Source organism: Collinsella aerofaciens (assembly GCF_028209625.1).
GTDB classification, from domain to species: Bacteria; Actinomycetota; Coriobacteriia; order Coriobacteriales; family Coriobacteriaceae; genus Collinsella; species Collinsella aerofaciens_AM.
The window spans coordinates 173,015-288,357 of the sequence record NZ_JAQLDU010000001.1; the positions used below are offsets into that span (position 1 = coordinate 173,015).

The following is a 115,343-nucleotide window of genomic DNA, read 5'->3' on the forward strand; positions in this document are numbered from 1 at the left end:
AGACGCATTCTCGCAAAGCCCAAATCATAACCATCGGTCAAACCAGGAATTTGAATGGTGTATTTACCTGGGAATAAAGAATTGATGGCATCAACAAACTTTGTCAAATCATCATGAATCAAATTAATGTCAATATCATCGTCCCATGGAATAAATCCATGATGGCGAAGAGACCCAAGGCAGGTGCCGCCACTTAAGGTCCATCGAGCTTCAGCTTTATTTGCAGCAACCTGAAAATCTTGAAGCATCATTTTAAGAACATTTTGAAGCGAGCAGAGTGAATCTCCCGTCAACTCGATTGTTGAGCTTTTGTTCTTTATATGTTTAAACAATTCAAAAGTTGATAAACCCATTGTTAATTATCCGACCTAAAAACTACGTTTATATTTTTTGCCAAAAAACTTGGCTGCCAAAAAACCGCTACCCTTAGCAATCCAGTCAACTGGTTCCGGGCTGATGGTAGGCATTTCTGCCAACTTGATGTCATTTGTCGACAACCAGGTATCTAGTAACATCTCGCTGATGCGACCAGGCCATCGAGCATTAAACGCATCGTATTCTGTTGAATCCAAAGATCTTTCTATTTTCTCGAGCACAAAGAAGAGCCACTCGCAATAAGCGTTAAACACAACACCTTCAGCAACGAACATATTAAACATATGAGCTTTGGTGCCAGACATTTCACGTTCGAAGGCGGGAATATATTTGGGGCAATAATAATTAAGTGCCGCTCGCGTTGCATCTAGCTGTTCACCCGGAAGAGTATGACGATAGTGCGCCTCAACGGTATCGATATAATAGTTGCGAGCCTTGGGAACGATTACCTGTGAATTTGTTGAGTCAAATACTTCCTTAAAATCCTCGCTACCCGCAATTAGATCAAAAGGATTTTTGGATTTTGCCTTTGACGAATCAATGGTTTTAAAATGCCGTCTGTAGTGTACCAAGCCCTTATAAAAGGAACTGCAATTCTTCCAAAGCCAGTACATCCCAGTAAGCTCAGAATAAGAAGCGTTTTTTTGAGAGATATTATCCCCCAGGTTATCCTGCTGCATGTCCAAACAAACTTCCGGATGTAAATCTGCCCCAACGTGAAGGGGGAGATAACACTTATCATTCGGCATGCAATACGGCTTATGAGCTGCAACAGCAACCGTAATATCCTTCTGTGAAGACAATTGTCTACCTTCCACTTTTACGTTTTCCAAACATGGCACCAAAAGTGCCAGCTAAGCATTTCCAGTCCATACGGAAGCAGCGATTCTGAACGTAGCGAAGTTCTATCTTTTGCCTCAGACCACTCTCAAAGGTCGCTTCATTGCGATCAGTCGCTTGCCAAAGTCCAGTAATTCCAGGCTGAACTGAGAGCAGCTCAGCCTTTTCTTCATCCGAAAAATGCTGCTCAAGCTCATCCCTTGTAATGGGACGGGGGCCAATGACTGAAAGATCGCCGTTCAGCACATTGAGAAACTGAGGCATCTCATCGATGGAGCATTTACGAATGAATTGACCAATCTTGGTAATGCGGGGGTCGTCGTCAACCTTGCGCTCGACTTCCCACTGATGCAGCTGCTCAGGACTCAAATACTTCTGCACATCACCCGCATCGGCGACCATACTGCGAAGCTTAAAAATCCTGATTGTCTTTCCGCCCTTACCAACGCGCTCTTGCGTATACATAGGACTGCCAGGCGATTCAAGGCTAATGAGCGCACACACGATGGCGATAGGGATAAGCAGCAGCACGCTCATCAAAAGACTGAATACAAGGTCAAACAGTCTCTTAATAAAGCGGTAGCCAAGCGTACCGCTCGGTTTAATCTCTTTAATAGCCAGTGCATCCCCCACAGATACACAGCTCTCTGTTACTTCTTTAGCAGCCACAATAAAACTTACGTCCCTGTCCCCGGGACCCCCCCCGTCTATGAATCCAAAATGCGAACGAATAGCTGGCGCAACGTCTCCCTTACGTTTTGCTGGGAACGTCGAGCGGCAGCAGCTCCCTAAATGTGGAGTCACCCTCGCCCACGTCTACCAGGCACCAGCGCTTATGACGGTCGATCTTCTTTACGCGGGCCTCTTGCCCCACCAAGGGCCCCTGTTCTATGTGCAACACGCCGTCTTCTATGCGCGCAACGCTGTTGCGTACCACGCCGTCGTCGTCGAGCACGCTGCAATACCAATCCTGCGCATCGTCCGGCATGGGCATGTACGCCCGCTCCCTACTGCCGGCGATGCGACAGCCAAAGCTCAACTGGGCCAAAGCCCTATCGAGCGAGGCGGCATCGTGCGTGGCGACGAAGAAATATTCCTTGTACATGGGTTTGGTTTGGAGCGACCATGCACCGTCCCGCTTAAACCAGAACTCCTTTTGCATCACAAAAGCGTTCTGCATCAGCTCGTGCGGGATAATGCGGCGGACCTTTTCGCAGGTCTCGCGCTCTTTGCCGTTGGGGGTGTAAACCAGATACCAGCGGACGCGGTCATGCTGGCTGATGGTGGTGGCGCCGTTAAATGCGCCCGGCAGCTGCCCTTGGCGCCGTGCCGTCTGCTCCATGTTCTCGCCCCCCTCCTCTTGGCTTTGCGATGCACGCAAATGCAGGGGCGTTTAGAACAGGCTTCTCGCTCGCAGCTAGGCGCAGTCGCAAAAGTACAGGTTTTTGTATCTTTCGACAGACGACATTATACGAGCAATTAATCAGCGTTTGCCCAGATTACGCAAAATGTACTGCTAGTAGGTACATCTCCATACCCCTCTATAAAAACCTGTACCTTTTTGTGCAACAAAAAAAGCCGCTCAACCAGCGGCTTTTCTTAATTCGGCATGAAAAAAAGGCGACCGCCCTTTGTGGACGGTCGCCTATGTTAATTGTTGTGCAGCTTGCCTTAGGCGCGGGTCTTGATCTCCTCGGTCACCTTCGCAACAAACTCGTCGACGCTCATCTGAACGGTCTCGTTGGAGCGATCGCGGACGGAGATGTTGCCGGCCTCGACCTCCTTCTCGCCCAAGATGAGCATGTAGGGCACGCGGTCGATGCTGCGGGCCTCGCGGATCTTGTAGCCGATCTTCTCGTCGCGGTCGTCGCAGACCACGCGAATGCCGGCCTCCTCCAGCTTGGCGCACACCTCGTGGGCATAGTCGCGGCTCTTCTCAGAGACGGGAAGCGCCTTGACCTGCACGGGGGCCAGCCAGGTGGGGAACTTGCCCGCAAAGTGCTCAATCAGAATACCAATGAAGCGCTCGATGGAGCCAAAGCATACGCGGTGCAGCATGATGGGGCGCTTCTTGGTGCCGTCGGCGTCCACGTACTCCAGATCAAAGTTGAGCGGCATCTGGAAGTCGAGCTGGACGGTACCGCACTGCCAGGTGCGGCCGAGCGAGTCCTCCAGATGGAAGTCGATCTTGGGGCCGTAGAAGGCGCCGTCGCCCTCGTTGACCTCGTAGTCCATGCCCAGCTTCTCCAGAGCGGTGCGCAGGCCCTCCTCGGCGCGAGCCCAGTCCTCATCCGAACCCATGGAGTCCTCGGGGCGGGTGGAAAGCTCAACGTGGTACTTAAAGCCAAACTTCTGATACACGGAGTCGATCAGATTGACCACACCCACGATCTCGTCGGTCAGCTGGTCGGGACGCACAAACAGGTGAGCGTCGTCCTGGTTAAAGCAGCGCACGCGGAACAGGCCGTGCAGGGCGCCGCGCAGCTCGTGGCGGTGTACCAGGCCAATCTCGCCGGCGCGGATGGGCAGCTCGCGATAGGAGTGCGGCTTGGAGGCGTACACCAGCACGCCGCCCGGGCAGTTCATGGGCTTAATGCAGTACTCTTCGTCGTCGATGACGGTGGAGTACATGTTGTCCTTGTAGTGGTCCCAGTGGCCCGAGGTCTTCCACAGCTGCTTGTTCATGATGAGCGGCGTGGAGATCTCCACGTAGCCGGCCTTGTGGTGGATCTCGCGCCAGTAGTCCAGCAGCGTGTTCTTAAGGATCATGCCGTTGGGCAGGAAGAACGGGAAGCCGGGAGCCTCGTCGCGCATCATAAAGAGGTCCATCTCGCGGCCAATCTTACGGTGGTCGCGCTTCTTGGCCTCCTCCAGCATGTGCATGTGCTCGTCGAGCTCCTCCTTGGTGGCAAAGGCGACGCCGTTGATGCGGGTGAGCATCTTGTTGTCCTTGTCGCCCTTCCAGTAAGCGCCCGAGACGCCGGTGAGCTTAAAGGCCTTGAGCGCCTTGGTGTAGCAGATGTGGGGGCCGACGCACATGTCGATGTAGTCGCCCTGCTGGTAGAAGGTGATACGGGCGTCGTCGTCCAGGTCGCCGATGTGCTCGACCTTGTACTTCTCGCCGCGCTCCTCCATAAGGGCGATGGCCTCGGCGCGGGGCTTCTCAAAGACGGTGAACCTGAGGTTCTCCTTGACAATCTTCTTCATTTCGGCCTCAATCGCGGGGAAGTCGTCCTCGCTGATCTTGACGCCCTCGGGCAGGTCGACGTCGTAGTAGAAGCCGTTGTCGGTCGCGGGGCCGTAGGCAAAGTCGGCCTGGGGGTACAGACGCTTGATGGCCTGCGCCATGATGTGCGCGGCAGAGTGGCGGATGACGTGCGTGACCTCGTCCTGCGGGAGCTCGGCCACCGAACCGTCATTGTAGAGTGCCTTCATGGGTATGTTTTCTCCTCTCGGATGCCTGATGCAAGTGCGTGCGATGCGCTCGGCGTTTTTGACTTGCATCATTATAGGCAGGTTGCCTTGGTATACAAGCGCCCGCCGCACCTAAATGGCACGGCGGGCGATTTTCTACGCATGCTTCATCGTGTGGGCGCGGGGTGTGGGGCGCGCGTGGCTTGCGGCGTGCCCGTGGCTTGCGTCCGGCCCGGCGATGGATGCGTTACTGGATGCGAGTTCGGCAGTAGGGGCAGACTTTCCAGTGCGCATCGAGCGGGCGATGGCAGCTGGGGCAGACGTTACGAACCTGGGTATCGCACACCGGGCAGACGACGAAGTCCTTCTCGATGGGCGCGCCGCACTGCGGGCAGGTGCCGTACTGGGCAAGCTGGCGCTCGCGCAAGGCCATGTCCAGCTCCTGCTCCTCGCGGTCAGACGCATAGGAGTGCGGACGCAGGACCAGGTAGGCGATGAGACCCACAAACGGGATGAGGGCGATGATGCCCCATGCCACGTAGGCGCTGGCGCCGCGGCGGCGAGCGTCGATGAACACATAGACGACCGACAGCACATACAGGGCGATGATAAAGCCAACGAAGGCATAGACGACGCCCATAAGCTGCGGCGACATGAGCTCGGAGATGTACTTGGACATTACGGGTACCTTTCGGAATATTAACAGTCCGGTCAAGTTTACCACGGGGTTTGTTTATATGGGACCACGGCTAGGGGCGGGGCTGGCGCGGACACAAACATCTCAATCTGTAACAGGTGGAGGCGAAATCCGGGTCTAGGTGTTACAGATTGAGACACAGGGCCCCTCCCCGACTTCAATCTCGATCTGTAACATCTTGGGCCCCAAAACCCCTCTTACTGTTACAGATCGAGACATTCAAAATCCGCCGGAAGGTTTGTCTCGATCTGTAACATCTAGAACCCAAATCATCAGCTAACTGTTACAGATCGAGACAAAGAAAAAACTCCAGACCGAATGTCTCAATCTGTAACAGTTGCTCAGCAAAAACAGTCCCAGATGTTACAGATCGAGACAAATCTCCGGCATCGAAGGTAGCAGACGAGGTTATCGACGTTACTGAGTCTCCCCTCTCCTGCCGTTGGCGGGTGTTGCGGGGCTGTTCGCCGCATTGCCGCCGCGCTGGGGATGTATAGACCGTAGGATAGTATTATTGACAGCCTGTCAACTCGTCTGGGAGGCACCGTGAGCGAAACGTTTGATATCGCGATTGTCGGCGCGGGCATCACCGGATGCGCCATCGCGCGGCAGCTCGCGCGATATGACCTGTCCATTTGCGTAGTCGAGGCGGCCAACGACATCGCGTTTGGGGCGTCGAAGGCCAACGGCGGCCTGGTGCACGCCGGTTACGATCCGGCGCCGGGCACGGTTAAGGCGCAGGTCAACGCCCGCGGCTGCGAGTTGTACGGTACGTGGGCGCAGGAGCTGGGCTTTCTGTTCTGCCGCACCGGTTCGATGGTGCTGGGCTTTAACGACGAGGACCGTGCGCATCTGGAGCAGCTGCGCAGCAACGGCCATGTCAACGGTGTGCCCGAGCTGTCGATCGTCGGACCCGACCGCATCCACGAATTAGAGCCACGCGCCAGTGCCGATGCAACGTGCGCGTTGTGGTGTCCCTCGACTGGGTTTGTCGACCCGTTTGAGGTTGCCATCGCCGCACTGGAGAACGCCGTGGCCAACGGGGTGACGTTTATGCGCTCCGCACCCGTGGAGGCGATTGAAGTCGCGGGCTCGGTCGACGACGCGCGCTTTACGCTGGCGACCCCCGCTGGCAACGTGCGCTGCCGTTACCTGATCAACGCCGCGGGCAACGGCGCCGCCGACATCTCGCATATGGCGGGCGCCGAGGAGTTCCAGATGGTCTGGCGCCAGGGCAACATCGTGGTGCTGGACAAGGAACCGCGCACGCTCATGCCGCTCTACCCCGTGCCGACGCCGGTGTCGAAGGGCGTTATCGTGACAGGCACCGTGCATGGCAACACCGTGATCACCGCCACGGCTGCTGTGCGCGAGCCGGGCGACACGCAGACCTATGCGAGCGATGTGAACGCGCTGCTGACCGGCGCGCGCAAGCTGGTGCCCGACCTGGACACGCGCCGCGTGGTGCGCGCGTTTGCCGGCGGGCGTCCGGTCATTCAGGGGACGAACGACTTCTTTATTGGGCAGTCGGCCGTGGTGCCAAGGCTTTTCCAGGCGGCGGGCATTCAGTCGCCGGGCGTGGCGAGCGCGCCGGCCATTGCCGAGCGCATGGAGCTTGTGATGCGTGAGGCGGGCGTGGAGCTGCACGAGCGGACGGACTGGAACCCAATTCGCCGCGAGCCGGACGACTTTGACCGCGCACCGCTGGCGCGTAAGGAGGAGCTGATCGAGTCCGATCCCGCGTGGGGACAGATTGTCTGCCGCTGCGAGACGGTGCCCGAGGCCGAGATTGTGGCCGCGATTCGGCGCCGCCCGGGCGCGGTTTCGGTCGAGGGCGTCAAGCGCCGCTGTCGTGCCGGCATGGGTCGGTGCCAGAGCGGTTTTTGCCAGAGCCGTGTGGTGGCGATTCTTGCCCGAGAGCTGGACTGCGACCCCAGCGAGGTATTACTGGAGGACGCCGGCTCCTGGCTGGTCGAGGGACCTTTGAAGGGGGTGCGCTAGGATGGCGAAATTCAAATCGAGCGCGATTGATTGCGGCGTCGTAGAAGCCGTACAAACGCAAGCCTTCGACGTGGTCGTTATCGGCGGCGGCCCCGCCGGCATGGCGGCCGCGCTGGCCGCGCATAAGGCCGGAGCGCGCGTGGCCATCGTGGAGCGCGAGCAGCACCTGGGCGGAATCCTCCGCCAGTGCATCCACCCCGGCTTTGGCCTGTCGCACTTTAAACAGGAGCTCACCGGTCCCGAGTACGCGCAGCGCTTTATCGACCAGGTGCACGCAACCGACATTGCGCTGTTCCTCAACAGCATGGTGCTTGGGATTGATTCAGGCGAGCCTGCGGAAGACACCGAGGTCCATACCGTCACGCTCATGAACCCTGCCGGCATGTTGCAGCTCACCGGGCGCGCGGTCGTCCTTGCCATGGGTTGCCGTGAGCGCACCCGCAGCGAGATCAAGATCCCCGGCAGTCGTCCCGCCGGTGTGTTTACGGCGGGCCTGGCGCAGCGATACATCAATATCGAAAACCTTAAACCCGGCTCGCGCGCCGTCATTTTGGGCTCGGGCGACATCGGGCTTATCATGGCGCGCCGCTGCACGCTCGAGGGGATTTCGGTCGAGGGCGTGTACGAGCTCATGCCGTACGCCAACGGACTGCGCCGCAACGTCAAGAACTGCCTAGACGACTTTGGCATTCCGCTGCACCTGTCCACCACCGTCACGCGCGTGATCGGGCACGACCGTGTGGAGGCCGTCGAGGTAAGCCAGGTCGACGAGCACCTGGCACCCATTCCGGGGACCGAGCGCATTGTTCCGTGCGACACGCTGCTGCTTTCGGTGGGATTGATTCCCGAGAACGAGCTTTCGGTTGCCGCAGGCGTGGAGCTTGACCCGCGCACGCGCGGCGCCGTGGTGGACCAGAGCTTGCAGACGGGCGTGCCGGGCATCTTTGCCTGTGGCAACGTGCTGCACGTGCACGACCTGGCCGACAACGTGACGACCGAGTCCGAGCGCGCCGGTGCGGCTGCGGCGGCGTGGGCGTTGGGCGGCGACGCCGGGGCGAGCGCTGCGGGCACGAGCTGCGAGCTCACGGTCTCCCCTGCCGGCATCGCGGGCTACGCGCTGCCGGGACGCATTACGGCCGTGGCGCTCACCAAGCTCAACTTCCGCGTAAGCCGACCCGTCGACGCCGCCCGCGTGCGCATTCTGGCAGGCGACGAGGAACTGTTTGCCGGCAAGGTCCGCGCGTTTAAGCCGAGCGTTATGGAAAGCTTCCCACTGCCGGCAAAGGTCATCAAGCAGGCGCTCGACCTGGGTGCCAGCGAGATTGTCCTATCCGTCGACCCCGTCGAGGAGGCATAAACTATGAGCGACACCGTGATCGAAACGCTGCAGTTCAACTGCACAACCTGCCCATCCGAGTGCCTCCTAACCGTAGAGGTGGAGCGCGACGCCAATGGCGCCGTGGTAGAAGCGCGCTCCGTAACCGGCAACAACTGCCCGCGCGGCGATAAGTTCGCACATCAGGAGCTCACCTGCCCCATGCGCGTGCTCACCACCACCGTGACCGTATCCGGCGGCGACGTGGCGCTGCTGCCTGTGCGCACGGCCGAAGCCATCCCGCTGGCACTCCACGCCCAGGCCATGGACCTCATCCGCGGCCTCGTCGTCGAGGCCCCCATCCGCATGAGCGATGTAGTCCTCCCCAACCTCCTGAACACGGGCATCGACCTCATCGCCAGCATGGACGTAGAGTAGCTAATTTGGGACGGGGCTCTTTTAGCTACCCCGCCATCCACCCCGCCCCTCCTCAATTGCGGTGAAATAGTTCCTGATTTCCGCCAAAACCCCGGCATCCAGGAACTATTCCACTGCAACTTGCCTTGGGATCGATATTTAGATTATGCCTACTTTAGTGCCATTTCAAAACTATGCCGGATTACGGGGCTGATTCGGAGACCCCCATCCATACCGGCATTTTTCGATTTGTGATACGCCGTCTACCTGCGGTTTTAATTTCGCAATTTTTCCCATGTTCAAGTAATACAGGTCCAGCCCCGTAATCCGCCATACTTTTGAAACCAGCCCATTTGGGACGGGCCTCTTATGACTCCTTTTGTCTGCATGCTTGCCGGGCCGACTATGCCAAGGAGTGTCCCGAAGTGCCGGCATAAAAGGAACGTCCCTATCTGCCGGGCTTGGGATACCATGGTGGCACCCTAGCGAAAGGATGTTTCATGGCACATGTCGATGACCAGCGTGTGGCGCGCGTGCTCGATGCGCTCGAGGCTCAGCACCCCGGCGCGCAGCTGCTCGTAAACGACCCGTGGTCGATTTATTACCTGACCGGCTTTTATGCCGATATGTTCGAGCGTTTTTGCGGCGTGCTGCTCGCGCGCGATGACGAGCCCGTGATCTTGGTCAACGCGCTGCATCAGCTGCCCGAGTATGACAATGCCCGCGTCGCCTATCACACCGACACCGAAGTCGTGACAGACGCTATCGCTCGCGAGGTCGATCCGACCAAGCCGCTTGGCATCGACACCGTCATGCGTTCCGGCTTTTTGATGCCCCTTATGGAGCGCCATACCGCGAGCGAGTTTTTCCTAGGCGATTTTGCCGTCACCGCTTCACGCACCCACAAGGATGCCGCCGAGCAGGAGCTCATGCGCATGTCCTCGGCCGCCAACGACGCCGTGATGGTCGACGCCATCAAGCTCGTTCACGAGGGCGTAACGGAGCGCGAAATTGCCGACCAGATGCTCGGCCTGTACCGCAAGCACGACTGCGAGGGCTTTAGCTTTCCGCCCATCGTGAGCTTTGGCGCCAACGCCGGCGATCCGCATCACGAGCCCGACGACACCGTACTCAAGCGTGGCGACGTGGTGCTGTTCGACATTGGCGGACGCCGCTGCAACTACTGCTCGGACATGACGCGTTCATTCTTTTGGGGCGAGCCGGACGAGGAGACGGAGCGCATCTACGATATCGTGCGCCGCGCCAACGAGGCCGCCGAGGCGCTCATCGCGCCGGGCGTGCGCATGTGCGATCTGGACCGTGCCGCGCGCGACGTGATTGAGGACGCTGGCTACGGCAAGTACTTCACGCATCGCCTGGGCCACTCGATCGGCCTGCAGGACCACGAGCCGGGCGACGTTTCCCTTGTCAACGAGCAGGTCGTAGAGCCGGGCATGACGTTCTCTATCGAGCCGGGCATCTACCTCCCCGGCCGCACCGGCGTCCGCATCGAGGACCTGTGCCTGGTTACCGAGTCCGGCGTCGAGATCCTCAACGCCTACCCCCACGACCCAGTCAGCCTAGACTAGCCTGGTCCCCAAGCCCCCAAACTAAGTTGCGGTGGAATAGTTCCTGGATGGGCTGCTAGAACCCAAAAACAGGAACTATTTCACCGCAACTGATGAGGGGATGGGTTAACGGAGCAGCCCCGCTACTTCGCCGGCTAGGGTGATGGTACCGGCTGCTACGAAGGGCTCGCCCGCGGCATCGAAGGCAGCGAGGGCCTCGGACACGCTCGGATACACGCCCGCGAGCTTGTCGGCGTCCACAAGTGCGGCAAGCTCCTCTGCCGACAAGGCGCGGTCGGAATCGGTCTGGGTCACAACCACGCGCGGGAAGGCCGGGATCAGTACGTCAACGATGCCTGCCACGTCCTTGTCGGCCAGCGCAGCGCACAGCAGCGTGGGGCGATTCTCCACGCACGGATCGATCTCGTCCAGCGCGCTCACAAAGTTCTCGCAGCTCTGAGGGTTATGGCAGGCGTCGATCAGCTTGAGCGGATCGGTTCCCAGCACATCAAAGCGACCCGGCGTGGGACAGCCCATAAGCGACGCATCGAGCTTGTCATGATCGAGCTCGCGACCCAGATACCCCTCGCACAGCATAATCGCGCACGCAGCATTCTGCGGCTGATACGCCGGCTTAACCATGCTCGACGTATAGATGGCACGCGGCGTAGTACAGCTAAACTCCACGGTATCTCCCACGTGCTCCGGCACCTTGGTCGTGGCATGGTTCACCACCAGCGGCACAATGCCGCACTCGCGACAACGCGCATCCATCACGCGCTGAACACTCGCCTCATGCGTGCCCTCGCCCAAAACAACCAGGCGCCCAGGCTTAATAACCGCAGCCTTCTCCCCCGCAATGGCCTCGAGCGTATCGCCCAAAATTCGTGTGTGGTCGAGCCCGATGCCGGTGATGGCAACGGCGACGGGATCGGTCGCGCTCGTAGCATCCCAGCGTCCGCCCATGCCAACCTCGAGCACGGCGACATCCACCGCGGCCTCGGCAAACACTGCAAGTGCAGCAGCCGTCAGCAGGTCAAACGGCGTGATGGAATAGGCGCGCTCCCCCGCCGCCACACGACGGGCATTCACTCGATGTCCCGCCTCAACAGCGGCAGAAACGCCACGGGCAAACGCCTCATCGCTCACAACGCAACCGTCAACCTCCATGCGCTCGGGATAACGCACCAGCTGCGGCGACGTATACAGTGCGGTCTTTAACCCCTCACCACGAAGGATGGCAGCCGAAAAACGCGTGGTCGAAGTCTTGCCATTAGTACCGGCAACCTGAATGCAATCGAAATACTCATCTGGACGCCCGAGCTCATCGAGCATATCGACAACCGTCTCGAGCAAAGGACCAGCATCCCCGGAAATCCGCCCCGTATCAGCAGCCAGCCCAACAGCCTCATCAAACGAAAGCAAATCAAACTCAAAAGGAACGGTATACAAGCCGGAACGCTTAGGCATTTTTAGAACCGCCATTCATAGAAAAATAAAACAGTATAGGTTGAGGATAGTCAGCGAAAACGCCTCTGATGAGCCAAGGTGCCGTGAAACAAGGGCGCATAGGGCTTATGCCCATGCGCCCGAAGTTGAACGGCAGATTGGCCATCAGAGGCGTTTGCAGCGTCGAGTCAGCCGCCGTTCGTTAGAACGGCGGAATAGGTGTCCGCAGCGGAGAGCAAAGCATCGGGACGCGCCCCCGAGTAAACCTTACGAGAAGTCTGCAACCTGGGCAGTCAGCGCCGCCAGGATCTCCTTGAGCTCAGCTGCACGGTCCCTCTTCTTCTGGACCACCGCAGGCGCGGCCTTAGCCACAAAGCCCTCGTTAGCAAGGGTCTTCTCGCAGCCGGCGAGCTCCTTCTGCGCAGCGGCGATCTCCTTCTCCAGGCGCGCCTTCTCGGCCGAAAGATCAACCTTGCCCTCGAGCACCACAAAGACCTCGACACCGCTATCGACCACGGCGATGCTCGCAGCCGGCTTCTCGACGTCGGTACCCATGACCAGCGAAGCGGTGTTCGTCAGCGGCTCGATGGTCGAACGCAGGCTCTCGAGCTTCTCGATGTCCTCGGCGCCGGCGCGCACGACCACGTCGAGCTCGGCCTTGGGGCTCAAGCGATAACGCGAACGCGTGGCGCGAGCGGCAGACACGACGGTACGGCACAGCTCAAACGCGCGCTCGGCGTCCTCGTCAACATACTTGTCGTAGTCGGCGGGCTCGGGCCACTTGGCGATCATGAGCGCCTCGGCGCGGTTCACGTTGCCCTCGGCGTCCAGGTCGAGCACGCTCGCCGGCATGTTGTCCCAGATCTCCTCGGTGACAAACGGCATAAGCGGGTGCATCAGGCGAATGGAGGTGTCGAGCACAAAGATCAGGTTGCGCTGCGCCTGCAGACGGCCCTCGCCCTTCAGACGGGCCTTGGTGACCTCGACGTACCAGTCGCAGACCTCGTTCCAGAAGAACTGCTGCACGCCGCGGGCCATATCGCCAAAGGTGTAGTTCTCAATACCCTCGGTGACCATCTTGACGGCCTTGGCCAGGCGGCTGAACATCCAGGCGTCGGCCGGCGTCTCCACGACGGGCTCGCCGGGCGTGTAGCCCTCCATGTTCATAAGCAAAAAGCGGCTGGCGTTCCAGATCTTGGTCACAAACGACTTGGCCTGGTCGGTACGCGGGCTGTCGATGAGCTTCTTGGTCTTCTTGTCGATGTTCGCGTCGAACTTAACATCCTGGTTGTTGGTGCAGAGCGTCAGCAGGTTGTAGCGCATAGCGTCGGCACCGTACATGCCAATGAGGTCCATGGGGTCAACGCCGTTGCCCTTGGACTTGGACATGCGGCTGCCGTCCTTGGCAAGGATCGTCGGGTAGATGACGACGTCCTTAAACGGCACCTCGTCCAGGAAGTACAGCGAGCTCATGACCATGCGGGCGACCCACAGCGCGATGATGTCGCGCGCGGTGACGAGCGCCGTCGTGGGATGATGGCCCTCGAGCAGCTCCGGCTTTTGCGGCCAGCCCTGCGTGGCGAAGGTCCACAGCTGCGAGCTGAACCAGGTGTCCAGCACGTTCTCGTCCTGATGCACGTGATGGCCTCCGCACTTAGGGCACACGTCGGTGTCCTCGGTCAGGGCGTCCTCCCAGCCGCAGTCCTCGCAGTAGAACACGGGGATGCGATGGCCCCACCACAGCTGGCGCGAGATGCACCAATCCTTGAGGTTCTCCATCCAGGTGGTGTAGGTCTGCGTCCAGCGCGCGGGGTGGAAGGTGACCTTGCCGGAGTTGACGGCGTCGAGCGCCGGCCCCTTGAGCTTGTCGACGGCGACGAACCACTGCTCCGACAGCCACGGCTCCAGGGCGGAGTCGCAACGGTAGCAGTGCATGACGGAGTGATCATGCTCCTCGACGTGGTCGAGCAGACCGTGCTCGTCGAACCACTTGATGACGGCCTCGCGGCACTCGTCGCGGTTCATGCCGGTGAACTCGCCGTAGCCCTCGACGACCACCGCGTGCTCGTCGAAGATATTGATCTGCGGCAGGTCGTGGGCCTGACCCATGGCGTAGTCGTTGGGGTCGTGGGCCGGGGTGACCTTGACGAAGCCGGAGCCAAAGTTGGCATCGACGTGCCAATCCTCAAAGATGGGGATCTCGCGGTCGACGATGGGGAGCTTGACGGTCTTACCCACAAAGGCGGCCTTCTCGTGGTCCTTCGGGGAAACGGCGACGCCCGTGTCGCCGAGCATGGTCTCGGGGCGCGTGGTGGCGACGACGATGTAGTCCTGGCCGTTAACCGGCTCGGTCAGCGGGTAGCGCAGGTGCCACAGATGGCCCTTCTCATCCTTGTACTCGGCCTCGTCGTCCGAGATAGCGGTGGTGCAGTTGGGGCACCAGTTGACGATGCGCTTGCCGCGATAGATCAAGCCGTCGTGGTACCAGTCGCAGAACACCTTACGCACGGCCTGGGCGTAGTCCTCGTCCATGGTGAAGCGCTCGTTGTCAAAGTCGACGGAGCAGCCCATGCGCTTGATTTGCTCGACGATGATGCCGCCGTACTCGTGGGTCCAGTCCCAGCAAGCGTCGACAAACTTGTCGCGACCAATCTCCAGGCGGCTGATGCCCTCACTCTTGAGCTTCTTGTCGACCTTAGTCTGCGTGGCGATACCGGCGTGATCGGTACCGAGCACCCAGCGCGTGGACTTGCCGCGCATGCGGGCCATACGGACGATGGCGTCCTGGATGGAGTCGTCGGTAGCGTGGCCCATGTGGAGCTTGCCGGTCACGTTGGGAGGCGGAATGGTGACGGTGCAGTCGCCCACGCCCTCACGGCGCTTATAGTAACCGCCGTCGAGCCACTTCTGCAGGATCGCCGGCTCGTTGGTCGACGGATCGTAGTTCTTGGGCATCTCTTCCATATATCTCTCCCTGTCCCGCCGGGGAGGAATGTAGGCCCGATTTTCACTCGGTCAGGTCCTGGGCTCGCTCGAAGACCACATTAAGTGGTCTTCGGCTCGTGCGGAATCTACGAAAATCGGGCCTACATTCCTCCCCTTAGGTATCGATTACTTCAGTCTGAATTGACTTCGCTTTGGCTTAAACAAACACACAGAATAACACAGGTAGTTGGGGTTATTGCGTATATATAAAATAGCCTCCGACCGCGGATGGTCGGAGGCTATTTGCAAGCACGTTTTAGGCAGGTCTAGCCGTAGATGCGTTGGGGTTGTTCTTCGCCCTTTACGGAGGCTTCGGTCACGATGACCTTGGTGACGCCCTCCTCACTGGGAAGGTCGAACATCGTCTGCTGCAGTACGTCCTCGCAGATGGAGCGCAGGCCGCGGGCTCCGGTCTTGCGGGCGAGCGCCATGCGGGCGATCTCGTGCAGGGCGGCGTCCTCAAACTCAAGCTCGACGTCCTCGAGCTGGAACATCTTGCGGTACTGGCGCACGACGGCGTTCTTGGGCTCGGTCAGGATCGACACCAGGTCGTCCTCGTCGAGCGCCTGCGTCTGGGTGACGACGGGCGTACGACCCACGAACTCGGGGATCATGCCAAAGGCGTTGAGGTCCTGCGGGAGCACCTGACGCAGCAGGTCGTTCTCGTCGACCGAGGTGGGACCGGCGATCTCGGAGTTAAAGCCCACGCCCTTGTTGCCCACGCGGTCGGCGATGATCTTATCCAGGCCCACAAAGGCACCGCCGCAGATGAACAGGATGTTGGTCGTATCGATCTGCAGCAGCTCCTGCTGAGGATGCTTGCGGCCGCCGGTGGGCGGAACACTTGCCACCGTGCCCTCAAGAATCTTAAGCAGCGCCTGCTGAACGCCCTCGCCCGAGACATCGCGAGTGATGGACAGGTTCTCGGCCTTGCGGGCGATCTTGTCGATCTCGTCCACGTAGATGATGCCCACCTGCGCGCGCTCAATATCGCCATCGGCGGCGTTGATGAGCTTGAGCAGGATGTTCTCCACATCCTCGCCCACGTAACCGGCCTCGGTGAGCGCGGTGGCGTCGGCGATGGCAAACGGCACCTCGAGGATGCGCGCGAGCGTCTGGGCGAGCAGGGTCTTGCCGGTGCCGGTGGGACCGAGCAGCAGGATGTTGGACTTGGCGAGCTCCACCTCGTCCATATCGTCGTCGAGCTGCGAGTCCAAACCGTCGTCAAAGGCCGAAAGCGCAGCACCGCCCTCGATCACACGGCGGTAATGGTTGTACACGGCAACCGACATGGCGCGCTTGGCGTCCTCCTGACCCATGACATAGGCCGAAAGCTCGTCATAGATCTCGTGCGGCGTCGGCACGTGCGTGATGACCTGGCGGTCGTCCTCGAGCTCAAAGCCCTCGGTCTCGGGGTCCACAGCGGGCTGCCCGGCAGCCTGGCCGTGGTCGTTGAGGAAGCCCGGCAGCTTGCCATTGCGGGCAGCGTCCATAAAGTCCGAAGCCAGCGACTCCTCCAAGATCTCAGAGCAGGCGGCAACGCACTCGTCACAGATAAAGATGTTGGTCGGGCCCTTTACGAGGCGTCGGACCTGGCCCTGCTCTTTTCCGCAGAAGGAGCAGCGGATGGGGTTGCCGTTCTCGTCAAAGTTGTCCTGCATGTTTCCTGCCATCCTAGGCGTCCTTCGCGGCGAGGTCGCGCGAGGTAACGATACGGTCGATCAGGCCGTAGTCGAGGGCCTCGGCAGCGGTCAGGTAGTTGTCGCGCTCGGTATCGGCCTGGACCTTCTCGATGGGCTGGCCCGACGCGTCGGACAGGATCTGGTTGAGCTCGCGGCGGGTCTTCTTGATCTCCTCGGCAACGATCTCGATCTCGGTCTGCTGGCCCTGGGCACCGCCGCTGGGCTGGTGAATCATGACTTTGGAGTGCGGCAGGCAGAAGCGCTTGCCCTTAGCGCCGGCCGAAAGCAGCACGGCGGCCATGGACGCGGCCATACCGACGCAGATGGTGGAGACCTGCGGCTTGATGAAGTTCATGGTGTCAAGAATCGCCAGGCCAGAGTAAACCTCGCCACCGGGCGAATTGATGTAGAGCGAGATATCCTTCTCGGCATCCTGGCTCTCAAGATGCAGCAACTGGGCAACGACCAGGTTGGCGCTGACGGAGTTGATCTCCTCGCCCAAAAAGATGATGCGGTCGTTGAGCAGGCGCGAATAGATATCGTAGCTGCGCTCGCCGCGCGGCGTCTGCTCGATAACGTATGGCACGAGGGCGGAATCGAACTTAGCGATCATACGCATCTCCATTTCTCTCTTGCGGACCAAATTGGTTCTAGATAAACGTACGGTGCCCGCATGCTATGCATTGGCTGGCACCGTACGAAGCAACCGGATAACCGGTGTATAACTTTACCCCATCACAGGCGCACGCATGCGCTCGCGGGCAAGGTGGCGAGAATTACTCGGCGTCCTTGGCGGTCTCGTCGACCTCGGTCACCTTGGCGTTCTCGACCAGGTGGTCGACGGCCTTGGAGCGACGGATAGACTCACGGACGGCAGGCATGCGGCCATCGGCGATGAACTCGGCCTTGGAAGCCTCGACGTCCTTGACGCCGGCCTTCTCGAACTCGGCGTTGATGTCGTCCTCGGTGACCTCAATCTTGAGCTCGCGGGCGAGGGCGTCGAGCGCCAGGGACTCACGGGCAACGTCGTTGGCCTGCTTGTGCAGGTCGCCGATGAACTGCTCCATGGTCAGGCCGGAAGCGGGCAGCCAGGTGTCCAGCGTCATGCCGCGGGCAGCGAGGTTGGACAGGAAGTTCTGGCCAAGCTCCTCAAAGACGGACTGCTCGTAGTCGGCATCCATCTCGTCGAGCTGCAGGCGCTCGGCGAGAGCGGAGACGCAACGGTTCTCCTTCTCGGCCGGGAGGCGGGAAGCCTTGTCCTGCTCGATCTCGATCTTGATGGCGTCGCGCATAGCGTCGATGCTGTCAAAGCCAAAGTCGGACTTGACGAGCTCGTCGGTGAGCTCGGGGGTGTTGCGGACCTTGATGCCCTTGACGGTGACCTCGACGGTGTGGGTCTCGGCCTCCTCGCCCTCCTCGGCCTCGTCGGTCCAGGTGACGGACTTGACGTCGTCAACGTTGGCGCCGATCAGAGCCTCGTTGAACTCGGCGGGGTTGCTGTCGCTACCGGCGATGAGCATACGGCCCTCGGCGGCGAAGTTATCGGCGTTCTCGACGGCCTTGAGGTCGACGGTGACGTAGTCCTCGGCCTCGACGGCGCGACCCTCGACGTCCTCGAAGGTGGCACGGTAGTTGAGAAGCATCTCGACCTGGTTGTTGATCTCGGACTCGGTGACCTCCGCAGGGGGCATCTCGATCTCGACAGCGTCGAAGGAGGAGAGCTCAGCGGCGGGACGCACGGAGAACTCGACGGTGTAGGTGTAGTCCTCGTGATCCTTGGCGAGGTCGAGCTCCTTGTAGTCACCGCTCTTGGTGGGGACGATGTCCAGCTCGTTGAGGACGGCGGGCTCGTTGGCTGCGATCAGATCGTTGGTGGCCTGAGCGAGGGTAGCCTCGGCGCCAAGAGCGGAATCGATGACCGGACGGGGAGCCTTGCCGGCACGGAAGCCCGGGAAGCGGTACTTCTTAGCGGTGTCCTTGTAGGCCTTCTTGATCGCGGCGTCGACGTCGGCGGCCGGGATGGTGACCGTAGCGGTGAGCTTGGCGTCCTTGACGTCAGAAGCGGTGATGTTCAACACGTTCCTCCTCATACTGCCCAGCTTATCTGAGGTGCTGGTACCTTTATGCAACAAAGAGTCGCGACGGCCGAAGCCGACGCAGATGCGTTGGTGCGGGCGAAAGGACTCGAACCTTCACGGGAATCCCACCAGAACCTAAATCTGGCGCGTCTACCAATTCCGCCACGCCCGCATGAGCGCACAGACTAGGAATGATAGCAGATACGAACGACAAGCGCACGCACACGTTTTACAGGCTCACGACCTCACCACGAGTGCGAAAGGCGGGGCGAGTTGCCCCGCCCCGCCCATTACGACTTGTTCGCCGACCCGCTACTCCCCCAGCAGGGCCTTCTCGGGCGTGATCGGCAGCGAGCGCACCTGGTGGCCGGTGGCGTGTGCCACTGCCGAGGCCACGGCGGCGAGCGGCGTGTTAATGACGACCTCGCCGATCGACTTGGCGCCAAACGGGCCCGTCGGCTCGTAGCTCGGCTCAAAGGCCACGCGAATACTGCCGATGTCCAGGCGCGTGGGCAGCTTGTAGCTCATAAAGTTGTCGGTGCGCAGGCGGCCGCGGTCGTCGTGCTCGACGATCTCGTAGAGCGCGTGGCCGATGCCCTGGGCAATGCCGCCCTCGGCCTGGACGCGCGCGAGTGCCTCGTTGATCACGGTGCCGCAGTCCACAGCCGCCGCGTAGTCCACCACAGTCACCTTGCCGGTGGCCTTGTCGACCTCGACCTCGGCAATGCCGGCCATAAACGGCGGAGGCGAAACGGGCAGGCAGGCAGAAGCATGCGAGGTGAGCGCGTCGCCGCCCGCGATGTTCTTGACGCACAGGTTGGCAAAGTCGCGCAGCGTGAGGTAGCGGTTCTGCTCGCGCGCGGCGCGCTCGTCGGACAGACGCACGTACTGGCCATCGAAGACCACGTCGGCGGCGTCCACATCCCACATCTGGGCGGCCTTGGCACAAATCTTCTCACGCAGCTCGGTCGCGGCGTTCTTGGCGGCAAGGCCCGTCACGTAGGTACCGGAGCTCGCGTACGAACCGGCGTCGAACGGCGACACGTCGGTGTCCACGCCGCGCACCACGATCAGCGAGCTCTCCACGCCCAGCTCCTCGGCGGCAATCTGCGCCAGGATCGTGTCGACGCCCATGCCGTTATCGGTGGCGCCGGTGCCGATGGTAATGAAGCCGTCCTCTTCCAGGCGCATGTCGATGCCGGCGATATCAACGTTGGAAATGCCCGAGCCCTGCATGGTGAGCGCACAGCCCAGAGCACGCACGCGGTCGCCCAGGTCCACAGCCAGCGGCTTGTCGCGCCAGCCGATCATGTCCATCGCGCGCAGCAGGCAGCGGTCGAGCGCGCAGGCGTTGAGCTTCTCGTTGTAGTACTGCGGCATGATCTCGCCCTCGCGCACGATGTTCTTAAGGCGCAGGTCGGCGGGGTCCATGTGCAGCATGTCGGCAAGCTCGTTGACGGCGCTCTCCACGGCAAACTGGCCCTGGGTGGCACCGTAGCCGCGATACGCGCCGCCGCGGTTGGTATTGGTGTAGACGGCGTCCCAGCTAAAGCGGCTCGCCTTCACGTGGTTGTAGATGGGCAGGCTCTTGTGGCCCGACAGGCCGATCGTCGTGGTAGCGTGCTCGCCGTACGCACCGGCGTTGGACAGCGTATGCAGATCGATGGCCGTGATGGTGCCGTCGTTCATGGCGCCCAACTTGACGGTCATCTGCATCTGGTGGCGCGAGTTGCCCGCGGTGATGGTCTCCTCGCGGGTGTAGCAGCAGTAGCTCGGACGGCCGGTCTGCTGCGTCACAAACGCAACGAAGATCTCGCAGCAGCCCGTCTGCTTGGAGCCAAAGCCGCCGCCGATGCGCGGCTTAATGACCTGCACCTGCGACTGCGGAATGTCGAGCGACTGCGCGACCATGCGGCGCACGTGGAAGGGCACCTGCGTAGAGGTGGTCACCGAGATGCGGCCGAACGCATCTGTCGTCGCGAAGGCGCGGAAGGTCTCCATGGGCGCAGTCTGCGTGGCCTGGCTGGTGTAGGTGCGCTCAAAGACGATGTCGCTCTGGGCGAAGGCCTCGTCAAGGTCGCCAAAATCGCTGGTACCGCTGCACACCAGGTTGCGCGGGACATCGCCGCCCTGCGGGAACATAAAGGTCACGTCGCCCTCGGGGTGGACCACGATGTCGTTATCGAGTGCCTTGGTAAAGTCGAGCAGCGGCTCGAGCACCTCGTAGTCGACCTTGATGAGCTTGAGTGCCTTGTCGGCGGCCTCCTCGGTTTCGGCGGCAACGATCGCCACCTCCTCGTTTTGGTAACGCACGAGGTTCTCGAGAATTAGGCGGTCGTAGGGACTCGGCTGCGGATAGCTCTGGCCAGCGATGGTAAAGCGGCGCTTGGGCACGTCCTCGTAGGTGTAGACGCCCACCACGCCGGGAACCTTCAGGGCGCGCGACGTATCGATGGAGCGGATCTTGGCGCGGGCATAGGGGCTGCGCTTGAGTTTGACGATCAGGGCGCCGGCGGGCACCATATCGCCCGTGTAGACGGGACGGCCCTCGAGCAGCGCCTTCGAGTCCTTCTTGGGCTGCTTATGGGTGATCTGCTTGTACGAGACACCGTCGCAGCTGGTGTCGTTGACCGGCAGCTCGGGCATCTCAAAGCCCACCTGCACGCCGGACTCGTTGAGGAAGCGGACAATGGCGCGCAGCTGGCTCTCGTAGCCGCTGCAACGGCAGAGGTTGCCGGCGAGCTGGCGCGACAGCTCCTCGCGCGTGGCGACGAGGCTCGGGTCCTCCTTGGCGGCGCGGGCAAGCGCCAGCACGTTCATGATAAGGCCGGGGGCGCAAAAACCGCACTGCTCGGCGCCTTCGGCAGCCATCGCGCGGGCAAGCGCCTCGGACTCGGCCTTGAGACCCTCGAGCGTGGTGATGGTATGGCCCTCGACGCGCGCGGCGGGAACCGAGCAGCTCAGCACCGGGTCGCCGTCGAGCCACACCGTGCACAGGCCGCAGTTGGTGGTCTCGCAGGCGCAGCGCACCGACGCGCAACCCTGCTCGCGCAAAAGCGAAAAGAGCATGGTATCGGGGGCAATCTGAACCTTGACCTTGCGGCCGTTGAGCGTAAAGGAAAGATCGATGAGTTTGGCAGCCATTAGCGCACCTCGCTAGAATCGACGCCGGGCACGCGGCGGCAGGAATACTCGTCCGTGGCGAACTTGGGGATCTGCACGGTCTCGAGCTCGCGGGCAAGCGCGGCAGAAAGCTCGATGCCGGCGGCACGGCGCACGGCCTGGATGGCGAGCGGGGCCGAGATGCGGCGGCGGTAGTCGGCCGAGCCCCACAGGTTGGTTCCGTAACTCAGGGCACGCACGGATGCAGCAAGGGCGCGAAGCTCGTCCTCGGAAGGCTGCTCGTTGGTAAGGCCGCACGCCACGCCCTGCAGCAGGGTCGCGCGCAGCGGGCGGGCGCCCACGGTGACGTGCCAAGTGTTGTTCCACCAGGCGGCGGTGAAGTTCAACGAGGGGAAGTCGGTCGCGGCCTTGCGCACGGCCTCGTAGCTCGCACGGTAATCGTGTTTAACGACCACGACGCGCTCAATCACGTCGCGCACGTAGCCCATATCCACGAACTCGGCAAGCGGTACGCGGCCGGCGCCCGTCAGCTCAACGTACGAGTCGAGCGCCAAAAAGGCCGAAAGCACGTCCGAGAAGCCAAAGCGGCCGTAGATGCTACCGCCCACCGTGGCGGTATTGCGCAGCTGCACGCCCACGATGTCGTGGACGGCGAACTCAAAAACATTGTTGACAAGCACGTTGAGCCCGGCATGACGCTCGAGCTGGCGCAGGGTGCACATGGCACCGATGCGAAACTCGGTCTCGGTCTCCTCGATCTGATCGAGTCCGCAGGCCGAAAGGTCAATCGCCGTCGCCACGCGACGCGATCCCAGGCGCATCCAGATGCCGCCGCCCACAATCTTGTTGTTGCGGTTCTTCTGTAAGAGCTCATAGGCTTCGGCCGCGTTTCCAACACGGACGTAGGTACCGAACTTGAGCACGTTCTCCCCCATCTCTTCACTTGTCCAGTACCTTTAAGTGTACCAAACGAGGGGGCATAGCTCGTGTCGGGACAAAATGAACCGTTTTCCTCCGTCGCATGCGGATCAAAAAAGGCTCCCGGCGTTGAGCCGAGAGCCTCATTACATGCTATGTCAGGCAGGGTTTAGCAGACGCCCTGGGCGAGCATGGCGTCGGCTACCTTCAGGAAGCCGGCGATGTTGGCGCCCATGACGAAGTTGCCCTCCTCGCCGTACTCCTTGGCGGTGTCGTCCACGTTGTGGAACATGCCGCGCATGAGCTGCTCGAGCTTGCCATCGACCTCCTCGAAGGTCCAAGACAGGTGCTCGGCGTTCTGGCTCATCTCCAGGCCGGACACGAGCACGCCGCCGGCGTTGGCAGCCTTGCCGGGCATAAAGGCGACGCCGTTCTCCTGGAAGTAAGTCGTGGCCTCGATGGTCGTGGGCATGTTCGCGCCCTCGCCGACCACCTTGCAGCCGTTGGCGACGAGCGCCTGGGCGTCCTCGAGCAGCAGCGTGTTCTCGCGAGCGCAGGGCAGCGCGATGTCGCAGGGCAGCTGCCACACGCCGCGGCCGTCGCCCTCGTGCCACACGGCACCGGGCTTCTCGTCAACGTACATGGCGAGCGTGACGCCCTTATCATGGCCGGAACGCTTCTGGTTGTAGACGTGCTCGAGCACGGAGTAGTCGATGCCGTCGGGATCCTCGACCCAGCCGTGGGTATCGGAGCAGGCCAGCACCTTGCCGCCAAGCTGGGAAACCTTCTGGACGGCGTAGATAGCGACGTTGCCGGAGCCGTGAACGACGACGTTCTTGCCCTCGAAGGAGTCGCCGCGGCTCTTGAGGTACTCGTCCACAAAGTAGACCAGGCCGTAGCCAGTGGCCTCGGTACGGGCGAGCGAGCCGCCAAAGGAGAGGCCCTTGCCGGTGAGGACGCCGGTCCACTCGTTGGTCAGACGCTTGTACTGACCGAACATGTAGGCAACCTCGCGGCCGCCAACGCCAAGGTCGCCGGCGGGGACGTCGGTGTTGGGGCCGATGTGGCGATAGAGCTCGGTCATGAAAGACTGGCAGAAGTGCATGATCTCGTTGTTGGACTTGCCCTTGGGGTCAAAGTCAGAGCCGCCCTTGCCGCCACCCATGGGAAGGGTGGTCAGGCTGTTCTTGAGGATCTGCTCCAGACCCAGGAACTTGAGCATGCCCAGAGTGACCGTCGGGTTAAAGCGCAGACCGCCCTTGTAGGGTCCAATGGCAGAGTTGAACTCGACGCGGTAACCGCGGTTGACCTGGACCTTGCCCTGGTCGTCGACCCAGGGAACACGGAACATGACGATGCGCTCGGGCTCGACGAGGCGCTCCAGCAGGGCGGCCTCCTCGTACTCGGGGTGGGCGTCGAGCGCCGGCTGGATGGTGCCGAGGATCTCGGTCGCGGCCTGGATGAACTCAGGCTGCTCGGGATAGCGGGCCTTGAGCTCGTCGAGAACTTTCTGCGTGTAGCTCATGCTTCCTCCAATTGATGGAAAAGAAAGGTGTCGTTCGCGGCGCCCCATGCGCCGTGAGCTTTATCGAGTATGGATAATATCGCACTGTTGCTACAAAGTTACGAATAAGGCAACGAGCGGATGTTTCATTTTGATTACGATGCAGGTAGATAGCTTTTTGACCGCCTGACGAGCAAATCGCGTGTTTCGAAGCTGTTTCCTGCACGCTTCGAAACCACCACAAAGGGGACAGGCACCTTTGTGGTGGTGTTGACGGCTAGAGGACGAGCTGATGGTAGTCGGCTGGGGTTATGCGGCCCTCGGTGGCGGCGCGGAAGGCGGCGAGCGCATCGCCCGAGAACGGCATGACCCAGCACAGCCCGCAGCCGGCGTTAATGGAGCCCGGCAGCGGCATGATGCGCCCGGGCACACCGGCGGCAAGGCAAAGCTGCTCGCATTCCATCACATCGAAGGTGCTGTCGAACGACACGATGATCTTGCGTTCGTGGTCGAGGGCATCACCGGACGGGCCTTCGCGGTGTGCCTCACGATACGCCGCGGCAGCCGCTTCCTCTTCCGCGGTATGTCCACAGCCACCACATCCGCAGGTACAGGGTTCGGACCCATCGCAAGTGCAGGGCTCTCCCGTGTCGGGACAAATATCGTGAGACATGGCAACTCCCATCGTCTAGGCGAGCAGCTCGGCTGCCGCAAACTCATCGGGTGTATTGACGTTTTCGAAGCAGAGCGTGGAGCCGGCGACCTTAACAATCTGCGGCTCATCCATATAGCCGGCCTGAACGCGATTGATCAGGCAGCGAATGCGCTGGCGGTCGCAGGCAAGCAGCTCGTGGGCAACCGGCGCACACACGTCACAGCGCCAGACGGCGCAAAGCGGCTCAATCCCCCGCTCCTCGCGCGGCACGCACACATCGAGCGCCTCGGCCTCAACACGATCGGCAAGCGCGCCGATCAGTTCCGGCGAGACAAACGGCATGTCGCAGGCGACGATCGCCACGAGCGGCAATCGGGCCGCGGCCAACGAGCTCGCGATGCCGCGCATGGCACCGGCGGGACCGTCGACGTCCATCACCACGCGGGGGCGCAGGCCATCAAACATAAGCTCCTCAAGATAGGCAAGCTCGCTGGGACGCGAAGTCGTCACAACCAACTCGCCGGCAATTGGCGCCAGCCGACCCAGCACGCGCTCGATGAGCGGCTCGCCGCAAAACGCCATGCGAGCCTTATCGCAGCCCATGCGCGACGACAACCCGCCCGCTTGAACGACACAAGAAAGATCGGCCCGTCTTACGGTAATCATACGGCAAAACACCTCCATCGGCATGCTCGAAACCCGGTGCACGAAGCTAAATACAGCCGCCGAAATAACGGCGCTACGAAAAGCTCGTGCAAAAACAAAACAGCGCCTTTGCGGCACGCAGCAAGACCGCGAGCACAAAAGCGCTGGTAGCGTATGGCGGGAACGTATGTGAATCGAACACATCCAAGACGTTTTGCACGCCTCGCAACGGTTTTGAGGACCGCGGAGCCCACCGGAGCCCATCCGTTCCCAAGTGCGGCGGTATTTTACCAAACCGAACAGTCAATCTAGCGCAGGGAGCGCAGGCCACCGGCCTCCTTGTCGAGCACCGTGAAGCGCACGGCATCCAGGTGCTCCAAGATGCTGATGGCGCGTTTACGCGACACGCCAAGGGCCTCGCGCAGCACGCTCGTGGTGGCAGCGCCACCGGCTGCCTCAATGGCGGCGGCAACAAGCTCGCGCGCATGGGCCTCGACGGCAGCAGACAGGGCAACGTCACGCTCGACCTTCACGATGGAACGATTAAGCGAAAGCTCGCGCAGAGCTCGCGTCATGGTGTCGCGATCGAGCTGCAGTCGCTCGCCCACCTCGGGCAACGTCGGTGCGTCGAGGCCAGCTTCGTCCAGCAAGGAAACGATGCGCTCGCAAGCCTCGTGCACCACGCGCGCCGCAGCGGCGGCCGAATGCGGGTCGAACACCTCGGCACCCTCGGCGGCGCACGCGCCACGCGAGCAGCCCTCGGCAATCAGAGCCGCGGCAACGCATTCATCAGCGGAAGGCCACGCAGCATGGGCAACGGCGCCGGGCGTAAAGCCCGTCTCCTTGGGAGCCGCGGCATGCATGGCCGACAAGGTCGCTGCCAGTGCATCCATCGCGGCGTCGAGCACCACGGCGTCCGCCAAGTAGTCCGAATCACCCGCGGCAAGTTTGCGAACGGAGCCCTGCGCCACCAACCCGCGCAGTGCGGCATCGACCTCGCCGACAGCAAGATCCAAAGCCTCGGCAACATCAACAGCCATAACCGGCAGCGTCTGCAGCGCCAGCCAAGCGCCCACACCGCCCGCAATATCGCCGGGCTCGAGCGCCGCATACAGCGTACGCTCCCCTTCGGCAAGCTCGCGCGAGCGACGGCAGCGCGAAAGCAGCACGCGCCCGCCGCCAATAAGCATCACGGGCGAATAGGACAGCACCACGGCATGGTCCCCGGCACGTAGCGGCAGCGAGTTTTCCAAGCGCACCTGAACAATACGGGTCTCGCCCACCGCCATGGGGGCCTCGCCCTCCATGAACATGATGCGACCGACAACCTCGGCCGTACCCGCCATCACATGCACGCGCGCGCCCGACTCGAGCACGCGCGGCTTGGCACCCTCGCGGCCCAGGTAAGTGAACACCATCATAAAGCGCATCGTCTGGCCAAAGCGACCCTGCACGCCGAGCATCTCTCCGCGATCGAGCGCGGCGACGGCATCGCCCACCAAGTTGAGCGCCACACGCTGACCGGGCAATGCCCGCGGCGTATCGCCATGCACCTGAATCCCGCGCACGCGACAGACCGTACGCGACGGCAGCGCGACGAGCTCATCGCCCACCGCAACCGGCGCATCGTGCAACGTTCCCGTCACCACGGTACCGGCGCCCTTGATCGTAAAGCAGCGGTCGATGGGCAGACGCGGTGCGGCATCGGTGGGCTCGGCACGGGCACGGCAGGCACCACAGCAAGCGGCAACCTGCTCGTCGAGCGCAGCCAGCAGGTCATCGATTCCCGCACCGGTCTTGGACGACACGGGCACGATCGGCACGCCCGCAAACACGGTGTCCGACAAAAAATCATCGACATCGAGCTCGGCAAGCTCAGTCATCTCGGCGTCGGCCAGGTCGCACATCGTCAGCGCGACCACCATGTGTGTGACGCCCAGCAGCTCCAGCACATGCACGTGCTCGCGGGTCTGCGGCATCACGCCCTCGACGGCCGAAACCACCAGCACGGCCACGTCGATACCCGTGGCGCCCTGCACCATGGCACGCAAGTAATGCGCATGGCCCGGCACGTCGACCAGGCCAACGATCTTGCCACTCGGCAGCGCCAGCTCACCAAAGCCAAGCTCAACGGTCATGCCGCGACGACGTTCAACTTCCAGGCGGTCGGGGTTTTTACCCGTCAGCGCCTCGATGAGCGCCGACTTACCGTGGTCAACATGTCCCGCCGTACCTACGATAACGGGACACTCCACCAGTGCTTGAACCTCACTCATCGAGCAATCGCCTTCTCAACGCACGCGACGAGCGTCGATGCCGCCGTCTCGATATCGCGGTCGCCCACGAGCGTGCGCACATCAAACAGAATGCGGTCGTGCGAGGCGCGCGTGACGACCGGCGTATCGAAGTCTTGAACGAGCGAGCGTTTGAGCGCGTCGACGGACAGGCGCTCGTCAACAAGACGCACGGCAACGCACATCGTGGGCAACTCCACGGTAGGCAGCGAGCCGCCACCGGGGGTCGACGATTCCTCGACGATTTCCACCTGCACGGCACACGGGCAGCCAGCCTTATCGAGCCCGGCGACCATACGATCGCGCAGCTTGCGGGCGCGTCGTTCCAAATGGGCCTGCGGCAGCGTGAGCATGCTGAGCACCGGAATATCGCGATGGGCCACGTCGGCGCCGTCCATGTAGATGCGAAGTGTGGCCTCGAGCGCCGTGAGCGCCAACTTGCCCGGACGCAGAGCGCGCATGAGCGGATGTGCGCCGCAGGCCTGGACCAGATCGCGACGGCCCATGATAATGCCCGCCTGTGCGGCACCGAGCAGCTTATCGCCCGAGCACGACACCACATCGAGCCCCGCCGAAACCGAAGCCGGCGTGGGTTCCTCGCCGCCGCGCACCAAGATGTCATCGGGCAGCAGCGCGCCCGAACCCTGGTCCTCGTAGAACAGCAGGCCATGCTTGTGAGCAAGCGCCGCAAGCTCCCGAGAACCCACCTCCTCGTGGAAACCCTCGATGCGATAGTTAGAAGGATGGACCTTAAGGATCATCGCCGTATCGGGCGTGATGACACGCTCGTAGTCGACCAGATGCGTGCGGTTGGTGGCCCCGACCTCGACGAGCTTGGCACCCGAGGCCTCCATGACGTCGGGGATACGGAAGCTGCCGCCGATCTCAACAAGCTCGCCACGGCTGACTATGACCTCTTTGCCCGCGGCATGGGTTGCCAGCACCAGCAGCACCGCAGCGGCGTTGTTGTTGACCACGAGCGCGTCCTCGGCACCGGTGAGCGAGCGGATCAGTTGCGCGGCGTGCTCCTTGCGCGACCCGCGCGAACAGGTGTCGACGCTGTACTCGAGCGTGCTATACCCGCGCGCAACCTCGGCCACGGCCTTTGCCGCCGACTCCGCAAGCGGGGCACGGCCCAGATTGGTATGGATGACCACACCCGTGGCGTTGACGGCGGGACGCAGGCTCGGCAGCGCGGAGCGATGCGCACGCCACTCGATGGCCGAGGCCAGTTCGCGCTTGGAACGCGGGGCGGCACCGGCGCGAATCGCGGCGCGCTCCTCGTCGAGCTCGGCCGTCACGGCAGCATGGACCACCGCGTCGCAGGTCTCCCCCGCAGCCTTCACCACCGGCCACTCGGCAAGCAGCTCGTTGACGGAAGGAATGGCGCGCAGGCGGGCGCGCACCTCATCGGACATATTCTGGCTATCGCTCATGTGCGGCCTTTCAAAAGAAACGTGGATCAGTCAAATACATCAGCTGAGTCAATTACTCGTCATTATCCTCGCGCGCCGCGATCTTTTCCACGCGAACGGCGTTTTCCTGGGTGAGCGCAGCACCCGTCAACGGGTCCCAACGTAACGGCGTATGGTCGAGCGGGCCCACGCCCAAGGCTTGAGCGCCACCGGCATCGGCACCAAACGAACGCCCACCGGGGGCGGCCGAGGTGAAGATGCACGCCGGATGCAGATACGGCGTCGTCTCCACGCGCACGCGGTCGCGGCCCATATCACTCACGAGTTCGACGATCTCGCCGTCGGCGATGCCCATGTGCGCGGCAGCATCGGCATTCATCTGCACGGCATCCAGGTCCGACCCAGCCTCGGCGGCACCTTGGGCTGCAAGCCTTCGCGAGGTATGCGACTCAAAGGGACGGTTGCCGCTAATGAGGCGAAACATCCCCGGGCCCGGCTCCACCATGGGGGCGATCCAGTTGGGTACACGACCCAGGCCAGCTCGTTTCCATACGTCGCTTGCCAGCGCAATTTTGCCGCCATCCAAGGGAATCGCCGGCTCGCCCGTACACGACGGCAACGCAACACCCGTGTCGGCCCAGCCGCGCTCCTTGAGCTCGTCCAGATCGATCCCAAAAGGCGCCACCTGGGCAGCCGCCAGGTCGTCAGACGTAAACCGGAAGTACTCGCCAGCCCCACACGCCTGCGCCAGACCGGCAAAAATCTCCCGACCGGGACGTGTGCCGTCATGCTGCACAGGCAGCACGGCGTTGCGGTAGAACACCCGCGAATCGTTGGCACCCACGACTGTGCCCACACCGCGGTCGGCCTCCAGATACGTCACATCGGGCAGCACGAAGTCAGAAGCGCGCGCTGTCTCGGACCAGCGGATATCAATCGTCACGAGCAAGTCGAGCTGCTGCAAAATACCCAACCACGCTCCGGCGTTGCCATAGCCTGCCCCGGGATTGCTAGCATAGACGATGAGCCCACGCAAATCGCCGGCCAGTATCGACTGACCGATGGTCGTGCACAGGCCGCGCACCGGATCGACCAGTGGATAGCGCTCGGACCCCAGCTTGGGCCCGCGAGGCACCGGCGGCGTCGCAAAGCGCGCGGGATCGAGGTCGCCCAACACAAGCGGCGTGGGCGGATTGAGCGCGCCGCCTACATGCCCGATGCAGCCCAGCAGCACATCGACCAAGCAGATAGCGCGCGCGGTCTGGGTGCTATTGGCATACGCGATACCGATGCCACCATGAAAGCCCGCATCCACCACAGCGGCAGGCGCGGCGGCAGCGAGATCGCGCGCCGTGGCGACAATCTCTGCGGCCGGCACGTCGCACATCGACTCGGCCCACTCGGGCGTCCAAGCACGGGCCGCCTGCGCCAGCTCGTCAAAGCCTGTGGTATAGCGGGCAACAAACTCGTGATCGTACAGGCCCTCGGCAATCAAGACATGGGCAATGCCCAGCAGCAAGGCCAGGTCGCAGCCCGGGCGCACGCGCAGCCAGCGGTCGGCAAGCGCAGCCGAGCCGCTGCGCCGGGGGTCGACCACGATAATCTTCGCCCCGCGCCGGCGTGCATTGTTGAGCGCATCAACGGACCCCATCGTCGACGAATCGACAATGGAACGCCCCAGATACATGATGCAATCGGTATGTGCCAGGTCGGAGGCGGGGCTGTAGCCTAGGCTGTGCTCCCAACCGGTAAGTCGGCTTACCTCGCAGGCACCGTCGGCACCATACACGTTGGGCGAGCCCAGCGCATGCATAAGGCGATATGCCCAGTAGCGGTCGAACGAGGGCACGCCGAGCGTCATACCCAGCGCACGGGGGCCACGTTCGTCAACAATCCCCAAAAGACGCTCGGCAATCTGGGCAAACGCTTCGTCCCACGAAATCGCATCGAACCCCGAGCCATCAGCTCGTCGGCGCATGGGGCGCACAATGCGATCGCGCTCGTCAAACGGCATAGACAGGCGATGCCGACCGCGGGCGCACAGGGCACGCGCCGCGCACGGATGCCCCACAACCGGCAGCTCGGCCACCACGCGACCGTCCTCAACGCGTGCCGCAAAGGCGCAATCGGCATAGCATCCCCCGCATGTAGTCACCACGGCGCGACCGTCACGCTTCACAGCAGATGCCATCTCGATTACCCCTTTCATCAGCCAAACACAACAGGCCAAAAGCCCGGCAACGAGTCCCAGGCCAAAAAAGCCTCCCGCACGGCAACGCCCCGCGGGAGGCCCAACGTCAAACAGACGGTACCTTACGCCTCGGACTTCTTGGCGTAGATAAACCAGTAGCCGAGCGCGACCAGAACCGCGCCGCCCACGATGTTGCCCAGCGTGGCGGCGGACAGGTTAAACGCAATGCCCGCAGTGTTGAGCGCATCGGCGCCGGCGACGTCAGCACCATAGCCGCACGCGTGCATCACGGCACCCATGGGCAAAAAGTACATGTTGGCAACGCAGTGCTCAAAACCGCAGGCCACAAAGGCAGCGATCGGCAGCAAAATACCCACGACCTTATCGACCACGGTCTTGCCGGCGGTACCGATCCACACGGCCAGGCACACAAAGATATTGCACAGGATACCGCGGAAGAAGATCGTCACCCAGTCGATCGTCACCTTGCCGGCGGCGACGCTCACCATGGAGTTGGCGACCGCCTCGCCATTGAGCTTGTAAATGCCGGCCATGTACACCAAAAAGACGATGAACAGAGCGCCGACAAAATTGCCGACCCACACGACGATCCAGGCCTTGAGCATCTGAGCCAAGGTGATCTTTTTGCTCTTGAGCGCGCAGACCATAAGCGAATTACCGGTAAACAGCTCGGCGCCGCACACCAGCACCAGCACCAGGCCCAGGCAAAAGCACAGGCCGCCCACGACGCGCTGAGCGCCCCAGCCGAGCGTGCTATCGCTCAAGAACACCGTAAAGAACAGGCCGCCGAAGGCGATGAACGCGCCGGCGAACATTGCCAACAGAAAGGCCTTTGCGACCGGCAGGTTGGCCTTGGTCACGCCGGCGGCCTCGGTCTTGGCCTCGATCGCAGCGGGCGCCAGGCAATCGGGAGCGGGGTACTCCACCTTGGAATCTGCCATGTCAATCACTTCTTTCCTAACAAAATGGAACAAGTGCTCCTACTGCTCTTGCCCCAAGCGGACAAAGTGGGAAAAGTCGTTGGCGGCCACGGCGTCGTACACGGCGTCGACGGCGTCAAAGACTTCCGGGGACATGGGGTTGTAGAACTCCGTGTCGCCCGGCTGAATCCCGACGAAGACGATATCATCGCACGATTGCTCAATCTCTTCGATCAGAATCGACAAAGGGAGCGAATGCGTGGTGAACATCGACTTGCGGGCCACATCGCGCTTGTCGAGCAAACGGATGGACCCGACGGGCAGCGCCATGTCGGCGGCATCGACCAAGACCAGGCGCGGCGGACGCTCGCGCTTGACCTCGATGATGTCATCCTCGGGCGTCTGGCCGCCGTCGATGGTGTACCAGCCGGCGATGGGTGCGTCCTCCATCTTTTTGGAGAGCACGGGGCCGGCGGCATCGTCGGCGCGCAGTACGCTTCCCGCCGTGAGCACGATGCCCGCAAACGAGGCGCCGTTCACACGTCCAGCCACAACGCGACCCATTACTGCAACCTCCCCGTCAGATACACGCCCGACACATCCCGCGCGCGCTCAACCAGATCGCGAAACTTCATTAAGAACGCGACCTGCTGGGCATGCAGGCCAAAGTCATCGTCGAACACCGAGATGCCGGCCTTAGCCGACCCGCGAAAACCGCGCTCGTCGAGCAACGCGTCGCAGGCCTCGAGCAGCGACGGTACCGCCGCCTTGTCGAGCTGGCACTCACCAAAGGAGCGGATGGCCTCGAACTTGGTTTTGGCCTCCCCCTCCGGCAGCGCGTCGAAGAGCGAATAGAACACATCCACCGGCACCGACAGGCGCGGCTCAAAGCAGTCGAGCACGCCGGTGTGGTGGCCCACGGCGAGCGTGTAGTACAGCACGTCGCAGGCCTCCTGGGGAACGTCTTCCTCGGTCTCCACAAACTTACGCGTGAGCTCGTAAAAGACCACCTGGTCGGGCGCATGGCCCAGGCAGGGGTCGACGACGCCCTCGGCGGCCTCGTCGCTTGCGCGCGAGGCATCGCCAAAGGAGCCGCCGAGCATACCGGGGCCCGCAAAGTAACCAGAGCGGTCCGTGAGTTCCATCTAGCGACCTCCGGCCAGCACCAGATCCTGCAGCGCCGAGTACACCTCAACGCGGCGCGGATCGTCCTGCTTGTCGATGAGCAGCGCCATGGCACCGCGGATATCGCCCTTGGGCGCACCCTCGAGCATATCCATAAACTCGTTGGCCAGGTCGCGGCCGTAACGGTAACCGCTCATGGCGCGAGCTTCGCGTTCGATGGCAACACGCAGCTTGTACGGCACGCCGGGGTGCAGGATATCGGCCTGCTCGCCGGCGGCCTCCACCGTGGTCTCGGCATGGAGCTTTTGGTCCAGCAGACCGAGTGCCATGGCAAAGCCGTAGACGGTCTGCGCGGGACTGGGCGGGCAGCCGGGGATGTAGACATCGACCGGCAGAATCTTGTCCGTGCCGCCCCAGACGCAGTAGTTGTCGTAGAAGATGCCGCCGGTGCAGCCGCACGCACCATAGGACACCACAATCTTGGGATCGGGTGCGGCCTCAAAGGCGCGCAGGGCCGGCATGCGCATGGCACGCGTCACGGCGCCGGTGTACAGCAGCACATCGGCGTGACGGGGTGAGGGCACGACCTTGATGCCAAAACGCTCGACGTCGAAGACGGGTGTGATGGAACCGAAGATCTCGATCTCGCAGCCGTTGCAGCCGCCGCAGTCGACACGGTAGACGTACACCGAGCGCTTGATCTTCTTAAGAAGGGTCGCCTTGGCCTTCTCGATGCTCTCATCGAGCTCGATCTTGGTCGGGCGGTACTGAAGCCGCTCGGGCAAAAGCGTGGGTTCGGCCATGGTTACTCCTCCTTCGTTTCAAAATCCATGATGATGCCCTCGACCGGCGCCGGACCGGCGGGAATCTCGGGCGCATCGGGGTTGAGCTCGCGGTCGATATACTCCGGGTTCACGCCGTGGCCGCCCAGATACTCCATGCCGGGGCCCTGGGGCTCGCCGGACGCAAGCGTCTCGTTGGCAGCCATGCCGCGCGCGTTACCGGTCTTGACGGCCGAGGCGGCGCGCAGGGCGTCGAGCTCGCGCTTGCACTCCTGGCACATGCCGACGGTACGGGCGGCCTGCTCGGCCTCCATGCCGCCGGCCTTTTGCAGCAGGCGCTTGGCGTAGTCGATCTCCTTGTGCGGGGCAAACGGCTTGCCGCAACGCGAGCAGTGCTCGAGCGTATAGACGCTCTTACTGGTGAGATCGTCCTTGCTCATAACAGCCAGCTCAAACTCCTCGGTGAGCTTGATGGCCTCCATGGGGCAGGCTTCCTCGCAGCGGCCGCAGAAGATGCAGCGACCGTAGTCGATCGACCAGGTGATGGTATCGGCCGCAAGGTCGGTGTCCATGCGAATGGCATCGGCCGGGCACGCCACGCCGCAGGCACCGCAGGCGATGCAGAGCTCCGCGTTGTGCTCGGGCTTGCCGCGCATGTCCTTGTTGGTGGGAAACGGCGCAAACGGGTACTTGACCGTCGCGTCGCCGGCCTTGGCGTTGACCTTCCAAAGCTTCAGCATATTAGAGCGCCTCCTCATCGAGCGGAGCGGCCATGGTGCCCTCGCCCGCAAGCGGCGACTTGTCGCGCCAGACGTTCTCGAACTGCTCCTTGTCGAGCACGTGATCGCGCTTGGCGGCGACATCGGTCACCGTCACGCGGTCGGTGCAGGAGTAGCACGGGTCGAGCGAGCCGACGATCAGCGCCGCGTCGCCCACGGTGTTGCCGCGGAACATGTAGCGCAGGACCGGCCAGTTGCTGTACGTGGCGGCCTTGGCGCGCCAGCGGTAGCACTTCTGGTTGTTGCCGAGCATCGCCCAGTGCACATCCTCGCCGCGCGGCGCCTCGGTGGCGCCGATGGCGTACTTGTGCGGGGTGTACTCCCAATCCGTGGTGAGGATGGGGCCCGACGGGCAGTTCTCGAGCATGGTCTCGATCATGTCGATCGAATCGTAGACCTCCTGGATGCGAACGGCGGTACGGCCGAAGGCATCGCAGGTGTCGGCCGTAGCGGCGTGCATCTTTTGGACGTCCGGATCGGCGTAGCCGTCGAAGGGATGGTCAAAGCGCACGTCGCGGGCATAGCCCGAGCCACGCATGAGCGGGCCGACCGGCGAGAAGTCGCGTGCGATCTTGCGGTCCAGAATGCCGATGCCACTCGTACGCTCAATAAAGTTGGGCGTGGAGAGCAAGACGTCGACGAGCTCCTGAACCTCGGAGCGCAGCTGGTGGATGGTCGTGAGCGTGGAGAGCTTCTGCTCGGCCAAAATGTCGCGACGCACGCCGCCGATCACGTTGAGGCCGTAGGTCTTGCGGTGACCGGAGAGCTTCTCGGCCAGGTCCATGGACTTCTCGCGGACGCGGAAGAACTGCTGGAAGCCGGAGTCGAAGCCGGTGTAGTGCGATGCGAGGCCAATATTGAGCAGGTGCGAGTGCAGACGCTCGACCTCAAGCATGATGGCGCGGATGTACTGGGCGCGCGGCGGGACATGAATGCCCTGGGCGCGCTCGACGGCCTCGGCATAGGCCACCGAGTGGGCGCAGCCGCAGATGCCGCAGATACGGTCGGCGAGGAACGTCACCGCGTCATAGTTCAGGCGCGTCTCGGCGACCTTCTCCATGCCGCGGTGCACGTAGAACAGACGGTAGTCGGCATCGACGATCGTCTCGCCCTCAACGAACAGGCGGAAGTGGCCGGGCTCGTCAGAGGTAATGTGCAACGGGCCCATGGGGACGAGTGTGGTCTCCTTGCCCTTGGTATCGGCCAAGAACTCGTAGTTTTCCATGTCGCTCGCGGGAGCGGGACGGAAGCGGTAGTCCATGGAGTCCTTGCGCAGCGGGTACAGGCCGCTGGGCCAATCATCGGGCAGCACCAGGCGGCGACGGTCGGGCAGGCCCTCGGGAATCAGGCCGAACATGTCGCGAAGCTCGCGCTCGCCCCACACGCAGGCGGGGACGAACGGCGTCACGGACGGGAACGTCATCTTGGCGGGATCGACCTCGGTACGCACGGTCACCCAGCCGGGATCCTCCCCCTCCATGGAGATGACGTAGTACACGGCGTAACGGCCACACAGACTGCGCTCATCGTTACCGATGATCACGGGAATCCAGCCGTAGCGCTCGTAGTACAGGTAGTGGACGGCCTCGGGCAGCTTATCCTGCTTGACGGTGATCGTCAGCTGGTCCTCGCACTGCCACTCGACCTTCTCGATGCAGCCCGGAACGGCGCGGCGCAGGGCCTCGACATGGCTCTCGCAGCGACGGGCATACACCTTGTTCTCAGTTTCAATCATTCGTTACTCCACCTCGCTCTGAGCGGTCTCGGTACCGAACACAGCGCGGTACATCGGCGTCGCGTGAAGTTCCTCGGTGCTCTGCTCGAGCACGATGCCGGTCGCGGTCTCCACACCGTGCACGAGAGGCAGCGGGGTGGCGATGCCAAACCACAAGATCATGACAGCCAGGATGATTTCGGGGATAAGCATGAGCGCCGGGGCCTCATGCTTGCCCATGCCCTGGGGCGCATGGCCGAATACCGACTTGAGTGCGATGCGGGTGAGCGCGGAGATGGCCACGGTAAGACCGAGGGCGACCACGACGACCAGCCACATGGGACCGGCGGTAACACCGGCGACAAAAGTCAGGAACTCGGAAATAAACATGCCAAAGGGCGGGAAGGCACCAAGACCGAGCAGTGCCAGGACGGCGAGCGCGGCGGTTGCGGGTGCAACCTCGACGACGCCCTGGATCTTGGCCAGGCTACGCGTGCCAAAGGCGTGCTGGATGTTGCCGGACACGCAGAAGGCAAGCGTCTTGGTAAAGCCGTGGAACACGCAGTGCAGCAGGGCCGCGGCGATACCCAGCGGGCCACCGATACCCAGGCACAGGGCGATAACGCCCACGTTCTCCACAGACGAGTACGCAAAGCGGCGCTTGAGGTCGTCCTGGCGAAACATCGAAAGTGCCGCCACCAAAATGGACAGCGTGCCGACGATCAGCAGCAAAAGTTGCGGATACTCGGCGCCCACGGCTTGGATAGTAAAGCCGTAGAAGCGCATGATCACAAGCATGGCGCACTTAAGCAGCACGCCCGAGAGCAGGGCCGAGACAGGGCTCGGGGCCTGGGAGTGGGCATCGGGCAGCCAAGTGTGCATGGGGAACAGGCCGGCCTTGGTGCCAAAACCGATCACGATAAACGCAAAGGCGAGGCGCATGAGCGTCGGGTCGAACTGATCGGCATACGGCAGCACGCACGACAGGAATGCGGCCTCGTGGGCATTGGGAATCACGTCGGCGGCGTTGGCGTAGATCAGCAGCGTACCGAACAGGCCAAAGGCCACGCCGGCGGTGCAGACCATCGCATACTTCCAAGAAGCCTCGAGGGCCGTCTTGTTCTTGTAGATACCCACGAGGAACACGGTGGAAAGCGTGGTTGCTTCCACGGCGGCCCACGTGAGGATCATGTTGTTGGACAGGCACGCGAGCAGCATGGTGAACACGAACAGGCTAAACAGCGCAAAATACTGCTTGGCGCGCTCGGCGGGCATGGAGCCCTCCTCGATATCGGCCTTTACATAGGGCAGCGAGAACAGCCCCGTAAGAAAACCGATAAAGCCGATGAGCAGCACAAAGATGGCGCCCAGCGAATCGAGGTGGAACCACAGGCCAAGAGCGCTCGCGGTTTCGCCGCTCGTAAGGACGTCACCGGCCGTCATAATCGACAGCACCAGTACGGCTGCGACGGAGACCAGGTTGAGACCGGCAAACACGTTATAGGACGTATTCTTGGGCAAAAACGCCATGACCAGCGAGAACACCAAGGGAGTCGCGAGCAGGGCGAGAATCAACGTTTCCATGGACTACCCCCTCAGCTCGGACAGGTCGCGCGCATCGAGCGAGTGGGAGTCGTCCCAAATGCGACGCACGACGATGGACATGATGATGACGGCAAAGATGGCGTCGGTGGCGATACCGATCTCGATGATCTCGGGGGCGGTGGGGGCCAAAAGCGCGAGCGTCACATGGCTGCCGTTTTCCATAAGGCAGTATCCAAAGATCTGCTTCATGATGTTGCGCTGCGAGATGATGCAGGTGAGGCCCACAAAGAAGTGAGCGAAGCTAATAGCGAGCGCAGGCGTTGCGACCTCGGCCGTGGGCAGGCTGATCTGCGTCACGACGGCAAAGCAAATCGCGACCTCCACGGCGATGATGCAAATGGCCCACGCAGGCTTAAGGCCGGCCTTGAGCGATGCGTCGCTCGGCTCGCCCATCTTCTTGTATGCGCGGTTGAGGATGTAAGGGACCAGGACGACCTTAGTGATAAAGGCAGATCCAGCCCACATAAGCAGCTCCTGCGCACCAGTGGTGACACCGAGCGTGGCGAGAAGCCCCACGAGCACCAGCGACTGCACCGCATACCAGCGGATAGCATGTTTGATGTTCTTGGAGACGACCACCATGGTGGACGTGACGATCAGAAGGCCGCCAAGGATGTTGACGATCGAATAACCCATGTCGTTCTACCTCCTAACCGATCCAGCTGGCCGAAAGCGGGCCGCTGACGATGACCATGATGATGAGCACGATGAACACGAACGCCATCGCGCGGGGAAGCGGGGCTCCCGCAGCGACCTCTTCGCTCGGCTCGCCGGGCAGGCAATAGCCCATCCACTTAAGGAACCAGGCAAAGGTGGCGACGGTCTCGGCAACCATGATGCACACGAGTACCAGAATCGCGACGTTGCCGGCACCCACAGAAAAGCCGCCGGCGATGATCTGGAACTTCGAGAAGAACGTGTTCATGGGCGGCACGCCGGCAATGGCGAGTGCCGCGACACCAAAGCCCACGCCCGAGATCGGGTACTTCTTCACGATGCCGCGAAGCTTGGGCAGCATACGCGTGCCGAGCGTAAAGGAGAACGAACCGGCGATCAGGAAGAACAGGGTCTTGGCGAAGGCGTGGTTAAAGATGTGGCACACGGCGCCATCAAAGGCCAGCTGGCTGCCAAAGACCGAAAGGCCCAGACCAAAGAACACATAGGAGAGCTGGGCGATCGTGGAGAAAGCCAGCAGACGCTTCATGTCCTTTTGCGGCAGGTACATAAGGAAACCAAAGAGCATCGTGACCATGGCGTCGATAATGGCGACCCAGCCCACGATCTCGGGAACCTCGCCGGCAGAGACGAGCGCACGCGCGAACACGCACACGCCGACCTTGACCATCGAGGCGCCATGCAGGTAGGCCGAAACAGGCGTCGGCGCCTCCATGGCCGAAGGCAGCCACATGTACATGGGAACCTGTGCGGACTTGGCCCAGGCCGCAAACAGCACGAGCAAAAGGACGATAGCCTTGAGCTTGGCGTCGAGGCCGGCAATCGCGGTAATGGCGAAGGTGCCGGTGTGGGCAAACACGACGGCGGCGCCCAGATACAGGCCGAGCGCACCGATATGCGTGATGATCAGGGCCTTCATGCCGGCCTTCTTGGCCGTAGGCGACATGTAGTAGCTAATGAGGCCCCAAGAGCACGCACCCGTGATCTCAAAGAATACGAGCTGACCCAAAAGGGTCGAGCTGTACACGAGGCCGGCCATGGCACCGATGAAGGTCGCGAGATACGCGTAGAAGCGACGACGCGGCGCATCGGGATGCTCACGGTTATTCTCGCTCATATAGGGAATCGAATAGATCACGACAAGCAGGCCGATACCCACAAAGGCGGGCGCGAGCAGCGTGCTCATGCGATCGAAAGTGAATCCCATGACGAGGGTCTGCCCAAACGAGATCAGGGGGACCTGCGTGTCGGGCATGCCGGCGCCGGCGAAATTCGCGGCGAGGGCGATGGTGCAGACCGTCGAGACGGCGGCACCCAAAACGCTGAACCACTTGGCGCACGGACGGGGGAACAGAGCGACGAGCACCGAGGCCACCATCGGGGCCGCGATCGCGACCAAGCCGAGAAGGGACAGACTGACTGCAAATGACATTGTTTCTCCCTTCTCCTACACGCCGACGACCACGAAGACAAACGCCAGCACGGCGATGCCCACGACGGCCCAGGTCTGATTGCCGAGCACCTTAAAGCGCGAACGCGAGCAAGAGTTCTCGATCACGCCGCATACGACAAAGTCGATAAGGCACTTCACCAGGAAGATGACCGCGCCCAGAACGGCGGCGGCGCCCACGGTCGCGGGCTCGCCCCAGGGGACGAAGATCGCGCAGAACCAAGCGAGGACCAGGACCTGCTTCATGGACATGGCGAGCTTGGCCATGGCGAGCGACGGGCCGGAAAGCTCAGCGAGCGGACCTTCCTGGAGCTCCTGCTCGGCCTCGGCCTGGTCAAACGGCAGCTTGCCGAGTTCCATGTAGCAGGCGATCGCAAAGGCGATGCCGGCGAGGATCACGGCGACCGGCGCGTCGATGGCGCCCGCCATGATGTGTTGACCCATGGTGGCGATGTCGGTGGAGCCGCACACCAAGGCGGCGGCAAACAGCGCCAGCAGCATGGACGGCTCGATGAGCACGCTCATGAGCAGCTCGCGAACGCCGCCGATACCGGCGTAAGCGTTGGACGAATCCACACCGCAGAGGGCGAAGAAGAAGCGGGCGAGCGCCAGGCTGTACATGATGGTGATGGCGTCACCAAAGACCGGGATGGGGCTTTGTGCCGTAAAGAGCGGCAGGCCCATCGCGAGCATAAAGGCGACGGCGAAGAACAGCGGCGGCATAATGCGAAGCGCAAAGCTCGCGTCCTCGCTCTGGGACTCGGGGCGCGCAAAGAGCTTGGCCAGATCGCGGTAGTCCTGCATGATGCTGGGGCCGCGACGGTTGTGCATCTTGGCGCGGATCACGCGACCGAGACCGGAGAAGAACGGCGCGACGGCCATGACGACCACGCCCTGCAGAACGGCAAGTACGATGTTGTTCATGCTCTCCCCTCCTTAACCCATTTGCACGGCGAGCACGAGGAACACCACGAGTGCCGCGACGATGTAGCAGATATAGATGCTGTAGTTGCCGCCCTCGAGCTTAGTCGCGAGGTCGGCGAGCTTCTCGACACCCTTATGCGGGGCATCGACGAGAACCTTGTCGGGTACGGGCTCAACAGCCTCGGCCACACCGGTGAGCTTCTGGAAGAAGTGCGCGATGGACCAGCAGACGGCCGTGCAGCGGTCGCGCAGCGTGTAGAGCGGCTGCATAAACCAGGACACCTCGGAGGCAAAGGTCGTGGCCACGACGGGCATATGCTCGTTGGGAGCATAGCCGCACGCCCACGGCTGGGACTTCTGCACCTTGCCGACGGTCTTGAGCTTGCGATAACCGCAGGCAAGGCCGACGAGCACCACGAGCGCAATGGCGATCGCGGGCGTGGAGGTGGCAGCGCCGGAGTACTGGTTCATGAGCTCCATGCCCTCGGCGGCAAACACGCCACCGTACGGATGCAGCACGGACGCGGCGACATCGACCAGCACGGGCGCGATCACGGGAGCGCCAATGCCCAGCACGACGCAGATAGCCGCGAGCAGGCCCTGCGCAAACACCATGGGGGCGGGAACCTCCTTGGCATTGGCCGCGGCCTCGGAGCGGGGCGCGGAGGCAAAGGAGACGCCATAGGCCTTGACGAAGCACGTGACGGCCAGCGCGCCGGTAATGGCAAGCGCGACGGCAGCGAACACGGCCACGATCATGACGGCCTTGTCACCCTGCATGGCGGCATTAAACAGCGACTGATAGGTAAACCACTCGGACACAAAGCCGTTGAAGGGCGGGATGGCCGAGATGGCAAGCGCGCCAATAAGGAAGCAGATGGCCGTTGCCGGCATACGACGGAACAGGCCGCCCATCTTCTCCATATTGCGCGTACCCGTGGAGAACAGCAGCGCACCGGCGCCCAAGAACAGCTCGCCCTTAAACATCGCGTGGTTAAACGTGTGGTAGAGGGCGGCCATCAGAGCCAGGACGGCGATGCCGACCGAATTGAGCGCCATGGCGGCCATGGAGGCGCCGACGCCGAGCAGAATGATGCCGATGTTCTCGACGGAGTGATAGGCCAGCAGGCGCTTGATGTCATGCTCCTGCAGGGCGAAGGCCACGCCGAGGACCGACGAGATCGCACCGAAGACCATGACCATAAGGCCCCACCAGACCTGAACGCCCGAGGCGGAGAGCAGGTCGAGGCCCACCTTGAGGATGCCGAAGATACCGATCTTGATCATGCCGCCGGACATAAGAGCCGACACGTTAGACGGCGCCTCGGGATGTGCCTTGGGCAGCCAGCCGTGCAGCGGGATGATACCGGCCTTGGCGCCAAAGCCAAAGAAGGCGAGCACGAAGCACACGGATGCGACCGCGGGGCTAAACTGCGTGGCGCGGAAATCCGCAAAGGCAAACGAGCCGCCGGCGAAGTTGGTCATGGTGAGGAAGCTCGCCATGATGAGCACAAAGCCCACGTGCGCGATCACAAAGTAGAGCCAACCGCCATGGATGGAGTTCTCGTTCTCCTCGATCACAACCAAGAAGTAAGAGGTCAGCGACATGAGCTCAAAGGCGACCAGGAACCAAAACACGTTGTCGGCGGTGATGACGAGCATCATGGACGCCACGAAGGTGTTAAAGAAGAAGCCGGCGCGGCCCTTTTTGCCCGGGTACTCATCAAAGTAGTTGAGACCGTAGATCGAACCGGCAAACGCGAGCACCGAGATGAGCGCCACGAACAGGCCGGACAGCTGATTGAGCAGCAGCTGGAAATGGGCAAACGGGAAGAACACGATGGTGTCGACCGACGTGACATCGCCCAGCACGGCCTGGATACCGGCCACAAACGAAAGCACCGCGGCGACGGCGCCGATAAGGCAGCCGGCGGTCTTGGCGGCATTATCGGCCTTGATCAGCAGAACCGAGGCGAGCGCACCGATGCACGAGACGGCAAGCGATGCGATAAACAGCGTCATGCTATCCATTGTTTACGCTCCCTTCTGCTTTCTCGGACAGGCCCTGGGCCACAGCGGCAACGTCGACGGCCGGACCGTTTTCGATCGAGCGCAGGCGCTTGGCCTCGTCGAGCTCGCGATCGGCCGCGCCGCCCATGACGGTCAGCGCCTTGGTGGGGCACGCCGCCACACAATGCGGGCCGTCCGGATCAAAGGCGCACAAGTCGCACTTGACAGCGCAGGTGTACTGGCCGGGAGCCCACGTAAGCAGGCTGCTCAGGGACTTAGGATACGAAGGCGTCGGGTCGCACATGCCTGCGACACCGGCGATAGACGTGCCATCGGGATGGATGGCTCCGAAGGGGCACGCGATGGCGCACAGCCTGCACCCGATGCACTCCTGCTCCTTGACGTGGATGCGGTCGCCATCGTGCTCGATGGCATTCACCGGGCAGACCTCGGCGCAGGGGGCACCCTCGCAATGGTGGCAGGCAAGGGCGGCCGAAATACCGCCGGTCTTCACGAGCGCCAGGCGCGGCGTATCCTGAAGACCCTGCATCCGGTGGGCGTCGGCACAGGCGGACTGGCATGTTCCGCAGCCGATGCACCTCTCCGGGTTGATGTCGATGAAGCGGTTCATCCCCACTTCCTTTCAAAATAACGGGCCGGGCTCCCGAACGTACGGGACGCCCGGCCCAAAAAGCCAACGAGAACGGGACTACACGATTTGATTCACGTGCGTCTCGTCGTCGAACTTGGCGGCGCCGGGCTCAACGTCCTGGGGAGCGGCGGCGTCCACCAGAGCCTGCTTAAGCTCGGTGTACTGACGCTCGACTTCGCCCTCGGCCCAGACCTGGTCGGCAATGGCGTCGACCTGGCAGGCGGAGAACTTGTCCTCGGGCGTATGCGAGACCGGGTCGACCTTGTGCATGGTCAGCTCGTTGCACTTGCCGATCCACCACTGGTAGGTCATATAGACCGTGCCCTTGTTGATACGGTCGCTCACGTCGGCGCGGCTGTATACCTGGCCGCGGCGGCTGTGAATCGAGACGATGTCGCCGTTCTTGATGCCGCGCGCCTGGGCGTCCGCGGGATTCATGCGGACAAAGCCGGGCTCGTCGGCAAGCAGCGCCAGCGTCTTGCAGTTGCCGGTCATCGAACGGCAGCTGTAGTGGCCGACCTCGCGGACGGTGCACAGGATGAGCGGGTACTCATCGTCGGGAAGCTCGGAGGGCGCCTCCCAGTCGTGCGCCATCAGGTTCGCGCGGCCGTCCTTGGTGGTGAACTTGCCACCAGCGAACATGTCGGCCGTGCCGTGGTCGTTCACATCGGTGCTCTTGACCGGCCACTGGGCGTAGCCGCCCTCGGGAGCCATCTTCTCGTAGGTTGCGCCCACAAAGTTGGGGCACAGGCTAATGCACTCGTTCCAGATCTGCTCGGTGTTGTCATAGTGCATGGGGTAGCCCATGCGCGTGGACAGGTCCGCGAAGATCTCCCAGTCGTGACGGCACTCGCCCTTGGGCGGAACGGCCGCGTCAAAGTGCTGGAAGCTACGGTCGGATGCGGTAAAGACACCCTCGTGCTCGCCCCAAGAGGTGGCAGGCAGGATGACGTCGGCGAGCATGGTCGTCTGCGTCATAAAGATGTCCTGGCAGATGAACAGGTCCAGCTCGGAGAGCGTCTTGCGCATTCCGGCCGAATCGGGCTCGGTCTGCACCGGGTCTTCGCCGTAGTTGTAGAAGCAGTGCACCTTGCCCTCGTCGACCAGGTGGCCCAGGTCGGTGAGCTTGTAGCCCTCCTCGAGCGGGAGCTTTTCCTCGGGCACGCCCCAAGCCTTGGCAAACTTGGCACGCGCTGCCGGGTCGGTGACTTTCTGGTAGCCAGGGTACAGGTTGGGCAGCATGCCCATATCGCAGGAGCCCTGGACGTTGTTCTGACCGCGCACGGGCGCGAGGCCGGAATTGGGTTTGCCGATCTGGCCGGCAACGCAGGCGATGGAGGCGATGGTGTGCACCGTCTTCAGGTTCTGCTTCTGCTGGCATACGCCCATGCCCCAGCCAATGATGGCAGAAGGCTTCGCCGTGGCGTACATCTCGGCAGCTTGGTGGATCAGCGCGGGATCGACACCCGTGATGTCCTGTACGGATTCGGGAGTGTAGTTCTTGATGGTCTCCCACCACTCGTCAAAGCCGTTCGTGTGCTCGGCGACGAATTCCTTGTCGTAGAGGCCATCGTTGACCAGACAGTTGGCAAAGGCGTTGAGGAACGCGACATTGCAACCGTTCTTGATCGGAAGGTAGATATCGGCGATACGCGCAGTTTCGATATGGCGCGGGTCGGCGACGATGATCTTGCAACCCTTTTCTTTGGCTCGCACGATACGCCTTGCGACGATGGGGTGCGAATCGGCAGGGTTATAGCCGAAGAGGAAAATGCAGCCCGCATCCTCCATACCGGGGATGGAGCATGACATGCAACCTGAACCAACCGTGTCCATCAGACCGAGGACAGTAGGGCCGTGTCAAGTACGAGCGCAGTTGTCCACGCTGTGGGTGCCGATGCACGCACGCGTAAACTTCTGCATGACGTAGTTCGCCTCATTGCCGCCGCCTCGCGAGGAGCCGGTGGTCATGACAGCGTTAGGACCATATTCGTCAATTATGGCCTGCATCTTAGATGCGGTGAAATCCAGTGCCTCGTCCCAGCTTACGCGCTCTAGATCCGCGCCCTTGGTGCGGCGGATCATCGGGTGCAGTACGCGAGGAGTCAAGATCTTGGTGTCGTTGATGAAGTCGTAGCCGCTCATGCCCTTAAGGCACAGCTCGCCCTGATTGGTGATGCCGTTGAGCGGTTCGGTACCCACGACCTGGCCGTTTTGGACCAGGAGGTTAAACTGGCAACCGGCGCCGCAATACGGGCAGATCACTTTATGCTTCTCCATGACACCCTCCTTCCTTTCTCTGCTACCGATTAATCGGTACGTATTTGACAATCGTCGGGCCTGTATGGCCGCCCGCCTACGCCTCGTTTTCGATGGTGGCGCGGGCACGCTCGGCGGTCAGTTCCGCCAGGCGCTCCTCGTCTACCAGGGTGAGGCCCTTAGTCGGGCACGCCTCGGCACACGCCGGACCGCCGGGACGGTCCACGCACAGGTCGCACTTGAGCACGAAGCTCTTAGTCTGCGAACCCACGCGCACGTCGCCCATCAAGACGGGGACCTGCGTGGTCGCCACGCTCACGGCGCCAAAGGGGCAGGCCATGACGCAGCTCTTGCAGCCGATGCAGTTGTCCTCGTTGACGCCGATGCGATGGTTCTTTGGATCAAAGAACAAGGCGCCCGTGGGGCAGGCCTTAGCGCACGGGGCATCCTCGCAGTGATGGCAAGCCACCGGTGCGGAGATCTCGTAGGTGCGCGTCACGCGCAGACGCGGCGCGGCAATGTTGCCGGGGATGTCGTGTGCCTCGATACACGCTGCCATGCAAGTTTGGCACCCAATGCAGCGCGATGAATCGGCTACGACTCGTTTATTGCCCATGTTGTTCACTCCCTCCTGAATCCCATGCCGGAGAGACCCTGTCGACGTTGCCCCGGACCGCCCGTGGTCCGGCATCGGCGTATCGAGAGCATGCGGCGAAACAGGCACTCGGTAGAATATCTCCAACGGTATACAGGTTAAATATACGCAGTTGCAGGGGGTAAACTTGAGCATAGGCCCTGCATTACGGGTGTATTGCAGGGGTTTGGGCTGGTTAGGATTATTCTCAATAGGATATAAAAGCGAGTGTATTACACGCGTACGCCCAACAAAGATTTCACGCTCGCTTCTGAAGGATGTAGTACGTTTGTAATAATGTTCACACTCAATTACTCGAGTGCAATAAAGTAGTTGTTATAAGATTGGCAATTACTAGCCGAAGCTGTATTTGACTATTCATATTGCACGCTCATTAAGGGAGGCCAGTGATGTCATCGACTCAAAAACGAGCCATCCTGCAGGTGCGCATTCGCGAGGAAGACAAGCAGCATGCCGAGCGTCTCTACGACGCCATGGGCACATCGCTCGCCGAGGCTGTCCGTCTATTTGTCGCGCAGAGCATTTTGATGCGCAAGCTCCCCTTTCAGCCGGTCGCCGTGCGCTCAAAGGACGGCACCGCCGCCTATGGATCGCTCAAAGCATATGGGGACCCCAATCGCCGCTCCAAGGAGCGCAATGCCTGGATTGAATACCTTGCTACAGAAAGCGACGATTCGATTTTGGGTCCCGAGGAAGTAGATATCCATGAGTAGCACCATCATCGACGAGACCGTCATCCTGCGCTATCTGCTCGACGACGACGAGGTCCTGTCGCCGCGCGCCGCCAAGGTCATCGCCACGCGCACCGCTCGCGTCTACCCCGAGATCATCACGCGCGTCGTGGTCACGCTGCGCGACGTCTATAAGGTTCCACGCGTTGAGATTGCTGCGGCCATGAAAAGGCTGATCGATGACGTCATGGTCGACGAGCCCACCGTTGTCGCCCTTGCCGTCAAACTCTTTGGCAAGACCCATATGGACTTTACCGACTGCCTCCTCGCAGCCCGAACCGCCATCTACAACGATGATGTCGTGAGCTTTGGCAAGCCCATCATCCAAGGCATGATCGATTACCGCCGCAAGCGCCAAACCGCAGCCGAAGCCCGCAGCCGCAGCATCGACTCCACCATCGACAAGCTCCGCCACCAATCCCGCCACTAGCCCTCATCCCCACTAATAAGTTGCTGGAAAACAGTTCCTGGATTTAGGCTTATTCGGGCTTTTCTGAAACTACGTCACCGCAACTTCCAGGTTGGCAGCCCGAAACCGGCAGCCCCGGACCGCGAATCCTACTGTTCGCCACGAAATGGGCCCATCTACTACGTTTAACCGATTACCCTCGACCATACAGAAATCCGAAATATCAAAACAGCTGGTAGACGGCTTGCCGATTTTCCGAAACTGCTGCTATGGTCGACCCCTGCGGGCCAAACGTAGTAGATGGGCCGCTTTCGTGGCTCAACACCAGACCAGTCATTTTGGGGCAGGGCTTTTTTGGCCACATTTGCCAGCCGATCGCTAGAGCAGTCAAAAACCCGCTCCAAATTAGCTACCCCGGACTTCAATGGGTTCGCAAAAGCCAAAAGACAGTCCGTATTTAACCGCAACTTAGGTGGGCGCGGAGCGGGTTCGATTCCCGTCGCCCGGCGCGTAAACAAAAACAGCTCTGATCCCCAAAGGAAACCAAAGCCGTTAAAACAATTCTTATGGAGCGGGCGACGGGAATCGAACCCGCGTCATCAGCTTGGAAGGCTGGGGTTCTACCATTGAACTACGCCCGCAAGATATGGTCGGGACGACAGGATTTGAACCTGCGACATCCTGCTCCCAAAGCAGGCGCGCTACCAAACTGCGCCACGTCCCGAAGGTGTTGAGCAGCTAAGGTCTAAACCTTGCGTGTCCCAAAGCGAAGGAAATTATAGGGGAGACTCCCCGCCTGTGCAAGCATTGATGTCTTAGCTCCTCGAATGTGCAACAAACTTGCTGTGGAGCAGACCGATCACAAAGGCAACTACGGCGACCGGCGCCCACGCGGCACCGATGTCTGCCAGGGGTAGCGCATCAAACGGCAGCCATGAGCCCGCAAAGAACGCATCGCGGACCGAGGTGATCACGCTCTGCACAGCAACGACGCCGCCGACCCAGACCCACACCTGCGGATGAGCGTCGCAAAAGCCGTGCACCAGGCCCATAAGCACCAGCACAATGGCAACGGGGTACAAGGCGTTGAGCATGGGCACCGAGAACATAAGGATCATGTCGAGACCCACGTTGGAAAGCACGCACGAAAACGCCGCGAACACAAAGGCGAGAACCGCAAAGGGACGGCGCATGGCCTCCTCGGACGCCTCCGCTCCCCCTTCGACCACATACGTCTCGCAGAAGTAACGCGAGCAGCAGCTGATGAGGCCGATGCACACGTTCATGCAGGCGAGGAAAAAGATCGCAAAGACCACGACCGTGCCGGCAAGACCAAAGTGCATGGAGGCCGAACGGGCGAGGATGGCAGCGCCGTTGGTGGCATCGGGCATCACGGTGCCGAGCTGCATACCGGCAAGGGCCAAGCCGCAATAGATGATGGCCATGAGCAAGCCGGCGATCACACCGGAGCGTGAAATTTCAAAAGCGACGCGCTTGTCGTCGGTCACGCCCAACTCGTGAATGGTCTCGGCGATGATGATGCCGAAGGCGAGCGACGCAAGCAGGTCCATGGTCTGGTAGCCGGTCAGAAAGCCCTGGACCGCAGCTCCGGCATCATAGGGAGCCTGCGGCGCGACAGCGGGACCCAACGGCGAGACCACGGCGGCACCCACGACCAGCACGATGAGCGCAATGAGCGCGGGGCCCGTAATGCGGCCGAGCACACGCGTGATGACGCCCGGGCGCAGCGTGAGCGCAAACGCGACGACAAAGAAGCAAATGGCAAACACCAGACGCGCCGTGCCGAGCGAGACGCCCTCGGGCAACAGCGGCACCAGCATCTCGAAGGCCGTGGAACTCGTACGCGGAATGGCCAGGCACGGGCCGATGGCCAGATACACTGCCGCAACAAAGAACTCGCCAAACTTGGGGTGCACGCGGCTGGCAAGCTCACGCGCCGTGCCGGCAAGCGCCACGGCGATAAAGCCCATGACGGGCAGGCCGATGGCGGCAATCAAAAAGCCAACCATGGCAAGCGGTGTGGCCGTGCCGGCCTGGAGCGCCAGCAACGGTGGAATGATGAGGTTGCCGGCGCCAAAGAGCATCGAAAACAGGGCGATGCCGACGGTGACGACATGGTCGGAGCGCAGACCGCGCGGTGCAGATGAGGGCATAGGCACACCTTTCGGGTCGAAACAAAAACGGGACGGGCAAAATACCCGTCCCGCAAGTATAAACGGTCCAGCAGCTTTAGCAGACTAAATTGCGCAGAGCATCGATAGCCGTGTCGACTTCTTCGGTCGTGTTGAAATACCCAAACGAGAAGCGGACGACACCCTGGCGCTCGGTACCTAACGCGCGGTGCATGAGCGGAGCGCAATGGGCACCGGGGCGCGTCGCAATCCCCCACCCTTGCATGAGCGCGTCCGAGATCTCGGCAGAGTCGATATCGCCCACGTTGAGCGACACGATCGCCGAGCGCGCAGGTTGGTCAAACGCACCGTAAAGTACAATGCTGGGGATTTCGCGAGCGCCGGAGAGGAAACGTTCGGCGAGTGCGCGTTCGTGAGCTGCAATCGTCTCCACCCCGCCTTGTGCCTCGATAAAATCAAGGCCTGCGGAAAGGCCCGCTATGCCGTGACCGTTGAGCGTGCCCGCCTCGAGCCGCGTGGGCCACTCCATGGGCTGTAACGCATCGAAGCTGTGCACGCCCGTGCCGCCCATGGCCCAGGGCGCCACGTCGACGCCCTCCGCCACGGCCAGGCCGCCGGTGCCCTGCGGGCCCATGAGCCCCTTGTGGCCGGTAAAGCACACCACGTCGAGCCCCATGGCCTGCATATCGATATGCGCCGTACCGGCAGACTGCGAGGCATCGACGATCACAAGCGCACCCGCGGCATGTGCCAAGGCCGCCACGCGCGCAATGTCGACCGCGTTGCCGGTCACATTAGAGGCATGCGTCACCACCACGGTACGCGTACCGGGCGTGACCAGCCGCTCGAGCTCGTCATAGTCGAGCACGCCGTTCGCGTCACAGCCCGCATGCTCAACGGTCACACCCCGCTCCACTGCCAGGCGGTTGAGCGGACGCAGCACGGAGTTGTGCTCGAGCACCGTCGTGACCACGCGGTCGCCGGGGCGCACCACGCCACAGATGGCGGTGTTGAGCGCCGCCGTAGAGTTGGGCGTAAAGCACACATGGTCCGCCCTCGGGCAACCTAAAAGGCGCGCGAGCTTGGCACGGCAACCGTGAATCGTACGAGCGGCATCGAGGGCACCCGACGTGGCGCCGCGCCCGGCATTGCCGAGCGAGCACATCGCCTGCGTCACGGCATCGATGACCGTCTGCGGCTTGTGCATGGTCGTCGCCGCGTTATCCAGGTAGATCATCGCACGACCTCCCACATATCAATCACGGTATAGCCCTCGGTGGGAACGCCCGCCGCGGCGAGTTCGCCGCGCAGCAGCTCCTCATCGGCAGGCAACGCTTTCCACGCCAGACCACAGCCGGCAGCGACCTCCCCGGGCACGGGAATCGTTCGCCCGGGAAGGCCGCGCTCGATGCACAGGGACTCGCAGCCCATGGCGGCCGCCGTGGTGGGAAACGTGATGACAAGCGCCGGGCGCTTCTCCCTCATGGCAACTCCAACCAATACGCTACGGGCGCACGACGCGCACGGCCTGCTCCATCTTCTCCACGATCACGTACATGTTGGTGACCTCGCCCACCGCAAGCTGGTCTTTAATGCCATAGTGGTCGAGGCAGGTACCACAGGTGAGAATCTCGACACCCTGCTCGGCCAGGCCCTTCAGGTCGTCGAGCACCGGCGAGCCCTCGACGGTGAGCTTGGCGCCGCCGTTGTAGAACAGCATGGTCGCGGGCAGCTCCTCCTGCTGCGTCACGGCAAAGATGAAGGCCTTCATGAGCTTGTGGCCCAGCTCGTCGTCGCCACGGCCCATGCAGTCGGTGTAGACGGAAATGACGAGCCTGCCCTTGCCGGCGCTGGCATCACAGAAGGCAGCGCCATCCTGCTCGGGATCGGCCATGGCAACGGCGCCAGAGGTCGCCACGGTCACGTGCCACTCGGCGTCAGAAACCTTCTCGACCGAGGCCGTGCAGCCTTTCTCCTGCGCCATCTTGGAGATGTTCTTGACGGCGGTCTCGTTGTCGACCGAGGTCACGACGGCGCCCTCGCCATCGAGCTGCTTCAGAGCTTTGAGCGTCTTGACGACGGGCAGCGGGCAGGCATCGCCCATGGCATTGACTTCAATCTTGGTAGACATAGCAAATTCCTTTCGAAAGAGCCGTTCTAGAGAACGGCAAACAGTTACATAAACGTGCGGGCTAGCGAACAACGCGGACGGCAGGACCGCCCGGCTCCGCCTCGCACACGCGCCCGACAACGGCCGCGATGCGCCCCTCGGCATGCAGGCGACGCGCAAGCCCATCCACATCGGCAGCAGGCGCCGCGATGAGCAAACCGCCCGAGGTCTGCGGATCGTACAGCGCATCCAACATGCCCGGCTCCAGGTCCTCGTCGGCAGCCACGCGCGGGCCAAAGAAGTCCTGGTTGCGGTAGGCACCGGCAGGAATAATGCCCAGACGCGCCATATCGAGCACCTGGTCAAAGAGCGGCACCGCCCCCGACGTAAGTTCAATCTGCACGCCCGAGCCCTCGGCCATCTCGCACGCATGCCCGATCAGGCCAAAGCCCGTGATGTCGGTGCAGCCGTGAAGCTCGAGTCCCTCGGCCAGGCGAATCGGGGCCTCGTTGAGGGTACGCATCGAGTCAAACATGGCTGCGGCCTCGTCCTGCTCGATGAGCTCGCCCTTAATGGCCGTGGTGATGATGCCCGAGCCGATCGCCTTGGTCAGCAGCAGAACATCGCCCACGCGTGCGCCGCTGTTGGCGAGCATGTGGTCGAGTGGCACAAAACCGCTCACGGACAGACCGTACTTGGGCTCGTCGTCGTTGATGGTGTGGCCGCCCGCAATGGAGCAACCCGCCTCGACGCACTTATCGGCGCCGCCCGCCAGAATCTGACCGGCAACTTCAACGCCCAGGCAACTGGGTATGCAAAGCAGGTTCATGGCATGGCTCGGCCGCCCGCCCATGGCGTAGATGTCCGACAGCGAGTTGGCCGCAGCGATCTGGCCAAACAGGAACGGGTCATCGACCATCGGTGGGAAGAAGTCGATGGACTGCACGAGCCCCAGGTTCTCCCCTACGCGGAAGACGCTCGCATCGTCGGAGGTATCGAACCCCACGAGCAAGTTGTCGTTATGCACATTGGGTAAGTCGCCCAGGACCTGGGCGAGGGCTCCGGGAGCCAACTTAGCGGCTCAACCGCTCGCGGCCGTCATGGACGTGAGCCTCATGGTGTCCTTAGCCATACGAACCCCCTTCCAACAAATCAACGACTTTAAGTATACGCGCCAGGCACGCTTCCCAAGAGACCGCCGACGGCTCGAACGTCGAAAGCGGCGCCGCAAGCGCCTGCGCGATAGCATCTGCCAGTGCGCGCTCAAACAACGGAAGGTCGGCCGCCACGGGCGTGTCGACATCCGTCATACGCGGCGACGCCACCCACGTCACGGGAGCACCGGGAAGCATCGCCTCCATCCAGGGACGAACGCCGGGCAAATCGGTCGCCACAACTTTGCAGCCGCACGCGAGGGCCTCGATCGTCACGAGCGGCAGACCCTCGTAAAACGAAGGCAGCACAAAGACGTCGGAACTGCGGTAGGCACGCACGAGCCCATCGCTATCCAGGCGCCCCGCCAGCGTCACCGGCACATCCGAGGCCGCGGTCAAGCGCTCGATACGCGCGTACTCGGCATCGTCCCCGCGGCCGCCCACAAGTACCAAGCCAGATGGGCGGACGCCATCGTCAATCGGCAATGACACAGCTCGAACCAGCGACTCGACGCCCTTTTTAAAGCAAATCTTGCCCACGTACACAAGCGATCCCGGCTGCCTCGCCACGCTTGCATCGCGGCAGAAGACGCGATGGTCGTAGCCCGTCCCAATCACGTGGATACGATCGGCATCGACGCCGCACACCAGGCCAATCTGCTCAGCCTGCTCAGCATGGAGTGCAAAGACGGCATCGAGCCGACGAACCGCACTTACGATGCGATCGCGTTCGAGCGTATGCGAACGCAGCTGGCGCAGGTCGGTCGAATGACACACGGCAACAGCCGGCACGCCTCGGACGCACTCGCGCGCCAATGCGGTCACCAGATACAGGTGATGGCAGAGCACCAGATCGGGCCGAAACTCAGCCACCGCTCGATCGATTGCAGCAGCAAATGCCCGCTCAAATGCCTTGAGCATCGAAGGCGTCAGATCACGATAGCGTGTGGAGGGATAGGGCATGACATCGGACATGCCACAGATGGGAAACGGCAGCTCGGGCGACTCGAACGGTACGGCAAACACGGCAGCACGCCGGTCCAGCTCGCCTTGGGTATCACCCGGTGCCGCGCCGCAAAGCACGGCGGCGCGATGCCCCGTCTCGATCTGCTCGCGTACGAGCGCGGCAAGGTAGGTGCCGCTGCCAGTGCTATCTGGTTTTTGTGCCGAGATATTGAGGATGCGCATGTCGCGGTACACCCCTAGGCCAAGGCGGCGGCGCGGACAGCCGCGCCGATCGCTCCGGCAAAGCGAGCCTGGGGCGAGGTGGTCACCGGCGACCCCAGTAGCTCGCCCAACCGCTCCACCACGAAGGCGTTCTCGCACAGGCCACCGGTCAGGTAGTACGGGGCGCCCGCGGCCTGTCCGGCCATGGTCGCCACGCGCGAGACCACGCTGTCGATCACGCCACGCGCAATGTTCTCGCGCGGCTCACCGCGACCGATCAGGCTGATAACCTCGCTTTCGGCAAACACGGTGCACATGCTGGAAATCTTGGTAGGCTCGCCGGTGCGGGCGAGGTCTGCCATCTGCTGCTGGGTAATGCCCAAGCGGTCGGCCATGATCTCCAAAAAGCGCCCCGTGCCGGCGGCGCACTTGTCGTTCATGGCGAACTTTGCCACGCGGCCGCCCTCGAGTTGGATGACCTTGGTATCTTGGCCGCCCACGTCGATCACCGTGCCCTGCTCGCCAAACAAGCGGACCGCACCGGCACCATGGCAGGTGATCTCGGTCACTACCTTGTTGGCATAGGGCACCGCGACACGGCCGTAGCCAGTCGCGACCACGCGAACATCGTCGCCCGTCACGTCATAGCCGGCTGCGGCGAGTTCACCGCGTAGGCGCTCGGCCGCATCGACCGACGAATACCCCGTCGGCATGACGCAGGTCCACGCAATGGCGTTGTCCGTCTCCACCACCGCAGCCTTCGCGGCCGTCGAGCCTATGTCGATACCAATGCCAACCACGGCATCCTCCTTCTATGCGGCAAAGCAGCTATCCCTTTGCCGCATTTGTCCTACAGGGTCTCGATAAAGGCAGCGATGCGCGTCTCGATCTGGCCCATGTCGCCGTTGCTGTAGTCGGTCTCAATCTTCATGTACGGAATGCCCGCACCCTCGACAGCTTCCTGCATGTGTGCGCTCTCCACGTTAAAGGTATGGCACGCCTGGAGCACGCTCTCCACTACGCCATCGACGTGATACTTCTCGCACATGGCCAGCGTGTTTTCCATACGACCGTCGTTGGGCGTCATGACCGAGCAGTTGATATCCAGGTAGCGGTCGGCGATGGCGCGCAGGATATCGGGAGCCTCCGGGTCGATCATCATGGCCGCCGTGCGCTCGCCCGAGCAGTCGTCCATGCACACGACCACACCGCCGTTGGACTCGATAGTACGGCCGATCTTGTTGATCACGCCGCCCACCGGGCAGCCAGTGATCAGAATGCGCTTGGCATCCGCCGCAACCGGGCGCTCGCCCGCGTCGTAGGTCTCGCGCAGCTTGGCAACCTTTTGCTCCAGCTGCTGCGTATAGGCCTCGATATCAAAGCTGAACGTACCGGCGAACATGGTGCTCATCAGGTCAACGCCGCTCATGGCAGCCGGCTGGTTGGCCTGCAGCGCAAACACCTCGAGCTGGGCCGCACGCAGACGGTTGCGACGACGGACGGCAGCGCGCAGGTCATCGTCGGTAATCGTGATGCCGTAGAAGCCCTCGAGCTCCTCCTTGAGCAGGCGGCACTCCTCGTACCAGCCTTTACGCTCGTAGGCGCGATCGCGACCCTGCGGAAGATGCAGAATGTGCGTGCGCTTGAGCTCGTTGAGCAGTTCGTACATCTTCTTCTTGCCGTCGCAGGTGGTCTCGCCGATGATCATGTCGCTAAAGTACGTAAACGGGCACTTTTGCGAGTAGGCAAAGCCGTACGTCGATTTGATGAGCGGACACAGATTTGCCGGCAGCACCTTCTCGGCCTCGGGAATCACCTCGTCGGATGTGCCGCACAAGGCCACACTTGCAGCGCCCGCGGCATCGATAATCTCGAGCGGCGTATAGCTGCACAAATAGCCGACCAGGCGATTGCCGGCCTGTTTGTAATCCTTGACGCGAATAAACGCCGCCTTGCGCTGCTCGTTGAACTCCTCAAACGTGGACGGCAACGGCTGCTCAATATTTTCCGACATATAACTCCTTAACAAACCTTTTAACCAACCAAGGAAACGGCTTTCCCAGGTGCCCGAGGTTGCCGTGAAAGAGGAGCGTCGCGTACTTTGATTCGCAGGCGACGGTTTGAACGGCAAGATCGGGTGCCTGGGAAAGCCGCCGGGACGGATAGCCCTAAATGGTTTCCAAGAAAGCCTCCATCCTGGTTTGCAGTTGGCCTGCGTCCTCGCCGGCGTAGTCGGTCGTGATGTGCATAAGCGGAATGCCGGCCTCCTCGGCAGCCTTCTCCACGGCAAACGACTCCATCTCGTAGAGCGTGCAGAACTGCAGGGCCACGTCGACAATGCCGTCGGCATGCAGGTCCTTGGCCATCTGGACAATGTCCTTCATACGCTGGTCGTTGGGCGTAAAGACGGCGCAGTTGATCTTAAAGTAGCGCTCGGCGATAGCATCGAGCATCTCGTCAACCGTCTCACCGGACTCATCGACCAAGTCCTTGTAATAGCGCGAACCCGTGCAGGACTCCTCGCCCACCACAACGCCGCCGGCCTTCTCGATGAGGTTGAACAGCTTCCAGTTGGGCACGGCCATGGGCGTGCCGGTGTACAGGATGCGCTTGGTTCCCTTGGGCGCCACGCCCTCTCCGGCCTCGACACGCTGCTCACACTCGGCCGCCATATCGTTGATGGCTCCGGTCAGACGCGGCGTGTCGTCCATAAAGGCGGCCTGAACGGTCAGCAGGCTGTCGAGACCGCTAATGGGCGCTGGGTCGGCAGCGCGCGTGGCAGCGAGGCGCTGCAGGGCGCGACGCTTCTCATTGACGGCGCGGATGGCGGCCTTCAGACGCTCAGGCGTAATCGTGACGCCGCACTCTTCCTCAATCTTGGCGGCGAGCTTTTTAACCTCGGCCTTCCAGGTCACGAGCGTCGACTCGTCGTGCACGTTGGGAATATCCATGACGTACATGTTCTTTTGCGTGGCAAAAAACTCGTAGGCCTTCTTCTTGCCATCGCAGGTGTTCTCGCCTACCACCAAGTCACTCGACTCAATGTAGGGGCAGACCTCACCCAGCTTAAAGCCGGCAAAGCTCTTGATAAGCGGACAAGTGTTGCGCGGCAAGTGCTCCTCGACCTTGTCCGTTGCCCAATCGGCACCCGAGCACAGACCAACGGGAATGCCGTCACAGGCAAGCACGATCTCCTCGGGCACGTACACGCAGAACGAGCCCACGATCTTGGTGGCCTCGCCAGCCTCTTTCTTGTCGAGCATCTCCTTAATGCGGCCGCTATGGATGTTGGTGGCCACAAAGTCCAAGTAGGACGTGGACTTGGGGCGGTTGTTCTGCGACAGGAACATGTCCCCGTACATCTGGCCCACGGCGCCCAGCAGCATGTCGTGGTCGGCAAGATTCATGCCGAGGCTCTCCCACATCGGATGGAAATCGAATTCTTCAGCCATGACGGTTCCCCTCTCGAACCAAAAACGGATAACGACGGTATCGATGCACGACGGACGGCGATTGCCCGGCCGTGCTCAAACCCGGAATTTTAGGGAACCTGCCTTGCGGACGGTTATTTAGTTGTGCGTCGTCTCTCCCGGAGCCGTGAACATACCTGCTCATATGCGGCTCCGAGCCATATACAGGGCGCGCGCGGCAACGCGGCGAATGTATGTCGTCTGCGGCATGTGCGCACCTCCTTTACAAGATAAGGTCAACTATATCAACGGTCATCGACCATGCGAACACCGTTGACATTCGTACGACAGCCTCGTGTGCCGTCGTTTAATAAATAACTATCTTGATTGATAAGAGTTTGTCATCCTTCATTCGGCGAACGGCAAGACAAAGCCGCCGAGGCTTATATCCCCGACGGCATTACCCGGCGCTATCGACAAACCAAGTGGATCTTACTCGCATCGAAATGCATGCGCAGGGTCTCGTCGGCTTGCGGCAGCCCGTCGGCAGCTACGTTCACTTTGTTGACCTTCCACTGCAGACGCGTGGGCGCATCAGTACGCGGCACGTCCAACAGCACCAGGCGCTCAAAGCGTGAATCGCTCACTCGGGCCACGTGCAAATCATAGCTGTTGCGACCCCGCTCCGCGCGATTGTCAACATGGAAGTAGCTTGCGCGAATGCCCAGGTACGCCACATTATCGGGAACCTCGCGGCCCACGTTGAAGGTCATGCCCCAGTCGAGGGCCTCAACTTCTTCGTCGCCGATCTTGCGCGCGCGGCTCGTATTCTTGCAGCCCGTCAAGCGCAGCGCGGCTAACGTCTGCGGATGACGGACCACGTCCTCGACGGAGCCGATCTCCTCCATATGCCCGTCGTGCATCACACAAATGCGCCGGCACAGGCGGCACGCTTCGTCGATGTCGTGGCTCACGTAGAGCACGGTACGGTTGCATACATCGAACAGATCGAGCATGTTCTGTTCGAGCGCGCTCTTAAGATAGGAATCGAGCGCGCTCATGGGCTCGTCGAACATAAAAATGCCCGGATGCGCCGCCACCATGCGCGCAAGCGCCACGCGTTGCTGCTGACCGCCCGAGAGGCGCGCGGGGTAGCGGTCGGCAAAATCGGCCAGACCGAAAATGCCCAGATAGCGCTCGGCGAGCTTTTTGCGCGCGGCGGCGTCACCCGCATCCTTAACACCGGCGCAAACGTTATCGGCCACCGTCATGTTGGGAAACAGCTGATAGTTTTGGAACAGCAGGGCGCATTTTCGCTCCTGGGGCGACAGGTTGATACCCGCCGCCGAGTCAAAAAAGGTCACGCCGTTGACGACGATCTTGCCCTCGTCGGGTGTCTCCACGCCGGCAATGCAGCGCAACGTGCAGCTCTTGCCGCAACCCGAGGCGCCCAGCAGCGCCACACGCTCCTCGCCGGCATCGAGCTGAATGTCGAGGGTAAAGCCCGGATAGCGCTTTTTGATATCCAGAACGAGCGACATGGCTTATCGACCTCCCTTTGCGACCGCGCCATCGCGCATAAGCTCGGCCAGCGCCTCGCGATCGATACGCAAGGCATCACCGCCCACCGGGTCAAGCGAATCGCCCTGTCCGGCGAGCTCTTTGGCCTGCTTGCGCTCCGCACGGGAGAGACCGCGCTCGCGATACTTTTGAGAATGCGCCGTGTACATGTTGATGAATAGGATGACCAGGAAGCTGAACGCTATTACGACCACGACCCAAAAGAGAGCCACCGACGTATTGCCGCCCATCCACTCAAAGTAAATCGCAATGGGAATGGTCTGCGTAATGCCGGCGTAGTTGCCCGCAAAGAACAGCGTGCAGCCAAACTCGCCCATCGCGCGAGCGAAGGCGAGCACCGTGCCCGCCGCGATTGAGGGCCAGCCGAGCGGCATCATGAGCTTGGCAAAGATGCGACGTTCGGACCACCCCAAGGTTCGCGCGGCGTCGAGCATCTGCGTGTCGAGGCTATCGAAGGCTCCGAGCGCCGTGCGGTAGACCAGCGGAAACGACACAACGACAGCCGAAATGACCGCCGCGGGCCAGGTAAAGACGATAGAGATGCCGTGCGCGATGAGCCATTGGCCCACCCCGATCGAGCGGCCAAACAGCATGAGGAGCAGAAAGCCGCAGACCGTGGGCGGCAGCACCATAGGAATCGTAAAGACCGAATCGAGCAGGCCCTTGATGCGACTCGAGGTACCCATAGTCTTCCACGCGGCAAACAGGCCCAGTGCAAAGGCAATCACCAGGGCAAGGCCGCTCGTTTTGATAGACACCCAAAACGGGCGGTAGTCGATGCCGCCTAAAAAGGAGGCCAGAGAGGTCAAGGGCCCCTGCTCATCCCGCAACACGACAGACGATGCCTCTACCATTTGAGCGCTATCAAGCCAACGCGCGCCGCCCTTGGCATCACCCGAGGCCGATGCAATCACCACATAGCGGTCCCCATCCGCACCGCGCTCGTCAAAGCCATAGGTATAACCGCCGGCATCAAACGTTGTTTCCGCCGTAACATACCAAGGAAGATCAACGTCCCCTAGCTGCGCACCTCCCATGGAGTTTGCGCTGTCGAGCTCGCAGACGAGGGCCTTGAGACCCGATACGCACTCGTTGTCCTGCGGATCCAATCCAAACTTCTCGACCGCCTTGGGCGATATCCACACCACAACGCGATCGGCAGCAGGCGCCACTACAAGGTCCACGTCCTCGTCAACGGGAAACCGGTAGCCCTCAGGCTGGCCCTCCATGGCACGAGCGGTCCCCTTGGCCAACCGCTCAAAACCCTCGATCCCATAAGAAAGCCCATGAGCGGTCGCAGCAACCTGGCCCCCGTCCTCAGCGTCCCCAGCAAACGCAAATCCCGGCACCCAGCAAAGCGCGAAGGTCAAAGCACAGGCGACAAGCATGCGGAATCTATTAAGCACGAAAAGCTCCAAGAGAATACAAGGACGGAGTTAAACACAAAACGATGGAATTATCGCGCCAAGCCGCACTACGCGGAAAGCTCAAAACCGTATTTGGCCCAAATCTTCTGGGCCTTCTTGTTGGACAGGCAAAAGTCGATAAACGCCTTGGCCTCGTCGGCATGTTCGGAGCCATCGGCGACAGCGCCCGGATACACGATGGGCTTATGCGAGTCCTCGGGACACACAAAGGCCTCCTCGATGCCGTCGTAGCGGAAGATGTCGGAGCTATAGACAAAGCCAGCCACGCAGTCGCCCGTAGAGACGTAAGACGCAGCAGTGCCGACCTTGTCGGCCAGGGCCACCTTGTCGGCGATCTCGGGGGCGTACTCGCCGTCGTCGCCCTCGGTGCCGGTGTAGAGGCCCACGGAGGCCAGGGCCTGGTTGGCGTACTTGCCGGCAGGAACGGTCTTGGCGTCGCCAATGGCGATCTTGCCGTCCAGATTCGCGACGTCGGCGATGGCCTCGATCTTGGTGTCGGAGCCCTCGGCGCGAATGATCACGAGGTCGTTGACGAACATATCCTCACGGGTGTTGGCGTCGACGAGCTCGGCGGCTTCGGCGTCGTCCATGGTGCCCTTGGAGGCTGTGATGAGCACGTCGACGGCGGCACCGGCGCGCATCTGCTCGACGAGGTCGCCGGAGGCCTTAAACTGCGTGTCGGCAAAGGCGGTGCCGGTCTGGTCGGTGTAAAGCTCCTGAACCTCGGGCAGAGCCTTCTCGAGCGAGTTGGCGGCAAAGACCTGCAGCTCGACAGCTTTCTTGGACGAGGCCTTAGCAGAACCGGCATCGGAGCCAGTCGACTCAGACGCCTTGCTGCCCGAGCAACCGGCAAGGCCAAGGCCGGCAGCGGCGACAGCAGAGAGCGAGACGAATCCGCGGCGAGAAACCATATCGAACATGTTCAACCCTTTCGAACGGTACACCCGGGCACCCCGCCGCGGGCTTTATTCTGTTACTAGATTATACTTTCGCGCGAATAATGTTTATGATAAATATCTCTCGCCTGATAATTATCTTTTACCAATAACCACGAGACGGCCCGCACTGTCGCTGCATAAAAAAAGGCGGAGCAGCCCGTAAGGTTACTCCGCCGCAGGTAGTGCGCTTATTTGGCGTGCCCGCCGCCCGCCGTCATTTGGGCCGCATGCTCCAGCTGATCGCTCACGGCCTCCCAGCTTTCGCGGGCCGCTTTCGTGGATCCCGGAAAGTTGATGACAAGCGTATGCCCACGCTGCATGCACACGGCGCGCGAGAGCATGGCGCGGCGCGTCTTGGTCATGGAGTACGCACGGATTGCCTCTGCAATACCCGGCACATCGCGCTCGCAGACGGCACGCGTCGCCTCGGGCGTCACATCGCGCATCGAAAGCCCCGTGCCGCCGCAGGTGAGCACGACATTGGCGTGGCACTCATCGGCGGCTTCCACAATGGCATCACCGATCTCGCTGGCGTCGTCGCGCACGACCACATGTGAGGCGACCGTCCAGCCCTGCGCCTCGATAAGTTCCTCGAGTGCGGCTCCAGCCTCGTCCTGGGCAAGATCGCGCGTATCCGAGCACGTCACGATCGATATCTTCAGCTCCATAGCATTCCTCCTACAACACGGCGCCCTCGGGCAGATCGACGCGAACAACGTCCACGACATCGCCCACCTTGAGGTCGCACGGTCCTTCGTCAACACGCAACAGGCAGTTCGAACGCTGCATAGTTCCAAGCAGCGCCGAATTCTGCGTCTTAGCCTCAGTAACCAACAGCTCACCGGTCTCGGGGTCGCGCAAAACCGTGGCGCGATCGAAGAAGCGTCGGTCCTGGCGCTTCTTCACGCCGTGCGTCAATATCGCCTGCTGCACGGGACGCGTACCCTCGGCAAAGCCGCGCATCTTGCGGATCGCGGGGCGGGCGAGCATCTCAAAGCCCACATACGCCGCCGCGGGATTGCCCGAAAGCCCCAAATACGGCTTGCCCCCAAGCAGGCCAAACGTGATGGCTTTGCCAGGACGCATCGAGATGCGGTCGAAGAGCACCCCGCCCTCGCGCTTGACCAGCGCCGTCACGTAGTCGTAATCGCCCGCAGAGGCGCCGCCGCTCGTAATGACAAAATCGCACTCCTGCACGGCGCGATGCACCAGCTCGGCAATCGCCTGCTCATCATCGGGCGCAATGCCATAGAACACCGGCTCGGCGCCGGCATCGAGCGCTTCGGCCATCAACGCCGAGGAGTTGGAATCGCGAATCTGCCCGCGTGCCGGCAGCTCGCTCGGCGCGACCAGCTCCGTGCCCAGCGAGATAATGCCCACGCACGGAGCGGCATGGACCTTCACGCTCGCGTAACCGGCGCTTGCCAGCAGGCCAGCGCCGGCCGGGGCCACAACCTCGCCGGCACGCATCACGACGTCGCCGGCATGGGCCTCCTCGGCGGCAGAGCGAACGTTCTCCCCCACTTTAGCAGGCGCCGAAAAGCTCACGTGCGAGCCCTCGTTGCCGTCGCCGTCAAGCACCTCGACGATCTCGTATTTCACCACAGCATCCGCACCCTCGGGCACCGGCGCGCCTGTCATGATGCGGACAGTCTCGCCCGGGGCGATTACGCCATCGAACACATGGCCCGCGGCTTCGTGCCCCACGACGGAAAGCGTCACGGGCGCATTGGTGGACGCTTTGGCGAGGTCGACGGCATGCACGGCATATCCATCCATGGCGCTGTTGGCAAACGGAGAGATGTCGATATCGGCCGTGGCGTCCTCGGCCAGGGGAAGACCGGCCGCCTGCCACACGGGAATCTCGACAACTTCGGTGCGATTCACGTGCGACAAGACGATCGCCTGTGCGTCCTCCAACGGAATGAGTTTCTCAGCCATATACACCTCTAGCATGCTGCGGCGCGCAACAAAAGCGCCGATTCTTTATGTTTATCTCAGTATAATCCCTCGCCGCTTGCTCAAGACCTGGCCCGCGGCCGCGAATACACCTGTCGGTAACGGACGGCGAAACAGAACCGAAAATCAACCTGCCGGTTTGTCACGTTTGGCACGTTCTATAATGCTCCTGTTGCAACCAAAAAGAGGAACGTATGGCTTTTACCGACAAACCCGAAAGCGCAAACGAGGCGCAGGATCATTCCCAGTCGCTCGACGACGGCGGCTTTTTCTCCCTTAATGACGTCATCATGGCAGGCAGGCAACAGCTCACCCGCTCCGAGCATCTCTTGGCTGCCGACACGCGCCGCAACGCCCGCAACCTACTCGCGAGCGCCAAGTTGCTCGTACTCGTCGTTATCGTCTCGCTTGCCATGGGCGTTGCCGCTTGGGCGTTTTTGGCCTCGCTGAATATCGCGACCGACTATCGCGAGCACCATGCATGGATTTACGCGCTGCTTCCCGTTGTGGGCGTTGCCACCGCATGGGTGTACAAAAACCACGGCCTTGCCGCCAGACGTGGTAACAACCTGGTCATCGACTCCGCTCTGGGCACACGCCTCATCCATATGCGCATGGCCGTCCTCACCTTCGTCTGTTCCACGCTCACGCACCTAACGGGCGGGTCGGCCGGTCGCGAGGGAGCTGCGGTGCAGATTGGTGGCACCATCGCCAGCAACATCTCGAGCCTCGCCCACCTCAAAAAGCATGACCACCACGACCTCATGCTCGCCGGCATCTCGTCGGCCTTTGGCGCCGTATTCGGTTCGCCCCTTGCCGGAGCTTTCTTTGGCATGGAGATGTGCTTCATCGGAAAGATCGACTACACCGCGGGCATCTACTGCCTCGTCGCCTCATTTACCGGCTACTTTACATCGCTCGCCTTGGGAACCGAGTACGAGGCGAATGTCATCGCCAGCGTTCCCAACATGACACCACAGACGGTTATCATCGTTGTTATCAGCGCCATCATCTTTGGTCTCACCGCACGCCTCTTTGCCTGGTCGGTTCGAACCGTCAAGAGCCTGTACGGTCGCTTTATCACCAATTACCTCGTCCGCGCACTCATAGGCGCACTCGTGGTTTTGGCCGCCTATGCCCTCCTCGACGCCTGGGACTACGCCGGCCTTTCCACGTGGCTTTCCGGCGCCGGATTTGCCGGCAACACCACCCTGGCGGACGCAGTCATCAAGTTGGTCGTCACAGCGCTTACCCTGGGCGCGGGCTTCCAAGGCGGCGAGGTCACGCCCCTGTTTGGCATCGGTGCGGCACTCGGTGGCTGGATCGGCTGCCTTACCGGGCTTGACCCCAGTTTTCTGGCGGCTCTCGGCATGCTCGGCGTGTTCTGCGCCGGCCTCAACGTGCCCATCACCACCTGCATGATGGCCATCGACCTGTTCCACGGCACGGCCGCCGGGTTCTTTGTCATCGTGGCCTTTATCAGCTACCTAACCGGTGGACACCGCGGCGTGTACTCCGCCCAGCGCATCATCTCACCTAAGCGCCGCTCGCTTATTGTGGATGAGGGCGGTACGGTAGCGGATGCTATCGAGCGCCACAACGACCTGATAGAGTAGATGTAATAATCGCCGTGCAGCCACAATCGGGGGCAATTCGACCTGAGCGCGACCGCACTGTCATGTCACACGCCGGGAGTCGCCCCATGCACGCAACTGATTTTGGTCGCACGCTCATCATCGCCAACCCAGCCGCCCAGTCGGGTGCGGCACGCGAAGTTGCCGAGCGCCTGCAACGCTTTTTGGACATGACTGCACGCGCATCCCAGTTTGACCTGGTGTTGACCGAGCGTATGGGACACGCCAAGGAACTAGCCGCCCAGGCAACGGGCTATCGCACCGTAATCGCACTCGGCGGCGACGGCGTGATCCACGAGGTCGTCAACGGGCTAATGACGCAAAAGGAGGACGCCCGCCCCGCTCTTGCCGTCCTGCCCGTGGGGTCCGGCAACGATTTTGCCCAGACGCTCGGTATCGACGATTTCTCCGGCAAGGATTTTGGCGCGCTACTCACCTGCGAGCTGCAACGTCAGGACATCGGGCGCATTCGCTCATGGAACCCCGCAAGCGGTAGCGGCGAGGCGACGGTCGAGTATTATGACCAGACGCTTTCGGTCGGCATCGATGCCGCCATCGGTCTGGGCACCACCGAGCTGCGCAAAAAGACCGGCTTGACCGGCGCGCCGCTCTACACCCTCTCGGGACTTGAGCAGTTTGGCCTACGCTATCGCAACTATCCTATGACAGTCAGCTTTGACGGCGCGCCCACCGAGCGCGTGAGGGCAATCATCATGGCGATTCAGCTGGGGCCCACGTATGGCTCGGGTTATCGTATCTGCCCCGATGCCGATCCCTGCGATGGCATCCTCGACGTCTGCTACGCCTGCGGTCCCGTCCCACGCGCGGTTGCCCTGCCCATGTTCCTTTCGGCCAAAGACGGCCACCACTCCAAGCTGCCACCGATTCGCATGCGCCGCTGCCGCCATGCCGAGCTCACCTTTGAGGAGCCCGACTACCCCATCCAGGCCGACGGCGAGCCCGTTGTCGCCTCGCGCATCGAGGTGGATATCCTTCCCGCCGTCCTCGAGGTCTGGCACCCAACCCGCTAGCTTCACCTAAGTTGCGGTGAAATAGGGACTGTTTATGCAGCCAAAGCCGCAAAACAGTCCCTATTTCACCGCAACTTATTGAGAAGATCATTCCTCCCCGCCCGGCTTGCGACGGTTGGCCTTTTTAATCGCGTTGAAGTGCTTATCGTTGAGCCTGCGCTGGCGAGAGCGCTGTGGCACTTTGGTCTTGACGCGACGGCGCGGTGGACGCCCGCGACGCTCAAGCTCAGCGCGCAGCTTACGCAGACAGCAGCTGCGATTCTGAAACTGACTACGGCTCTCGCGCGCCGTCACGACAATCCCCGTGGGCCCATGCTTCATGCGCACCGCCGAGTCCGTCGTGTTGACGCCTTGTCCGCCCGGACCCGTCGCGCGAAACACCTGCACCTCGCAATCGCGCGCCAACTCCTCGGCCGACATCTCGGCATAGCGCGCATACTCACGCCATCCCATCTTGTTCTCATCCATATCAACACCTCCCCTCATACAAAAAATGTGACAAAGGGAAAGTCCCTTTGTCACATCGAATACCAATCGCTTGTGTTGCGCGCTTAGGCGAAGGTGATCTCGCCGGTCTCGCAGTCCATATCGGCGATACGGGCCAGGCTCTCGACGCGGAAGCCGCGCTCGCGGAGCTTATCGCCACCGCCCTGGAAGCCCTTCTCCACGGCAATGCCAATACCGGACACCTCGGCACCCGCGGCCTCGCAGATCTTGATAAGACCCTCAAGAGCGCAGCCGTTGGCCAGGAAGTCGTCGATAATCAGGACCTTATCGCCCTCGGACAGGAAACGCTTGCCCACGATAACCGGGTACTCCTTCTGTTTGGTAAAGGAGTAGATGGTCGTAGCATACTGCTCGCCGTCGAGGTTAATGGACTGGGCCTTCTTGGCAAAGACCACCGGCACGCCGCCAAAATGCTGAGCTGCGATGCAGGCCATGCCAATGCCCGAAGCCTCAATCGTCAGGATCTTGTTGATCTCGACACCCTTGAACAGACGGGCCCACTCGGCGCCCATGTGGTCGAACAGCTCAACGTCGCACTGGTGGTTGAGGAAGGCATCAACCTTAAGGACGTTACCGGCCTTTACGATGCCGTCATGGCGAATACGATCCTCAAGCTCCTGCATGGCGCAACCCCTTCTCGCGGCAACGATACCGCGCGATTAATAAACGTTGTTCGATAGTCTACCACGGACCGACCCCCGCCCGCCCCACAAGCCGCATCGCACCACAAACCAGTTTTTGAGACGGCGCGAATACGTGGCAGACAGCCTCCCAACACGCTAATGGCGGGCGCGCATCTTCACCAAACGCACCATGGCAAGCGCAAAGCCCGCTGCCGCCACAGCCATGAGCACGTAGAACACCGAACGAAAACCAAACAGGAACACATCCGGACGGCCTGCAACAAAACTGGTCACGGCCTCGCCCATCGCCACACTCATCTGCCCATACAGGATATGGGACGCCGCCGTAATGCCCACTGCCATACCCGCATAGCGCGCCAGGCTGCCCAGGCTGCCCGCAAAGCCGAGCGCTTCGCGCGGAGCCGAACCCATGTACAGCGAGTTGTTGGGACTCTGGAAAATCGACGTGCCGCACGACATAAACGCGACACAGCACACGATCACTGGGATGGAAGAGTGCTCGTCAAGCGTACTTACCGCAAAGAGACCGCATACGTACACGCCCAGGCCGACCGCCGTGGGGCCCTCGCAGCCTACACGGTCCGAAACCGTACCCGAAAGCGGGCCGATAAAGGCATTCACCATCGGCAGCGCCAAAAAGAGTAGTCCGGAAATATCGGAGCTAAAGCCATGGGCATCCTGGAAATAGAACGGCAGAATAAACTCGGATGCGCCAATGCCAACGAACACGATGAGCATGCAGGCTAGGTTGATGGTGAAGGCCGAATTTGCAAAGCAGCGACGAGCGGCCTCGATCATGGACATGGGACGCTTGCCGGCCTCCGGCTTAACATGCGGCAGCGTGTAGAGCCCCACGATAAACGAGATGACGCCAATGGGCAGGTTGATGAGGAAGATGCTCTCCCAGGGAAAACTTGCCACCAGCATGCCGCCGAGCACGGGGCCACACATCATGCCGAGGGCCACGAAGGTCGCGAGGATACCCATGGCACGACCGCGCTCGCGCGCCGGAAACGACTCGGTGATGATACCCATGTTGTTAGCCATGGCCGCCGCGCAACCGACGCCCTGAACAATACGTGCCAGGATAAGAACCTCGAGCGAAGCCGAAAGGCCGCACAGCAGCGAGCCGACCGTAAAGACGATGACGCCCAGCTGGAAAACATTCACCTTGCCGCGCACGTCGCCCAGACGGCCAAACGGCAACATAGCCACGCATGTCGCAAGCAGATACACCGAGCTCACCAGCTGAATGCGATCGAGGCCCACGCCCAGCTCCTTTTGCATCACGGGCAGCGCCACGGTCACGACGGTCGAATCCAGACACGCCATAAACGTCATAATGAGCACCGTAAACAGAATCGCCCATTTGTTCTTGCCGTGAGTGTCGCCCTCAAGGGCAATGCGCTCGCGGCGCAGCTGCTCTGCGGTTTTCTCCATGTCCATCCTTTCGAGTGGCGCAACGCAAAAACGGGGCCCCAATCGCCTGCAAAGTCGCGATTGGGGTCCCGCCTACGGAATCGGAACGTAAAGGTCGCCGAAGCCCTCTGTCGGCATCGGCGACTTATGCGAACGCTAGCCTAGCACTGCTCGAGAGCCTGCTCAAGGTCGGCAATCAGGTCGGCCGTGTCCTCGAGGCCGCACGACAGGCGCACCATGTCGGCGGAGATGCCACAGGCGATGAGCTCCTCATCGTTCATCTGGCGATGCGTAGCGTTAGCGGGATGCAGGCAGCAAGTGCGGGCGTCGGCCACATGCGTGGCGATCTGGGCAAGCTTGAGGCTCTTCATAAAGGTCTCGGCCGCCGCGCGACCACCGTTAAAGCCAAAGCTCACAACGCCGCAGGTACCGTTAGGCATGTACTTCTGAGCCAGGTCATAGTACTTATCGCCCTCCAGGCCCGGATAGCTCACGAAGCGTACCTTGGGATGGCTCTGCAGGAACTTGGCAACGGCCAGGCCGTTCTCGCAATGACGCGGCATGCGCACATGCAGGCTCTCGAGCGAGCTGTTCAGGAAAAACGCCGCCTGCGGGTTCTGCATAGGGCCGAGGTCGCGCATGAGCTGCGCGGTGGCCTTGGTAATGAAGGCGCCCTCGCGACCGAACTTCTCGGCATAGGTCACGCCGTGGTAGCTCTCGTCGGGCGTGGTGAGACCCGGGAACTTGTCCGCATGGGCCATCCAGTCAAACTGGCCGTGGTCGACAATCACGCCACCCAGGTAGGCTGCATGGCCATCCATGTACTTGGTGGTGGAGTGCGTGACGATGTCGGCGCCCCACTCAAAGGGACGGCACATCACAGGCGTCGGGAAGGTGTTGTCGACCATCAGCGGCACGCCGTGGTCATGCGCGGCCTTGGCAAAGCGCTCAATATCGAGCACGGCAAGGGCAGGGTTGGCAATCGTCTCGCCAAAGACGAGCTTGGTATTGGGCTCAAAGGCTGCCTCGAGCTCCTCATCGGTGCAGTCGGGGGCAACGAACGTGCAGGTAACGCCCATACGGCCCATGGTATGGGCAAGCAGGTTGTAGGTACCGCCGTAGATGGCAGAGCTTGCGACCACGTGATCACCGGCACCGGCCACGTTAAAGATCGCAAGGAAGTTCGCAGCCATGCCCGAACTCGTGAGCATCGCAGCGGTGCCGCCCTCCATCTCACAGATCTTGGCGGCGACCAAATCGCACGTGGGGTTCTGCAGACGGCTATAGAAGTAGCCCGACTCCTCCAGGTCAAACAGCTTGCCCATGTGCTCGGACGTGTCGTACTTCCACGTGGTTGACTGATAGATGGGCACCTGACGCGGCTCTGCATCGCCCGGGCGATAACCGCCCTGAACACACGTGGTACCGATGGTCTGCTTGCTCATATCCAACTCCCTTACTTGGGTTTTGTTTTTATTCGGTTCACGATACCGCTACCCCGCACCCCTCTCAACCCATCCCGCCGATAGGTTATGAGACAAATAAATCAGGGGCATTCGTCTCAGCCTTAGGCATTTAATCGATGGATATAAATGAGGCATACATGAAGCTCTCGATGATTACATGCCCCGTCACGGGTACCATAGGCGGGTACACCGTGACCAAGGAGACAACGATGAAGCAAATCGATACAGCCCAGCTCGACATCACCGCCTGTCAGGCTCAGGCTGCCGAGTACCACGCCCGCGGCTTTAACTGCGCCCAGGCTGTCGCTTGCACGCTCGCGCCCGCTGTGGGGCTCGACCCCCAGATCGCCTTTACCCTCACCGAGGGCTTTGGCGCCGGCATGGGCGGCATGACCGAGACCTGCGGCGCCATCTCGGGCGCCGTGGCCATCATGGGCTTTGTGATGAGCGACGGTATGGAAAACCCCAAGACCAAGGGCCAGACCTACAAGCTGTCGCGCGAGATTGCCAAGCGCTTTGGCGAGAAGAACACGACGACCGTCTGTGGCACGCTCAAGGGCGTCGGATCGGACAAGGGTCCGCTCCGCAGCTGTCCCGGCTGCATCGACGATGCCGTCGAAATCGCCTGCGATATGCTAAGGCAGCTCGCCGAGTAAACGATAGCAACAGAAAACGACGGCCGGCGCGCTTGAGATTCATCCAAAAGCACGCCGGCCGTCGCCGTTAGAACTCAGCAAATTCGGGAGCGCCGACCTCGATCTCCTCGCGCCCCGCCATAAGCTCGCGCATCTTGGCGCAAAACAGCTCCTGCTCCCCCGCCTTAAACACCAAGTGAAGTGTCACGGCATCCGCGTAATCGGTATCCGAAACCTTGGCACCCGAATCCTGCGCCAAACGAAGCACCTGCTCATACTGTGGATAGGCCACATGCACGTCAACCGGCACGACACTCGTCATCTCAACGATCTGCCCAGCCTCCTGAGCCGCGGCCACCGCCGCCTGTGTCGCCGCGGTATAGGCGCGTACCAAGCCACCGGGCCCCAACAGCGTGCCACCAAAATAACGCGTCACAACACAGCATACGTTTTTAAGTCCCGCACCGCGCAGCACCTCGAGCGTCGGCATACCACTCGTGCGGCTCGGCTCACCATCATCGCTCTGGCGCTCACGCCCATCGACCAAAATCCACGCGGGAACATTGTGCCGGGCGTCGTAATGACGCTTGCGAACCATCTCGATAAAGGTGTTTGCCTCGTCCTCGGACTCAATATGGACCAGCTGGGCAATAAACCGGCTCTTGCGATCGACGAACTCACCCGTAGCCTCAATATTCGATTGCAGAGTAAAATAGCTGTCCAACAAAGCCCCTCAAACACAAGCAAAGCAACAAACAGCCTCAATAATACGGCAAAGCCCGTACCGATAACCCCAGTAAATAGAACGGCAACGCCGATGATTCCGTCAACGAAAGCGAGAACCTGTCAGCGCGAGCAAAGTGCCTTGTAAGACAGGATCGTAACAAAAATGAGGCTGCCGATGATCAGGCAAAGACAGCGAGACGGCGTCAGCTGAGTCGATTTGGCCCGAAAGAGGAGGGAGCACGCCTTATGGCGGCGACCGACGAATGAGCGCCAAATCGGCCAGCTGACGCCGTCGCAGCGTCAACATAGTTGCTGAGTGGGCTTATAAGCCGGGTTCTGTCGTGAACGGTCATTTATCTTGTCTGCACGTTACCGTGCAGCTCCACGCACGCTACCCGAACGCGGACCGGGCCGGCCCATAGCGTTCCTATTCGCGCTTGCTCCGGATGGGGCTTGCCAAGCCGCCATGTTGCCACGACGCTGGTGGTCTCTTACACCACCGTTTCAGCTTTTCCCTTTACGCCTTGCGGCGCAGGTGGGAGTCTTCTTTTCTGCGGCGCTTTCCGTCGGATCACTCCGCCCGGCCGTTAGCCGGCATCCCGCCCTCTGGAGCCCGGACTTTCCTCACGCGTACTGCAAGCAGCACATCGCGCGACCGTCTGGCCCACTCAGCAGTGCAAAAGTGTAACACACCGTTACCGCAGGCAATGGCACAACGCAAACGCTCGACACGATAAACCAAGAACCGCCATGCGTTACAATGATCCTGTCGATGGGCAACGTCGTCAGTCGAGACGCGACCGCGCTCCGCACCCCTCCGTCTACTCGGTGTGTTCCCGCCTCCTCCCCGAGGCGGGATGTCGGCTTTTTTCATGCACCGACAATCCAATAGCCTGTGGACAGCCCGGCAGCATTGCGCATCTCGGTGCCAAATGCAAAAAGGGACCCGTCCATTACGGACGGATCCCTTAAAACAAGTGATCGTCAAACCGATTTACTCGGCGTCGGTCTCCTCGTCCTTCTTCTCGGAAGGCAGCGGGGTAACCTCGATCTCGACGCCCAGAGTCTCAGCAGCAGACTTCATGGACAGGGAGATACGACGACGGTCGAGGTCGATCTCCATGACCTTGACCTGAACCTTGTCGCCAACGTGGGTGACCTGAGAAGGCTGGTCCACGTGCTTGTTGGCCATCTCGGAGATGTGCACCAGGCCCTCGATGCCCTCGCCCAGGTCGACGAAAGCGCCGAACGGGACAAGCTTGGTCACAGTGCCCTCGACGATAGCGCCGACGGGGTACTTCTTGACCAGTGCGCGCCACGGATCCTCGGTGGTCTGCTTGAGACCCAGGGAGATGCGCTCGCGGTTGAGGTCGACGTCGAGAACCTCGACCTCGACCTCCTGGCCGACCTTGACAACCTCGGAAGGATGGTTGACGTGGTTCCAGGAGAGCTCGGAGATGTGGATGAGGCCGTCGATACCGCCGAGGTCGACGAAGGCGCCGAAGTCGACGATGGAGGAAACGGTGCCCTGGAGACGCATGCCAGACTTGAGCTTGGACAGGATCTCGGAGCGCTCGGCCTTACGGGACTCCTCGAGCACGACGCGACGGGAGAGGACAACGTTGTTGCGGTTGCGGTCCATCTCGATGACGCGGGCCTCGATGCGGGTGCCCATGTAAGAGGTGAGGTCCTTGACGCGACGGAGGTCGACGAGGGAAGCGGGCAGGAAGCCACGCAGGCCGATGTCGAGGATCAGGCCGCCCTTGACAACCTCGATAACCTCGCCCTCGACGTTCTCGCCGGAGTTGAACTTCTCCTCGATGCGGTTCCAAGCACGCTCGTACTCGGCACGCTTCTTGGACAGGACCAGACGACCGTCCTTGTCCTCCTTCTGGAGAACCAGAGCCTCGATGGGATCACCGAGTGCAACGATGTCTGCAGGGTTAGCGTCCTTGCGGATGGACAGCTCGCGGACCGGGATAACGCCCTCGGACTTGAATCCGATGTCAACGAGCACCTCGTCATGCTCGATCTTAACGACAGTGCCGTTAACGAGATCGCCCTCATCAAAGTCGGTAATCGTACCGTCGATGAGGTTGTTCATCTCCTCCTCGTTGACATCGTCAAGAGAGAAAATGGACGAGTTCTGAATCTCACTCAAAGGTGGACCCCTTTCGAACTACGGGGCCCCGATTGCTAGGACCTACAGAAGGGTGCGACAAGCACACAACGTTTAGGAACACTCGGGAGCCGACAGATACTAATGTGACGCTTATGCAATCACGTTCGTATAGGTTACGGGGAAATGAGTTCGATTTCAAGCGTGAACTGCGATTTTTTACTCGTGTGGAGACTTTTTCGTAATCTTATGAACACACGTCTCCGCAACTTGACGATAACCAGCCAGGCATTCGGCTTTGGGGTAAAGTATCCGGAGCCAACGATTCTAGATCGATTTTTCGAGAAAGGTGCCCGCGTGCTCAAAGCAGTCGTTTTCGATATGGACGAAACGCTTCTTAGCATCAACCTCAACGCGTTCATCCTTCGCTATTTTAAGGATGTCTCGTCGATGCTCGCGGATATCGGGCGCCGCAGCCGCGGTGGCACGATGACACGCCTCGGCACCATCCTGGTCGACCTCAACGCCAATCGCCGGAGCGGCACGGACAATCGCACCAATCTTGAGTTCTACCAAGAAGAGGTTGAGCGCCGGTGCGGCATTTGCCTCTCGGACCCACTTATCTACGAGGCGTTTACCTACTACGACTGCGAAGTCCTGCCGCACAAGAACGATGACATGATAAATGCGAAAGCCATGCCGGGTGCGCACGCCGCGCTTCAGGCCGTACAGGACGCGGGCCTGCGCTGCGCGCTCTTCACCAACCCCAGCTTTCCGCAGGGGGCCATCGAGTGCCGCATGGGTTGGGGCGACCTGGCCGACGCCCCCTTTGAGCTCGTCACGCACATGGGAAACACCACCCGCTGCAAGCCCGATGCCACCTACTATCTAGAGCAGCTTCAGGTGATGGGGCTTGAGCCGCACGAGGTCCTTATGGTTGGCAACGACCCCAAGCGTGACTTCCCCAGCCCCGCCTGCGGCATTCAGACTGCCTATGTTGGTCAGGGAAAACCCGGCCGAGCCACCTGGCGCGGAACCATGGAAGACTTCGCCCGCGACTTTAACGCCGTAGTAGAAGCCTTCTACGAACACCAAGTAGCCGACGAACTGTCCTAGCACACTTGGGTTTTGCCGATCATGATGTTGAGGATCTCGACGTCGGTGTCCTTCATGCCCACACGGCCCACGTAGCCCATGCTGGCAATCGTCTGCTCGACGGTATCCTGGATCAAACCCTCGCCGGCACGGAAGCCACGCCCCTGCATGGCCATGTCATGTCCCAGAATCGCCGCATCGACGGCAGCCGAAATCTTGGCGGCACAGCTCGCCTTGGCGCCATCGCACACGATGCCGCCAACGTTACCGAGCGTGTTCGAAACCGTCGAGCCAATCTGCTCGCGCGTGCCACCGCACAGCCAGGTAATCGCAGCACCGGCACCGCACGCAGCGCAAATAGCACCGCAAAACGCCGAGAGCGCACCAATATAGCTCTTGATATGCACGGCGATAAGATCGGACAGCATCACGGCGCGCACCAGGCGCTCGTGGTCGCAGCGCAGGTATTCGGCATACTCCATGACGGGCAAGGCGCAGGTAATGCCTTGATTGCCCGAGCCGCACACAATGGCGACCGGCAGCGCGCAACCGTTCATGCGGGCGTCGGACCCGGCGGCCGCACGGGCACGGGCACGGCAGGCGACGTCATCGGCACGAGCACCCAGCAGCGTACGACCCACCTCGGCGCCCCAAGCGTGCGCAAGGCCCTCGGCACTGATTGCGCCATTCAGCTCAATCTGACGCTCAACGGCAGCGCGGGCGCCCTCAATGTCACCGTCCTCGATAAAGTCGATGATGGAATCAATGGACATGGGCGTATCGGCGTTATCTGCCGCACGCTCGGCCACCACGCGCTCGGCGCAGGCGGCGCACTCCCCCGCCGACTTGCCGCACACCGGAATACCGTCGAGCGTATGGCACGTGACATTGGTGTGGTGGTCGGTAATCTCGACGACCGCGGTATGGCCCCCGGCCGTGGCGGTCACCTTGATGTAGAGGTTGGGCACACCCTCGACAAGCGACACATCGCAGTAGCCGGCGTCAGCGAGGAGCTCGGTCACGCAAGCACGGTCTTTATCGTTAACGCTCTCGAGCACCTCGAGCGCGCTCTTGGCGTCACCGCCCACGGCACCCAGCACGGCTGCAGCTTCAATACCGTGCATACCGCCCGAGTTGGGCACGGTCACGCTCTTAACGTTCTTGATGATGTTGCCCGAGCAGGCAACGTCCATATGATCGGGTTCGCAACCGAGCGTCTGGCTCGCCAACGCCGCTGCATAGGCAACGGCAATAGGCTCGGTGCAGCCGAGCGCACAGACAAGCTCGCGGTTCAAAACATCGCAAAACGCGGCATCACGAAGGGAATCGGTAGGCATAGGTATCTCCTGCTTGCATAACGGGCTGGTCTCTCAAAAATAATTAACTCTTCTATTTGATAACAATGCAACAAAAACCGCAACCATGGTTCCGGCGGACGGCGCTCAAGCACAAACTGGCGGCATTCATTCATGAAAAGCGGGTCTTGTTGCCTGCTAAAGCGTTTGATCAAAAAACGCCCGAGCGTTTACACAAAAGTCGCGCTATCATGCAGTCGAACGCGGTAAACACCTTTAGCATTTGCGCCGCACAGACCAGAGAGGAACCATCTATGAAGATCGGTATCGGTAACGACCACGCCGCCGTCGAGCTCAAGAACATCATTTCCGAGCACCTGAAGGAGCGCGGCTGCGAGGTCGTGAACTTTGGCACCGACACCTCCGAGAGCTTTGACTACCCCATCGCCGGCTACAAGGTGGGTAAGGCCGTTGTCAACGGCGACGTCGACCTGGGCATCCTGATCTGCGGTACCGGCGTCGGGATCAGCCTGGCTGCCAACAAGGTCGAGGGCGTACGCGCCGTCGTGTGCTCCGAGCCCTTCAGCGCCAAGCTCTCCCGTATGCACAATAACACCAACGTGCTGGCCTTTGGCGCCCGCGTCGTTGGCTCCGAGCTCGCTAAGATGATCGTCGACGAGTGGCTCGACGCCGAGTTCGAGGGCGGCCGCCACGAGCGTCGCGTCAACCTCCTCAACGAGATCGACCAGACCCGCGGTCTCAAGGTCGTCGACGAGGCCTAAAAACTTACAACGCCATACGCTAGCGACAGCCCCCGCCTGGAATGCACGCACATTCCAGGCGGGGGCTCTTTAGTAGATTTCTAGACATGTCCCAAAAATCTACTGGAATATAAAAGGACGCCGCGGATGGAGTTCCGCGGCGCCCAAGCCACACGCTAACAGCTTTAAGGAGTCAAAGCTGGTTTAGCCAAAGAAGCGCTTGATCTCGATCTCGGCGTTCTCCAGGCAGTCGGAGCCGTGGATCACGTTGGCGTTGACATCGACGGCGAAGTCGCCGCGGATGGTGCCAGGAGCAGCATCAAGCGGGTTGGTGGCGCCCATAAGGGTGCGCATCTTGGAGACAGCGGAAAGACCGGAAACAACCATCTTGACGACCGGACCGCTCGTCATAAAGTCGCAGAGACCGCCAAAGAAGGGCTTGTCGGCCAGATGGGCGTAGTGCTCCTCGACGGTAGCGCGCTCGAGCGTGGTCATCTCCATGCGCTCGATGACAAGGCCGCTACGCTCAATACGAGCAACGATCTCGCCGATCTTGCGATCGCGCACCGCGTCGGGCTTAATCATGATGAAGGTCTTCTCGATAGCCATAAGGTAGCCTTTCAAGTAGGTTCGCGCGTGCCCAAGTCCCATTCCGGCACCCGCCTGGACTGCATCGTAACAGAGTTTTAGCTGCAGTTAAACAAAAAGCTGTTTATTGAAACGCTGCAATTTATTAAAGCGCTCCATATGTGTCACTTCTGTTTCGAAGCCCGATTAGAGTACCATCCGACCGCTCATCAACCACATGGAACAGAGCGGGCGGTCGGTTGCCACCCGCGAACGTACCCCCTTCACAACCTGCCCAAAGGTCCTACAGAAGTTCTCGACAAGCCCCTCCCCCATAGCAGCAAAATAGGGGCGCCCGCATCAGCAGACGCCCGTAAAGCTAAAACGATTTATCAATAAATGGACAATACGTCTTCAGCCAAACCTCTACTTTGCCCCGTGACCCATCTCGACAACCTTGGTTAGCGATCCAAACACGCCTTCGTCGGCCACGAGCTGCGCCTCGGCACGCTGCAGCTGCACGGCAACGGCGGCAGGGGCGGTACCGCCCTCGGTCGTGCGCGCGGCGACAATCGACGGGATATCGAGCGCCTCGGTAATATCGCGCTCAAAGAGCGGGCTTGCCTCCTGGAACACCTCAAACGGCAGGTCCTCAAGATTGCAGCCGCGCTTCTCACACATCAGGACCAGGTGCCCCACCACGGCATGTGCCTCGCGGAACGGTAGACCGCACTTTGCCAGGTAATCGGCAACATCGGTGGCGGCAAGGTGCCCCACGCCGCACTCGCGCGCCATGGCATCCTCGTTGACGGTCCAGGTCGAAATCATTCCGGCCATAACGGACAGGCACTGCATGAGCGTATGGGCGGTATCGAGCGCGCCCTCCTTGTCCTCCTGCAAGTCCTTGTTATAAGCGAGCGGCAGGCCCTTCATGGTTACCAGCAGCTGCACCAGGTTGCCGTACACGCGACCGCTCTTACCGCGGATAAGCTCGGCAAAGTCGGGATTCTTCTTCTGCGGCATGATAGACGAGCCGGTGGAGTAGGAGTCTGAAAGCGTGATAAAGCCAAATTCGGAGCTCGACCACAGCACGATCTCCTCGGAAAGACGCGACAGGTGCATCGCCATGACGGATCCGGCGTAATGCAGATCGAGCAGGAAATCACGGTCGGAAACCGCATCGAGCGAGTTGGGAATCACGCCCGCAAAGCCAAGTTCGGCAGCCGTCATCTGGCGATCGAGCGGATAGCTCGTACCGGCAAGCGCGGCAGCACCCAGCGGGCAGTTGTCGGCGGCATCAAAGGCGGCCTTCAGGCGCGTAAAGTCGCGCGCGAACATCCAGGAATACGCCAGCAGATGATGCGAGAGCAGCACGGGCTGAGCGTGCTGCATATGCGTGTAGCCCGGAAGAATCACCTTGTCGTACTTCTTGGCCGCATCCACCAGCACATGGCGCAGCTCAAGATTGGCCACCATGAGCTCCTTGGCCAGCGCCTTGACGCCCAGGCGCGTATCGGTCGCCACCTGATCGTTGCGCGAACGCCCAGTATGCAAGCGCTTGCCAGCCTCGCCGATACGACGCGTCAGCTCGCTTTCGATGGACATATGAATGTCCTCGTCGTTGATATCAAAGGTGAAGTTGCCGGCATCGATATCCTGTTCGATTCCGGTCAGGCCCTCGGCAATCGCCTGCTCGTCCTCGGCGCTGATAATGCCCTGGGCCGCCAGCATCTTGGCATGTGCCTTAGATCCGGCGATATCCTGCTTATAGAGATGTTTGTCAACCGGCAACGACGCGCCAAACTCCTGCGTGACCTCGGCCACGCCTGCCTCAAAACGACCGCCCCAAAGAGCCATGGAACCGTCCCCTTTCATCAAATCCCAAAACAAGCGCCCAAAGCAATGCGCCCTGTCGCTAAAGCGATTTCTCAACCGCTAGTTTTGCATATTCCCCACCATGTGCGAGGCCATATAGCTAATTTGCAAAGAAGTGACGCGCCATGCACTTGGCGCCCAGCGTCTCCCTCCGAATGTTGCCCTGCGAACCATCGATCCAGGCCTTTAGGCTCATAGGAACGTCCTCGACCTTTGCAGCATCGAACTCGGGCGCGAGGGCAAGTAAAGCATGCGCGATAGCATTGAACATAATGGATACTCCCCATATATATAGGCGCAGGGCCGTCAAATTGATAGGAGGAGCCCCGCCGGACAACCCCGGCGGGGCTCGGACTCAGCCGCAGACGCGGCATCATATATGCGGGCGGAACGTAGGGGCCACCGATGTTAAGAAGTGTCAGCAAGCATAACGAAAGGTAGGGACCCCATGCGCCCGTTATGTATCACGCGGATGGGCCGCGCGGATACCAAAGGAAGGAGGCGCTAGGCCTGGGCGGCAGCAGAGCTGGGGCCCTGGACCTTAGCCCACGTCTTGAGCGACAGCGTATCGATCTCGATAAAGCCGGCGCTGGCCTTCTCGTCAAACGTAGTGTCGCGGTCGTAGGTAGCCAGACCGTAGTCATACAGGCTAAACGGGCTCTTGCGGCCGACGACATGGCAGTTGCCCTTAAAGAACTTCAGACGGACGGTGCCGGTCACGAACTTCTGGGTGTCGGCCATAAAGGCATCGAGCGCGTTTTTGAGCGGGCTGTACCACTGGCCGTTGTACACGGCGGTGGCCCAATCCTGCTCGAGCTTAATCTTGGTCTTGAGCAGGTCGCCCTCGACGCAGATGTCCTCGAGCGCCTTGTGGGCGGTGATGAGCGTCAGGGCGCCAGGAACCTCGTAGCACTCACGGCTCTTGAGGCCCACCAGACGATCCTCGACCAGGTCGAGACGGCCAAAGCCGTTGTCACCCGAAATCTTGTTGAGGGCGATGACGATCTCGGAGAGTTTCATCTTCTTGCCATCGACGGCGACGGGCTTGCCCGCCTCAAACTCAATCTCGGTGTAGGTCGGGGTGTCCGGCGTGTCCTCGGGGTTCTTGGTCATAACCCAGGCGTCGTCGAGCGGCTCGTTCCAGGGATCCTCCAGGTGACCGCACTCGATGGCGCGACCCCACAGGTTGTCGTCGATGGAATAGGGGTTGTCGTTGGCGCCCTCGGGAACCGGCACGTTGTGGGCGTGAGCATAGGCAACCTCATCGGGACGGCACTTCAGATCCCACTCGCGAACCGGGGCGATAACCTTAAGCTCGGGGTCGAGGGCCTTGACGGCAGCCTCAAAACGAACCTGGTCGTTACCCTTGCCGGTGCAGCCGTGGGCGACGTAGGTCGCGCCAAACTCGTGAGCGACCTCGACAAGCTTCTTGGCGAGCAGCGGGCGAGACAGCGCGGAGAGCAGCGGGTACTTGTTCTCGTACATGGAGTTTGCGGCGATGGCCTTAGTCAGGAACTCATCGGAGAACTCGTCGCGCAGGTCGAGCACCTGGCAATCGAGAACGCCCAGGTCAAGCGCCTTCTGCTTCTTGGCATCCAGGCCGGTCTCCTCCTGGCCCACGTTGCCGCAGACGCAAACGACATCGAGATTCTTCTCGTCCTGGAGCCACTTGACACATACGGATGTATCAAGACCACCGGAATATGCGAGAACGACTTTTTCCTTGCTCATGGCTGTTTCCTTTCGCCCTTGGTAGCTAGTTAGAACATCGGTCAGTTGCAAGTCATTTCGAGGTCAAAAAACCGTGCAATATCAGGTTAAATAGCAAAAAGCAGCACAGCATGCCCTAGAAACATGCGTTTATATCGTGCTAAAACCCAACGACCCCAAAATGACTCTGTTGGGGCATTTCACCCCATACGAACAGAGACGATTGTTATCGTCGTCGGGAAATTGCGCGCTGGCGTCGGATGGCATTATCTGCAGTGGTGATGATCTTTACGAACTGCATCTGCCTCTCCTTTCACCTATCGCCGGGCGCAATTCTAATATCGTAAACGGTACCTTTTCTTCGGTAAGCGGTTGTATTTCCGTCTCCGTTTTCGATGGTCGCTATATTACGCTAAAGTGCCCGCAGCACAAGCGACAAATTCAAATTTCTGAAAAGTTTTTTCATTACTTTGTGAAGCGTGGTGCAAATACGCTCCGTTCCTGCGACAATACGCTCAGTTACTGGTTGATGGTTATAACGTCTGAAACAATTTCGAAACGAAAGGCGCGCTTTTATGCAAACTTACGAATCGGACACCAATATCGGAAGCATTAAGATTCTCGCCGTCGACATGGACAAGACGCTGCTCACCGACAAGCGCGTGTTGCCGCAGGGTCTTGATGAGCGCCTGGACAAGCTCGCCGACGCAGGCATTGTATTCTGCCCCGCCAGCGGACGCCCCGCCCCCAAACTCGAGGAAATGTTCGAAAACATTAAGAACCGCCTTGCTTTTTGTCCCGACAACGGAGCCTGCGTCATCTATCGCGGCAGCTATATCTATAAGAGCAACATCGATGTGGCGCTGTATCAGCAGGTGCTCGCCCGTGCCTCGGAGGACCCGCGTGCCGTTCCCGTCTTGTGCTGCTACGACGAGTTCTATGTGCTCGCCCGCGACCATCAGTACCACGACGAGATCAGCGTGTACTACAACACGATCAACTACGTCGATAGCTTTGAGGGCCTTGATATCGAGTCCAACAAGATTTCGATCTTCTTCCCCGCCTACGATGCCGAGCCAGCGTTTCGCGAGGACTACAGCCCCGAGTTCTCGGACAAGCTCTACGTCACCAACGCCGGGCGCGAGTGGATCGACTTCATGAACCTGGGCGTCGACAAGGGGTCGGGCGTCGCGCACCTGTGCGACCACCTGGGCATCGATATCGCCGACGCCGCCGCCGTGGGCGACACCTACAACGATATTCCCATGCTCGAGCGCGTCGGGCATAGCTTTATCGTGGACAATGCCGAGGAGCACATGAACGCGCATGCCAAGTGGCGCATTCCGAGCAACAACGACGGGGGCGTACTGACGCTCATCGACGCCATCCTGGCGGCTCGGTAACGTGGCTCGTCGGACCTGGCCGGGCGGCGCGGATTAGTTTTTCGTTCGGTCAGGTCCTGGGCTCGCTCGGAAAGCACATTAAGTGCTTTCCGGCTCGTGCGGAATCTACGAAAAACTAATCCGCGCCGCCCGGCCAGGTCCTAGGTTTACTTTCCTGCCGCCAAGATGGCGTCTTGAGTGTCTAGATACTTAGCTGAAATGATTTGAGCAGAGGGGAGCCCCTTGTTGGAAGGGGCTCCCCTCTGTTTTGGTTACCGTGGGACAAATTAATCAGTAGTGTTTGTCCCAAATCTTAAGTATGTGGGGGCTTGCGTCTTGGGCGAGCTTGCCTTACCGAGTGCTTTCCTATTTGGCGTCGGCCCAGGTTACTCCGGTTGAGGCTTCGGCGATTAGGGGTACTCGGAGGTCTACGACGTGTTCCATGACGTCGCGGACCATGGTGGTTAGGCGCTCGACTTCATCGACGGGGCACTCAAAGTCCAGTTCGTCGTGTACCTGCAAGATCATGTGGGCGGCAAAACCCTCTTCTTCCAGGCGGCGGCTTACGCGGGCCATGGCGATCTTGATGATGTCGGCGGCGGTGCCCTGCATGGGGTGGTTCATGGCCGTGCGCTCACCAAAGCCGCGGAGCTGTGGGTTTTTGGCCTTGAGCTCGGGAATATGGCGTCTGCGGCCATACATGGTCTCGGCATAGCCCGTCTGCTTGGCTCGCGCCACCACATTGTCGAGGAACGTGCGCACGCCCGGGTAGGCCTCGTAGTAGCGATCAATCATGTCGCGCGCCTCGGCCATCGAGATGTGCAGCGACTGCGACAGTCCATAGGCCTGCTGGCCGTACACGATGCCAAAGTTCACGGCCTTGGCGCGGCTACGCAGGTCGGGTGTCACCTCGGACACCGGCACGCCAAATACGCGCGCGGCCGTCTCGGCATGGAAGTCCTCGCCCTCGTTGAAGGCGCGCACCAGGTGCTCGTCACCCGAAAGATGCGCGAGCAGGCGCAGCTCGATCTGCGAGTAGTCCACCGCCAAAAAGACGCTGCCCTCGCCCGCCGAGAACGCCGTCTTGACGGTACGCCCCAGCTCCGAGCGCGTCGGAATGTTTTGCAGATTGGGGTCGCTCGAAGACAAACGCCCCGTCGCGGTGATGGTCTGGTTGTACGTGGTGTGCACACGCCCGTCACCACGGCGCAGCGGGCCCAGCGTGTCCAGATAGGTCGACTTAATCTTGGACTTCTCACGCCAGTCCAAAATCAGGCGCACGATCTCGTGGTCGCGGGCAAGGTCGCTCAGCACCTTGGCGTTGGTCGAATAGTAGCCGCGCTTGGTCTTTTTGAGGCCCTTGGTCGGAAGCCCCATAACATCAAACAGCACGTGCGAGAGCTGCATGGGGCTGCCGATGTTAAAGGTCTCGTCGCCTGCCAGGTCACGAATGCTTCGCTCGACCTCGGTGATCTGGGTCGCCAGACCCTCGGACAGACTGCGCAGCCGATCGGGATCCACGAGCATGCCCGCGCGCTCCATCTTGGCAAGTACCGGAACGAGCGGCATCTCGATGCCATCGAACACGTTGGCGGCGTTCTCGCGGGCCATGCGGTCGCGCAGCGGTGCGACCAGCGCCAGCGTCAAGGCCGCCGTGCGAGCGGCGGGCGCAGGAGCGTCCTCGCCAGCACCCTCTGCGCCGCGCGCCGCAGGCAGCGCCATCTGCAGATACGTATCGGTCAGATACACCTCGTCAAACTCGGAGCGGTCGGAATCCAACAGGTAGGCGGCAACAACGGTATCGAAGATGCGCGTGGAATCGACTGCCAGCGGATCCATGAGCTCGAGCTCAGAAGAATCGATGGGCGAAAGCTCGTGCAACAGCACCTTCATATCCGGGCTCGCCACGCGACCCTCCATAAACAGACGCGCGAGCACGCCAGCAATCACGCCGTGGACGAAGTTGAAGCCCTCAACCTCAGCCGCCGCGCAGCTGTCGTCCTCCTCGAGCGCGAACAGGCCCTTGGACGTCGCCAACCACAGCGTACGCGTCAGTCCAAAGAGCGCGCCCTCTTCCTTATCGTCGTCCACCACGGCGGCGACCCACTCGCCCGCCTCGATCGCACGGGCAACCTCGGACGCCACGGCAGCAAGCGCCTCGGCATCGCCGGAAGCGGCGCGCTCAATCGTGGGCATCTCAAACGTGCTAGCAGCGGCAGCAGCGCCACCCTCGTCACCGATCAGCGCCAAGAAACGGTTCTGCATGGCAGTGATACCAAGCGTACCCAGTGCCGCGGACACCTCATCGGCAGAAAACGCCGGGAAGGACGTCGCCTCAAAATCGAGCTCAACGGGCGCATCGGTGCGGATGGTCGCGACCTTGCGGCTCAGCAGCGCGTCGTCGATGTGTGCGCGCAGGTTTTCTCCCATCTTGCCCTTGACCTCGTCGGCGTGTGCGATGACCTCGTCCAAGCTGCCGTACTGTGCAATGAGCGCGCTCGCCTTTTTGGGGCCGATGCCCGGCACGCCGGGAATGTTATCCGACGTATCGCCCTTCAGACCGTAAAAATCGGGCACGAGCGCCGGCGTGATGCCGTGATACAGATCGTCCACGCTCTCGGGCGTCATGATCGCCACGTCGGACAGGCCCTTGCGGGTCGAGACCACGTTGACGTGCTCGGTCACGAGCTGATACATGTCGCGGTCGCCGGTCACCAGCAGCATGTCGCAGCCGGCCTCCTCACCCAGGCGCGCCATGGTTCCCAGGATATCGTCGCCTTCCCAGCCCTCAGACTGCAGAATCGGCACATTGAGCGCACCGAGCAGCTCCTTGATCATCGGAAACTGCGCGTGCAAATCGGGGTCCATGGGCGGGCGCTGCGCCTTATACTGCGGCAGCATCTCCATGCGCACGCGCGGCTTGCCTTTATCAAACGCCACGACCACACCGTCGGGGTTAAAGGCATCGATCATCTTGAGAAACATGTTCAGAAAGCCAAAAATCGCGTTGGTGGGGCGACCATCCGGCGCGTTCATGGTCGGCGGCACGGCGTGGAAGGCGCGGTGCATGAGCGAGTTGCCGTCGATAACGGCAAAAGTGCGGCGCTTGTCAGACATATTGAATACCTCGCTTTGGGCTGGGCACAGTTTGCTCACACCAGTTTACACGCTCCCTGCCCCACGGCCACCGCACATCAGGCTTCCCTGCCGCCGCGGGCCCGCGCGTGATACGATGGCTCACGGTACATCAACCAGCACGATCGATCCGAAAGGAGCCTGCGTCATGGAGCGTCCCTGCGCATGGAAAAAGTACACGCCACAGCAAATCGAGGAGCTCGAGGAGCTTTGCCGCGGCTATAAGCAGTTTTTGAGCGAGAACAAGACCGAGCGCCTGTGTGTCAAGACCGGCATCAAGATGGCCGAGGAGGCGGGATACGTCGACCTGGAGACCGTGATTGCCGAAGGCCGCGAGCTCAAGGCAGGCGACAAGGTGTACGCCGCCAACCACGGCAAGGACCTTATGCTCGTCAACCTGGGCACCGCCCCGCTCGAGCAGGGCTTTAACATCCTGGGCGCCCACGTGGACTCGCCGCGTCTGGACCTCAAGCAGAATCCCGCCTTCGAGGCCGGCGACATGGCCTACCTTGACACGCACTACTACGGCGGCGTCAAGAGCTACCACTGGGTGGCCTCCCCGCTCGCGCTTGTGGGCGTCATCTGCAAAAAGGACGGCACCACCGTCGACATCAACATCGGCGACAAGGCGGACGACCCGGTCTTTACCATCTCCGACCTGCTGATCCACCTCTCGAGCGAGCAGATGGCCAAGCCCGCCAAGGACGCCGTCGACGCCGAGATCCTCGACGTGATCGTGGGCGGCCGCCCCGTCAAGTTTGACGAGGACGACAAGGACGCTCCCAAGGAGCCCGTCAAGCAGATGTTCCTGGATATCCTCAAGGAGCAGTACGACGTCGAGGAGGAGGACTTCCTCTCCGCCGAGATCGAGGTCGTGCCCGCCGGCCCCGCCCGTGACATGGGCCTCGACCGCTCCATGATTCTGGGCTATGGCCACGACGACCGTGTCTGCGCCTATCCGTCCATGCTCGCCCAGATCAACGTCGCCAACGTGGAGCGCACGAGCATCACACTCATCGTCGACAAGGAGGAGATCGGTTCCGTAGGTGCCACCGGCATGACGAGCCGCTTCTTCGAGAACACCGTCGCCGAGATCATGACGCTCGCCGGCGAGGATAGCCCGCTGGCCCTGCGCCGCGCGCTCGCCCGCAGCCGCATGCTCTCCTCCGACGTGTCCGCCGGCTTCGACCCGGGCTACGCCGGCAAGTTCGAAACCAAGAACGCAGCCTTTATGGGTCGCGGCCTGTGCTTTAACAAGTACACGGGCAGCCGCGGCAAGGGCGGCTCTAACGACGCCGACGCCGAGTATGTGGCCCTCATCCGCGACATCATGGACGAGGCCGGCGTGGACTTCCAGACCTGCGAGCTCGGTCGCGTCAACGCGGGCGGCGGCGGCACCATCGCCTACATCATGGCCAAGTACGGCATGAACGTCATCGACTCCGGTGTTGCCGTCCTGTCCATGCACGCCCTGTGGGAGGTCGCTAACAAGGCCGATATCTACGAGGCCTATCGCGGCTACAAGGCCTTCATCGAGCGCGCGTAACCAACCCTTCATCAGTTGCGGTGAAATACAGACTAAACTGGCCCATAAACGGCCAAAACAGACCGTATTCCACCGCAACTTCCTTTTTGGCAGAGGAGAGTCCATGCTGCAGGTCGTCATTTCGCCCGCCAAGCAGATGCGCGCGGCCCAAGATGCTTTTGAAGTCCTGGGCATTCCACCCTTTGCGCGCGAGACGGCTCGCCTCCACCGCGCACTGCTAGATATCGAGCGGAATGAAGGCAGCGACAGCCTGCAGGCGCTATGGAACGTGAGTGACAAACTGCTGGGGCCTTGCCTCAACACCCTGCATGAGTTCGGGCCCATCCTGAAAAACGGCGATCTCGACAATCCCGCACTCGCCTGTCACCTCTCCCCTGCCGTCATGTCCTACCACGGCATTCAATACCAGAGCATGGCGCCCGAGGTGATGGATTCCGCGCAGCTCGCATGGCTGCAAAGCCACCTGTGGATCCTCTCTGGCCTCTACGGGTGCGTTCGCCCCTTTCATGCCGTCGAACCATATCGGCTGGAGATGGGCGCGAAGCTCGCCGTTGACGATGCCCGAGACCTCTATGCGTTTTGGAGCGACAAGCTCGCGCGGGCTATCGCCCCGGCAGGCTCAAACACCACGATCGTCAACCTCGCCAGCGTAGAGTACGCCAAAGCCGTTCTGCCCCATCTCGCGGGCGACGCCACGGTCGTCACGTGCCTCTTTGGCGAAGGCATCCGCAACGGCAAGCCCATCCAGCGCTCGACCGCCAGCAAAAAGGCACGTGGTTCCATGGTGCGCTGGATGGCAGAAAACAAGCTCGAGGATGTAAGCGGGCTCACCGCGTTTGACGTTGGTTATCGTCACTTTCCCGAGCTTTCAAATAAGAACACTTTGGTCTTCCTGAACGAACAGACCTTGTAGGACCACCGCTACTTTTGAATGTGCTGCCTAGGCACGGCGTCTATTCCGCCAAGCCGTCGGCTTTGGCAACTTCGTTTGTCGAGCCATCTTGGTAGGTAATCTTAACGTGCTCTACCTCGGACACCGCAACACCCGATGGGGGCTCCAAGCGCCATTCCGTCAGCGCGATATCCATAGTCGTAGGCACGTCGCCCTGATTCTTGAGCTTCACCGTCAGCGTTTTGAGCGCCGCATCATACGTCACGCGTTCGATTTCCTCACCAGGAATAGACCCACCGCTCAGCTGAAGCTGGACAAATCCATCGCGCGAATACCAATAGTCGCCCGGCGCGGCAACGGTATTGCCGCCCGTAACCTTCACTGTCATGATCGGCAGGGCATCGTCGGCCTCGAACTCCCATGCAGCGCCGCCGTGACCGCCAAACGTCCAGATACAAAAGGCAATCACCAGCACGGCAAGCACCGCAAAGCCAATCGCGACAAGGCCATGGTGCGCACGGCTTTCCTCGGCCGATACATCCCATTGCGTCTCTCGATATAGATGCTTGTCTTCCATGTTCGCCTCCCCACAGGCACGCTCGTTAGGCCAATCGTACCCATTCGAGCTATACTTGAGCCCATTACATAAACGGGGAGCTTGCAGGACAAGACGGCAGGCTGAGACTGGGCGCGCCCGCCCTGACCCGCAAACCTGATATGGGTAATGCCAACGAAGGGAGCCGTGCCAATGAGCACACAGACCGAGCCCAAGCTCGTCACGCAAATCGACTTCGCCCGCGCCGGGCAGATCACGCCGCAGATGAAGAAAGTCGCCGAGCGCGAGCATCGCGACCCCGAGTACATCCGCGAGCGCGTGGCCGACGGCCGCATCGCCATTCCCGCCAACATCGTGCATATCAAAAAGGGCATGCGCGCCTTTGGTGTCGGCGAGGGCCTGTCCACCAAGGTCAACGTCAACCTGGGCATCTCGGGCGACAAGGCCGATGCCGCCGAGGAATGGAAGAAGGTCAAGATCGCCGAGGACTTTGGCGCCGACGCCATCATGGACCTTTCCAACTCGGGCAAAACGCGCCAGTTCCGCCAGCAGCTCATCGACGAGACGCCGCTCATGGTAGGCACCGTCCCCATGTACGACGCCATCGGCTACATGGAAAAGCCGCTGGTCAAGCTCACCAAGGACGACCTGTTCGAGGTCGTGCGCGCGCACGCCGAGGACGGCGTGGACTTTATGACCATCCACTGCGGCATCAACAAATCGGTCACCAAGACCTTTAAGGAGACCGGCCGCCTCATGAACATCGTCAGCCGCGGCGGCTCGCTGCTATTTGGCTGGATGGAGGTTACCGGCAACGAAAACCCCTTCTACGAGTACTTTGACGAGCTGCTCGAGATCTGCCACGAGTACGACGTGACCATCTCGCTCGGCGACTCCTGCCGCCCGGGCTGTCTCTACGACTCCAATGACGCCACCGAGACCGCCGAGATGATCGAGCTGGGCAAGCTGTGCAAGCGCGCCTGGGCCGCCGGCGTCCAAGTCATGGTCGAGGGCCCGGGTCACATGGCGATCGACGAGATCGCCGCCAACATGAAACTGCAGAAGCGCCTGTGCCACAACGCCCCGTTCTATGTGCTCGGGCCGCTGGTGACCGATATCGGCGTGGGCTACGACCACATCACCGCTGCCATCGGCGGCGCTATCTCCGCCAGCTCCGGTGCCGACTTCCTGTGCTACGTGACACCGGCCGAGCACCTATGCCTGCCTAACGCCCAGGATGTGCTCGACGGCCTCATGGCCACCAAGATCGCCGCACACGCCGCCGATATCGCCAAAAAGGTGCCGCACGCCCGCGATATGGACGACAAGATGGGTCAGGCACGCCGCAAGCTCGACTGGGATGCCATGTGGGAGTGTGCTCTCGACCCGGTCACCGGTAAGAAGCGCTACGAGGAGTCCCCCGCCGCCACCGAGGGCACCTGCACCATGTGTGGCAAGATGTGCGCCGTCCGCACCGTTAACAAGGTGTTCGAAGGCACGACGATCGACCTCGGCATGGAGGACTAACTCGTCACCGGAGCCACAATCGGTAACATGGTGTTCGTCAATTGTTGACGTGTGAACATTTGCTTACATTTGCGTAAAGATTGCATCGCCCGCCCGGGTTCGACATAGAGTCGGCCCGGGCATCTTTATAATGCTGGCTTAAAGACCCATTTGATTCCGACCGAACAAGGGAGCAAACATGGATCGCAGTAAGGTACCTGCCGTCCTGTCCATCGCAGGATCCGATTCCAGCGGTGGCGCCGGCATTCAGGCCGACATCAAGACCATCACGGCGCACCGCCTGTATGCCGAGACGGCCATCACCGCCATCACCGCACAAAACACGCTCGGTGTCACCGCCGTGCAGAATATCTCCCCTGATATCGTCGCTGCGCAGATCGACGCCGTATTTGACGATATCCGCCCCAGCGCCGTCAAGATCGGCATGGTTTCCTCTGCCGAGATTATCGAGGTTATCGCCGACCGCCTGAGCGCCTGGAACGCGACAAACGTGGTCGTCGACCCCGTCATGGTAGCCACCTCGGGCGCACGGCTGATTGCCGAAGATGCCGCCGAGGCGCTCACCCGCCGCCTGTTCCCACTAGCAACCGTCATCACGCCCAATATTCCCGAGGCCATGGCCCTGCTCGACTACGAGGTCGACTCCGAGCGCACACAGCAAAATGCTGCCATGCTCCTCACCCGCCGCTTTGGTTGCGCGTCCCTCGTTAAGGGTGGGCATCTTGTCAACGAGGCCAACGATGTATTGGCCGAACCCGCGCCACTCGATGACGAGGGCAACCATCTGGGCGATCCGCTCACCACGTGGTTCCGCCACAAGCGCATCGAGACCGACAACACACACGGCACCGGCTGCACGCTTTCGTCCGCCATCGCCTGCGCGCTGGCCCAGGGCATGGATCTTGCCGATGCCGTCAACGCCGGCAAGGCCTACCTAACCGGCGCTCTGGCCGCCGGCCTGAACATGGGCAAAGGCTCCGGCCCTGTCAACCACACGTGGCAGTACTAAATAGCCAGTAACCTGCCAAAAAGAGACAGGCTACCTTGCACCAAAAACCGTCGCAACATTCGATGAAAATCGTGCAAACGCAAAAAATCATTAAATGTTGCGACGGTTTGATTTTAGATAGCGGTCGAGCAAAGGACCAGAGCGCCTATTCGTCGGCGAGTTGAATTCCCAACAAACCCGAGAGTGCCAGCGCCTGCTCGGCATTGACCGTCAAGCCACGCAACTCATGGTAATCGCCCGAAACAATGGGCGCTGCAAATGTACAGCGCGACACATCAACGCCGGAAAGCGACGTCTTGAACACATCAACACGCGTCAGGTCACAGCCATCCAGGCGTATCTGACCCAGCTTGGCACCCTGAAACGCAGCCTCTCTCAGACGTGTATCGCATGCTGTCATAGGGCCAATGCGTCCCTCCGAAAGGTTCGCATAGCTCAAATCGCACGATCCAAACGACACGCTCGACAGGCGCGCCTTGAGCAAGTTGAGTCCCGGTGCCGAGCAGTCAACGAAGTCACAGCGGCTGAGCCAGCAGCCTTCCATGTTGCAGCGGATAAAGCGGCAACCGCGAAACACCACGTCGCGAAACGTCGAGCCGCTCCAGTCAACGCTATCGAACTCGCAAGATCGGAACACAACGCCATCGAAGGTCGCGCCGTTCGCCACGTCGTAGGCAAGATCCAAATCCTCAAAAGCGGTATTGGAGACGAGCTCATCGCCCTCGACAAAGAGGTCGATGAGCTCGTCCATGCCCATATGGCAGCCAATCCGTTCGTTTACCCGGGCAAAACCACCGCAAAGGTGCATGTCCCCTTTGCGGTGGCTTGGGGTCGCGCTACTCACCGAGCATCTCTTGGAGCTTGGCTGCCACGGCATGTCCCAAGCTCTCGTGGCTTTCGGGCATCATATGCAGATAGTCGATATCGCCCGGCTCGGCAAACTCGGCGGCATTCAAAAAGTCGCAGCCAAACTGCTCGGCCACGTGCGCATAGTACTCGCCAAAATGTTCAGATGCCTCGACGGAACGCTCGTCAAAATCGGTCATATATACATCGGCGATCTGCGGCTTGATCTTGATAGGAGCCATCAGCAGGATGCGCGGGCAAGGCGCAGCGTCGGTCCACGGAAACGCGCGGACGGCGCGAATCAGCGCCATGGCGCCACGGGCGATATCGGAAGCTGTCACGTTAAAGACCGTCTTACAGTCGTTGGTGCCCAGCATGATCACAATGGCGTCCAGCGGCTTATGAGCCTCGAGCAGCATCGGAAGCGCGCGAATGCCGTTGAGGTTAGTGTCCAGATGGCACATGTCGTCGCGTACCGTCGTGCGGCCGTTGAGGCCTTCTTCAATTACATGCCAGCCCTCGCCTAAGTCACGTTGGACCACGCCACACCAGCGCACATCCTGCGCATAGCGCACCGCGGTACCGTCGCGCATGCCCGCCGGATCGTAACCATAGGTGTTGCTGTCACCAAAGCACAGAACGTTTTTCATCGTAAGCTCCCCACTCAATAAAAAGCCGACAGGAGCAGCCTCTCCCGTCGGCTCGGCATATCGCATCACGAGCACCGTTTACAGGTACTTGCGCCAGTCGTCGTCATCCTCGTCATCCTCGGCAGCGGCCTGAGCCTGCTCGGCGGCACGGGCGGCTGCGGCGCGGGCGGCAACCTGAGCATAGGACTCCTCGTTTCGCTCGGGGAAGTTTGCCAGCACGTGCTCGAATTTGGCGAAGTCCTCGTCCCAGCGCGTAGAGGGCACGGCAAAGAAGACCTGCTTGACCTTGAAGTCGCCCGATGCGAGCTCCTTGCGGAAGAGCTCGGCCACGGCCTCGGCATCAAAGCCGTTGTTGTCGCAGCCCCATGCGCCCAGCACGAGCTTCTCGCGACCCAACTCGTCGCAGATGGCGAGCACAAAGCGAATGCGGTCGCGCAGGGCATCCAGCAGAGCATCGTCGCTCACGCGATACTCCTGGCGGGCGCGCTTAACGTTGGGCGCGGCGGCCACGATCACGTCGGCGTATGCATGCACGTGGTTGCGGTCGAAGCGCACCGCAGGCACCACTAGGGCACGGTTACGATAGAGCTCGCAGTTGATGTTGCGGCGACGGTTCTCGCCGTACCACTTACGCTGCCTATCGAGAACGTTGTACAGATACGAATCGGCGCACAGCGTGGCCTCCTGGCCCAGATAACCCTGAATATATCCACCGCCCGGATTGGTAAACGAGGCAAAGGCGAGCACGGCCATATCGCAGAACTGCGCATAGCCGCGACCGTTATCGAGGATTGCCTGCGTGGCGGAGGCATCAAGCACAGTGACCTCGGGCAGGACCGGAGCGGGCTCCTCAGCAGGCGCGGACTCAGCTTCGGCGATTTCCTCGGCAGGCTCCTCGACGGGCTCGGGCGCCGCCTCGGTCTCGGGCGCTGCCTCGACCTCGGCAGTCTCCGCGTTCTCGACGTCCTCGGCGACCTGCTCTTCGGGGGCCACAGCACTCTGAGCCTTGGCCTTCATCGCCGCGACAAAGCCGGCAGGCATGCCGTCAAACTCGCGAACACCGGCAAGCGAACGCTCGATATCCTTGGCGCAGGCCTCGGACACAGTCATCACATGGCGCTCGGCGGCCTTGGCACGGGCCTCGCGCTTGGGATTGGGCTGACCCGCTCGGTTGGACCTGCGGTTACGGTTCCTGTTGTCGACGTCTGCCATAAGTGGTCACCTTTCCTGTCGCTGCCGCTATCGGCTTTTCCCATCCATGATACCCCGCCGCGCACAAAAAAGACGGCCCCGAAGGACCGCCTTTCGCATCGTTTTACCGTGTCCGGCAGGAAGCATCGCAATGCCGCGCTTTAATCGCGACGGCCGAGGATGTTCAGAATGCGCAGGAACACGTTGATGATGTCCACGAACAGGTTGGATGCCATGAGCACGGCGTTGGGCAGCGTGGGCGGCACCGTCGTTGCCACATAGGTGTCGTAGCCGATGAAGCCGGCGAACACCACGATCACGATCAGGTCGGTGATGGACTGCGAAACGCCCATGAACATCAGCACGATCTCGACCAGAATCGTGGCAAGCAGGATGCCAAAACCAATGCCATACACACGCTGGAAGAACTTGGGGAAGGTCACGCCCAGCGCACCAAAGACAAAGGTGATGGCGGCCGTGGCGATAAAGGCGGTGTTAATGGTAGGCAGGTCGTAGTTGGCAAGACCAAACGACGCCGTCAGGCCAAAGGTGCTCGCAAAGACCACGTAGCCCACGAGTGACAGGCCCACGGACTGTTTGCTGGCAGCAGCCGACATCATGACCATGCCGACGATGGTCAAAATAAATGAGCCAAAGACCAGCGGCAAAGCGGCGCCGCTCATCATCATGCGCGCAAACGACATGGTGCTCGTAAAGTAAGCACCGGCGCCCATGGCGCAAAAGCCCAAAAAGATCAGAGCAGACATGACAAGGTTGTACGCGCGCGGCGACATCTCCTTGGCACGGCTTGCGCCGGTCTCGATGGGGCCATTCTGATAGCCCTGGATATCGTTCATAATTTCGTCCTTTCAAAAAGCACCGCGACGGCGCCGTAGCTGACAAGTTTCCTGCCATTGTACCCGAACGCCACGCGTTCTTACCTGCGGCGCTCGCTCTCGAGTGTTCGGTCGAACGCCCACACCCACCAACGCATCAGATGAGTCTGCGAGCCATCCGGTCGCTCGCGTGCCTGTTCTTCCAGATACAGTTCGGTCGCATGTCCGCCAAAACGAACCTTATAAGTCGCCGTACGAATGCCGTGAACCTTCAGGCCAAAACCGGTGGACGAGACAATCTCGTCAATCGTAAAGCAGCGACCGTCAACCCAGCAGACGGTAACCGGCACAACCTGTCCGCCCGCGAGGATGCGAGCCACGACGTCCACATACTGCTTGTGCACGCGCCGAGTTTTGCCGTCTGTCTGTCGATATTCCATGCCTCCTATTATCGAACGCATGTTTGCATATTGTAAAGCGAACAGACTGTGGTTTTGGGGTGTTGGGGCGCGCGCACGTGTCCTCATGGTGTGTTAGCAAAAAGAACACCCGCGGTCAACAGGGCTAATATTCATTTTTAGTGCCAAAAAATTCACTGCTCCCATCAGAACTCGGTAAAGAAACCCGCAGGAGGTGATACGATTTATCATGTTTCTGTAACGTGCCTGCAAACTTCGAGAAAGCCCATATATGGACGTAACGTTCTCAACCTTCCTCGGCCAACTTGTGTCGAACCCAGTCCTTGCCGTCACCGTGATCCTCGCGCTCGGCGCCATCTTCGTCAATGGATGGACCGACGCACCCAACGCCATCGCGACCTGCGTCACTACGCGTTGCATGCCCGCCCGCGCCGCTATTCTCATGAGTGCCGCATTCAACTTCCTTGGCGTGCTCATCATGACGCACTTTAACGCGAGCGTCGCCAACACCATCTCCCATATTGTCGACTTTGGCGGAAACAGCACCATGGCGCTCGCCTGTCTGTGCGCGGCGCTGTTCTCCATCGTCGTCTACGGCGCCACAGCGTCGCGTTTTGGCATCCCCACCTCGCAAAGCCACAGCCTTATCGCCGGCCTGACCGGTGCCGCCATCGCCCTCGGCGGTGCGAGCAGCGTCAACGTCCACGAGTGGATGAAGGTCATCTACGGCCTGGCGCTCTCCATCGGTCTGGGCTTTGTCATGGGCTGGGTCCTGTGCAAGCTCGTCTCGATTCTTTTCGCCGCCGCCAACAGGCGACGTGCCAATGTCTTCTTTAAATACGCTCAGATCGCGAGCGCTGCGGCCATGAGCTTTATGCATGGCGCGCAGGATGGACAGAAGTTCATCGGCGTGCTCTTTTTAGGCGTGGCCTTTGCCAGCGGCCAGACGAGCGTCGGCGATGCCGGCATCCCCATCTGGATTATGCTGCTATGCTCGGCCACCATGGGCATCGGCACCAGCGTGGGCGGCGAGCGCATCATCAAGTCCGTTGGCCAGAGCATGGTCAAGCTCGAAAAGTACCAGGGCTTCTCCGCCGACCTGGCGGGCGCCGCGAACCTGCTGCTTGCCACCCTTACCGGCATCCCCGTGTCCTCCACGCACATCAAGACCTGCGCCATCATGGGCGTCGGTGCCGTCAAACGCCTCTCGGCCATCAACTTCGGCGTCGTCAAGGACATGATGTTCACCTGGTTCTTCACCTTCCCCGCCTGCGGACTCATCAGCTTTGTCATGGCCAAGCTGTTCATGATGTTCATCTAGTCAAACCGAACGTCCATCCGGACCGTAACACCTCGCCCACCCGTCTTCGCCTCGAAAGGACCCACTCATGGCAAAGAAACCCGATTCGTTCTACTTTGACAACTACGTCGCCTGCGCCGACCTCGCCGTCCAGGCCGCCGAGCTGCTTACCAAGATTTTCGAGAACTTCGATCCCGCAAAGATTCACGATATGCTCGACAAGATGCATGCGATCGAGCATGCGGCCGACAAGAAGCACCATGAGCTTGAGGACGCCCTGCTCACCGCCTTTATCACCCCGCTTGAGCGCGAGGACCTGGATCTGATGAGCTGCTCGCTCGACACCGTGCTCGACCGTATCGAGGGCGTCGTGCAGCGCGTCTACTTCACCAACATCCAGAGCATCCATCCCGACGCCATCGTCATCGCCCACAAGGTGACCGACGCCTGCCGCGCCATGAAGGACCTGATGGTCGAGCTGCCTAACTACCGCAAGTCCAAGACGCTGCGCGAGCTCGTCATCCAGATCAACACCATCGAGTCCGAGGCCGACGAGCTCTATATCAACGCCATGCGTAACCTGCACGTTAACGGCAAGGACCCGCTCGAGGTCATCGCTTGGCGTGACGTGTACGCCTTCCTGGAGTACTGCGCCGACTGCTGCGAGAATGTGGCCGATGTCGTGGATTCGATTGTCATGAAGAACAGTTAATTGGGGGTACATGTCCCACCGGTCGCGGGCCCGGCCACTAATAACCTTTTTCACTCCGGCTGCAAGCAGAGTCGTTCAAAAGGTTATTAGTGGCCGGGCCCGCTCCCTTATGCACCACCATTGGGAACTTTGGCTGATAGATTTAGCGCGACGGGGGTTTGGCTGAAGGGACCTTTGGTATCCGTTCGGACACTTTGGCCCTTGATGAGCGTTTGGCTGATTGCTGCTTTGGGTACTCTTTGGGTTACTTTTGGTTTGTTTGATTTTTAATTTTAGGAGGGCTTGTATGTCTTATTTGGATCTGGCTCGTGGTCGGTATTCTTGTCGTTCTTTTGAGGACCGTCCTGTTGAGCAGTCGGTAGTGGATGCCATTGTTGAGGCGGGGCGGATTGCTCCTTCTGCTTGTAATAATCATCCAGCCCGTGTGATGGTGCTGGATACGCCTGAGCTGTTGGAGAAGGCTGCTGCTTGTCAGCCTCGGTTTGCTCGTGATGGGTCTATCTTTGGAGCTCCGCTTGTCTTCCTTATTTGCAGCGTTACCGATGATGCTTGGGTGCGCCCGTATGACCAGATGAATTCCAGTGAAATCGATACGTCCATCGTGTGCGACCAGATGATGATGGAGGCCACCGAGCAGGGCCTGGGAACGTGCTGGGTATGCCATTTTAAGCCTGAGGTGGCACAGGAGCAGTTCAATCTGCCCAAGGGCGTCTATCCCTATCACATGCTCGTCTGTGGCTATCCCGCCGACCACATCGCCGATCCCGAGCATCGCGAGGCCCGCACTATTCCCCTCTCCAACTTCCTCCTCAAGTAGTTTTTAGACATACCTTAAAAACTACCTTTTACCACGCGCCCTTCGCCGAGTTCTGTCCTATCGCATGCAGAGCTCGGCGTTTTGTTTCCCAACCCGTATACAGCCACAAAAAAGGAGCCCGCAGGTGCGAGCTCCTCTTAAGGACACTAGATTGTAGCTCTGATGCTAGTCCAGGTCGTCGGCGGCAAAGTTGTCGATCGGGGCGAAGGGATCGGCCACGGGGACAACCGGGTCAGCGACGGGCAGCGGCTCGGCGGGAACAGTCACCGCAGGAGAAGCGGCAGAACCGACCGGCGCGGAGGCCATGAGGTCGGCCGGGAAGGAGTTCTGGGCATCGTCCATGAAGTGCTGGATGAGCTTGAGGTACTCGGCCTTGAACTCCTCGCGGGAAGCCTTGAGACGATCGATTTCCTCGAGCTCGGCCTGCTTCTCGGTCAGAGCCTGGCGGATAACCTCGCGTGCCTTAGCGTCAGCCTCGTTGCGGATACGCTCAGCGTTCTCGTTGGCATCGTTGACGATGGTCTCAGCGGTCTGCTGGGCAGCGATCAGGGCAGCGGAAATCTGGCGCTCCTGAGCGGAGAAGTCAGGGGCGGGAGCAGCCACGGGGGCGGCAGGAACGGCTTGGGCGGTGGCATCCTGAGCCTGGGCAAGCTGAGCCTGCGCATCGGCAAGCTGCTGCTCGGTAGCAGTCAGGCGACCCTTAAGGTCGACGATCTTAGCGAGCATAGCGTCAACCTCGGAGGACAGCGTCTCCAAGAAGACGTCGACCTCGGCGGGATCGTAGCCACGCTTGGCCTCAGAGAAAGTCTGAGCCTGGATGTCTGCAGGGGTAATAGCCATAACAAGTCTCCTTTTTCATCGCCTCGGCGCTACACGCCCGACGTAAGTTACTAAGTCAGTTCTATACGAGTATACCTATAAGAAGCTGCAGAACCAGCCTCTGCACCAACTGCAACGCAATAATCGCAACGACCGGCGAAAAATCGATACCGCCCATCGGCGGGATGAAACGACGGAACAGGTTGAGCCACGGACCGCACACGCTATCGAGCACCGCAGCAATATCCTGAAGCAAACCACCCTGCTTCATGGGAATCCACGTCATAAAGCAGTAGACGACAATGAGCGTGGAATAGAAGTTGAACAGCGTGTTGACCAGCTGGACGATAGTGTAGATGTTGATGGGAATCTCCTCGTCTTGTCTTTACTTAAGGTAGCCGTCGGCACGAAGCTTCTTGAGATCGGAATCTTTGACCTCGCAGCCGGCGGGCAGCACCATGAACACGCGGTCGCCCACCTCCTTGACCGTGGCACCCAGACCGCAGGCAAAGCCGTAAGAGAAGTCCAAGACGCGCTTAGCAACTTCGGTGCGTACGCCCACAAAAATCAGTGCGACAGGCTGCTTGGTGCGAACGCGGCGCACCACGGTCTCCACGTCGTCATAGCTCTCGGGGCGCAGGACATAGGCCGGCAGCTGCGGCGTGGCGTTGATGATATTGCTCGCATAGGCCGAGGCATCACTCGGTGCAGGCGCGGGCGCAGCGGCGGCACGGGCGCGGGTGTTCTCGGCGTAGCTCGACGGCGTGTCATAGGCACCAGGACGATAACCGCTCGCAACACTGTCCTGCGAGCGCGAAGGCGGGTTATACGTCGTGGCATGGCGGGAGTCATCGCCGACCAGCTGACCGGAGCGCGTATACACGGCAACCGACTCAGCTTCACCGCGGCGCGTCTGACCAAGCAGGCCGTTGCTCGGCTCGTCTTGGGTGTAGAAGCCCTCGCCCGAAGCACCGCCGTAGCCGTTGCCCTGATAACTATCGTCATAGCCGTCATCGTAGCCGTAGTCGTCGTCCTGGCCATAACCCTGGTCGTAACCCTGCTGGCCGCCCAGGTGCATCTTATTTTTAATCTCGTCAAGGAAGCCCATGGTTGTGTCCTCTCGCGGTTTAGTGCAGGCGCCCCGATAATCAGTGCGCACTTCAGAGCCTTATTTTACTGCAAACTCCGGGCTAAATACTACCCTGCCCAGGCGAACGAGCGTAGAGCCCTCCTCAAGGGCAGGCTCAAAGTCCTCGCTCATGCCGCAGGAAAGCTCAGGCAGGTTCAAATCGGGATGCGCAGCCTCCAGCTCATCCCTCAGCTCACGAAGCCCCGCAAAGGTGCGGCGTGCCACATCCTTATTCCCCCGGGGCGCCATAGTCATAAGCCCCTGTACGCAAATTCCCTCAAGTTCCGCAAGCTCACCCGCGGCGGCGCGAATCTCATCGGGCGAAAAGCCTCCCTTCGACTCCTCACCACTCACATTGACCTCGATGAGCACACGCTGGGGGCCGGCGAGCTCGCCTGCCTCAATCTTGCGGACAGCACGGCTCGAGATCGCCTGTGCCAGATGCAGCGAACCCACCGAGTGAATCAGCTCGGCTGAGCCCAGCACCGCATTGATCTTATTGGTCTGCAGGTTGCCGATCATATCGAAGCGCACCTCGGGCAGCTCCGGATGCTCCGCCAGACCCGTGAGCTTGCGAACCAGCTCCTGCGGGCGGTTCTCGGCAAAATGGCGATACCCCGCCTGGATGGCAGCAACAGTCTCATCGACACCAACGGTCTTGGACACGGCAATGAGGCGCGCGGCGTCGTGGGGGCGGCCCGCGCGATCGAGCGCCGCATAAAAACGTTCCAGAATCTGCTCGCGGCGAGCGCGCATCAAATCCAAATAGTTATCCATTGCCAATCGCCTCCGCTGACAGCCAAACAAGTAGTCCCATGCTAACGCAAGAGCGCGGCCCCGCATGTGCAAGGCCGCGCTCACTTAGGTATTTACAATCTTTCGACGAACGGGGCTACTTACTCCTCGTCGTCCTCGCCATCGTCCTCGTCCTCAAGATGATCGAGCAGGTAGCGAAGACCCTCGCTGACCTCGTTGGCGGGCACCTTGGCAACGTAGCGCGCGTCGACGGCGGGCCTCATGATAACACCCTCGCCCGAAGGCACGCGCATGCTCTCGAGCTCGTCCTCATCAGTGCGGGCGATATCGCCGGCGTTCATACGCTGACCAGTCAACAGGAAGGTCAGACGGCAAGCGGCATCGATGGAAATGGAAGCGATGCGATCGAGGTAGCGCGAAACCATGATGGCGCGGCGCAGGTCGTCATAGTTGCTGTCGTCGTCCATAAAGTCGCCTGTATCCATACGGTTAAAGGTGCGGAAGAACTTCTCGTAGGCGGCGTGCACTGGCTCGTCCTCGACGGCCAGGTTGCAGATGATGGACATGTCATTGGTGACGAGCGCAGAAAGCGAAGAGCCCAGCACCTGGTAAACAGCTTCGGCCTCGGCCTCAACCATACCGACGAGCTCCTGGGGCAGCGAGATGTCGGCCTTGATCATATGACGCGTGGCACGGCAGATCTGACGGACCTTATCGGTCATGCGCTGCAGGTTAAAGTCGACGTAGATGATCGTCTGAAGCAGGCGGAAGTCGGAGGCGACCGGTGACTGCGTGGCGATCAGGTTGTAGCAGACGGCCTCCAGGTTGGCGCAGCGCGCGTCAATCGAAAGCGTACGTTTCTTGGTCTTGGTGGCGAGCTTGCGGTCGTCGGTCACATAGGCCTTCACGGCATCGTGGAGAGCCAGATCGACGGCCTCATAGATGCTCAGCATCTCGTGACGGGCCTCGACGAGCTGACGGGAAAACAGTTTGCGCATGGTTCACTCCAATCAGTTGGGTGCGGTCATGCAGCCCGCACAGTGAATACGCACCGGACCAGGTCCGATCGGCTTGGGACTAGTCGCACCGATCAGCCAAAGCGGCCGGTGATATAGTCTTCCGTCCGCGAGTCCACCGGGCTGGTGAAGATCGCGTCGGTTTGACCATACTCGATGAGCGTGGCGGGCTCGCCGGCAACTTCCTGCAAGAAGAATGCGGTGTAGTCGCTGATACGAGCTGCCTGCTGCATTGAATGCGTGACGATGATGATCGTCATCTCGGGCGCCAGCTCGGCCATCAGATCCTCGACCTTAGAGACGGACGTGGGGTCGATGGCGGAGCAGGGCTCGTCCATCAGAAGGACATCGGGTTGCACCGCAAGCACGCGCGCGATGCACAGACGCTGCTGCTGACCGCCCGAGAGCGCCAAACCATCCTTGTTGAGCTGATTGGATACCTCTTTCCAGAGGTTGGCGCGCTTGAGCGATTCTTCCACGATGTCATCGAGGTCGCTTTTGCTAGTCACGCCCTGCAGACGAGGGCCAAAGGCGACATTCTCGTAGATGGATTTGGGAAACGGGTTGGGCTGCTGAAAAATCATGCCCACGCGGCGACGGAGGTCGACCGGGTCGACGCCCTCGGCATAGATATCGTTGCCGTCGAGCGTCATGGTGCCCTCGACGCGCGTACCCTCGATCAGGTCATTCATGCGGTTGATGCAGCGCAAAAACGTCGACTTACCGCAGCCCGAAGGGCCAATGAAGGAGGTGATGGCGTTTTTGGCGATGTTGAGGTCGAGCCCCGTCAGCGCATGAAAGTCACCGTACCAAAAGTTGAAATCCTTGGCCGTAATGGCCGCTTGCTCCAGCGTGGGAGCGGACTGATAAACGGACATGGGACTCCTTAACTAGCGACGCTTGCGCGACAGGAAGCGCGCAAACAGGTTGAAGGCCAGAATGATCACCATCAGCAAGAGCGCGGTGCCGTAGGCTGCGTTCATGTTGATGCCGTCGTTGGCAAGCAGGTACAGGTGAACGGTCATGGGGCGGCCGGAATCGAGCGGCGAGATAGGTAGATTGATGGCCTGGCCCATGGTGTAGAGCACCACGGCGGTCTCGCCAATGGCACGGCCGATGGCAAGGACAATGCCCGTGGCAATACGGCCAAAGGCAGAAGGAAGCACGATCTTGGAGACAACCTGCCACTTGGTGGCGCCCAGGCCATACGCGCCCCAACGGATATAGCGCGGAACGGCGCGAATGGCCTCTTCGGTGGTGCGCATGACGATGGGAAGCATCAAGAGCGCGAGCGCCAGAGCGGCCGAGACCATCGAAAGGCCCAGACCCATAGCCTCGACAAACAAGGCGTAGCCAAACAGGCCCATAACGATGGAGGGCACCGAGGCCAAAGCGTCAGCAGCGTAGCGAATGAGCTCGACGATCTTGCCCTGCTTGGCGTACTCGGCCAGATAGACGGCTGCCAGCACAGCGATCGGCGTGCAGATAAGCATGGCGAGCGCCGTCACATAGACGGTCGAGACGATCGTGGGCCAAATACCGCCCTCGGCGTTGACGCCCTGGGGCCAACCGAAGATAAAGTCGAGCGAGATGTGTGGCAGGCCGTTGATGACCACGTAGGCGATGATAGCGACCAGCACCAGCGTGGTGATGTATGCCGCGGCACGGAACACGCCAAGCATGATCTTGTTGGACAGGTCCTTGTTGATGCGGCCCTTCTTGCCGTGGGAAAGGGCACGCTTGATGCGCTCGCGCGACGAGGTCGTATCGACCGTCGTGTCAACGGAATCGGACATAGCCTACCCCCTCTTCTTCTTGGAAACCAGACGGACGACGCCCACCAGCGTGGCGGAAATGATAAACAGGACCACGCCCATGCCGAACAGCGCCGAGCGATGCAGACCCGAGGAATAGCTCATGTCGAGCGCAATCTGGCTCGTGAGCGTCGAGATGGGGCACGCAATGCTGTCGGGAATAACCGGGGCGTTACCCACGACCATGAGCACGGCCATGGTCTCGCCGATGGCACGGCCCATACCCAGCACGATGGCATCCACGATACCCAGCTTGGCGGCAGGTAACACGACCTTATAGATAGTCTGCCACTTGGTGGCGCCCATGGCATACGATGCCTCGCGAATGCCCATGGGAATGGAATTGAGAGCATCGATGGTAAGCGTCGTGATGGTGGGCACGATCATAATGGCGAGCACGAACCACGCCGTCAGCGCGCCAAAACCAAGACCGCCGGTCAGTTGTGCGATAAACGGGCGGATGATGATCATGCCAAAGAAGCCATAGATGATAGAAGGGATGCCGGCCAACAGGTCAACGGCAGGGCTGATGAGCTTGCGCACGCGCTTGCTGGCGATCTCGACCAGATACACGGCCGTGCCCACGCCTAGGGGCACACCCATGGCGAGCGCACCGACGGTCACCAGACCCGAGCCGGCAAGCAGCGACACGATGCCGTAGTGACCCTCAGAGGGCGCCCACGTAAAGCTAAAGAAGTCCGCCAGACCGATGTCGGTAAAGACGGGCAGCGCCGAGTACGTGGTAAAGACAAAAATCAGGATGACGGTAACAACCGCCAAGAACGCGCAGGCAAAGAAAATCCACTGCAGCGCCTTCTCCTTGATATAGGTGCTGCGCGATACGAGCGCCAGCTCGCGCTTCTTGGGCGCCTGAGCATTCTGCTCAGTCTGGGAGTTTTCCTGTGCTTCCATGCTACTCACTCCCCTTCTCGTCGTTGGTGACGGGAATAAAGCCCGCCTCGCGAATCTGCTTGTCCATCTTTTCGGACGTCACGTAGTCGATGTAATCCTGCGCCTGCTGCGAAGGCGCACCCTTCACAAAGAAGTAAAGGTCGCGCGAGATGGGATAGCCGCCACTCGCGACCGTCTTCTCGGACGCCTCAACATGATTGACCGAGACGGCCTTGACCGAGGTCTTGGCGTTGAGGCTATCGACGAAGCCCAGCGAAATGTAGCCGATAGCCCCGCGCGAACGAGATACCACGTCGCGCACCTGGCCCGTGCCCGAAAGAACGGCGGAGCGGCGATCGAACGGGGTGCCGTCCATCACGATGGTGCGGAAGGCTTCACGCGTGCCAGACGCCTCATCTCGGTTGATAACCTGAATCCTCAGGTCCTCGCCACCGACTTCTTTCCAGTTGGTGATCTTGCCGGCATAGATATCGCGGAGCTGCTCGGTCGAGAGGTTATCGACGGGGTTGTCTTCGTTCACGATGACCGCGATACCGTCGTGGGCAATGACGATGGGAGTCAGGCCCAGATCCCGTTCGTCGGCATTGAGTCCACGGGAGGAGCTGGCGATATCGGCCGTGCCAGCGCTGACGGCTTCGATGCCAGCGGAAGAGCCCAAACCGGAAACGAGCACGTCGATGCCGGTCTCCTCCTTAAAGCCCTCTGCCGCAATCTCAGCGATAGGAAGGCAGGTCGTGGAGCCGGCCACGGTAATGGAAGAGGTAGAAGATCCCGAAGAACAGGCGCACAGCGTAAGCGTAAGCACAGCGGCGCTCAGGACCGATACGATCTTTCTCATAGCATCACGCCGATCGCGGCATGGCGCCCACAGGTGCCGTCCTCGTTACGGTAGGAATAAAAGCGGTCGTTCTGACGCACGGTCGAAAGCTGGGTATCCACGATATTATCCGCGTCGACACCGACATCTACCAGCGCCTCGCAAATGGCAGCGGAAAGATCGAGCATGCGAGAGGCACTCGCATCGATGCAAGAGAACTCGGCGGCAAAGCGATCCATGAGCTCCTGGGAAACCTCGTACTCGTCACCCAGGATATGGGGCCCGATATAGGCGGAAACGTCGCTCGCATCGCAGCCGGCAGCATCGCAAAGCGCCTGGCACGCCTTGGCAGAAATACGTGCAATCGTGCCCTTCCAACCGGAGTGCACCACGGCAAATCCGCCGGGGGCCACCAGCACCACGGGAACGCAGTCGGCAAAGCAGAGCAGCACGGGCACGTCATGGGCCGTACAGACGATGGCATCGCAGCCCTCGGCAATCTGCTCGCGAACAGCCTCAAGATCGTCGGCGCCGTTCGAAGTCACCGTAACGATATGGTCACCATGTACCTGATTGGGCACGAGCAGATTATGCTCGCACTCAGTGGCGCCCATAGCTTCGAGCGCTCGACGACGATTTTCTTGAACTGCAAAGGGGTCATCGCCTACATGCGAGCCCAGGTTGAGCGAGGAGTACGCATCTTCGGAAACACCACCGGTGCGCTCGGTAAAGGCAAAGCGGACATCGGATGTCGCGCTCTCCACCAACGTAACTCCATCATGGTCGACACGCGAAACCCTGTCCGCACGTGCTGCCATACTAAAGCCTCCTAATAACACAAGTACCGCGGCGTCGCCGCGCAGTCCGCGTTTATACGGCTGTCATACTTCCTTAAAAGGATACCCGCAGCGGTAGGGACCAAACGTAAAGGGAACGTAAGGAGATTGGAGGCTTTCGTTTACAAACGAGAAACAAAACGGGGTGCATCCAAATGGACACACCCCGTGCAGGTCGTTGAGAAAAACGAACTAGAAGCTACCGCGCTTCAGGAAGTCGGGAAGCTCGAACTGGTCGTTGCCAAAGTTGGGCAGCTCGGTACCACCGACGTTGCGGGTCGGAGCGGCCTGAGCCGGGCTGGCAGCCGGAGCGGTGCGCTGCGGCTCAGCGGAGGCAGCGGCCTTGCTCTGAGACTGCTGAGCAGCAAAGAGCTCATCCTGACGGTTGACGTTGGAGTCGGAGAAGCCCGTAGCGATGACGGTGATACGCACCTGATCGCCCAGGGACTCGTCGACAACGGTACCGAAGATGATGTTGGCCTCGGGGTCGACGGCGTTGGCGACAACGTCGGCGGCGTCGCTGATCTCCTGGATGCCCAGGTCCTTGGAACCGGCGATGGAGAGCAGCACGCGCGTGGCACCATCGATGGAGCTCTCGAGCAGCGGGCTGGAGATGGCCTGCTGGGCAGCGTCGACGGCACGAGTATCCCCAGAAGAGGTACCGATACCCATCATGGCGGTACCGGCCTGCTTCATGATGGTCTTAACATCGGCGAAGTCCAGGTTGATGATACCGGGGACGGTGATGAGGTCGGTGATGCCCTGGGTGCCCTGGGAAAGGACGCCATCGGCAATCGCGAAGGCCTCGAGCATGGTGGTCTTCTTCTCGGCGATGTCGAGCAGCTTATCGTTAGGGATGACGATCATGGTGTCGACGCAATCGGAGAGGGTCTTGATGCCCTCCTCGGCGCTCTTCTTGCGCTTGCGGCCCTCGAAGGTGAAGGGCTTGGTCACGACGGCGACGGTCAGTGCGCCGACCTCGTTCATCGCGATATCGGCAACGATGGGAGCAGCGCCGGTACCGGTGCCACCGCCCTCACCGCAGGTGATAAACACCATGTCGGCGCCAGCAAGCGCCTCGGCAATGTCGTCGCGGGACTCATCGGCAGCCTTGCGGCCAACCTCGGGGTTGGCGCCGGCGCCCAAGCCGCGGGTAAGGTCGGTGCCGATGTGCACCTTGATATCGGCATCAGAGATCGCGAGTGCCTGAGCATCGGTGTTGATGGCAACAAACTCGACGCCGCGGATGCCCTCTTCGATCATTCGATTGACCGCGTTGGTACCGCCGCCGCCGACGCCGACCACCTTAATGACGGCAAGGTAGTTGTTGATCTCTGTCTCGTGCATGTCGGTCCTCCGAACAAAGGTTATAGCCATAGCATGGGTCGACCCCTGCGCACATTAACCTTCAGGTTGAAAGTAAATGCAAAGGTAAACCGTATTATGTTTGCACATTATGAACGTATCAGTCAAATAATTGACCGTGAAAACCAAACAAACCAGATAAACGGCGTGGTATGGCCCCTCAACAAAGCATCAACCAGCGCTACGAGGTCGGAGCATTCCTAAATGTGTAGTTGCCCGGAGAGCGCACATTGATATACGTTACGCCCTCTACCTGCGAAAGCAACTTGGTGACTACGCGTTCCTTCTTGGCGATATCGTCCGAATCGCCCAGCGACACCTCAATGCCGTTATTGAGGTTTGCCGAGATGGCTTCGACCGAAGGCGTAGAAATATCCTTGACTTGTCCCAAGAACTCGCTCGAAAAACCACGCACATAATCCAGGCCGGCCTTAACGGCCTTGGAGTTCACCGCCTGGCCGGAAACCGGAGCGACATCCGCCGAGACATCAGTCAACAACACCGCGCCATAATGCTTGGCGAGCGCCAGCGCGGCATCGATTCCGGTCAAGGTATTTGAGCCCTGCCCTGTCGTGATGACGTTGCCCTGGTCGTCCACTTCGACCGACGTCGACAGCGGGGCGATCCAGGTGTCATCGTCTCCGATAGCCCAGGCAAGGTCGTCGGAGCTGATATACGCAATGGCGATAACTTTACGCTCCGTCGGCGTGATGATAAGCGTATGGGGAAACTGGCGCTGGACATCCACGCCCGAAACCCACGGGTTCTGCTTGAGATCCTCGGTAATCTGGTCGGGATCGACGTTAAAAAGCGACGTTCCCTCGGGCAAGTCGATCAGCTGGATAGCATCGTGCTTCGTCACATGCTCGCTGCCTTGAATCTGAATATCAGTGGCAGTAAACAGTCCAGAGTTGATCACCACGATGGCAACGACGACGAGCACGGCCAAGACGGCCAGAACGCCGCCCACGATTTTGCCTTTGCCTGTAACGACAGAAGCGGCGTCTGATGTTTTATTTGCCATCGCTCCAAGTGAAGATAACGGGTTGAAACCTTTTTTACTCGAAGGCTTCTTGGCGGTAGCCGGCACCGATGTCAGCGAGCGCGGTTTCGATGCGCCCAGCGTGCGACCTGGACGCGCCGCTTTAGTTCCCGTCGAGGGCTTGGGAGCTGCCATGGGACGGGCAGGCTTGGCGCCCATAACAGGCTTTGACGTCGTCGAGGGACGCGAGGACTTTTTTGCGGCCGGACGATTACCGAGCTGCGAGCCGACGACCGGACGACTGGTCTGTCGAGCATGCCCGACAGACTTAGAGTGCGCGACGGTATTGCGTTGAGGTTTGGCAGGCGCGCCGGAACGCCCTCCGGCGCGGCGGAAGGTGGGTTTCGATGCTCTAGAAGCCGAGGAATTTAACTTCCGGTCTGAGCTCGATGCCATACGCCTCCCTCACCTTTTCGTGCACATGTCTAATAACCGCGGCAACGTCATCGGCCGAGGCAGTTCCGTTATTAACGATAAAATTAGCGTGAACGGGCGAAACTTCCGCGCCGCCAATCGAAAAACCCTTTAATCCACAATCCTCGATAAGCTTGCCCACACTCGCATCGGGCGGGTTGCGAAAGACAGACCCGCAGGATGCGCGACCCATGGGCTGCGTACGCTTGCGCCTTGTAAGGTACCGCTCCATGCGCTCGCGAATGTCGGCCTTGGGCGCCGGTTTAAGCTTGAGCACGCACTCGAGGATGATCTCATTGCGGGGAAGGCTACATTCGCGGTAGCCCCAAGTGATCTCGGACCCCGCATAATGCTTGATACCGGATGCCGGGTCAAACGTTACGACATCCTCAACCAGCGAGCCAATCCACTCGGTCCGTGTGCCGGCATTCATAGATATCGCACCGCCGACCGAACCAGGAATGCCAACGGCAAACTCAAGGCCCGAGAGGCTACGCGACAGGGCATCGTTGACCAGGCGCGCAAACATCACGCCCGCACCGACCGTCAGCGTACAACCGTCATCGGCAACAACCGTGCGCTGAAACTCACGTCCGAGCGAAATGACGGCACCGCGATAACCGCCATCGGCAACCAGCAGATTGGAGCCCTTGCCGATGATGACCCACGGCACCTGCTCGCGATCGAGCACCGCCACGGCGCGGCGGAGGGCATGATAGCTATGGCACGTCACAAAGAGGTCGGCCTTGCCGCCGATACGATAGCTCGTATGACGCGCAAGGCGCTCGTCCTCGATCACATCCGTGTCGATCATGCCCGAGAGCGCCATGACGGCGTTAAACAGACCCATTAGACTTAAGCGTCTTTCTTGGCAGTCAGATACTCAATGAACTCGGGACCGACGGTCGTAACGTCGCCGGCACCCATGGTGAGCAGCAGGTCGCCCTCGCCCACCATCTGCTCGAGCTCCTGATTGAGCTCAAGACGGCTGGAGCAGTACACGACCTCCTTGCCAGGATGCTTGGCGCGCACGGTATCGGCGAGCATCTTAGAGGTGACACCCGGAATGGGCATCTCGCCAGCCGAGAACACATCAATCAGCAGCAGTTTATCGGCATTGGCAAATGCATCGGCAAAGTCGTCGCACAGGGCCTGCAGGCGCGAATAGCGGTGCGGCTGGAACACGACATCGACGTGCTTGTAGCCCAGCGAGGAAGCGGCAGCAAGCGTCGCCTTGATCTCGGTGGGGTGATGGCCGTAATCATCGACCACGGTGATGCCATCGATATCGCCCACGTGGGTAAAGCGACGGCGGACGCCCTCAAAGCTCGAGAGCGCCTTGGCGGCGGCGTCGATGTCAAGGCCCAGGACATGGGCGACGGTGAGCACCGCCGTGGCGTTGAGCATGTTGTGGCGACCGGGGTTGCTCTTGATCTCCACAGCGTGCTCAGTGCCGTCCTCAAAGCGAACGATAAAGTCACTCTGGATGCCCTTGACATCCGGGTGCACGCAGACGATGTCGTTGCTCTCGGCAAAGCCGTAGGAAAGCACGTGACGGCCCGTCGACTTGGCGAGCTCGACCAGATGCGGGTCCTCACCACAGACGATGACGGTGCCGTCCTCGCCCACCAGGCTCATGAATTTGGCGAAAGTTGCCTCGATCTCCTCGATACCCGAGTAGTGATCGAGGTGGTCGGCCTCGACGTTGGTCACAATGACTACGTTGGGGTTCAGGAACAGGAAGGAGCTGTCGGACTCGTCGGCCTCGGCGACAAAGTAGTCGCCCGAGCCGTTCTTGCCGTTCGTGTCATAGCCCTCGACGATGCCGCCGATCAAGAAGCTCGGATCCAGACCCATGCGGTCGAGCATGGTGGCGCACATCGAAGACGTGGTGGTCTTGCCATGCGTGCCGGCAACAGCGACGGTAGTGTAGCCGTGGCCCAAAGCAGAGAGCATCTTGGCACGGGGCCACACGGGAATGCCCAGCTCGCGAGCGCGCACGAGCTCAGGGTTGGACTCCGGAATAGCGGTGGAGACAACAACCACGTCGGGCTTGACCTCGTCAATCGTGGCGGCCTCATGGCCCACATGCACCTTCACACCAGCGCGGGTAAGCTGGCGGATATAACGTGACGTCTTAAGGTCGGAGCCGGTAACGGCATAACCGCGCTCGTGCAGAACGAGGGCGATGCCACTCATGCCGGCGCCGCCGATACCGATAAAGTGGGCGCTCTTAAACTCGGGCGCGGAGGTTGCAGTCTGGGAATCAGCCATGTGCTCGTGTACTCCTTGCGTAAACACTGCCTGTAACCCGTTAACTGTACCGCACCTACCGCATCAGCGCGAGGGCGACCGACGATATCCCGTCTAACTAACGCAAACCCTCTACCGCATCCGCCAGAAGAGCGGCGGCCCTATCCTGAGCCAGACCGCGCGCCGCCTGACGCATGGCGTCGCGTGCCGCCGCGTCATCGACCAGGTGCAGCAGCTCATCGGCAAAGGCAGAACCGTCGATATCGGCATCGGCGCAGAGCACGCCAGCCCCGGCGTCGACCAGATAACGGGCATTGGTGGTTTGGTGGTCGGCCGTCGCATGCGGGTACGGCACGAGCACCGAAGGCACGGCGAGCGCAGCGATCTCGGCCACGCTCGATGCGCCCGAACGCGAGAGCACCAAATCGGCAGCAGCCAGCATGTCGCCCATGTTGTCGATGTAAGGCTGGACGCGGTAACGCTTCGCCTCCTCGGGCGTCAGCGCCAAAGCGCGCTCGGTCTCCTCAAAGCCGTCGGCACCCGTCGAATGCAACACATAGAGGTTCTTGCGCGAAAGCAGCTCGTTTTTGAGCGAAGCCACGCGCTCGTTGAGGTGCTGGGCGCCAAGTGAACCGCCAAAGACGAGCAGCAGCGTAGCGTCCTCGGGAACGCCAAGTGCCTTGCGGCCGCGAGCGCGATCGCCCTCGATCACCGAGCGACGTACGGGGTTGCCGGTCATGAGCACGTGGTCAGGGTCACCTTCGCGCTCAAAGACCGAGCGCGCTGCCGGCACCGAGATGCACACGCGAGCGGCGTGGGAGTTCATCATCTTGTTGGCCAGGCCCGGAACAGAGTTCTGCTCATGTAGCAGATACGGAACGCCTGCGCCCTTGCACCACCCCAGCAGCGGAACCTCGACATAGGCACCAAAACCGATGGCAGCATCGGGCTTGCCGACCTTTGAGAAATGACTGGCGAGCGCACGCTTGGCCTTGTTGACACGCCACAGCGAGGTCAGCGCCGTCCAGGGACGGGAGCGGTCGAAGCCCGTGACCGTAATGGGCACAAAATCAAACCCAGCCTCGGGGACCAGACGACCCTCGAGCTTGCGCGACTGGCCCACGAACACAACGTGGTGGCCACGGTCATGCAGCTCCTCGGCCAAAGCGAGCGCGGGGTTAATGTGTCCTGCCGTGCCGCCGGCTGCAATAGCAACGGTCATCTTATCGGTCATGGTAGTCCCTTCGTACACGCGGTCCCTGGTCGTCGGTGCGCAAACGCGCCGACGGGTCCGAGTTCAAATCGATTCGATTATATCCGCCGCCCGCGCTGCGAGGGCTGGGGCGCTGCGGACGACCTTGCGGCGCCGTCCGCGGACGTGGACGAGCTGCCGGCTCGGTCGCAGAGCCATCCAGAACGGTAAAGCCGTTACGCGAAGATCGCTCGCCGCGTACGTGGGGCACGCCGGCGGTACTCTCATCCATAACGGCAAAGCTCTCGCGGCGACGGTCGTACTCATCGCGACGGGCGCTCTCGTACGAAACGCGCAGGATCAGACCGGCAAGCATAAGCGACACAATAATCGACGAACCGCCGTAGCTAATAAACGGCAACGGTTTGCCCGTCATGGGAAACACGTTGAGGATGCCCAGCGCATTGATCAAAAACTGCACCGCGAGAATGACCGCGGAGCCAGACGCCATGAGCGCGCCCCGACGATCGGTCGCCTGCTCGGCAATGCGAAACGCCGAGTAGATTAGCATCGCAAACACCAAGAAGAACAGCACGGTTCCGACAAAACCGACTTCCTCGCCAATGATGGCCAGGATGTAGTCATTGTGCGCCTCGGGCAGATACGAGTACTTCATGGTTGAGTTGCCGATGCCACGGCCGAACAGACCGCCCGAGGCAAAGGCCATGATGGCAAGCGTGGCCTGATAGCCGTCACCATACTCGTCGGCCCAAGGGTTCAAGGCAACCTGAATACGCACCATACGGTACGGCTCTGCGACAAGCGCAATCACGATCACGAGAATGCCGAAGATTAGCACGCCGATGATAAATCTGGGGTCGAGACCCGCAAACAACGCCATGCACATGAGGGTCAACAGGATGATCAGGACGGTACCGAAATCGGGCTGGATAAAGATCAGAAAGAGCGAAATGCCCAGGTAGATGCCCATCTTGCGAAGGAATTCGTTGATGTTGCCACCGGGCGAAAAGAAGCGATCGAGCATGATGGCCGAATACGCAATGGCAAATGGCTTTAAAAACTCGGAAGGCTGGAACTGAATGCCGGCGATGTTGAGCCAGCGCGTGGCGCCACGGCTGCCGCTGCCCACCAAGAACACCAGAAACAGTAGCCCTATCATGCCTATGAGGAAGATCCTGAGCACGTCTTCCCCAAACCAACTGTCCGGCAAGATGCGCACGATGGCAACCATAGCCAGCACGCCAACTCCGGCAAACGCGGCTTGCCGAAACAGAAAAAACGTCGCCGAGCCATTCTCGTGCAGCGCCTCGACCGAAGACGCCGAGTACACCATCAGCAGGCCAAAGCACACCAAGGTAAACAGGCAGGCCATGAATATCAGACGGGGGCGCATGATACGGGCGGGAACGCCGGCAATATAGCGTTCGCTAAACGTCTGCCCGCCGCGACCGGAACGCGGTGTGCTGCGCCGCGAGGAAGCACGGTCCGAGTCGGGCCTCCTCATACCTTGTCGGGGGCTCTCCTCTCTCACCGGCAACCCCTATTCCATTTGCGATTTCGCCGCAGCGGCAAGCTGCGCCACATAGTCCTTAAACACGCGGCCGCGCTCCTCATAGCCCGAGAACTCATCGAACGAAGAGCAGGCAGGAGAAAGTAAGATCACGTCGCCACGGCTAGACAGCGAACGGGCAACGTCCACGGCATCGCGTAGGTCATCCGCCTGGGCGATATCCACATCGCCATCGACATCGGCCTCGTCCATAGCGGCGGTGAAGCGCTCGCGCGCATCGCCAAAGCAGACGACCGAGCGCACGTTATCCATAACAACGCGCGCGAAGTCCGTGAGCGGCGTGCCCTTATCGTGGCCGCCGAGCAGCAAGATCACGTCGTCATCGGGAAATGCCGTCAGTGCCTTCTCGACCGCGTCGGTGTTGGTCGCCTTGGAATCGTTGACGTAGCGCACACCGTCAATCTCGCCGCACGGCTCCACGCGATGCTCGAGCGGCTGGAACGAGGCCAGACCGCGGCGGACACCATCGACATCGGCACCGACGGCCAGAGCAGCCGTGGCGGCACATAAGGCATTGATGACATTGTGGTGGCCCGAGATCTTGAGCTCGGACGTGGCGACAAGCTGAGTCTCGACGCCCTTCAGGCGCACGACCATTTTGCCGTCGCGCACAAAGGCGGCGTCTGCACCCTCGGGCTCGTCAAAAGCGACCTTGCAGATGCGGCGACCCGGCGTATAGATGTACTCATCGAACTCGTGAATGCCGGCGTCTTCGACGTCGACAACCACCAGATCGTCATCGACCATATTGTCAAACAGCTTGATCTTGGCAAGCGCATAGTTCTTATGGCTCTTATGCCAGCCCAAGTGGTCGGGAGTGATGTTGAGCAGCACTGCCACGCGAGGGTGGAGCTCGGTGGTCGTAGCAATCTGATAGCTCGAGAGCTCAGCCACAAACCACTCGTTGTG

100 protein-coding genes, 4 tRNA genes, 1 other RNA gene and 2 pseudogenes (2 of these 107 running past the window's edge) are annotated in these 115,343 nt (G+C 60.9%); 19 read left to right on the forward strand and 88 right to left on the reverse strand.

Features of this window, described 5'->3' with window-relative positions:
* From PMW70_RS00745 to PMW70_RS00770, 6 genes are all read right to left on the reverse strand, one after another.
* A protein-coding gene (locus PMW70_RS00745) for a LicD family protein (protein WP_271743585.1) crosses the window boundary here: on the reverse strand, positions 1-353 show its start. The gene continues 586 nt to the left of window position 1, outside the view; only the first 353 of its 939 coding nucleotides appear in the window; it begins with the start codon at positions 351-353; its stop codon lies off the left edge, out of view.
* Between the two features lie 15 nt (positions 354-368).
* Positions 369-1,178, reverse strand: coding sequence for a DUF4422 domain-containing protein (locus PMW70_RS00750; protein ID WP_271743586.1), 810 nt, complete (start codon positions 1,176-1,178; stop codon positions 369-371).
* A 4-nt stretch (positions 1,179-1,182) separates the two neighbouring features.
* Positions 1,183-1,884: a sugar transferase gene (locus PMW70_RS00755; RefSeq protein ID WP_271743587.1), complete on the reverse strand. Its 702-nt coding sequence runs from the start codon at positions 1,882-1,884 to the stop codon at positions 1,183-1,185.
* Between the two features lie 82 nt (positions 1,885-1,966).
* Positions 1,967-2,557, reverse strand: coding sequence for a hypothetical protein (locus PMW70_RS00760; protein ID WP_271743588.1), 591 nt, complete (start codon positions 2,555-2,557; stop codon positions 1,967-1,969).
* A gap of 329 nt (positions 2,558-2,886) precedes the next feature.
* Entirely contained in the window at positions 2,887-4,650 is a 1,764-nt protein-coding gene (thrS, locus tag PMW70_RS00765) for a threonine--tRNA ligase (protein ID WP_271743589.1), read from the reverse strand.
* 226 nt (positions 4,651-4,876) lie between these two features.
* A complete protein-coding gene (locus PMW70_RS00770; RefSeq protein ID WP_055251579.1) occupies positions 4,877-5,308 on the reverse strand; it encodes a double zinc ribbon domain-containing protein in 432 nt (143 codons plus the stop codon).
* A 564-nt stretch (positions 5,309-5,872) separates the two neighbouring features.
* On the opposite strand from PMW70_RS00770, the gene PMW70_RS00775 reads away from it, so the two are divergent.
* From PMW70_RS00775 to PMW70_RS00790, 4 genes are all read left to right on the forward strand, one after another.
* Entirely contained in the window at positions 5,873-7,327 is a 1,455-nt protein-coding gene (locus PMW70_RS00775) for an NAD(P)/FAD-dependent oxidoreductase (protein WP_271743590.1), read from the forward strand.
* 1 nt (position 7,328) lies between these two features.
* A complete protein-coding gene (locus PMW70_RS00780; protein WP_271743591.1) occupies positions 7,329-8,684 on the forward strand; it encodes an NAD(P)/FAD-dependent oxidoreductase in 1,356 nt (451 codons plus the stop codon).
* A gap of 3 nt (positions 8,685-8,687) precedes the next feature.
* Positions 8,688-9,080, forward strand: a complete 393-nt coding sequence (locus PMW70_RS00785; RefSeq protein ID WP_271743592.1) for a DUF1667 domain-containing protein — start codon at positions 8,688-8,690, stop codon at positions 9,078-9,080.
* A gap of 479 nt (positions 9,081-9,559) precedes the next feature.
* Positions 9,560-10,648: a M24 family metallopeptidase gene (locus PMW70_RS00790; RefSeq protein ID WP_271743593.1), complete on the forward strand. Its 1,089-nt coding sequence runs from the start codon at positions 9,560-9,562 to the stop codon at positions 10,646-10,648.
* A gap of 105 nt (positions 10,649-10,753) precedes the next feature.
* On the opposite strand, the gene PMW70_RS00795 is transcribed toward PMW70_RS00790, so the two are convergent.
* The 30 genes and pseudogenes from PMW70_RS00795 to PMW70_RS00935 all read right to left on the reverse strand — a co-directional run bounded on the left by PMW70_RS00795 (position 10,754) and on the right by PMW70_RS00935 (position 47,272).
* Positions 10,754-12,097 (reverse strand): bifunctional folylpolyglutamate synthase/dihydrofolate synthase, encoded by a 1,344-nt coding sequence (locus PMW70_RS00795; protein WP_271743594.1) that lies wholly within the window; start codon positions 12,095-12,097, stop codon positions 10,754-10,756.
* Between the two features lie 246 nt (positions 12,098-12,343).
* Positions 12,344-15,040: a valine--tRNA ligase gene (locus tag PMW70_RS00800; RefSeq protein ID WP_271743595.1), complete on the reverse strand. Its 2,697-nt coding sequence runs from the start codon at positions 15,038-15,040 to the stop codon at positions 12,344-12,346.
* A gap of 287 nt (positions 15,041-15,327) precedes the next feature.
* Positions 15,328-16,734, reverse strand: a complete 1,407-nt coding sequence (gene clpX, locus PMW70_RS00805) for an ATP-dependent Clp protease ATP-binding subunit ClpX (RefSeq protein WP_271743596.1) — start codon at positions 16,732-16,734, stop codon at positions 15,328-15,330.
* Between the two features lies 1 nt (position 16,735).
* Entirely contained in the window at positions 16,736-17,356 is a 621-nt protein-coding gene (locus PMW70_RS00810) for an ATP-dependent Clp protease proteolytic subunit (protein ID WP_022095182.1), read from the reverse strand.
* 163 nt (positions 17,357-17,519) lie between these two features.
* Positions 17,520-18,821: a trigger factor gene (gene tig, locus PMW70_RS00815; RefSeq protein WP_271743597.1), complete on the reverse strand. Its 1,302-nt coding sequence runs from the start codon at positions 18,819-18,821 to the stop codon at positions 17,520-17,522.
* Between the two features lie 88 nt (positions 18,822-18,909).
* Positions 18,910-18,993 (reverse strand) — tRNA-Leu (locus PMW70_RS00820).
* A gap of 140 nt (positions 18,994-19,133) precedes the next feature.
* Positions 19,134-21,344: a xanthine dehydrogenase family protein molybdopterin-binding subunit gene (locus PMW70_RS00825; RefSeq protein ID WP_416378073.1), complete on the reverse strand. Its 2,211-nt coding sequence runs from the start codon at positions 21,342-21,344 to the stop codon at positions 19,134-19,136.
* A gap of 177 nt (positions 21,345-21,521) precedes the next feature.
* Positions 21,522-21,965: pseudogene (locus PMW70_RS09740) on the reverse strand ((2Fe-2S)-binding protein); the annotation flags it as partial.
* Entirely contained in the window at positions 21,965-22,879 is a 915-nt protein-coding gene (locus PMW70_RS00830) for an FAD binding domain-containing protein (RefSeq protein WP_271743599.1), read from the reverse strand. The pseudogene PMW70_RS09740 and the gene PMW70_RS00830, both read right to left, overlap by 1 nt.
* Before the next feature lie 152 nt (positions 22,880-23,031).
* Positions 23,032-24,387 (reverse strand): NADP-specific glutamate dehydrogenase, encoded by a 1,356-nt coding sequence (gene gdhA, locus PMW70_RS00835; RefSeq protein ID WP_271743600.1) that lies wholly within the window; start codon positions 24,385-24,387, stop codon positions 23,032-23,034.
* A gap of 256 nt (positions 24,388-24,643) precedes the next feature.
* The gene (locus tag PMW70_RS00840) at positions 24,644-25,039 is read right to left on the reverse strand and encodes a putative Se/S carrier protein (protein ID WP_271743602.1); all 396 of its coding nucleotides are present in this window, start codon (positions 25,037-25,039) and stop codon (positions 24,644-24,646) included.
* A gap of 15 nt (positions 25,040-25,054) precedes the next feature.
* A complete protein-coding gene (mobA, locus tag PMW70_RS00845; protein WP_271743603.1) occupies positions 25,055-25,687 on the reverse strand; it encodes a molybdenum cofactor guanylyltransferase in 633 nt (210 codons plus the stop codon).
* 154 nt (positions 25,688-25,841) lie between these two features.
* Positions 25,842-25,938, reverse strand: a tRNA-Sec gene (locus PMW70_RS00850).
* Between the two features lie 36 nt (positions 25,939-25,974).
* Positions 25,975-27,942 carry a selenocysteine-specific translation elongation factor gene (gene selB, locus PMW70_RS00855; protein ID WP_271743604.1) on the reverse strand — a complete coding sequence of 656 codons (1,968 nt, stop codon included), beginning with the start codon at positions 27,940-27,942 and terminating at the stop codon, positions 25,975-25,977.
* Entirely contained in the window at positions 27,939-29,396 is a 1,458-nt protein-coding gene (selA, locus tag PMW70_RS00860) for an L-seryl-tRNA(Sec) selenium transferase (protein WP_271743605.1), read from the reverse strand. The genes selB and selA overlap by 4 nt, the downstream gene beginning before the upstream one ends.
* Before the next feature lie 52 nt (positions 29,397-29,448).
* Entirely contained in the window at positions 29,449-31,566 is a 2,118-nt protein-coding gene (locus PMW70_RS00865) for a molybdopterin-containing oxidoreductase family protein (protein WP_271743606.1), read from the reverse strand.
* Positions 31,567-31,688: 122 nt separating this feature from the next.
* Positions 31,689-32,528 (reverse strand): formate/nitrite transporter family protein, encoded by an 840-nt coding sequence (locus tag PMW70_RS00870; protein ID WP_271743607.1) that lies wholly within the window; start codon positions 32,526-32,528, stop codon positions 31,689-31,691.
* A gap of 39 nt (positions 32,529-32,567) precedes the next feature.
* On the reverse strand, positions 32,568-33,071 hold the full coding sequence (hycI, locus tag PMW70_RS00875) for a hydrogenase maturation peptidase HycI (RefSeq protein ID WP_271743608.1): 504 nt from the start codon (positions 33,069-33,071) through the stop codon (positions 32,568-32,570).
* A complete protein-coding gene (locus tag PMW70_RS00880; RefSeq protein WP_271743609.1) occupies positions 33,071-33,652 on the reverse strand; it encodes a formate hydrogenlyase maturation HycH family protein in 582 nt (193 codons plus the stop codon). Before PMW70_RS00880 ends, hycI begins: the two co-directional genes overlap by 1 nt.
* The gene (locus PMW70_RS00885; RefSeq protein ID WP_271743610.1) at positions 33,653-34,435 is read right to left on the reverse strand and encodes an NADH-quinone oxidoreductase subunit B family protein; all 783 of its coding nucleotides are present in this window, start codon (positions 34,433-34,435) and stop codon (positions 33,653-33,655) included.
* Between the two features lie 2 nt (positions 34,436-34,437).
* A complete protein-coding gene (locus PMW70_RS00890; RefSeq protein ID WP_271743611.1) occupies positions 34,438-35,154 on the reverse strand; it encodes a formate hydrogenlyase complex iron-sulfur subunit in 717 nt (238 codons plus the stop codon).
* 1 nt (position 35,155) lies between these two features.
* Positions 35,156-36,928 (reverse strand): hydrogenase large subunit, encoded by a 1,773-nt coding sequence (locus tag PMW70_RS00895; protein ID WP_022095197.1) that lies wholly within the window; start codon positions 36,926-36,928, stop codon positions 35,156-35,158.
* Between the two features lie 3 nt (positions 36,929-36,931).
* Positions 36,932-38,491, reverse strand: coding sequence for a hydrogenase 4 subunit F (locus PMW70_RS00900; protein WP_271743612.1), 1,560 nt, complete (start codon positions 38,489-38,491; stop codon positions 36,932-36,934).
* A gap of 3 nt (positions 38,492-38,494) precedes the next feature.
* On the reverse strand, positions 38,495-39,148 hold the full coding sequence (hyfE, locus tag PMW70_RS00905; protein WP_089571633.1) for a hydrogenase 4 membrane subunit: 654 nt from the start codon (positions 39,146-39,148) through the stop codon (positions 38,495-38,497).
* A gap of 13 nt (positions 39,149-39,161) precedes the next feature.
* The gene (locus PMW70_RS00910; protein ID WP_271743613.1) at positions 39,162-40,619 is read right to left on the reverse strand and encodes a hydrogenase 4 subunit D; all 1,458 of its coding nucleotides are present in this window, start codon (positions 40,617-40,619) and stop codon (positions 39,162-39,164) included.
* 15 nt (positions 40,620-40,634) lie between these two features.
* Positions 40,635-41,561: a respiratory chain complex I subunit 1 family protein gene (locus PMW70_RS00915; protein ID WP_271743614.1), complete on the reverse strand. Its 927-nt coding sequence runs from the start codon at positions 41,559-41,561 to the stop codon at positions 40,635-40,637.
* A 12-nt stretch (positions 41,562-41,573) separates the two neighbouring features.
* Positions 41,574-43,592: a hydrogenase 4 subunit B gene (gene hyfB / locus PMW70_RS00920; protein ID WP_117862148.1), complete on the reverse strand. Its 2,019-nt coding sequence runs from the start codon at positions 43,590-43,592 to the stop codon at positions 41,574-41,576.
* Positions 43,585-44,202, reverse strand: coding sequence for a 4Fe-4S dicluster domain-containing protein (locus PMW70_RS00925; RefSeq protein ID WP_161115541.1), 618 nt, complete (start codon positions 44,200-44,202; stop codon positions 43,585-43,587). The genes hyfB and PMW70_RS00925 overlap by 8 nt, the downstream gene beginning before the upstream one ends.
* A 78-nt stretch (positions 44,203-44,280) precedes the next feature.
* Positions 44,281-46,503 (reverse strand): formate dehydrogenase subunit alpha, encoded by a 2,223-nt coding sequence (gene fdhF / locus PMW70_RS00930; protein ID WP_271743615.1) that lies wholly within the window; start codon positions 46,501-46,503, stop codon positions 44,281-44,283.
* A gap of 76 nt (positions 46,504-46,579) precedes the next feature.
* A complete protein-coding gene (locus PMW70_RS00935; protein ID WP_369831462.1) occupies positions 46,580-47,272 on the reverse strand; it encodes a 4Fe-4S dicluster domain-containing protein in 693 nt (230 codons plus the stop codon).
* Between the two features lie 254 nt (positions 47,273-47,526).
* On the opposite strand from PMW70_RS00935, the gene PMW70_RS00940 reads away from it, so the two are divergent.
* Together PMW70_RS00940 and PMW70_RS00945 are read left to right on the forward strand one after the other, a co-directional pair.
* Positions 47,527-47,850 (forward strand): type II toxin-antitoxin system RelB/DinJ family antitoxin, encoded by a 324-nt coding sequence (locus PMW70_RS00940; RefSeq protein WP_099431570.1) that lies wholly within the window; start codon positions 47,527-47,529, stop codon positions 47,848-47,850.
* On the forward strand, positions 47,843-48,298 hold the full coding sequence (locus PMW70_RS00945) for a PIN domain-containing protein (RefSeq protein ID WP_271743616.1): 456 nt from the start codon (positions 47,843-47,845) through the stop codon (positions 48,296-48,298). Before PMW70_RS00940 ends, PMW70_RS00945 begins: the two co-directional genes overlap by 8 nt.
* 546 nt (positions 48,299-48,844) lie before the next feature.
* Here PMW70_RS00945 and PMW70_RS00950 read toward each other — a convergent pair.
* The 16 genes from PMW70_RS00950 to PMW70_RS01025 all read right to left on the reverse strand — a co-directional run bounded on the left by PMW70_RS00950 (position 48,845) and on the right by PMW70_RS01025 (position 64,158).
* A tRNA-Gly gene (locus tag PMW70_RS00950) sits at positions 48,845-48,918 on the reverse strand.
* Positions 48,919-48,924: 6 nt separating this feature from the next.
* Positions 48,925-49,001 (reverse strand) — tRNA-Pro (locus PMW70_RS00955).
* Positions 49,002-49,092: 91 nt separating this feature from the next.
* Positions 49,093-50,451, reverse strand: a complete 1,359-nt coding sequence (gene brnQ / locus PMW70_RS00960; protein ID WP_271743617.1) for a branched-chain amino acid transport system II carrier protein — start codon at positions 50,449-50,451, stop codon at positions 49,093-49,095.
* 76 nt (positions 50,452-50,527) lie between these two features.
* Positions 50,528-51,667 carry an aminotransferase class V-fold PLP-dependent enzyme gene (locus PMW70_RS00965; protein WP_271743618.1) on the reverse strand — a complete coding sequence of 380 codons (1,140 nt, stop codon included), beginning with the start codon at positions 51,665-51,667 and terminating at the stop codon, positions 50,528-50,530.
* Positions 51,664-51,915 carry a putative Se/S carrier protein gene (locus PMW70_RS00970; RefSeq protein ID WP_022095212.1) on the reverse strand — a complete coding sequence of 84 codons (252 nt, stop codon included), beginning with the start codon at positions 51,913-51,915 and terminating at the stop codon, positions 51,664-51,666. Before PMW70_RS00970 ends, PMW70_RS00965 begins: the two co-directional genes overlap by 4 nt.
* Before the next feature lie 19 nt (positions 51,916-51,934).
* The gene (yedF, locus tag PMW70_RS00975) at positions 51,935-52,561 is read right to left on the reverse strand and encodes a sulfurtransferase-like selenium metabolism protein YedF (RefSeq protein ID WP_271729681.1); all 627 of its coding nucleotides are present in this window, start codon (positions 52,559-52,561) and stop codon (positions 51,935-51,937) included.
* Positions 52,562-52,622: 61 nt separating this feature from the next.
* Positions 52,623-53,672 (reverse strand): selenide, water dikinase SelD, encoded by a 1,050-nt coding sequence (gene selD / locus PMW70_RS00980; RefSeq protein ID WP_253056262.1) that lies wholly within the window; start codon positions 53,670-53,672, stop codon positions 52,623-52,625.
* A complete protein-coding gene (locus PMW70_RS00985; RefSeq protein ID WP_271743619.1) occupies positions 53,665-54,882 on the reverse strand; it encodes a glycosyltransferase family 4 protein in 1,218 nt (405 codons plus the stop codon). The genes selD and PMW70_RS00985 overlap by 8 nt, the downstream gene beginning before the upstream one ends.
* Positions 54,883-54,896: 14 nt before the next feature.
* On the reverse strand, positions 54,897-55,661 hold the full coding sequence (locus PMW70_RS00990) for an acyl-CoA dehydratase activase (RefSeq protein ID WP_271743620.1): 765 nt from the start codon (positions 55,659-55,661) through the stop codon (positions 54,897-54,899).
* A 50-nt stretch (positions 55,662-55,711) separates the two neighbouring features.
* Positions 55,712-56,875, reverse strand: a complete 1,164-nt coding sequence (locus PMW70_RS00995) for a double-cubane-cluster-containing anaerobic reductase (protein WP_271743621.1) — start codon at positions 56,873-56,875, stop codon at positions 55,712-55,714.
* 154 nt (positions 56,876-57,029) lie between these two features.
* Entirely contained in the window at positions 57,030-58,313 is a 1,284-nt protein-coding gene (locus tag PMW70_RS01000; RefSeq protein WP_089571618.1) for a double-cubane-cluster-containing anaerobic reductase, read from the reverse strand.
* Positions 58,314-58,741: 428 nt separating this feature from the next.
* Positions 58,742-59,812: a sulfate/molybdate ABC transporter ATP-binding protein gene (locus PMW70_RS01005; protein ID WP_089571617.1), complete on the reverse strand. Its 1,071-nt coding sequence runs from the start codon at positions 59,810-59,812 to the stop codon at positions 58,742-58,744.
* 3 nt (positions 59,813-59,815) lie between these two features.
* Positions 59,816-61,258 carry a molybdate ABC transporter permease subunit gene (gene modB / locus PMW70_RS01010; protein ID WP_271743622.1) on the reverse strand — a complete coding sequence of 481 codons (1,443 nt, stop codon included), beginning with the start codon at positions 61,256-61,258 and terminating at the stop codon, positions 59,816-59,818.
* A 68-nt stretch (positions 61,259-61,326) separates the two neighbouring features.
* Positions 61,327-62,199, reverse strand: coding sequence for a molybdate ABC transporter substrate-binding protein (modA, locus tag PMW70_RS01015; protein ID WP_271743623.1), 873 nt, complete (start codon positions 62,197-62,199; stop codon positions 61,327-61,329).
* 206 nt (positions 62,200-62,405) lie between these two features.
* Positions 62,406-62,885, reverse strand: a complete 480-nt coding sequence (locus PMW70_RS01020) for a MogA/MoaB family molybdenum cofactor biosynthesis protein (protein ID WP_271743624.1) — start codon at positions 62,883-62,885, stop codon at positions 62,406-62,408.
* 10 nt (positions 62,886-62,895) lie between these two features.
* Complete coding sequence (locus tag PMW70_RS01025) at positions 62,896-64,158, reverse strand: molybdopterin molybdotransferase MoeA (protein ID WP_271743625.1); 1,263 nt, start codon at positions 64,156-64,158, stop codon at positions 62,896-62,898.
* Positions 64,159-64,370: 212 nt separating this feature from the next.
* Between PMW70_RS01025 and PMW70_RS01030 the strand changes: the two genes are divergently transcribed.
* Both PMW70_RS01030 and PMW70_RS01035 read left to right on the forward strand, forming a co-directional pair.
* On the forward strand, positions 64,371-65,792 hold the full coding sequence (locus tag PMW70_RS01030) for a chloride channel protein (protein WP_271743626.1): 1,422 nt from the start codon (positions 64,371-64,373) through the stop codon (positions 65,790-65,792).
* 86 nt (positions 65,793-65,878) lie between these two features.
* On the forward strand, positions 65,879-66,841 hold the full coding sequence (locus PMW70_RS01035; RefSeq protein WP_271743627.1) for a diacylglycerol/lipid kinase family protein: 963 nt from the start codon (positions 65,879-65,881) through the stop codon (positions 66,839-66,841).
* 87 nt (positions 66,842-66,928) lie between these two features.
* Here PMW70_RS01035 and PMW70_RS01040 read toward each other — a convergent pair.
* The 4 genes and pseudogenes from PMW70_RS01040 to PMW70_RS01055 form a co-directional block, all read right to left on the reverse strand.
* Positions 66,929-67,237 (reverse strand): annotated as a pseudogene (locus tag PMW70_RS01040) (peptide chain release factor-like protein); the annotation flags it as partial.
* Positions 67,238-67,392: 155 nt separating this feature from the next.
* Entirely contained in the window at positions 67,393-67,971 is a 579-nt protein-coding gene (locus PMW70_RS01045; RefSeq protein WP_118237901.1) for a xanthine phosphoribosyltransferase, read from the reverse strand.
* Positions 67,972-68,127: 156 nt separating this feature from the next.
* On the reverse strand, positions 68,128-69,432 hold the full coding sequence (locus PMW70_RS01050; protein WP_271743628.1) for an MFS transporter: 1,305 nt from the start codon (positions 69,430-69,432) through the stop codon (positions 68,128-68,130).
* Between the two features lie 140 nt (positions 69,433-69,572).
* Positions 69,573-70,856, reverse strand: a complete 1,284-nt coding sequence (locus PMW70_RS01055) for an O-acetylhomoserine aminocarboxypropyltransferase/cysteine synthase family protein (RefSeq protein WP_271743629.1) — start codon at positions 70,854-70,856, stop codon at positions 69,573-69,575.
* Between the two features lie 158 nt (positions 70,857-71,014).
* On the opposite strand from PMW70_RS01055, the gene PMW70_RS01060 reads away from it, so the two are divergent.
* Positions 71,015-71,533 (forward strand): C-GCAxxG-C-C family protein, encoded by a 519-nt coding sequence (locus PMW70_RS01060; RefSeq protein WP_271743630.1) that lies wholly within the window; start codon positions 71,015-71,017, stop codon positions 71,531-71,533.
* A 67-nt stretch (positions 71,534-71,600) separates the two neighbouring features.
* On the opposite strand, the gene PMW70_RS01065 is transcribed toward PMW70_RS01060, so the two are convergent.
* The 3 genes from PMW70_RS01065 to rpsA form a co-directional block, all read right to left on the reverse strand.
* Positions 71,601-72,239 (reverse strand): YigZ family protein, encoded by a 639-nt coding sequence (locus PMW70_RS01065; protein ID WP_271743631.1) that lies wholly within the window; start codon positions 72,237-72,239, stop codon positions 71,601-71,603.
* Between the two features lie 308 nt (positions 72,240-72,547).
* Positions 72,548-72,909, reverse strand: an RNA gene (gene rnpB / locus PMW70_RS01070) — RNase P RNA component class A.
* A 323-nt stretch (positions 72,910-73,232) separates the two neighbouring features.
* Positions 73,233-74,399: a 30S ribosomal protein S1 gene (gene rpsA, locus PMW70_RS01075; protein WP_022095232.1), complete on the reverse strand. Its 1,167-nt coding sequence runs from the start codon at positions 74,397-74,399 to the stop codon at positions 73,233-73,235.
* Between the two features lie 315 nt (positions 74,400-74,714).
* Here rpsA and PMW70_RS01080 point away from each other — a divergent pair, with 315 nt between their 5' ends.
* Positions 74,715-75,473 carry an HAD family hydrolase gene (locus tag PMW70_RS01080; protein WP_271743632.1) on the forward strand — a complete coding sequence of 253 codons (759 nt, stop codon included), beginning with the start codon at positions 74,715-74,717 and terminating at the stop codon, positions 75,471-75,473.
* Here the strand turns inward: PMW70_RS01080 and PMW70_RS01085 are convergent.
* Positions 75,470-76,789, reverse strand: coding sequence for an L-cysteine desulfidase family protein (locus tag PMW70_RS01085; RefSeq protein ID WP_271743633.1), 1,320 nt, complete (start codon positions 76,787-76,789; stop codon positions 75,470-75,472). The two genes, PMW70_RS01080 and PMW70_RS01085, sit on opposite strands and share 4 nt — an antisense overlap.
* A gap of 272 nt (positions 76,790-77,061) precedes the next feature.
* Here PMW70_RS01085 and rpiB point away from each other — a divergent pair, with 272 nt between their 5' ends.
* On the forward strand, positions 77,062-77,529 hold the full coding sequence (rpiB, locus tag PMW70_RS01090) for a ribose 5-phosphate isomerase B (RefSeq protein WP_271743634.1): 468 nt from the start codon (positions 77,062-77,064) through the stop codon (positions 77,527-77,529).
* Positions 77,530-77,712: 183 nt separating this feature from the next.
* On the opposite strand, the gene ndk is transcribed toward rpiB, so the two are convergent.
* From ndk to PMW70_RS01110, 4 genes are all read right to left on the reverse strand, one after another.
* The gene (ndk, locus tag PMW70_RS01095) at positions 77,713-78,117 is read right to left on the reverse strand and encodes a nucleoside-diphosphate kinase (RefSeq protein WP_055251725.1); all 405 of its coding nucleotides are present in this window, start codon (positions 78,115-78,117) and stop codon (positions 77,713-77,715) included.
* 384 nt (positions 78,118-78,501) lie between these two features.
* Positions 78,502-79,932, reverse strand: a complete 1,431-nt coding sequence (argH, locus tag PMW70_RS01100) for an argininosuccinate lyase (protein ID WP_271743635.1) — start codon at positions 79,930-79,932, stop codon at positions 78,502-78,504.
* Positions 79,933-80,050: 118 nt separating this feature from the next.
* Positions 80,051-80,221, reverse strand: a complete 171-nt coding sequence (locus PMW70_RS01105) for a hypothetical protein (protein ID WP_156058436.1) — start codon at positions 80,219-80,221, stop codon at positions 80,051-80,053.
* A gap of 233 nt (positions 80,222-80,454) precedes the next feature.
* Entirely contained in the window at positions 80,455-81,681 is a 1,227-nt protein-coding gene (locus PMW70_RS01110) for an argininosuccinate synthase (RefSeq protein WP_035138001.1), read from the reverse strand.
* Between the two features lie 554 nt (positions 81,682-82,235).
* Between PMW70_RS01110 and PMW70_RS01115 the strand changes: the two genes are divergently transcribed.
* Positions 82,236-83,063, forward strand: coding sequence for a Cof-type HAD-IIB family hydrolase (locus PMW70_RS01115; protein WP_271743636.1), 828 nt, complete (start codon positions 82,236-82,238; stop codon positions 83,061-83,063).
* 345 nt (positions 83,064-83,408) lie between these two features.
* Here the strand turns inward: PMW70_RS01115 and polA are convergent, their stop codons facing one another.
* Positions 83,409-86,159, reverse strand: a complete 2,751-nt coding sequence (polA, locus tag PMW70_RS01120; protein ID WP_271743637.1) for a DNA polymerase I — start codon at positions 86,157-86,159, stop codon at positions 83,409-83,411.
* 166 nt (positions 86,160-86,325) lie between these two features.
* On the opposite strand from polA, the gene PMW70_RS01125 reads away from it, so the two are divergent.
* Together PMW70_RS01125 and PMW70_RS01130 are read left to right on the forward strand one after the other, a co-directional pair.
* On the forward strand, positions 86,326-87,723 hold the full coding sequence (locus PMW70_RS01125) for an aminopeptidase (RefSeq protein WP_271743638.1): 1,398 nt from the start codon (positions 86,326-86,328) through the stop codon (positions 87,721-87,723).
* 103 nt (positions 87,724-87,826) lie between these two features.
* Positions 87,827-88,636, forward strand: a complete 810-nt coding sequence (locus tag PMW70_RS01130) for a YaaA family protein (RefSeq protein WP_117647252.1) — start codon at positions 87,827-87,829, stop codon at positions 88,634-88,636.
* Between the two features lie 40 nt (positions 88,637-88,676).
* On the opposite strand, the gene PMW70_RS01135 is transcribed toward PMW70_RS01130, so the two are convergent.
* Positions 88,677-89,192, reverse strand: a complete 516-nt coding sequence (locus PMW70_RS01135; protein ID WP_124786317.1) for a hypothetical protein — start codon at positions 89,190-89,192, stop codon at positions 88,677-88,679.
* A 171-nt stretch (positions 89,193-89,363) separates the two neighbouring features.
* Here PMW70_RS01135 and thiC point away from each other — a divergent pair, with 171 nt between their 5' ends.
* A complete protein-coding gene (thiC, locus tag PMW70_RS01140; RefSeq protein WP_271743639.1) occupies positions 89,364-90,698 on the forward strand; it encodes a phosphomethylpyrimidine synthase ThiC in 1,335 nt (444 codons plus the stop codon).
* Between the two features lie 178 nt (positions 90,699-90,876).
* Positions 90,877-91,707, forward strand: coding sequence for a bifunctional hydroxymethylpyrimidine kinase/phosphomethylpyrimidine kinase (thiD, locus tag PMW70_RS01145; RefSeq protein ID WP_271743640.1), 831 nt, complete (start codon positions 90,877-90,879; stop codon positions 91,705-91,707).
* 145 nt (positions 91,708-91,852) lie between these two features.
* On the opposite strand, the gene PMW70_RS01150 is transcribed toward thiD, so the two are convergent.
* The 5 genes from PMW70_RS01150 to PMW70_RS01170 form a co-directional block, all read right to left on the reverse strand.
* Positions 91,853-92,515 (reverse strand): pentapeptide repeat-containing protein, encoded by a 663-nt coding sequence (locus tag PMW70_RS01150; RefSeq protein ID WP_271743641.1) that lies wholly within the window; start codon positions 92,513-92,515, stop codon positions 91,853-91,855.
* 28 nt (positions 92,516-92,543) lie between these two features.
* Complete coding sequence (locus PMW70_RS01155) at positions 92,544-93,203, reverse strand: SGNH/GDSL hydrolase family protein (protein WP_117584214.1); 660 nt, start codon at positions 93,201-93,203, stop codon at positions 92,544-92,546.
* 78 nt (positions 93,204-93,281) lie between these two features.
* The gene (locus tag PMW70_RS01160; RefSeq protein ID WP_271743642.1) at positions 93,282-94,415 is read right to left on the reverse strand and encodes a TIGR02452 family protein; all 1,134 of its coding nucleotides are present in this window, start codon (positions 94,413-94,415) and stop codon (positions 93,282-93,284) included.
* Between the two features lie 140 nt (positions 94,416-94,555).
* Positions 94,556-95,251, reverse strand: coding sequence for a Bax inhibitor-1 family protein (locus tag PMW70_RS01165; RefSeq protein ID WP_117757011.1), 696 nt, complete (start codon positions 95,249-95,251; stop codon positions 94,556-94,558).
* An 80-nt stretch (positions 95,252-95,331) separates the two neighbouring features.
* Positions 95,332-95,670, reverse strand: a complete 339-nt coding sequence (locus PMW70_RS01170) for a hypothetical protein (protein WP_271743643.1) — start codon at positions 95,668-95,670, stop codon at positions 95,332-95,334.
* 250 nt (positions 95,671-95,920) lie between these two features.
* On the opposite strand from PMW70_RS01170, the gene PMW70_RS01175 reads away from it, so the two are divergent.
* From PMW70_RS01175 to PMW70_RS01185, 3 genes are all read left to right on the forward strand, one after another.
* Positions 95,921-96,970 carry an inorganic phosphate transporter gene (locus tag PMW70_RS01175; RefSeq protein ID WP_055251696.1) on the forward strand — a complete coding sequence of 350 codons (1,050 nt, stop codon included), beginning with the start codon at positions 95,921-95,923 and terminating at the stop codon, positions 96,968-96,970.
* 67 nt (positions 96,971-97,037) lie between these two features.
* Positions 97,038-97,661, forward strand: a complete 624-nt coding sequence (locus PMW70_RS01180) for a DUF47 domain-containing protein (protein ID WP_055251695.1) — start codon at positions 97,038-97,040, stop codon at positions 97,659-97,661.
* A gap of 286 nt (positions 97,662-97,947) precedes the next feature.
* Positions 97,948-98,478, forward strand: coding sequence for a nitroreductase family protein (locus PMW70_RS01185; RefSeq protein WP_089571592.1), 531 nt, complete (start codon positions 97,948-97,950; stop codon positions 98,476-98,478).
* A gap of 165 nt (positions 98,479-98,643) precedes the next feature.
* Here PMW70_RS01185 and PMW70_RS01190 read toward each other — a convergent pair whose 3' ends face one another.
* The 17 genes from PMW70_RS01190 to murD form a co-directional block, all read right to left on the reverse strand.
* Complete coding sequence (locus tag PMW70_RS01190; RefSeq protein WP_271743644.1) at positions 98,644-99,318, reverse strand: DivIVA domain-containing protein; 675 nt, start codon at positions 99,316-99,318, stop codon at positions 98,644-98,646.
* Positions 99,319-99,379: 61 nt separating this feature from the next.
* Positions 99,380-99,667 (reverse strand): YggT family protein, encoded by a 288-nt coding sequence (locus tag PMW70_RS01195; protein WP_040358293.1) that lies wholly within the window; start codon positions 99,665-99,667, stop codon positions 99,380-99,382.
* A gap of 15 nt (positions 99,668-99,682) precedes the next feature.
* Complete coding sequence (locus tag PMW70_RS01200; RefSeq protein ID WP_089571591.1) at positions 99,683-100,405, reverse strand: cell division protein SepF; 723 nt, start codon at positions 100,403-100,405, stop codon at positions 99,683-99,685.
* Between the two features lie 60 nt (positions 100,406-100,465).
* On the reverse strand, positions 100,466-101,203 hold the full coding sequence (locus PMW70_RS01205; protein WP_089571590.1) for a YggS family pyridoxal phosphate-dependent enzyme: 738 nt from the start codon (positions 101,201-101,203) through the stop codon (positions 100,466-100,468).
* 119 nt (positions 101,204-101,322) lie between these two features.
* Positions 101,323-102,180, reverse strand: a complete 858-nt coding sequence (locus PMW70_RS01210; protein ID WP_271743645.1) for a phosphate signaling complex PhoU family protein — start codon at positions 102,178-102,180, stop codon at positions 101,323-101,325.
* A 92-nt stretch (positions 102,181-102,272) separates the two neighbouring features.
* Positions 102,273-103,076, reverse strand: coding sequence for a phosphate ABC transporter ATP-binding protein PstB (gene pstB / locus PMW70_RS01215; RefSeq protein ID WP_089571588.1), 804 nt, complete (start codon positions 103,074-103,076; stop codon positions 102,273-102,275).
* A gap of 12 nt (positions 103,077-103,088) precedes the next feature.
* Positions 103,089-103,994 carry a phosphate ABC transporter permease PstA gene (pstA, locus tag PMW70_RS01220; RefSeq protein WP_055251684.1) on the reverse strand — a complete coding sequence of 302 codons (906 nt, stop codon included), beginning with the start codon at positions 103,992-103,994 and terminating at the stop codon, positions 103,089-103,091.
* A 3-nt stretch (positions 103,995-103,997) separates the two neighbouring features.
* A complete protein-coding gene (gene pstC / locus PMW70_RS01225) occupies positions 103,998-104,924 on the reverse strand; it encodes a phosphate ABC transporter permease subunit PstC (protein ID WP_271743646.1) in 927 nt (308 codons plus the stop codon).
* Between the two features lies 1 nt (position 104,925).
* Positions 104,926-105,762, reverse strand: a complete 837-nt coding sequence (locus PMW70_RS01230) for a phosphate ABC transporter substrate-binding protein (RefSeq protein WP_271743647.1) — start codon at positions 105,760-105,762, stop codon at positions 104,926-104,928.
* Entirely contained in the window at positions 105,759-106,559 is an 801-nt protein-coding gene (locus PMW70_RS01235; protein ID WP_271743648.1) for a purine nucleoside phosphorylase YfiH/LACC1 family protein, read from the reverse strand. Before PMW70_RS01235 ends, PMW70_RS01230 begins: the two co-directional genes overlap by 4 nt.
* A gap of 210 nt (positions 106,560-106,769) precedes the next feature.
* Complete coding sequence (ftsZ, locus tag PMW70_RS01240; protein ID WP_055251674.1) at positions 106,770-107,924, reverse strand: cell division protein FtsZ; 1,155 nt, start codon at positions 107,922-107,924, stop codon at positions 106,770-106,772.
* Positions 107,925-108,123: 199 nt separating this feature from the next.
* Entirely contained in the window at positions 108,124-108,912 is a 789-nt protein-coding gene (locus PMW70_RS01245) for a cell division protein FtsQ/DivIB (protein WP_231501570.1), read from the reverse strand.
* A gap of 424 nt (positions 108,913-109,336) precedes the next feature.
* Positions 109,337-110,248 (reverse strand): UDP-N-acetylmuramate dehydrogenase, encoded by a 912-nt coding sequence (gene murB, locus PMW70_RS01250; protein ID WP_271743649.1) that lies wholly within the window; start codon positions 110,246-110,248, stop codon positions 109,337-109,339.
* A gap of 5 nt (positions 110,249-110,253) precedes the next feature.
* Complete coding sequence (gene murC, locus PMW70_RS01255) at positions 110,254-111,672, reverse strand: UDP-N-acetylmuramate--L-alanine ligase (protein ID WP_099431529.1); 1,419 nt, start codon at positions 111,670-111,672, stop codon at positions 110,254-110,256.
* Between the two features lie 97 nt (positions 111,673-111,769).
* Positions 111,770-112,885 (reverse strand): undecaprenyldiphospho-muramoylpentapeptide beta-N-acetylglucosaminyltransferase, encoded by a 1,116-nt coding sequence (gene murG / locus PMW70_RS01260; RefSeq protein WP_271743650.1) that lies wholly within the window; start codon positions 112,883-112,885, stop codon positions 111,770-111,772.
* Positions 112,875-114,368 carry a putative lipid II flippase FtsW gene (ftsW, locus tag PMW70_RS01265; RefSeq protein WP_271743651.1) on the reverse strand — a complete coding sequence of 498 codons (1,494 nt, stop codon included), beginning with the start codon at positions 114,366-114,368 and terminating at the stop codon, positions 112,875-112,877. The genes murG and ftsW overlap by 11 nt, the downstream gene beginning before the upstream one ends.
* Before the next feature lie 36 nt (positions 114,369-114,404).
* On the reverse strand, positions 114,405-115,343 hold the 3' portion of the coding sequence (murD, locus tag PMW70_RS01270; RefSeq protein WP_089571580.1) for a UDP-N-acetylmuramoyl-L-alanine--D-glutamate ligase. It continues 468 nt past the right edge of the window; only the last 939 of its 1,407 coding nucleotides appear in the window; the start codon falls outside the window, past its right edge — the gene reads right to left on this strand; it ends in the stop codon at positions 114,405-114,407.

Coding starts and splice junctions, on each gene's coding strand:
- PMW70_RS01135 (WP_124786317.1), bottom strand. CDS start 89,192: ATGGAAGACAAGCATCTATATCGAGAGACGCAATGGGATGTATCGGCC.
- selB (WP_271743604.1), bottom strand. CDS start 27,942: ATGAGTGAGGTTCAAGCACTGGTGGAGTGTCCCGTTATCGTAGGTACG.
- PMW70_RS00940 (WP_099431570.1), top strand. CDS start 47,527: ATGTCATCGACTCAAAAACGAGCCATCCTGCAGGTGCGCATTCGCGAG.
- hyfE (WP_089571633.1), bottom strand. CDS start 39,148: ATGGGTTATTCGATCGTCAACATCCTTGGCGGCCTTCTGATCGTCACG.
- murC (WP_099431529.1), bottom strand. CDS start 111,672: ATGGCTGATTCCCAGACTGCAACCTCCGCGCCCGAGTTTAAGAGCGCC.
- PMW70_RS01170 (WP_271743643.1), bottom strand. CDS start 95,670: ATGGAATATCGACAGACAGACGGCAAAACTCGGCGCGTGCACAAGCAG.
- PMW70_RS00895 (WP_022095197.1), bottom strand. CDS start 36,928: ATGATTGAAACTGAGAACAAGGTGTATGCCCGTCGCTGCGAGAGCCAT.
- PMW70_RS01160 (WP_271743642.1), bottom strand. CDS start 94,415: ATGGCAGACGTCGACAACAGGAACCGTAACCGCAGGTCCAACCGAGCG.
- PMW70_RS00970 (WP_022095212.1), bottom strand. CDS start 51,915: ATGAGGGAGAAGCGCCCGGCGCTTGTCATCACGTTTCCCACCACGGCG.
- brnQ (WP_271743617.1), bottom strand. CDS start 50,451: ATGCCCTCATCTGCACCGCGCGGTCTGCGCTCCGACCATGTCGTCACC.
- PMW70_RS01180 (WP_055251695.1), top strand. CDS start 97,038: ATGGCAAAGAAACCCGATTCGTTCTACTTTGACAACTACGTCGCCTGC.
- PMW70_RS01085 (WP_271743633.1), bottom strand. CDS start 76,789: ATGCCTACCGATTCCCTTCGTGATGCCGCGTTTTGCGATGTTTTGAAC.
- pstC (WP_271743646.1), bottom strand. CDS start 104,924: ATGGAAGCACAGGAAAACTCCCAGACTGAGCAGAATGCTCAGGCGCCC.
- PMW70_RS01060 (WP_271743630.1), top strand. CDS start 71,015: ATGAAGCTCTCGATGATTACATGCCCCGTCACGGGTACCATAGGCGGG.
- hycI (WP_271743608.1), bottom strand. CDS start 33,071: ATGGGTCGCGTTGTGGCTGGACGTGTGAACGGCGCCTCGTTTGCGGGC.
- pstA (WP_055251684.1), bottom strand. CDS start 103,994: ATGTCCGATTCCGTTGACACGACGGTCGATACGACCTCGTCGCGCGAG.
- PMW70_RS00825 (WP_416378073.1), bottom strand. CDS start 21,344: ATGGTGCCCGCCGGCGCCCTGATCGTCAAACTCAAGCGCAGCCCCTAT.
- PMW70_RS01025 (WP_271743625.1), bottom strand. CDS start 64,158: ATGGCTGAGAAACTCATTCCGTTGGAGGACGCACAGGCGATCGTCTTG.
- PMW70_RS01200 (WP_089571591.1), bottom strand. CDS start 100,405: ATGGGCTTCCTTGACGAGATTAAAAATAAGATGCACCTGGGCGGCCAG.
- PMW70_RS01210 (WP_271743645.1), bottom strand. CDS start 102,180: ATGCGCAAACTGTTTTCCCGTCAGCTCGTCGAGGCCCGTCACGAGATG.
- PMW70_RS00915 (WP_271743614.1), bottom strand. CDS start 41,561: ATGAACAACATCGTACTTGCCGTTCTGCAGGGCGTGGTCGTCATGGCC.
- PMW70_RS01020 (WP_271743624.1), bottom strand. CDS start 62,885: ATGGAGCTGAAGATATCGATCGTGACGTGCTCGGATACGCGCGATCTT.
- PMW70_RS00800 (WP_271743595.1), bottom strand. CDS start 15,040: ATGGAAGAGATGCCCAAGAACTACGATCCGTCGACCAACGAGCCGGCG.
- PMW70_RS01130 (WP_117647252.1), top strand. CDS start 87,827: ATGCTGCAGGTCGTCATTTCGCCCGCCAAGCAGATGCGCGCGGCCCAA.
- PMW70_RS01055 (WP_271743629.1), bottom strand. CDS start 70,856: ATGAGCAAGCAGACCATCGGTACCACGTGTGTTCAGGGCGGTTATCGC.
- PMW70_RS00830 (WP_271743599.1), bottom strand. CDS start 22,879: ATGGGGGAGAACGTGCTCAAGTTCGGTACCTACGTCCGTGTTGGAAAC.
- PMW70_RS01185 (WP_089571592.1), top strand. CDS start 97,948: ATGTCTTATTTGGATCTGGCTCGTGGTCGGTATTCTTGTCGTTCTTTT.
- murB (WP_271743649.1), bottom strand. CDS start 110,248: ATGGGTCTGTTTAACGCCGTCATGGCGCTCTCGGGCATGATCGACACG.
- PMW70_RS01050 (WP_271743628.1), bottom strand. CDS start 69,432: ATGGAGAAAACCGCAGAGCAGCTGCGCCGCGAGCGCATTGCCCTTGAG.
- PMW70_RS00770 (WP_055251579.1), bottom strand. CDS start 5,308: ATGTCCAAGTACATCTCCGAGCTCATGTCGCCGCAGCTTATGGGCGTC.
- PMW70_RS00880 (WP_271743609.1), bottom strand. CDS start 33,652: ATGGAACTCACGGACCGCTCTGGTTACTTTGCGGGCCCCGGTATGCTC.
- yedF (WP_271729681.1), bottom strand. CDS start 52,561: ATGTCTACCAAGATTGAAGTCAATGCCATGGGCGATGCCTGCCCGCTG.
- ftsZ (WP_055251674.1), bottom strand. CDS start 107,924: ATGCACGAGACAGAGATCAACAACTACCTTGCCGTCATTAAGGTGGTC.
- hyfB (WP_117862148.1), bottom strand. CDS start 43,592: ATGGATAGCATGACGCTGTTTATCGCATCGCTTGCCGTCTCGTGCATC.
- PMW70_RS00890 (WP_271743611.1), bottom strand. CDS start 35,154: ATGCTGAAGCTTTGGAAGGTCAACGCCAAGGCCGGCGACGCGACGGTC.
- PMW70_RS00935 (WP_369831462.1), bottom strand. CDS start 47,272: ATGCTCAAGTTTACCCCCTGCAACTGCGTATATTTAACCTGTATACCG.
- thrS (WP_271743589.1), bottom strand. CDS start 4,650: ATGAAGGCACTCTACAATGACGGTTCGGTGGCCGAGCTCCCGCAGGAC.
- PMW70_RS00865 (WP_271743606.1), bottom strand. CDS start 31,566: ATGGCATCTGCTGTGAAGCGTGACGGTCGCGCCGTGGTGACTACATGC.
- PMW70_RS01155 (WP_117584214.1), bottom strand. CDS start 93,203: ATGAAAAACGTTCTGTGCTTTGGTGACAGCAACACCTATGGTTACGAT.
- thiD (WP_271743640.1), top strand. CDS start 90,877: ATGGATCGCAGTAAGGTACCTGCCGTCCTGTCCATCGCAGGATCCGAT.
- PMW70_RS00965 (WP_271743618.1), bottom strand. CDS start 51,667: ATGATCTACCTGGATAACGCGGCGACGACCATGCACAAGCCGCAGACG.
- PMW70_RS00760 (WP_271743588.1), bottom strand. CDS start 2,557: ATGGAGCAGACGGCACGGCGCCAAGGGCAGCTGCCGGGCGCATTTAAC.
- PMW70_RS01030 (WP_271743626.1), top strand. CDS start 64,371: ATGGCTTTTACCGACAAACCCGAAAGCGCAAACGAGGCGCAGGATCAT.
- PMW70_RS00995 (WP_271743621.1), bottom strand. CDS start 56,875: ATGTCGGAAAATATTGAGCAGCCGTTGCCGTCCACGTTTGAGGAGTTC.
- PMW70_RS01235 (WP_271743648.1), bottom strand. CDS start 106,559: ATGGCAGCACGTGCGGACAGGGTTTCGCGTGTCGACCATGATGGAGTT.
- PMW70_RS00795 (WP_271743594.1), bottom strand. CDS start 12,097: ATGCCTAAGCGTTCCGGCTTGTATACCGTTCCTTTTGAGTTTGATTTG.
- mobA (WP_271743603.1), bottom strand. CDS start 25,687: ATGATTACCGTAAGACGGGCCGATCTTTCTTGTGTCGTTCAAGCGGGC.
- PMW70_RS00870 (WP_271743607.1), bottom strand. CDS start 32,528: ATGGCAGATTCCAAGGTGGAGTACCCCGCTCCCGATTGCCTGGCGCCC.
- PMW70_RS00900 (WP_271743612.1), bottom strand. CDS start 38,491: ATGGAAACGTTGATTCTCGCCCTGCTCGCGACTCCCTTGGTGTTCTCG.
- modA (WP_271743623.1), bottom strand. CDS start 62,199: ATGTTCGATATGGTTTCTCGCCGCGGATTCGTCTCGCTCTCTGCTGTC.
- pstB (WP_089571588.1), bottom strand. CDS start 103,076: ATGTCCGTTTATCAGTCCGCTCCCACGCTGGAGCAAGCGGCCATTACG.
- PMW70_RS00780 (WP_271743591.1), top strand. CDS start 7,329: ATGGCGAAATTCAAATCGAGCGCGATTGATTGCGGCGTCGTAGAAGCC.
- PMW70_RS01000 (WP_089571618.1), bottom strand. CDS start 58,313: ATGGCTGAAGAATTCGATTTCCATCCGATGTGGGAGAGCCTCGGCATG.
- argH (WP_271743635.1), bottom strand. CDS start 79,932: ATGGCTCTTTGGGGCGGTCGTTTTGAGGCAGGCGTGGCCGAGGTCACG.
- PMW70_RS00910 (WP_271743613.1), bottom strand. CDS start 40,619: ATGTCATTTGCAGTCAGTCTGTCCCTTCTCGGCTTGGTCGCGATCGCG.
- PMW70_RS01110 (WP_035138001.1), bottom strand. CDS start 81,681: ATGAGCAAGGAAAAAGTCGTTCTCGCATATTCCGGTGGTCTTGATACA.
- PMW70_RS01115 (WP_271743636.1), top strand. CDS start 82,236: ATGCAAACTTACGAATCGGACACCAATATCGGAAGCATTAAGATTCTC.
- PMW70_RS00785 (WP_271743592.1), top strand. CDS start 8,688: ATGAGCGACACCGTGATCGAAACGCTGCAGTTCAACTGCACAACCTGC.
- PMW70_RS01125 (WP_271743638.1), top strand. CDS start 86,326: ATGGAGCGTCCCTGCGCATGGAAAAAGTACACGCCACAGCAAATCGAG.
- PMW70_RS01230 (WP_271743647.1), bottom strand. CDS start 105,762: ATGAGAAAGATCGTATCGGTCCTGAGCGCCGCTGTGCTTACGCTTACG.
- polA (WP_271743637.1), bottom strand. CDS start 86,159: ATGTCTGACAAGCGCCGCACTTTTGCCGTTATCGACGGCAACTCGCTC.
- PMW70_RS01205 (WP_089571590.1), bottom strand. CDS start 101,203: ATGGATAACTATTTGGATTTGATGCGCGCTCGCCGCGAGCAGATTCTG.
- PMW70_RS01105 (WP_156058436.1), bottom strand. CDS start 80,221: ATGTTCAATGCTATCGCGCATGCTTTACTTGCCCTCGCGCCCGAGTTC.
- PMW70_RS01035 (WP_271743627.1), top strand. CDS start 65,879: ATGCACGCAACTGATTTTGGTCGCACGCTCATCATCGCCAACCCAGCC.
- PMW70_RS00810 (WP_022095182.1), bottom strand. CDS start 17,356: ATGATCGCTAAGTTCGATTCCGCCCTCGTGCCATACGTTATCGAGCAG.
- PMW70_RS01005 (WP_089571617.1), bottom strand. CDS start 59,812: ATGTCGCTCGTTCTGGATATCAAAAAGCGCTATCCGGGCTTTACCCTC.
- murG (WP_271743650.1), bottom strand. CDS start 112,885: ATGACCGATAAGATGACCGTTGCTATTGCAGCCGGCGGCACGGCAGGA.
- PMW70_RS01165 (WP_117757011.1), bottom strand. CDS start 95,251: ATGAACGATATCCAGGGCTATCAGAATGGCCCCATCGAGACCGGCGCA.
- PMW70_RS00840 (WP_271743602.1), bottom strand. CDS start 25,039: ATGTCTCACGATATTTGTCCCGACACGGGAGAGCCCTGCACTTGCGAT.
- thiC (WP_271743639.1), top strand. CDS start 89,364: ATGAGCACACAGACCGAGCCCAAGCTCGTCACGCAAATCGACTTCGCC.
- PMW70_RS01175 (WP_055251696.1), top strand. CDS start 95,921: ATGGACGTAACGTTCTCAACCTTCCTCGGCCAACTTGTGTCGAACCCA.
- PMW70_RS00985 (WP_271743619.1), bottom strand. CDS start 54,882: ATGCGCATCCTCAATATCTCGGCACAAAAACCAGATAGCACTGGCAGC.
- PMW70_RS01190 (WP_271743644.1), bottom strand. CDS start 99,318: ATGGCTATTACCCCTGCAGACATCCAGGCTCAGACTTTCTCTGAGGCC.
- clpX (WP_271743596.1), bottom strand. CDS start 16,734: ATGGCAGGAAACATGCAGGACAACTTTGACGAGAACGGCAACCCCATC.
- PMW70_RS00925 (WP_161115541.1), bottom strand. CDS start 44,202: ATGAACCGCTTCATCGACATCAACCCGGAGAGGTGCATCGGCTGCGGA.
- PMW70_RS01150 (WP_271743641.1), bottom strand. CDS start 92,515: ATGCACCTTTGCGGTGGTTTTGCCCGGGTAAACGAACGGATTGGCTGC.
- gdhA (WP_271743600.1), bottom strand. CDS start 24,387: ATGAGCTACACGCAGAAAGTTCTCGACGAGCTCAAGGCCCGCTATCCC.
- PMW70_RS00945 (WP_271743616.1), top strand. CDS start 47,843: ATGAGTAGCACCATCATCGACGAGACCGTCATCCTGCGCTATCTGCTC.
- PMW70_RS01045 (WP_118237901.1), bottom strand. CDS start 67,971: ATGCAGGAGCTTGAGGATCGTATTCGCCATGACGGCATCGTAAAGGCC.
- ndk (WP_055251725.1), bottom strand. CDS start 78,117: ATGGCTATCGAGAAGACCTTCATCATGATTAAGCCCGACGCGGTGCGC.
- ftsW (WP_271743651.1), bottom strand. CDS start 114,368: ATGAGGAGGCCCGACTCGGACCGTGCTTCCTCGCGGCGCAGCACACCG.
- PMW70_RS00790 (WP_271743593.1), top strand. CDS start 9,560: ATGGCACATGTCGATGACCAGCGTGTGGCGCGCGTGCTCGATGCGCTC.
- rpiB (WP_271743634.1), top strand. CDS start 77,062: ATGAAGATCGGTATCGGTAACGACCACGCCGCCGTCGAGCTCAAGAAC.
- PMW70_RS00885 (WP_271743610.1), bottom strand. CDS start 34,435: ATGGCCGAACCCACGCTTTTGCCCGAGCGGCTTCAGTACCGCCCGACC.
- selA (WP_271743605.1), bottom strand. CDS start 29,396: ATGAGCGATAGCCAGAATATGTCCGATGAGGTGCGCGCCCGCCTGCGC.